This window comes from Vagococcus fluvialis, from assembly GCF_048815235.1.
Classification (GTDB): domain Bacteria; phylum Bacillota; class Bacilli; order Lactobacillales; family Vagococcaceae; genus Vagococcus.
The window spans coordinates 1-115343 of the sequence record NZ_JBMEAO010000008.1; the positions used below are offsets into that span (position 1 = coordinate 1).

Annotated in this window: 109 protein-coding genes (1 of these 109 running past the window's edge); 16 read left to right on the plus strand and 93 right to left on the minus strand. The window is 33.5% G+C overall.

What is annotated here, in order from left to right:
- Window positions 1-138: 138 nt before the first annotated feature.
- Complete coding sequence (locus tag ACODH8_RS06440; RefSeq protein WP_332465357.1) at window positions 139-741, plus strand: sugar O-acetyltransferase; 603 nt, start codon at window positions 139-141, stop codon at window positions 739-741.
- A gap of 100 nt (window positions 742-841) precedes the next feature.
- Here ACODH8_RS06440 and ACODH8_RS06445 read toward each other — a convergent pair whose 3' ends face one another.
- Entirely contained in the window at window positions 842-1579 is a 738-nt protein-coding gene (locus ACODH8_RS06445) for a hypothetical protein (protein WP_332465356.1), read from the minus strand.
- A 466-nt stretch (window positions 1580-2045) separates the two neighbouring features.
- On the opposite strand from ACODH8_RS06445, the gene xerS reads away from it, so the two are divergent.
- Window positions 2046-3131, plus strand: coding sequence for a tyrosine recombinase XerS (xerS, locus tag ACODH8_RS06450; protein ID WP_332465355.1), 1086 nt, complete (start codon window positions 2046-2048; stop codon window positions 3129-3131).
- Window positions 3132-3169: 38 nt separating this feature from the next.
- Here the strand turns inward: xerS and ACODH8_RS06455 are convergent, their stop codons facing one another.
- From ACODH8_RS06455 to ACODH8_RS06475, 5 genes are all read right to left on the minus strand, one after another.
- Entirely contained in the window at window positions 3170-4549 is a 1380-nt protein-coding gene (locus tag ACODH8_RS06455) for a GNAT family N-acetyltransferase (protein WP_332465354.1), read from the minus strand.
- Between the two features lie 115 nt (window positions 4550-4664).
- Window positions 4665-5072 carry a nucleotidyltransferase family protein gene (locus ACODH8_RS06460; RefSeq protein WP_332465353.1) on the minus strand — a complete coding sequence of 136 codons (408 nt, stop codon included), beginning with the start codon at window positions 5070-5072 and terminating at the stop codon, window positions 4665-4667.
- Window positions 5033-5167, minus strand: coding sequence for a hypothetical protein (locus ACODH8_RS06465; protein WP_332465352.1), 135 nt, complete (start codon window positions 5165-5167; stop codon window positions 5033-5035). Before ACODH8_RS06465 ends, ACODH8_RS06460 begins: the two co-directional genes overlap by 40 nt.
- Before the next feature lie 120 nt (window positions 5168-5287).
- Window positions 5288-7627, minus strand: a complete 2340-nt coding sequence (locus tag ACODH8_RS06470; protein WP_332465351.1) for an ABC transporter ATP-binding protein/permease — start codon at window positions 7625-7627, stop codon at window positions 5288-5290.
- A 63-nt stretch (window positions 7628-7690) separates the two neighbouring features.
- Window positions 7691-8347: a cyclic nucleotide-binding domain-containing protein gene (locus ACODH8_RS06475; protein WP_332465350.1), complete on the minus strand. Its 657-nt coding sequence runs from the start codon at window positions 8345-8347 to the stop codon at window positions 7691-7693.
- Between the two features lie 81 nt (window positions 8348-8428).
- Between ACODH8_RS06475 and ACODH8_RS06480 the strand changes: the two genes are divergently transcribed.
- Both ACODH8_RS06480 and ACODH8_RS06485 read left to right on the plus strand, forming a co-directional pair.
- The gene (locus ACODH8_RS06480) at window positions 8429-9043 is read left to right on the plus strand and encodes a hypothetical protein (protein ID WP_332465406.1); all 615 of its coding nucleotides are present in this window, start codon (window positions 8429-8431) and stop codon (window positions 9041-9043) included.
- Between the two features lie 72 nt (window positions 9044-9115).
- Window positions 9116-10303, plus strand: coding sequence for a DUF998 domain-containing protein (locus ACODH8_RS06485; RefSeq protein ID WP_332465349.1), 1188 nt, complete (start codon window positions 9116-9118; stop codon window positions 10301-10303).
- Window positions 10304-10320: 17 nt separating this feature from the next.
- Here the strand turns inward: ACODH8_RS06485 and ACODH8_RS06490 are convergent, their stop codons facing one another.
- Together ACODH8_RS06490 and ACODH8_RS06495 are read right to left on the minus strand one after the other, a co-directional pair.
- Window positions 10321-12324 carry a penicillin-binding transpeptidase domain-containing protein gene (locus ACODH8_RS06490; protein WP_332465348.1) on the minus strand — a complete coding sequence of 668 codons (2004 nt, stop codon included), beginning with the start codon at window positions 12322-12324 and terminating at the stop codon, window positions 10321-10323.
- 99 nt (window positions 12325-12423) lie between these two features.
- A complete protein-coding gene (locus tag ACODH8_RS06495) occupies window positions 12424-13944 on the minus strand; it encodes a UDP-N-acetylmuramoyl-L-alanyl-D-glutamate--L-lysine ligase (protein ID WP_332465347.1) in 1521 nt (506 codons plus the stop codon).
- Window positions 13945-14146: 202 nt separating this feature from the next.
- Here ACODH8_RS06495 and ACODH8_RS06500 point away from each other — a divergent pair, with 202 nt between their 5' ends.
- Entirely contained in the window at window positions 14147-14701 is a 555-nt protein-coding gene (locus ACODH8_RS06500) for a DUF5067 domain-containing protein (protein ID WP_332465346.1), read from the plus strand.
- Between the two features lie 47 nt (window positions 14702-14748).
- Here ACODH8_RS06500 and ACODH8_RS06505 read toward each other — a convergent pair whose 3' ends face one another.
- Window positions 14749-15936, minus strand: a complete 1188-nt coding sequence (locus ACODH8_RS06505) for a glycoside hydrolase family 3 N-terminal domain-containing protein (protein ID WP_332465345.1) — start codon at window positions 15934-15936, stop codon at window positions 14749-14751.
- Window positions 15937-16133: 197 nt separating this feature from the next.
- On the opposite strand from ACODH8_RS06505, the gene ACODH8_RS06510 reads away from it, so the two are divergent.
- Entirely contained in the window at window positions 16134-17306 is a 1173-nt protein-coding gene (locus ACODH8_RS06510) for a serine hydrolase (RefSeq protein WP_332465344.1), read from the plus strand.
- Window positions 17307-17375: 69 nt separating this feature from the next.
- Here ACODH8_RS06510 and ACODH8_RS06515 read toward each other — a convergent pair whose 3' ends face one another.
- Genes ACODH8_RS06515 through ACODH8_RS06545 form a run of 7 tightly spaced genes read right to left on the minus strand, consistent with a single transcriptional unit; the run spans window position 17376 to window position 26052 of the window.
- Complete coding sequence (locus ACODH8_RS06515) at window positions 17376-18137, minus strand: zinc-ribbon domain-containing protein (RefSeq protein WP_332465343.1); 762 nt, start codon at window positions 18135-18137, stop codon at window positions 17376-17378.
- A gap of 11 nt (window positions 18138-18148) precedes the next feature.
- Window positions 18149-19699: a zinc ribbon domain-containing protein gene (locus ACODH8_RS06520; protein WP_332465342.1), complete on the minus strand. Its 1551-nt coding sequence runs from the start codon at window positions 19697-19699 to the stop codon at window positions 18149-18151.
- A gap of 22 nt (window positions 19700-19721) precedes the next feature.
- Window positions 19722-21434: a zinc ribbon domain-containing protein gene (locus ACODH8_RS06525; protein ID WP_332465341.1), complete on the minus strand. Its 1713-nt coding sequence runs from the start codon at window positions 21432-21434 to the stop codon at window positions 19722-19724.
- On the minus strand, window positions 21427-22368 hold the full coding sequence (locus ACODH8_RS06530) for a serine hydrolase (protein ID WP_332465340.1): 942 nt from the start codon (window positions 22366-22368) through the stop codon (window positions 21427-21429). The genes ACODH8_RS06525 and ACODH8_RS06530 overlap by 8 nt, the downstream gene beginning before the upstream one ends.
- A complete protein-coding gene (locus ACODH8_RS06535; protein ID WP_332465339.1) occupies window positions 22334-23326 on the minus strand; it encodes a zinc ribbon domain-containing protein in 993 nt (330 codons plus the stop codon). Before ACODH8_RS06535 ends, ACODH8_RS06530 begins: the two co-directional genes overlap by 35 nt.
- 2 nt (window positions 23327-23328) lie before the next feature.
- Window positions 23329-24537 carry a glycoside hydrolase family 3 protein gene (locus tag ACODH8_RS06540; protein WP_332465338.1) on the minus strand — a complete coding sequence of 403 codons (1209 nt, stop codon included), beginning with the start codon at window positions 24535-24537 and terminating at the stop codon, window positions 23329-23331.
- 3 nt (window positions 24538-24540) lie between these two features.
- Complete coding sequence (locus ACODH8_RS06545) at window positions 24541-26052, minus strand: zinc ribbon domain-containing protein (RefSeq protein ID WP_332465337.1); 1512 nt, start codon at window positions 26050-26052, stop codon at window positions 24541-24543.
- A gap of 389 nt (window positions 26053-26441) precedes the next feature.
- Here ACODH8_RS06545 and ACODH8_RS06550 point away from each other — a divergent pair, with 389 nt between their 5' ends.
- Window positions 26442-26606 (plus strand): hypothetical protein, encoded by a 165-nt coding sequence (locus tag ACODH8_RS06550; RefSeq protein ID WP_332465336.1) that lies wholly within the window; start codon window positions 26442-26444, stop codon window positions 26604-26606.
- A 40-nt stretch (window positions 26607-26646) separates the two neighbouring features.
- On the opposite strand, the gene ACODH8_RS06555 is transcribed toward ACODH8_RS06550, so the two are convergent.
- The 8 genes from ACODH8_RS06555 to ACODH8_RS06590 form a co-directional block, all read right to left on the minus strand.
- Window positions 26647-26775: a FeoB-associated Cys-rich membrane protein gene (locus tag ACODH8_RS06555; RefSeq protein WP_332465335.1), complete on the minus strand. Its 129-nt coding sequence runs from the start codon at window positions 26773-26775 to the stop codon at window positions 26647-26649.
- Window positions 26776-26784: 9 nt separating this feature from the next.
- Complete coding sequence (feoB, locus tag ACODH8_RS06560; protein WP_332465334.1) at window positions 26785-28935, minus strand: ferrous iron transport protein B; 2151 nt, start codon at window positions 28933-28935, stop codon at window positions 26785-26787.
- Entirely contained in the window at window positions 28932-29411 is a 480-nt protein-coding gene (locus ACODH8_RS06565; protein WP_332465333.1) for a ferrous iron transport protein A, read from the minus strand. Before ACODH8_RS06565 ends, feoB begins: the two co-directional genes overlap by 4 nt.
- A gap of 164 nt (window positions 29412-29575) precedes the next feature.
- On the minus strand, window positions 29576-31243 hold the full coding sequence (locus ACODH8_RS06570; protein WP_420517647.1) for an ABC transporter permease: 1668 nt from the start codon (window positions 31241-31243) through the stop codon (window positions 29576-29578).
- Window positions 31230-32321: an ABC transporter ATP-binding protein gene (locus ACODH8_RS06575; RefSeq protein WP_332465331.1), complete on the minus strand. Its 1092-nt coding sequence runs from the start codon at window positions 32319-32321 to the stop codon at window positions 31230-31232. The genes ACODH8_RS06570 and ACODH8_RS06575 overlap by 14 nt, the downstream gene beginning before the upstream one ends.
- A gap of 13 nt (window positions 32322-32334) precedes the next feature.
- The gene (locus ACODH8_RS06580; protein WP_332465330.1) at window positions 32335-33369 is read right to left on the minus strand and encodes an extracellular solute-binding protein; all 1035 of its coding nucleotides are present in this window, start codon (window positions 33367-33369) and stop codon (window positions 32335-32337) included.
- Window positions 33370-33463: 94 nt separating this feature from the next.
- The gene (locus tag ACODH8_RS06585) at window positions 33464-34225 is read right to left on the minus strand and encodes a response regulator transcription factor (RefSeq protein WP_332465329.1); all 762 of its coding nucleotides are present in this window, start codon (window positions 34223-34225) and stop codon (window positions 33464-33466) included.
- The gene (locus ACODH8_RS06590) at window positions 34200-35897 is read right to left on the minus strand and encodes a sensor histidine kinase (protein ID WP_332465328.1); all 1698 of its coding nucleotides are present in this window, start codon (window positions 35895-35897) and stop codon (window positions 34200-34202) included. The genes ACODH8_RS06585 and ACODH8_RS06590 overlap by 26 nt, the downstream gene beginning before the upstream one ends.
- 207 nt (window positions 35898-36104) lie before the next feature.
- On the opposite strand from ACODH8_RS06590, the gene ACODH8_RS06595 reads away from it, so the two are divergent.
- Entirely contained in the window at window positions 36105-36560 is a 456-nt protein-coding gene (locus tag ACODH8_RS06595) for a hypothetical protein (protein ID WP_332465327.1), read from the plus strand.
- A gap of 387 nt (window positions 36561-36947) precedes the next feature.
- Here ACODH8_RS06595 and lepA read toward each other — a convergent pair whose 3' ends face one another.
- Window positions 36948-38783, minus strand: coding sequence for a translation elongation factor 4 (lepA, locus tag ACODH8_RS06600; RefSeq protein WP_332465326.1), 1836 nt, complete (start codon window positions 38781-38783; stop codon window positions 36948-36950).
- Window positions 38784-38908: 125 nt separating this feature from the next.
- Here lepA and ACODH8_RS06605 point away from each other — a divergent pair, with 125 nt between their 5' ends.
- Complete coding sequence (locus ACODH8_RS06605; protein WP_332465325.1) at window positions 38909-40132, plus strand: GNAT family N-acetyltransferase; 1224 nt, start codon at window positions 38909-38911, stop codon at window positions 40130-40132.
- Between the two features lie 50 nt (window positions 40133-40182).
- On the opposite strand, the gene clpB is transcribed toward ACODH8_RS06605, so the two are convergent.
- The 5 genes from clpB to ACODH8_RS06630 form a co-directional block, all read right to left on the minus strand.
- Window positions 40183-42780 (minus strand): ATP-dependent chaperone ClpB, encoded by a 2598-nt coding sequence (gene clpB, locus ACODH8_RS06610; protein WP_332465324.1) that lies wholly within the window; start codon window positions 42778-42780, stop codon window positions 40183-40185.
- Between the two features lie 106 nt (window positions 42781-42886).
- Window positions 42887-43360, minus strand: a complete 474-nt coding sequence (locus ACODH8_RS06615; RefSeq protein WP_332465323.1) for a GNAT family N-acetyltransferase — start codon at window positions 43358-43360, stop codon at window positions 42887-42889.
- Between the two features lie 11 nt (window positions 43361-43371).
- Complete coding sequence (locus ACODH8_RS06620) at window positions 43372-44325, minus strand: glycosyltransferase family 2 protein (protein WP_332465322.1); 954 nt, start codon at window positions 44323-44325, stop codon at window positions 43372-43374.
- Window positions 44326-44409: 84 nt separating this feature from the next.
- Complete coding sequence (locus ACODH8_RS06625) at window positions 44410-44700, minus strand: hypothetical protein (protein ID WP_332465321.1); 291 nt, start codon at window positions 44698-44700, stop codon at window positions 44410-44412.
- Between the two features lie 244 nt (window positions 44701-44944).
- Window positions 44945-45364: a hypothetical protein gene (locus ACODH8_RS06630; protein WP_332465320.1), complete on the minus strand. Its 420-nt coding sequence runs from the start codon at window positions 45362-45364 to the stop codon at window positions 44945-44947.
- 165 nt (window positions 45365-45529) lie between these two features.
- Here ACODH8_RS06630 and ACODH8_RS06635 point away from each other — a divergent pair, with 165 nt between their 5' ends.
- Window positions 45530-45730 carry a YwbE family protein gene (locus ACODH8_RS06635; RefSeq protein ID WP_332465319.1) on the plus strand — a complete coding sequence of 67 codons (201 nt, stop codon included), beginning with the start codon at window positions 45530-45532 and terminating at the stop codon, window positions 45728-45730.
- 52 nt (window positions 45731-45782) lie between these two features.
- On the opposite strand, the gene pepT is transcribed toward ACODH8_RS06635, so the two are convergent.
- From pepT to ACODH8_RS06730, 19 genes are all read right to left on the minus strand, one after another.
- Complete coding sequence (gene pepT / locus ACODH8_RS06640) at window positions 45783-47015, minus strand: peptidase T (protein WP_332465318.1); 1233 nt, start codon at window positions 47013-47015, stop codon at window positions 45783-45785.
- A 16-nt stretch (window positions 47016-47031) separates the two neighbouring features.
- Window positions 47032-48153: a Nif3-like dinuclear metal center hexameric protein gene (locus ACODH8_RS06645; protein ID WP_332465317.1), complete on the minus strand. Its 1122-nt coding sequence runs from the start codon at window positions 48151-48153 to the stop codon at window positions 47032-47034.
- The gene (locus ACODH8_RS06650; protein ID WP_332465316.1) at window positions 48150-48851 is read right to left on the minus strand and encodes a tRNA (adenine(22)-N(1))-methyltransferase TrmK; all 702 of its coding nucleotides are present in this window, start codon (window positions 48849-48851) and stop codon (window positions 48150-48152) included. Before ACODH8_RS06650 ends, ACODH8_RS06645 begins: the two co-directional genes overlap by 4 nt.
- Before the next feature lie 113 nt (window positions 48852-48964).
- On the minus strand, window positions 48965-50077 hold the full coding sequence (gene rpoD / locus ACODH8_RS06655; protein WP_332465315.1) for an RNA polymerase sigma factor RpoD: 1113 nt from the start codon (window positions 50075-50077) through the stop codon (window positions 48965-48967).
- Between the two features lie 20 nt (window positions 50078-50097).
- Entirely contained in the window at window positions 50098-51939 is a 1842-nt protein-coding gene (dnaG, locus tag ACODH8_RS06660) for a DNA primase (protein WP_332465314.1), read from the minus strand.
- A 132-nt stretch (window positions 51940-52071) separates the two neighbouring features.
- Window positions 52072-54375, minus strand: coding sequence for a cation-translocating P-type ATPase (locus tag ACODH8_RS06665; protein ID WP_420517648.1), 2304 nt, complete (start codon window positions 54373-54375; stop codon window positions 52072-52074).
- A 149-nt stretch (window positions 54376-54524) separates the two neighbouring features.
- On the minus strand, window positions 54525-56084 hold the full coding sequence (locus ACODH8_RS06670) for a PASTA domain-containing protein (RefSeq protein WP_332465312.1): 1560 nt from the start codon (window positions 56082-56084) through the stop codon (window positions 54525-54527).
- Window positions 56077-56751: an ABC transporter ATP-binding protein gene (locus tag ACODH8_RS06675; RefSeq protein ID WP_332465311.1), complete on the minus strand. Its 675-nt coding sequence runs from the start codon at window positions 56749-56751 to the stop codon at window positions 56077-56079. The genes ACODH8_RS06670 and ACODH8_RS06675 overlap by 8 nt, the downstream gene beginning before the upstream one ends.
- A gap of 12 nt (window positions 56752-56763) precedes the next feature.
- Window positions 56764-58302, minus strand: a complete 1539-nt coding sequence (locus tag ACODH8_RS06680; RefSeq protein WP_332465310.1) for an ABC transporter permease — start codon at window positions 58300-58302, stop codon at window positions 56764-56766.
- A gap of 125 nt (window positions 58303-58427) precedes the next feature.
- Entirely contained in the window at window positions 58428-60500 is a 2073-nt protein-coding gene (gene glyS, locus ACODH8_RS06685; RefSeq protein ID WP_332465309.1) for a glycine--tRNA ligase subunit beta, read from the minus strand.
- A gap of 1 nt (window position 60501) precedes the next feature.
- Complete coding sequence (gene glyQ / locus ACODH8_RS06690; protein WP_332465308.1) at window positions 60502-61398, minus strand: glycine--tRNA ligase subunit alpha; 897 nt, start codon at window positions 61396-61398, stop codon at window positions 60502-60504.
- A 276-nt stretch (window positions 61399-61674) separates the two neighbouring features.
- Window positions 61675-62445 (minus strand): DNA repair protein RecO, encoded by a 771-nt coding sequence (gene recO / locus ACODH8_RS06695; protein WP_332465307.1) that lies wholly within the window; start codon window positions 62443-62445, stop codon window positions 61675-61677.
- Window positions 62446-62512: 67 nt separating this feature from the next.
- Window positions 62513-63418, minus strand: a complete 906-nt coding sequence (gene era / locus ACODH8_RS06700) for a GTPase Era (protein ID WP_332465306.1) — start codon at window positions 63416-63418, stop codon at window positions 62513-62515.
- Between the two features lie 18 nt (window positions 63419-63436).
- Window positions 63437-63832 (minus strand): diacylglycerol kinase family protein, encoded by a 396-nt coding sequence (locus ACODH8_RS06705; RefSeq protein WP_332465405.1) that lies wholly within the window; start codon window positions 63830-63832, stop codon window positions 63437-63439.
- Window positions 63816-64292 carry an rRNA maturation RNase YbeY gene (ybeY, locus tag ACODH8_RS06710; protein WP_332465305.1) on the minus strand — a complete coding sequence of 159 codons (477 nt, stop codon included), beginning with the start codon at window positions 64290-64292 and terminating at the stop codon, window positions 63816-63818. The genes ACODH8_RS06705 and ybeY overlap by 17 nt, the downstream gene beginning before the upstream one ends.
- 2 nt (window positions 64293-64294) lie before the next feature.
- Window positions 64295-66493, minus strand: a complete 2199-nt coding sequence (locus tag ACODH8_RS06715; RefSeq protein WP_332465304.1) for an HDIG domain-containing metalloprotein — start codon at window positions 66491-66493, stop codon at window positions 64295-64297.
- A gap of 32 nt (window positions 66494-66525) precedes the next feature.
- Window positions 66526-67485 (minus strand): PhoH family protein, encoded by a 960-nt coding sequence (locus tag ACODH8_RS06720; RefSeq protein WP_420503575.1) that lies wholly within the window; start codon window positions 67483-67485, stop codon window positions 66526-66528.
- A gap of 119 nt (window positions 67486-67604) precedes the next feature.
- On the minus strand, window positions 67605-67781 hold the full coding sequence (gene rpsU, locus ACODH8_RS06725; protein ID WP_086343118.1) for a 30S ribosomal protein S21: 177 nt from the start codon (window positions 67779-67781) through the stop codon (window positions 67605-67607).
- Between the two features lie 110 nt (window positions 67782-67891).
- Window positions 67892-68326: a Fur family transcriptional regulator gene (locus ACODH8_RS06730; protein WP_332465404.1), complete on the minus strand. Its 435-nt coding sequence runs from the start codon at window positions 68324-68326 to the stop codon at window positions 67892-67894.
- Window positions 68327-68413: 87 nt separating this feature from the next.
- Here ACODH8_RS06730 and ACODH8_RS06735 point away from each other — a divergent pair, with 87 nt between their 5' ends.
- A complete protein-coding gene (locus ACODH8_RS06735) occupies window positions 68414-69244 on the plus strand; it encodes a pyruvate, water dikinase regulatory protein (protein WP_332465302.1) in 831 nt (276 codons plus the stop codon).
- A 43-nt stretch (window positions 69245-69287) separates the two neighbouring features.
- Here the strand turns inward: ACODH8_RS06735 and ACODH8_RS06740 are convergent, their stop codons facing one another.
- The 17 genes from ACODH8_RS06740 to ACODH8_RS06820 all read right to left on the minus strand — a co-directional run bounded on the left by ACODH8_RS06740 (window position 69288) and on the right by ACODH8_RS06820 (window position 85581).
- A complete protein-coding gene (locus ACODH8_RS06740) occupies window positions 69288-70160 on the minus strand; it encodes an aldose 1-epimerase family protein (protein ID WP_332465301.1) in 873 nt (290 codons plus the stop codon).
- 14 nt (window positions 70161-70174) lie between these two features.
- Window positions 70175-70975 carry a GTP-sensing pleiotropic transcriptional regulator CodY gene (codY, locus tag ACODH8_RS06745; RefSeq protein ID WP_332465300.1) on the minus strand — a complete coding sequence of 267 codons (801 nt, stop codon included), beginning with the start codon at window positions 70973-70975 and terminating at the stop codon, window positions 70175-70177.
- A gap of 28 nt (window positions 70976-71003) precedes the next feature.
- Window positions 71004-72401 (minus strand): ATP-dependent protease ATPase subunit HslU, encoded by a 1398-nt coding sequence (hslU, locus tag ACODH8_RS06750; RefSeq protein ID WP_332465299.1) that lies wholly within the window; start codon window positions 72399-72401, stop codon window positions 71004-71006.
- 13 nt (window positions 72402-72414) lie between these two features.
- Window positions 72415-72963: an ATP-dependent protease subunit HslV gene (hslV, locus tag ACODH8_RS06755; RefSeq protein ID WP_332465298.1), complete on the minus strand. Its 549-nt coding sequence runs from the start codon at window positions 72961-72963 to the stop codon at window positions 72415-72417.
- A 15-nt stretch (window positions 72964-72978) separates the two neighbouring features.
- A complete protein-coding gene (gene xerC, locus ACODH8_RS06760) occupies window positions 72979-73869 on the minus strand; it encodes a tyrosine recombinase XerC (protein ID WP_332465297.1) in 891 nt (296 codons plus the stop codon).
- A gap of 166 nt (window positions 73870-74035) precedes the next feature.
- A complete protein-coding gene (gene trmFO, locus ACODH8_RS06765; protein ID WP_420503569.1) occupies window positions 74036-75349 on the minus strand; it encodes a methylenetetrahydrofolate--tRNA-(uracil(54)-C(5))-methyltransferase (FADH(2)-oxidizing) TrmFO in 1314 nt (437 codons plus the stop codon).
- 111 nt (window positions 75350-75460) lie between these two features.
- Complete coding sequence (topA, locus tag ACODH8_RS06770; protein WP_332465296.1) at window positions 75461-77542, minus strand: type I DNA topoisomerase; 2082 nt, start codon at window positions 77540-77542, stop codon at window positions 75461-75463.
- A 114-nt stretch (window positions 77543-77656) separates the two neighbouring features.
- Window positions 77657-78532: a DNA-processing protein DprA gene (gene dprA, locus ACODH8_RS06775; RefSeq protein WP_332465295.1), complete on the minus strand. Its 876-nt coding sequence runs from the start codon at window positions 78530-78532 to the stop codon at window positions 77657-77659.
- 60 nt (window positions 78533-78592) lie between these two features.
- Window positions 78593-79360, minus strand: coding sequence for a ribonuclease HII (locus ACODH8_RS06780; RefSeq protein WP_332465294.1), 768 nt, complete (start codon window positions 79358-79360; stop codon window positions 78593-78595).
- Entirely contained in the window at window positions 79360-80202 is an 843-nt protein-coding gene (ylqF, locus tag ACODH8_RS06785; RefSeq protein ID WP_332465293.1) for a ribosome biogenesis GTPase YlqF, read from the minus strand. The genes ACODH8_RS06780 and ylqF overlap by 1 nt, the downstream gene beginning before the upstream one ends.
- 16 nt (window positions 80203-80218) lie before the next feature.
- A complete protein-coding gene (lepB, locus tag ACODH8_RS06790) occupies window positions 80219-80761 on the minus strand; it encodes a signal peptidase I (RefSeq protein ID WP_332465292.1) in 543 nt (180 codons plus the stop codon).
- A 149-nt stretch (window positions 80762-80910) separates the two neighbouring features.
- Window positions 80911-82350 (minus strand): S41 family peptidase, encoded by a 1440-nt coding sequence (locus ACODH8_RS06795; protein WP_332465291.1) that lies wholly within the window; start codon window positions 82348-82350, stop codon window positions 80911-80913.
- Window positions 82351-82366: 16 nt separating this feature from the next.
- Window positions 82367-82585, minus strand: coding sequence for a YozE family protein (locus ACODH8_RS06800; RefSeq protein ID WP_332465290.1), 219 nt, complete (start codon window positions 82583-82585; stop codon window positions 82367-82369).
- Between the two features lie 3 nt (window positions 82586-82588).
- Window positions 82589-83104, minus strand: coding sequence for a peptide-methionine (S)-S-oxide reductase MsrA (gene msrA / locus ACODH8_RS06805; RefSeq protein ID WP_332465289.1), 516 nt, complete (start codon window positions 83102-83104; stop codon window positions 82589-82591).
- A gap of 10 nt (window positions 83105-83114) precedes the next feature.
- Window positions 83115-83786: a YpmS family protein gene (locus tag ACODH8_RS06810; protein WP_332465288.1), complete on the minus strand. Its 672-nt coding sequence runs from the start codon at window positions 83784-83786 to the stop codon at window positions 83115-83117.
- A gap of 26 nt (window positions 83787-83812) precedes the next feature.
- A complete protein-coding gene (locus ACODH8_RS06815) occupies window positions 83813-84688 on the minus strand; it encodes an SGNH/GDSL hydrolase family protein (RefSeq protein ID WP_332465287.1) in 876 nt (291 codons plus the stop codon).
- Between the two features lie 53 nt (window positions 84689-84741).
- Entirely contained in the window at window positions 84742-85581 is an 840-nt protein-coding gene (locus ACODH8_RS06820) for a DegV family protein (protein WP_332465286.1), read from the minus strand.
- Between the two features lie 115 nt (window positions 85582-85696).
- Between ACODH8_RS06820 and trhA the strand changes: the two genes are divergently transcribed.
- Together trhA and ACODH8_RS06830 are read left to right on the plus strand one after the other, a co-directional pair.
- Window positions 85697-86341: a PAQR family membrane homeostasis protein TrhA gene (gene trhA, locus ACODH8_RS06825; RefSeq protein ID WP_332465285.1), complete on the plus strand. Its 645-nt coding sequence runs from the start codon at window positions 85697-85699 to the stop codon at window positions 86339-86341.
- Window positions 86342-86469: 128 nt separating this feature from the next.
- Entirely contained in the window at window positions 86470-87027 is a 558-nt protein-coding gene (locus tag ACODH8_RS06830; protein ID WP_332465284.1) for a hypothetical protein, read from the plus strand.
- Between the two features lie 33 nt (window positions 87028-87060).
- Here ACODH8_RS06830 and ACODH8_RS06835 read toward each other — a convergent pair whose 3' ends face one another.
- The 8 genes from ACODH8_RS06835 to ACODH8_RS06870 all read right to left on the minus strand — a co-directional run bounded on the left by ACODH8_RS06835 (window position 87061) and on the right by ACODH8_RS06870 (window position 93834).
- Complete coding sequence (locus ACODH8_RS06835; protein ID WP_332465283.1) at window positions 87061-87552, minus strand: dihydrofolate reductase; 492 nt, start codon at window positions 87550-87552, stop codon at window positions 87061-87063.
- Between the two features lie 38 nt (window positions 87553-87590).
- Complete coding sequence (locus ACODH8_RS06840) at window positions 87591-88538, minus strand: thymidylate synthase (protein ID WP_332465282.1); 948 nt, start codon at window positions 88536-88538, stop codon at window positions 87591-87593.
- A gap of 12 nt (window positions 88539-88550) precedes the next feature.
- Window positions 88551-90446, minus strand: coding sequence for an ABC-F family ATP-binding cassette domain-containing protein (locus ACODH8_RS06845; RefSeq protein WP_332465281.1), 1896 nt, complete (start codon window positions 90444-90446; stop codon window positions 88551-88553).
- Window positions 90447-90568: 122 nt separating this feature from the next.
- Entirely contained in the window at window positions 90569-91027 is a 459-nt protein-coding gene (locus ACODH8_RS06850) for a hypothetical protein (protein WP_332465280.1), read from the minus strand.
- A 108-nt stretch (window positions 91028-91135) separates the two neighbouring features.
- The gene (locus ACODH8_RS06855) at window positions 91136-91498 is read right to left on the minus strand and encodes a thioesterase family protein (protein WP_332465279.1); all 363 of its coding nucleotides are present in this window, start codon (window positions 91496-91498) and stop codon (window positions 91136-91138) included.
- Complete coding sequence (locus ACODH8_RS06860; RefSeq protein WP_332465278.1) at window positions 91498-92706, minus strand: CCA tRNA nucleotidyltransferase; 1209 nt, start codon at window positions 92704-92706, stop codon at window positions 91498-91500. The genes ACODH8_RS06855 and ACODH8_RS06860 overlap by 1 nt, the downstream gene beginning before the upstream one ends.
- Window positions 92703-93494 (minus strand): 4-hydroxy-tetrahydrodipicolinate reductase, encoded by a 792-nt coding sequence (dapB, locus tag ACODH8_RS06865; RefSeq protein WP_332465277.1) that lies wholly within the window; start codon window positions 93492-93494, stop codon window positions 92703-92705. The genes ACODH8_RS06860 and dapB overlap by 4 nt, the downstream gene beginning before the upstream one ends.
- Entirely contained in the window at window positions 93487-93834 is a 348-nt protein-coding gene (locus ACODH8_RS06870) for a nucleotide pyrophosphohydrolase (RefSeq protein ID WP_420503555.1), read from the minus strand. Before ACODH8_RS06870 ends, dapB begins: the two co-directional genes overlap by 8 nt.
- 125 nt (window positions 93835-93959) lie before the next feature.
- On the opposite strand from ACODH8_RS06870, the gene ACODH8_RS06875 reads away from it, so the two are divergent.
- The gene (locus ACODH8_RS06875) at window positions 93960-94850 is read left to right on the plus strand and encodes a YitT family protein (RefSeq protein ID WP_332465276.1); all 891 of its coding nucleotides are present in this window, start codon (window positions 93960-93962) and stop codon (window positions 94848-94850) included.
- A 48-nt stretch (window positions 94851-94898) separates the two neighbouring features.
- Here the strand turns inward: ACODH8_RS06875 and ACODH8_RS06880 are convergent, their stop codons facing one another.
- From ACODH8_RS06880 to lpdA, 8 genes are read right to left on the minus strand one after another with little or no spacing between them, the layout of a single operon-like run.
- Window positions 94899-95201: a hypothetical protein gene (locus ACODH8_RS06880; RefSeq protein ID WP_332465275.1), complete on the minus strand. Its 303-nt coding sequence runs from the start codon at window positions 95199-95201 to the stop codon at window positions 94899-94901.
- Between the two features lie 32 nt (window positions 95202-95233).
- Window positions 95234-96295 carry a butyrate kinase gene (gene buk / locus ACODH8_RS06885; RefSeq protein WP_332465274.1) on the minus strand — a complete coding sequence of 354 codons (1062 nt, stop codon included), beginning with the start codon at window positions 96293-96295 and terminating at the stop codon, window positions 95234-95236.
- A 13-nt stretch (window positions 96296-96308) separates the two neighbouring features.
- A complete protein-coding gene (locus tag ACODH8_RS06890; RefSeq protein WP_332465273.1) occupies window positions 96309-97220 on the minus strand; it encodes a phosphate acyltransferase in 912 nt (303 codons plus the stop codon).
- Between the two features lie 17 nt (window positions 97221-97237).
- The gene (locus ACODH8_RS06895) at window positions 97238-98839 is read right to left on the minus strand and encodes a 2-oxo acid dehydrogenase subunit E2 (protein ID WP_332465272.1); all 1602 of its coding nucleotides are present in this window, start codon (window positions 98837-98839) and stop codon (window positions 97238-97240) included.
- Window positions 98840-98857: 18 nt separating this feature from the next.
- Entirely contained in the window at window positions 98858-99835 is a 978-nt protein-coding gene (locus ACODH8_RS06900) for an alpha-ketoacid dehydrogenase subunit beta (RefSeq protein WP_332465271.1), read from the minus strand.
- Between the two features lie 2 nt (window positions 99836-99837).
- The gene (locus ACODH8_RS06905; protein WP_332465270.1) at window positions 99838-100941 is read right to left on the minus strand and encodes a thiamine pyrophosphate-dependent dehydrogenase E1 component subunit alpha; all 1104 of its coding nucleotides are present in this window, start codon (window positions 100939-100941) and stop codon (window positions 99838-99840) included.
- Window positions 100942-100959: 18 nt separating this feature from the next.
- A complete protein-coding gene (locus tag ACODH8_RS06910; RefSeq protein ID WP_332465269.1) occupies window positions 100960-102003 on the minus strand; it encodes a PTS sugar transporter subunit IIC in 1044 nt (347 codons plus the stop codon).
- Between the two features lie 23 nt (window positions 102004-102026).
- Window positions 102027-103433 (minus strand): dihydrolipoyl dehydrogenase, encoded by a 1407-nt coding sequence (gene lpdA / locus ACODH8_RS06915; protein ID WP_332465268.1) that lies wholly within the window; start codon window positions 103431-103433, stop codon window positions 102027-102029.
- Between the two features lie 201 nt (window positions 103434-103634).
- Between lpdA and ACODH8_RS06920 the strand changes: the two genes are divergently transcribed.
- Together ACODH8_RS06920 and ACODH8_RS06925 are read left to right on the plus strand one after the other, a co-directional pair.
- The gene (locus tag ACODH8_RS06920; protein ID WP_332465267.1) at window positions 103635-104534 is read left to right on the plus strand and encodes a LysR family transcriptional regulator; all 900 of its coding nucleotides are present in this window, start codon (window positions 103635-103637) and stop codon (window positions 104532-104534) included.
- Window positions 104535-104634: 100 nt separating this feature from the next.
- Window positions 104635-105633 carry a D-2-hydroxyacid dehydrogenase gene (locus tag ACODH8_RS06925; protein WP_332465266.1) on the plus strand — a complete coding sequence of 333 codons (999 nt, stop codon included), beginning with the start codon at window positions 104635-104637 and terminating at the stop codon, window positions 105631-105633.
- 26 nt (window positions 105634-105659) lie between these two features.
- On the opposite strand, the gene ACODH8_RS06930 is transcribed toward ACODH8_RS06925, so the two are convergent.
- The 11 genes from ACODH8_RS06930 to ACODH8_RS06980 form a co-directional block, all read right to left on the minus strand.
- The gene (locus tag ACODH8_RS06930; protein WP_332465265.1) at window positions 105660-106202 is read right to left on the minus strand and encodes a YpiB family protein; all 543 of its coding nucleotides are present in this window, start codon (window positions 106200-106202) and stop codon (window positions 105660-105662) included.
- A 4-nt stretch (window positions 106203-106206) separates the two neighbouring features.
- A complete protein-coding gene (locus tag ACODH8_RS06935; RefSeq protein ID WP_332465264.1) occupies window positions 106207-107460 on the minus strand; it encodes a tetratricopeptide repeat protein in 1254 nt (417 codons plus the stop codon).
- Between the two features lie 21 nt (window positions 107461-107481).
- Window positions 107482-108522 (minus strand): hypothetical protein, encoded by a 1041-nt coding sequence (locus tag ACODH8_RS06940; protein WP_332465263.1) that lies wholly within the window; start codon window positions 108520-108522, stop codon window positions 107482-107484.
- Window positions 108523-108567: 45 nt separating this feature from the next.
- Window positions 108568-108810 (minus strand): GlsB/YeaQ/YmgE family stress response membrane protein, encoded by a 243-nt coding sequence (locus tag ACODH8_RS06945; protein WP_332465262.1) that lies wholly within the window; start codon window positions 108808-108810, stop codon window positions 108568-108570.
- 195 nt (window positions 108811-109005) lie between these two features.
- Window positions 109006-109281, minus strand: coding sequence for an HU family DNA-binding protein (locus ACODH8_RS06950; protein ID WP_086343077.1), 276 nt, complete (start codon window positions 109279-109281; stop codon window positions 109006-109008).
- Between the two features lie 239 nt (window positions 109282-109520).
- Window positions 109521-110831, minus strand: coding sequence for a ribosome biogenesis GTPase Der (gene der, locus ACODH8_RS06955; protein WP_332465261.1), 1311 nt, complete (start codon window positions 110829-110831; stop codon window positions 109521-109523).
- 122 nt (window positions 110832-110953) lie between these two features.
- Window positions 110954-112135: a 30S ribosomal protein S1 gene (gene rpsA / locus ACODH8_RS06960; RefSeq protein WP_332465260.1), complete on the minus strand. Its 1182-nt coding sequence runs from the start codon at window positions 112133-112135 to the stop codon at window positions 110954-110956.
- Between the two features lie 102 nt (window positions 112136-112237).
- Window positions 112238-112909, minus strand: coding sequence for a (d)CMP kinase (cmk, locus tag ACODH8_RS06965; RefSeq protein WP_332465259.1), 672 nt, complete (start codon window positions 112907-112909; stop codon window positions 112238-112240).
- 63 nt (window positions 112910-112972) lie between these two features.
- Window positions 112973-113614, minus strand: coding sequence for a LysM domain-containing protein (locus tag ACODH8_RS06970; RefSeq protein ID WP_332465258.1), 642 nt, complete (start codon window positions 113612-113614; stop codon window positions 112973-112975).
- Between the two features lie 58 nt (window positions 113615-113672).
- On the minus strand, window positions 113673-115112 hold the full coding sequence (locus ACODH8_RS06975) for a RecQ family ATP-dependent DNA helicase (RefSeq protein ID WP_332465257.1): 1440 nt from the start codon (window positions 115110-115112) through the stop codon (window positions 113673-113675).
- Window positions 115109-115343 carry the end of a helix-turn-helix domain-containing protein gene (locus ACODH8_RS06980; RefSeq protein WP_332465256.1) on the minus strand. 818 nt of this gene lie beyond the right edge of the window, so only the last 235 of its 1053 coding nucleotides appear in the window; the start codon falls outside the window, past its right edge; its stop codon occupies window positions 115109-115111. Before ACODH8_RS06980 ends, ACODH8_RS06975 begins: the two co-directional genes overlap by 4 nt.

Genomic DNA, 115343 nt, shown 5'->3' on the forward strand with positions numbered 1-115343 from the left:
CTGTAGTAAAATTAGTCATGAGAAAGTCCTCCTATAAAATTTCGGTTGTGGTAACTTTAATTTTACAGAATGGACTTTCTTTTTATCTACCTAAAATTTCTATTTACACAAAATATTTTACGCTATCGAGGTATTTTTATGGCAACTCTTGAAGAACAATTTAAACATATGGCTACTGGATTAATGTATGATGATTTAACAGCTGAATTAATTAAATTTCGTGAACAAACTGTTTTAAAAACCAATAAATATAACGCTAGTTTTGGTCAAAACCCATCTGAACGAGCCGATATTTTAAGAACAATCGTTGGTCAAATGGCTGAAAATGCACATTTTGAACCTAATTTCAGATGTGAGTTTGGCTGTAATATAACTTTAGGAGAGAATTTTTACGCTAATTTTGATTGTATTATGCTTGATGGAGCTTCAATTACAATTGGTAATAACGTCTTATTTGGCCCACGGACAGGTATTTATACATCAAATCATGCTATTGATCCTGTAGAACGTGCTCAAGGCGCTTGTTATGCGAAACCTGTAGTAATTGGTAATAATGTCTGGTTTGGTGCTAACGTCACTGTTAATCAAGGTGTTACAATTGGTGATAATACTGTTATTGGTTCAGTTGTAACTACTGACATTCCTGCTAATGTTGTTGCAGCTGGTGTGCCGTGTCGAGTTATTAGAAACATAACCGAAAATGATAAAACTGACTACTTGGATAATTATTTAATGCACTAATCTTCTTCTTTCAATTAACTGAATAATAAATCTACCTTTCTTGAAAGTAACCTCTTTCCGGAAAGGTAGATAATAAAAAAAAAGACTATTATAGTCTTTTTTATTTATTTAGTTGTTGTACTAATTGATCAGATTTATCAGCTACACGTTTAGCATCTTCATTTGCTTGTCTTAATTTTGCTTCTGTATCTTCTTTACCAGCTAATTCAGACTGAGCAAGATTATAATCTACTTGTAGTTGGTCGTAATCTGCTTGTTTTTGTGTTAGTTCCCCACTCAATCGATTAATTTGAGCTTGTAAATCATTCGTTGAGGTATTTAGTCTATTTATCTCTTCTCTTGCAGCTCTTAATTCATTTTCAATCGATAATTTTTCATTAGTTAATTGCTGTATTTTAGCGTCTTTATTAGAGATAGTCACATCTTTATCTTGAATAATACGATCTTTTTGTTGTAGTTCTCTATTTTTTTGATCATTCAGTTGATTGTATCTATTTTCATGATTTTTATTGTTTTCATTATTTTCACGAATTTTTTGTTCTATTTGTTGGTCTTTTTGTGTCAGTTCATTATTTTTTTGAGCTATCTCATTATTCTTGGCGTAAACTTCATTTTGCTTTGCATTTAACTCTGACTGTTTAGCATTTAATTCAGTAATTTTATTGTTTAGCTTAGTTTCAAGCTCAGAAATTTTATTTAAATATTCCGTAGCAAATCTATTATTATCAATAGCTTCTTCTTGAGCTTTTGATAATTCATTTTGTATTCTAATGATTTCTGTATTTTTATCTGTTACAGCATTACTTAGAGTATCTAGATTGCGTTCGATTTTAGCCATATTATCTTCTCCTCCCCAGAAAAGACGGCTGTTTGCAAATGTTTGTAAACCTATTGTTCCTGCTATTATTAGTGTTAATACTCCCACAGTATATTTTGTCTTTTTAATAACAATTTCTCCCTTATTTACAATAACATGTTAATACGATTCGGCCACAGATGATATTATCTTGTTTACTGAAAATTTACAATAGATTTACGATAGATAGAATTACTTCTTTTTACTTATCTATATGTAAAAAAACATCACAAAAAACATTATTGTGCGGAAAAGTATGTTGTATAGACCTTTCATTAAAATAACCATTAATAAAAAAACAAGGGATAAAATGTCTGTGAAATTAATAACTGTGAAAGTTGTCATTTTTCTAATAGATTTCTTACTTCTTTTAGTTTTTGACAAGCGAAGATAAATAACTTATACTACATTAAGAACGTATGTTCTTATTTCGCTAAGGAGAAATAAAATGTCTAATGAAAAAATAAATAAACGTTTAGAAAAAGAACAATCGCTTTTACCTTGGTATGTGAATGAGTATCTCCATTCAAAAAGTATTGTCCCCTACTCTACAGTCACGTTGTATGAATATAGTAAAGAATTTCGGCGCTTCTTTGAATGGTTATTAAATGAAAGTATTTATCAAGAGACTTCAATAAAAAATATTTCTCTTTCTCAGTTGAATCAACTAAAAAAAGAGGATTTAGAACTATACAAGTCTTTTCTGATGAGTGCTCCGAAGATGGGAACTGTAAAAGACAATCGCTCACGTTCATTTGTCACAGTTCAGCGTTCTATAACAGCTCTACGGTCCCTATTCAAGTATTTGAGTAGTCAAACTGAAAATAAAAACAATGAACCTTACCTGTCAACTAATGTCATGTTAAAGATTGAAAATGTCAAAACAAGCACAACTTTACAGGAACGATCTAGAAGTATTGAAAAAAAACTATTACTTGACGATGAAGCCATTCTTTTTCTTTATTACATTGATCAGGATTATGAATCAACTTTATCTAGCCATCAAGGAATAGCTGCTTTCAGACGAAATAAAACAAGAGATTTAGCTATTATCGCTCTTTTCTTAGGAACCGGCATTAGATTGTCTGAATTAGTTAATATGCAGGTAAGTGATTTAGATACCATTAACTTGGAAGCGACAGTTATTAGAAAAGGCGGATTCAAAGACATAGCTCTTATATCTTCGTTATTTATTGACTACATCATTGATTATGAAGAAGCTAGAGAAAACCTGTACTCTCCTAATATTCAGGAAAGAGCGTTATTTCTAACAACTTATAAAGGAAAAGCGAAAAGAATTGAACCCTCAACCGTTGAGAAAATGGTCGCTAAGTATTCAGCTTCATTCAAAGTGAGAATAACACCTCATAAACTGAGACATACAGTGGGGACACAGTTATATAAGAAAACAAATAGTTTATTGACAGTCTCTCATCAACTAGGACAAACAGGAACTAGTGCTACTTCAATCTATACACATATTGTAGATAAAGAGCAACGAGACGCCATGAACGATTTGTGGACAGAGGAATGACAAAAAGCTCACGTATTTTTAAAAATACGTGAGCTTTTTTATACAGATTTTTCCATAAAATAGTTTATAAATTCAATACCGTTTAGCGTAGCTATATTTTTTCTGACATTCTTAAACCCTTTTGATTTAAAAAAAGGTTCAGCTGTTATGGATGCATATGTCGAGAATGAAAGGCTCTTTGATTTGTTCTCAACAGTCTTGAATAATAAACTTGCTATTCCTAAATTTTGATATCTTTCATGAACAAATAAATGATCGATATAACCTTCCTCATCAGCATTAATAAATCCACAGATTTTTTGATTACTATCTACTGCTACAAATGAAAAGTTAAGAATGGAGTCTTTAAACTTATTAGAGTCAATCGCTGACCAGGTAGCTATTTGCTCTTGATTGTAATCTTTGGAATTAACTTGCTGAATCGTATTAGTCATCATGCTTAAAACGTCATCTAGCATCTCTAAATTAAATGGTATTATTCTGATGTTTAACATAGTACGAGCCTCTTCAACCCATTTAGGAACAAGATTTTTTAACTCATTATAGTCAGAATAAATACGATGATAACGTTCGATCATTCCGTCTACTTCTTTTTGTCCAATGCCTTCAGCCCAGACAATTGAAAATAAGCTACTGTGTAGTGAGTATATCTTTAGCAGTTCCCAAAAACTATCTGGTATATGATGATTGAAGTAACCATCGATTTGCCCTAATGAAAAGAATGTTGAAGATTCTACAGTGAAAAGAGCGATTTTTAGAAATTCCTCATATGGATCTCCAATATCACACCGATTAAAATCAATAATATATAACTCTTGGTTATCATCTATTATCATATTACCAGGATGAAAATCACCATGCTGATAAACGACTTCTTGTTCTCTTATTTTATTTAAATGTTTACTAACAAATGAAATAACCTTTTCTTGATGAGGTAAGGTGTAATTAGCCTTGATAAAACGATCTAATTGCTCTCTTTTTTTTGCTTCTAAATTAGACAATAACTCTGTATTATCAGTGGGTTCTAAATCAATACTATGAATTATTTTTAGTATTCTACCTGCTTCAATTCCTAATTGATATTGTTCTTGATTAGTATAGGAATTAAGTACTATATCAAGTGATTCTCCCTCGATATAGCTTAGCATCATATATGCCTGTGTTGATTTATTAGAAGCAGTTGAACAAGTTATAGCCTTAGAGCAATCAATTAACTCATTACACTTTTTGATAAACTCAAATTCTTTGCGTTTCTTATTTAAAAGCTCTATAGGGAATAAACGAATTAAAAATGCTTGATTATTTTTTGTGACTCGGTATTTTTTATCAGACGACCAACCTAGGTCCATAAAATCAACGCTGTCCCATTCATAGTAATTCGGGATATTATGACGTAAAAACAGTTCATCTTTTTCCACAATAAAGTCACTCCTTTTAATGGTTAACATAATATTTTTATGTTAATTCATGTTTATCGATAGTATATTAATTATCAACAAATAGTTATTTTCTTCCATCTCTCTTCCCATTTTTTTAATTTAACCCGCTGCCTGTAAACAGCCAATCGTTCTGGGTTTTCTTTAAGAAAGGTGTGGGTTTTACTTGAAAATTAATTAACTCATCAATCCCGTGAGGGCAGATTAAGACTATCTTCTCTCCCACTACGCTCACTCCTATTGATGTACATGTTTCAGGAAATTTAGAAATCGCATCATAGCTGCTTATGTACTCAGATGCTCCAGGATTATGGATGTGCATATACACTTGATTTTTTAACTCCCAGTCATAAGAAGGAAAATCTTTTTTTAATTTATTCTCTATTAAAAGGGTTTCTTCGTAACTTATTGACTTATCATAAAAAACAACATCAATATTAGTACTTAGAAGATTATCCCTCCCTGTTATAGAATCCCATACAAAATTCCTACAGTTCCAGCACATAACCAACTGTCCTTTAGGTTAAGATTTTTGATAATAGTTAATAATGTCATTATTTCTTTATTACTAGAAAGAAGCTCTTTGATATCATCCTCCATTATCTTGTCTCCTTTATTCTGATTATTATTTTATTATAGGTCAGATTCAAAAAAATCTAAAGGTGACATCAAAAATTTCGAAAAAAAAGACATGATCTAAACAAATCATGTCTTTCTATATTAATCGGCTCTAAGAGCGATTGCTGCGTCTTTTTTAGCTGCTATTTTAGCAGGAATGTGTCCGCCAATCATCGTTAAAACCGTTGAAACAATAACTAATGTGACTGCGTGAACTGGATTTAATTCAGCAACGTTTTTTAAATCAGTTAAATTATAAAGTAAGCTATTGATAGGAATCGTTGCTAGATATGCTATCCCTACTCCCAAAGCGCCTGAAGCAATACCTAAAATGCACGTTTCAGCATCAAAGACACGTGTAATATCTTTCTTACGAGCTCCAAGAGCTTTTAAAACACCAATTTCTTTGGTTCTCTCAAGAACTGAAGTATAGGTAATAATACCAATCATAATCATACTCGTTACTAAAGAGATACCAGCAAATGCGATTAAAACATAAGTCACAGCGTCCATTAAACCACCTGTTAAATCAGTCATTGTACCAGCTAAGTCAGAATAAAGAATTTTATCCTCTTTATCTTTTCCTTTGTTGTACTTATCTAGATAAGCAAGAACATCATCTTTATCACTGTAATTACTTGGGTAAATCATGATACTTGTTGGAATACTGCTACCACCTAAATAGGTAATGAAATTTTCTTTACCTGATTTATCTAGTGGTTCATTACTCATAACATTCACATCACTGTCTTTTTGAGCTTTTACAATATCTGAATTTTCATTATCAGCTACTATTTTTGATGTTAATTCATTGCTGTAAGCAAAACCTGGTGCTAATAAGTTCATTGTAGAAGAAGATTTAACACGTAAAATACCACTGACTTTTAAAGTGTCATTATTTGTGTTACTGAACAATGACTCATAATCCATATTAGGAATAAAGTTTCCTGTTGGTAGTTTTTGATAGAAATCATTATTATGAACTAATTTTATTTCAGTTCCTACTATATCGTTAAAAGCGAATGTATCATCTTCTTTAACAGTCATGCCTAAGTTTTTTAAAGCATTAATATTCGTGCTATTATTTCTATCGACAATTAAGACAATGTCTGTTGCTTCTTTAGGGTAATCTCCCGAAAGAACCGTATAGTTTTCTTTTAAAAAATCATTTTCATTTGATGAGCTGCTCGTTGGGAATGATGAAACACCGATACCAGTCATACTAGACATAGCAGCTGACATGGATGGATTGTTAGAATCAGCAGCATTTGAAAAACTAACGGGTTCTACTTTGCCATCAACTTGTCTTAATAGGTTCATATTGACTGCTCTTGTATACCCAAGACTTGTCTCTAATTCTGTATCCATTTTCTTCAAGTAATCTACATAATTTTGATCAATTTTATTGATATGTTGCATTTTATCTTCTTCACTAGTTTTAGCTGTTACCGTTTTTCCCTTAGAGAAAGAGCCTTTTTCACTTCCTAATGAGTGTTGAGGATTAGCTGTTTGATCAGTAGTTACTTTAGAGATGGTAATAGGAAACTTAGAAATCGTTTCAGCTTGGGTTTGATCTATTTGTTTTTGGAAACCAGCAGATAAGGCTAAAACAATCCCAATACTAATAATCCCGATACTTGAAGCAAATGCTGTTAGGAAGGTTCTACCTTTTTTAGTTCTTAAATTATTAAACGACAGATTTAAAGCTGTTAAAAAACTCATTTTGGTTCTTTTTAATTGGAATTGATCTTTCTTTTTACTTTCAATATGAGGATTAGAATCTTTTTTTATTTTACCATCAGAGAATTCAATAATGCGGTCTGCATAGTCATAAGCTAATTCTGGGTTGTGTGTCACCATTATGACTAACTTCTCTTTTGATAGCTCTTTTATTAAGTTCATGATTTGAACACTGGTTTCAGTATCCAACGCTCCTGTAGGTTCATCACACAATAAGATATCAGGATCATTAGCTAAGGCTCTAGCTATGGCTACACGTTGCATTTGACCACCAGATAGTTGGTTTGGCTTTTTATGCATATGTTCTGCTAAGCCAACTCGTTCTAGCGCTTTTGTTGCATTCTCACGTTTTATTTTTTTATCAACACCACTTAAGGTCATCCCAAGTTCGACATTTTCAATGATGCCCAAATGACTAATTAAGTTGTAACTTTGAAAAACGAATCCGATTGAGTTATTACGATAAGCGTCCCAATCACTATCTTTAAAGGTTTTTGTAGATTTTCCATCAATAATCATATCTCCGGAGTCGTAGTTATCTAACCCACCTGTGACATTTAACATAGTTGTTTTACCAGAACCGCTAGCTCCTAGAATAGCTACAAATTCTTGTCTTCTAAAGGAAACGGATACTCCGTCTAGCGCCTTAGTAACGGTATCTCCAACATGATAATATTTTTTTATCTCTTTTAGTTCTAACATCAGTATCATCTCTTTTCATTTGATTTGATAGCTGTATCTTAGCAAACGAATATTAACTCAACATTAACTCTCGTTTATTAGAAATTCTTTTAACGCTTCTTCTTTAATGGCATAGCCTAAAACTGTTTTTTCGATAAGTTGTTGTTCTTTGAAAAATTTAAAGGTATGCATAAAATGTCGATAGCTTACACCTAAATATTCTGCTATTTCAGTATGTTTTTCATGGTAAATGCCGTCAACAGAGACCTCCAATAAGAGTTTCGCTAATCTTATTTTCAATTCTTGAGTTTGTTGTTCTTTTATATGTGCCATCCTAATAAGTAATTTATTGCCAATATGTTGGGACAAAAATAATAAAAATTCATTGTTCGTCAGCAATTGCTCTTTGACTAAAGTTAGTGGAATTCCTAAACAAGTTACCTCTCCCATTGCAATGACGTCTTTAATATGTTCCTCAACATCAATAATCGTTAATTCGCCAATTAAATCATCAGGTTTTAAAAACTGTAAGATCAGTCGTTTACCATTTTCTTGAGTGGTTACTACTTTTGCTCTACCATCGAGAATAATGAATAAATAGGCTAAATCAGTCATTTCTTTTGTAATGAATTCACGATTTTTAAAACTGAAAATGGATGATTGATTTAGAATAGTTGAATCAACACCTGGAATAGGGTGTGACAAAGAATGATTAGCTATTAAATAATTTGTTTTTTTCATTATTTCCCTCCTGAAAATAGGCTATATCTCATACTAACATTTTTTGTGTAGGTGTACGATAGGTTATGAAATGAAAGGATGATTGAAATGAAAAAATTAGTCACATCTCTTATGTATTATGTTATTAGCGCTATCGGCATCTCTTTAACAATTAAAGCTGCCATTGGAGTGAGTAGTTTTAACTCACTTAATGTCTCTCTTTCTAACTTAACCTCTATTCAAGTTGGAACGATTACTTCAATTATTAATTTACTTTTTATGATTGGTTGTATTGTTTTAGATAAAAATAGAAAACTAAGTAAATATGCTTTAATGTTTTTTGCGACAATTAGTTTTGGGGTGGTTATCAATGTTGTTTATTACTATTTATTTGCTCATATCCAATTAACAAATTATCTCATGAAATTAGTAGTCTTTCTTTTAGGTGTCACATTAGCAGGTTTCGGGACTGGTCAAGTGGTTAGGATAAATTTACTAACATTTCCAATCGAATCTCTTTGCCAACTTTTAGATAGTAAAACGAACTATTCTTTTTCAACGTATCGATACGCAGTAGACATTATATGTGTTGCTTTTTCATTATTTATATCTCTTTATTTTTCTTTACCTATCGTTGTACGTGAAGGGACTATATTAAGTTTATTTTTATTGTCAGGTGTGATTTCGTGGTCAAAAGAATTTAATTGGAAAAAGTAACTAAGTCATCTTGTCTCTGACAATCTTATATGAGAATATTAGATGTATACTTTTTAAAAGGAGTTGTAATTTATGTCAGAGTTTAAAGTCACTATTCCAACAGAGCTTGAGGATGACATCTTGATATCTGAAGAACAAACTATTTTGATGAGGAAAGAGAATCAACGGCTTATTATTGAGAAAAAAAGAAAACCTTTCGAGTCTCAGAACGTCTCGTTAAGATGGTTCTTATTGCCTGCATTACTATGTAGTTTAGCGTTTTTTCCTATATTTTATTATTTTGGTGATAAGCAAATTGATATGACGGGAGATTTTTCTATTGCTACAGCGGTTGCATTATTTGGCTTATTAAGTGGGAGTTTTTCTTTCATCACTTTTTTTATTAAAGAAAAAAAGAATCCAGACCATACCCATCTAAATGATATTCCATGGCGTAACATTCCTACGATTATTATTTCATTTATTGTTATATTAATGCTAGGCTTACTATCTTTCTTTTGGATGATTGGCACTGTTTTTCAAGGAGCAAGTTTTGATATTTATACTGCTACTGCTATTTTCTTTATTTTTACTGCTATGATTAACTATGCCATGATTTATGCAGCCTTGAGTTTTGATTCATCAATGATTGTCTCAATTTTAATAATCGTTATTATTGGCGGGGTCTTATTCGCCATGCTAACCAATAGTCAAAGTAACTGGTGGCAATACAATTTTAGTTTTTTAGGAACCAATGAAGCTGTTAGTAGTTGGCAATTTAATTTAACGCTAATGCTATCCGCCTTTCTGATGGTAACTTTAATCGATTATCTTTTCGTTAATCTAAAGAAAAATGACTATTCAGGCTTTAAAGTTAATATGTTACGTGTTTTATTAACACTTGTTGCTATCGCTCTTGGTGGCGTTGGCTTTTTCCCTAATAATGGGACAGGTCAATTACATGAGTTACATACAAAATCTGCTGAGATGCTAGTTTACTTAATTGTTATATTGATAGTTAGTATTAGATGGATTTTACCAAAAGTAACAAAAGAATTTTTAACTATTTCTTATGGAATTGCAGCCGTTTTAATTGCTTGTAACTTTTTATTTCAAAATGTTGGCTACTTATCTTTAACTGTATTTGAATTATTAGCATTTGGCTTAGCATTCAGTTGGATATTATTATTACTACAGCATGTTCAACAATTAGCTCATCTAACAAATGCTATTTATGAAATTAAAATTGAACCACTAAAAAAAGACATGTCAGAAGATTAATTCTGACGTGTCTTTTTTTATAAACTATTGATAAAGTCTTTGTTTTGCTCCACAGCAGATGTCCCATCAGCACCTTCTATCATACTGATAACTAAGTAACGTCCTTCTGTAGGATCATAAGCTAAAATAAAGCTATTTTCTTTGCCTTTAGTATCTTGTTTTTCTTTAATTTCAGCGGTACCTGTTTTTGCGGCAATTTTTTTATCTGAATTTAAAGGATGAGCCGTACCATTTGGACTCTCTACAGTCTGAATTAAGGCATTAGTTACTAAGCTGGCAGCATTACTAGAAATCACTTCTTTAGCTTCACTTGCGTCACTATTTTGAGTAATAGTTGGCATTGTAAGTTTTCCGTCATTAGCGAAAACAGAATACATAACAGCTTGTTGAATAGGATTAATTAATAATTGACCTTGCCCGTAAGAAGTATCAGCTAGTAAAATATCAGATTTAATTCCATCATTACTAATTTGAGCTGGTGTCATTGGAATATGAACATTCATCTTTTCACCAAATGGGAATTTTTCAAGACCTTTTAGATAGTTTTTATCGCCCATCTCTAAAGCTTCCATTGAAAAATAAATGTTATCTGAATAAACAAGAGCATCCTCCATATTTACAGTAGGAACATCAGAAACTCTTGTAACAAAATAATCGCCCCAAGAGCTATCCTTTTGCCATTTTAACCCTGAAATATCATGAGTTTTATCTGGTTTAGTAATCCCTTCATCAATACCAATAGCAGCCGTTATCGTTTTAAATGTAGATCCTGGTGCATATCCAACAGCAAAACGAGCTAAAAAGGGATTGAGTGGATCATTTGAATACTTGTCATAATCTTTTTGTGACATGCCTAAAATAAACTGATTAGGATCAAATGAAGGAGAACTAACGACAGCTGTTAATTTACCTGTTTTTGGTTCCGTTACAACAGTTGCCCCTGGTAGATTGTCTAGCGCATTAAAAGCATTTTTTTGAACTTGACTGTCTATTGTTAAGACAACATCTTTTCCATCTTCTGCTTTTTCATCAATAATACTTTTTTTGATTTCATCGTTTTCATCTACAATATTGACTTGAGCCCCTAAAGTACCTCTTAATTCTTTGTCTAATTGTGCTTCTAAACCAGTTTTTCCAGTTACTTCAAATCCAGATAGACTAGGATCTTTTTCAAGCTCCTCAGCCGTAACACTGCCTGTATAACCAATTAAGTGAGCTGCTGATTCCTTTAAAGGATAATATCGTTTAACAACTTCAGTACTATGGATATTAAGGGTTTCAACCTCAGTTACTTTTTGTTCAGAATCTAATGTTTTTAATGGAACAAATAGATTATCTTCTACCCAACTTTGTTCCAATTGTTGTTTAATAAAGTCACTAGTGATATCTAGCTTCTCACCAATTTCTTTTATTCTCGTTTCTTTGGCTTCTCCTTCACCAAGTTCTTCAGGAATAATGCCATATTGTAAATATGCGCCTTCAGTTGCTAAAGGTTGATTGTTTTTATCAAGTATTTGTCCTCTTTTGGGTGTGGACGGGTTGATATAAACTTTATCTCCCATTCCCATCTCTGGAAAAATTAAGGAATAATCCCAACTAATTAGGTAATCTCCTTTATCTTCAACTAAATGTCCTTTATAAGAAATATCGTTGATTTTTCCGAATGAAGTTTCCATGTTAAAGGTTAGTTTAAAATCGTTATCCTTGATACTATCTATTTTGCCATCAATTTTAGTTAAATTAAGGCTATTAAAAATTTTTTCATATTTTTCAATTGTTTCTTTTTTTGTTAATTTATTCGTTTTAATACTTTCCTCGTCTAATGTATTTACGAGATCTTTAAAGTCTTTTTTTTCAAAGTTAGAAATGAATGATTGAACCACTTTTTCTTTTTTTGATTCTTTCATTTGTTTTAATGCAAAAAACGACCCTACTGAAATAAAACCAACACTGACTATCCCTAAGGCTATATAGATAGGTTTCTTATTTTTCTTCTTATTTTTTCTTCTCTTATTCTCCATCATTGACCTCTTTCTACTCCAATTGTCACTATTATAACACATGATATTTTTTTGTGACAAAAAAGAGAGCTATTGATATAGGCTCCCTTTAATTGTTAATTAGATTTGATTGGTAGTGATAAATTTTTTAGCTACTTCAAAATCACCAAGATAAGGAGTGTCTACTCCATTGATTTTTTGATACTTATCCTGTCCTTTTCCAGCTAGGATAACTGAATCGTTTGGTCCAGCCATTAACAGTGCTTGATTAATGGCTTCTTCTCGGTCAATGATAATTAATTGTTCCACTTGGTCGTTAGTAATAGCTAAACTAATTTCCTCAGCAATTTTCTTAGGATCTTCTGAGGCAGGATCATCAGCTGTTAGGACCGCTACATCTGTTAATTCAGTTAGGACTTTTCCAAAATCAGCGCGTCTAGAAATAGCTTTTTCTCCAGTACTACCAATGACCGTGATGATTTTGCCATTTGGATGAGACTCTTTAGCAAATGTAAGTAAGTTTTTTAAACTTAAGTAGTTGTGGGCGTAATCAATAAAGATATTAGCACCGTTGGAATGTTTTAAATGTTCCATACGTCCAGGTACTAATGCTTCCTTAAGTCCTTTAACACAATCAGATTGAGATGCTCCAGCTAGTGTTGCTGTAATTATACTAGCAACGGCATTGTCTTTATTAAAATCACCCATCAGTTTTACTGAGTAATCACCAGTTAAGTTTAATTTATCTACATCTGATATAACCGTAAAGTCTAATAAGTTATTTTCTTCTTTTGTCCATGAGTAGTCAGCTAATGGTGACTTGCTTCCATAAGAAATATACGGAACTTCTTTTTCTTCGGTCATTTCTTTTAATAATGAATAATCTTTTGTATCAACATTTAAGATCATTTGTTTAGAGTTCTCAATTAATTGACGTTTACAGTAATAATAATCATCAAAAGTTGGATGCTCAATGGGACTAATATGGTCTGGTGAGATATTTAAAAAGATACCAATATCAAATGTTAGCCCATATACTCGTTGTAACTTATAAGCTTGAGATGACACTTCCATAATTAAATGGCTCATCCCATTGGTTACGGATTCAGCCATCATACGATATAAATCCAATGATTCTGGCGTTGTTAAAGCTGATTTAAAATAGGTTTTACCATCTAAAGTCGTATTCATTGTAGAAAACATAGCTGTTTTATGTGATGTAGTTACATCTAATATATATTTTGTGAAGTATGCAGTTGTTGTTTTTCCTTTGGTTCCAGTAAAACCAATTAAAGTTAGTTTTTCTTGAGGTAAATCATAAAAATGCATACTAATGATAGCCATTGCTTTACGAATGTCTGTTACGATAATTCCTAAGTAACTATCTACTTCATAAGGCTCTTCTGACACATAAAATCTAAGTCCTTCTTCGATGGCATTCTCTAAGTAACTTGCCTTAAAGTTTAATCCTTTACAGAAGAAAAGCGTTTCAGCATCAACTTTTCTAGAATCATAAGATAACTTAGTTAAAGTCATATCTTCAACTGGTAAGTTGTAATACCAGTTATTTTGGTAAGTGAATTCTTTTAATAAATTTTCTTTTTTTAATAATACTTCTATTTTTTTTAATGTTATTGTCATTTTCAACATCCTATTAATTTTAGTCATTATCATTTCGTTTCAATGAATAGTTATATTCTACCATAAAAATTAGGAATCCTCAGATGAATCAGTTTGGTTTGATTTCTTTTTTTATAAAAAATTGACAAGAAAAGTTGTTTTAGTGTTCTCTTTTTTGTTATAATCTATATTAAATGAACAAACAAAAGGAGGGAGATAATTTATGCCGAAAAAAGCTTTATATAAAAGAAAAGGTTTTTTTATTTTTTTATGTTTATTTGTAGTTAGTTTTGGAGGATATTACAATGTCAAAGCAACGGGAAATTATTATACCCTAAATGTGTTCAATCGAAATAAAACTAGAAGAAAACCGAGCTATAAAAAAGGCATGTTTAAGAATGACAAAGTTGAAATAGTTTTTATTGATGCTGTTGAACGTACCAATTATACAGACAAACCTATTGCTTATACTTTTTTTAGTATTACGAACCTCTCTAAAGAATCCCATTCTGCAAATTCCTTGTTCAACGAATATGTAGAGGTCTATCAAGAGTTAGGTGATGTCACACGTGGCCTTGGTTACACTCATGATCTAGATGAATCTTTTAAAGAAGAAATCGATACAATGGAACAAAATATAAAACCTGGGGACACAGTTAAAGTGGCTCATATGGGGTTACTAAATGATCCTAATAAACCTGTCACCATTATGTTTAAAGAAAATTATGTTTCTAAAGAACCGATTGGTAGGATGGAAATAGAATTATATAATAATTAAAAGGCACTTCAAGTCTGATTTCTTGAGGTGCCTTTTAATTTATCTGTTTAATCTAAGGTAATAATTCCTAAATCTGATTTCCATTTTAAAATTCTTAGAACGGATTGATTTAGCTGTTCTTCCGAATACTCTCCAGATTGAACAGCAGACTTGATAACAGGTATTTGTTTGTCATAACTTGAAGATAAGATTAAATCATTTCCAGCTTTTAGAGCTTCTAAAGCCGCTGTTTCTTGTGTCGTAAAATCAGCTAAGCCAGCCATATCCATATCATCAGTCATGACTACCCCATTAAATTTTAACTCATCCCTTAATAATTGATTCACTTTAGGAGAAATAGATGCTGGTACATTAGGATCAATCGCTTTAACAATATTGTGTGAGACTAATATACTATCAGCACCAGCTTTAATTCCTGCTTCAAAAGGAGGTAATGAAGTGGTTTTAATTTCATCTAGAGAACGATTATCTGTGACAATTTCACTATGAGAGTCCAGATTGTCCCCCATTCCAGGGAAATGTTTTAGCGTAGAGCCAATTTCATTTTTCTTTAACTCTGTAACAACTTCCTCTAGATAGGAACTAGTTTCTGCTGTGTTAAGTCCAATTGTTCGGTCATAAATAAAACTCTCAGGGTCTGTTGAAACATCGGCAACAGGATATAAGCCAGTGTGGATACCTAACACTTTAAAAACATTAGATTTGTAATCAATATCCTTTTTAACAGCTTCAATGCCACCTGCTTTATATAGATCTTGTGGGGACTTAAAAGGTTCTGTTACAATTTTATCATTTTTACTAATTCGAGTAACTGTGCCTCCTTCTTCATCTGAAGCAATTAGCATCGGGACATCACTTTCTTGTTGGAAGCTATCGATTTTTGTTTTTAAAGTATCACTTGTCTCACCTTCCACATCTCTAGCAAATAATAAATAACCACCTAAGTGATAAGTTTTAATATCTTCTAGTTGATTTGTTTCAGGGACTCTTGCTAAAAATAATTGTCCTATTTTTTCATCTAAAGACATTTGACTAACTAAGCTATCTAGTTGTTCCTCTTTTGACTTAGGTGTTGCTTGCTCTTCTGTTTTTTTGATTGAATCAGATGATTTTGTGGTAGCTGTTTTAGCTTGCTTTGTTCCTTCTGATTGAGTTGGTATTAATAATTTTATCGTTAAGCCGATTGCTCCGATTAGAACAGCAGCTGCAAGTATAGCTTTTTTGGTTGAAAACATTTATTTAATTCCTTTCATTGTGATAATTAACTAATGATTGAATAATACCATTATAAATAGACACATTAAAGAAAAAAATGACGAACTTAACTCTTTTTTATTAGAAAGCGATTTAAATTTGTTTAAGTCAATTGATGAATACTAAAAGGATATATTATAATAGAAATGTTGTGAAAAATATAGAAAGATGTGGGTAAATGAATAAGAAATTAGTTACGTTGTTAAGTTTGGTTGGTGTATTAGTACTTGTTACCTTTTTATCAATAAAGAAAGTAGCTAGTGCTTTAGAAAATAATGGTTCTGTTGCTACTGGAGAAAAAGTAACAGAAGTAACAGACTCTTCCGTTGAAGAACTCAAAACGAAAGAAAAAACGGTTTTTGAAGAAGAGCAAGTGGTTAAAGAAGAAATCGTTCCTCAACTGGATATGACGTCTGGAACACTAAGTGAAGACGCTCTGCCTAAAGGAACTGTGGTATCAGTAAAACCCGTTGAAAACAATGAAGAATGGGTTGAGATTGATAGTAACCCTGCTAAAGGTTTCATTGAAAAAAAATATTTAGAACCTCGTCACATTCATATAACTGAGCGAGAAGCTAAAAGAACACAAGAACTCTCTAGTAATGAGCTGACAGCTAGTTTAGACACTACAATCAATCAGTTTGTAGCTGATCATGGTGGTGATATCAGTGTTTATGTGGAGACAACTGATGGTAACTACACTTATGGTTATGGTGAAGATAAGGTTAGACGAACAGCAAGTAGTATTAAACTACCTTTCATTGCTTATGTGATGACTTTAGTTGATCAAAAACAATTAGATTTAAATACACAGTTAACTTATACAGCAGGTTTTAAAATTGATGGAACTGGTATTATTCAATTCGAACCAATTGGAACTCAGTATACGATTAAGCAATTAGCCGAATTAGTTATCCGTTACAGTGATAATGTTGCCTATTTAATGTTGTTAAGTCACGTAGGAGAACAACAATTCATCAATTTCTTACATGAATTAGATCCAACTTCACCAAATAATCGTGTTTTCTCTACTTCTCATATTTTAACCAAAGCAATGAAATATGTGTATGATAGAAAAGATTCTAGTGAAAATATCAATCAACTTTATGAGTGGATGCAACAAAGTACGTTTGATGATGGTGTAGATGTGGGTCTTCCAGGAGTTGATGTGGTGCATAAAACAGGTTGGATGCCAATGTATACTGTAAGTAACGATATTGCTTTAGTCAAAGACGAAAAAAATCCTTACTACATAACTATTATGACATCTGGTTACGATGATAGTTACAGTGAAAAATCAATTTCTGATTTATCTTGGTTAATTGATGAACAGATGCTTAAATTAAAGTAATATAAAGACACGGACATGTAAAAAAAAGAGCCCATATTTTCAATTAAGAAAATATGGGCTCTTTTTTTACTATTTTACTTTAACAAAGTCAAGTTCAATCATGTCGTTTGTACCTGTTACAACTAATTTTCTATCGCTTTTTTTGGTTAAAATAAATCCTTCACCCAGATATTCTAAATCAATTGGCATACCCATTGTATCATCAAGAACATTAGCAATATCAATCATTTCAGCTACACTGGTTTCATAGCTAACCTCTGAACCATTATATTTTATTTTAGCTATGAATTTTTCCACTTTTTTTCGTTCGCTTGTACTTAATGACAAATCAGAAATTTCTTCCTTCAATAAGTTCATACTATCATCAAAATCATCTTGATCTAAATCAGTGTCTCTTCCTATAAATTTAATATGAGCACTTTCTAAAGGAAGGATGTATTCATTTTTATTTTTCTTGCGAAGTTTTCCTGAAATTATTAACTCTGTATCCGAATCAATATCCATTATTAATTCCGCTTGCTTACCTTTTATGTTTATCTCTTCATCATTACTATATTCACTGCTTGATTTCCAGTGTCCTTGAAGTGGTGTTTTATTCATAAAAAAGAATACTAATATAGCTAAAACAATTGCTCCAACAACCATTCCAACTTTTTGTTTCGGTAGCGTATTTAGAGAGTTAAAAGAAAAGCTCTTTTTCTTAGTATTAATTTTTGTTACCTCTCCTAGTTCAACTTCTTCAATCTGTTGCTCTACAGCTGTTCCACATTTAGGACAAAATTTCCCTTGTTCAGGTAATTGATTCCCACATTGGCTACAAAACTTTTTCATTTCAATTCTCCTTATAAGTCTGTTTCTTTAATAATTTTTCCGTTATTTTTATTAACAAGCTTAATGTGCTCGTTTTCCTGGATTAGGACATTTTCACCCAAGTCCAATAAGAAAGTGGCACCTTCAGAAAGTACCAATCCATCTTTGTTAAACACAATTTGTTTTAACGGATTTTCTTCAGATATATTTTCTCCAGTATAGATTGCTACTTGGAAAGTATTAGTGACGTATGAGGGATTATTAGCAGGTATTGTTTGTTGAGTCGCTAATTCTTCTCCTTTATCATTATAAACAGTAATGTAATATTCATCAGAATCGTTACTATTTGAATAAAATAGATTTGTCATATATGCAGGAAACACATTAGTCTCAAAACTATCATCAATAATTTCTTCTTCCAAAGTCATTAAACCATATGTATCTTTATCTTTGCTGAATGAAACCACACCGTTTTCATTAGGGCTAGACAAAAAATCGTATGAAGGTTCAATTATTGTTTCTCCCTGAATAGTTCGAATCCCATATTCGCTATCATCACCAAATGTAAAATACTTATTATCGATTGAAAACATTGGGGAACTCGTTAAAGTTTGAGGAATAATCTCATTTAATTCACCGTCAATTATCCCTACTTTCCCTAAAGTATTAGTGACTATAAAATAATCATTACGTCCATAATCACTATAGATATTTTCAAAAGATGTTTCTTCAACAATTTCGCCTTTTAAATTCATAATTTTAAAAGTTGAATTATCATGATCTTTTTTTACAGCAATTAGTTTGTCACTTAAAACAACTGCTTGGTCATTAATCGCTTCAACAACAATATCCCCGTCTTCATTAACAACGCCTGTTTTACTATTTTTATAAAAAGTAGTCATTGTTTTCCCATAAAAAGGAGAAATCATACGTTCACTAGCTTCTAGGACTACATTTCCTTTCACATCAATTAGACCAGAAAGTAATTTATAGTCATCACTAGATTCATCAGTTATTGTAAAATCCATTGTGCCATTTTTAGATTGCATACGAATCATTTCATATATCCCCATTTTAGGAGAATTGAATTGGCCAATAGAACCGTAACTGTCATCAATGATTTTATCTCCTTTGGTATTGATCATGGTAGCTTCGCCATCTTGAAAAGCGACACCAACGTTAAATTCATTAAAAACAACTGGAGATTGTCCAATGTCCTCATTAATGATGTTCAGATTTTGATCCATTAATCCAAACCCGTTACCATTTTTAAATGAAATAGGTTGTTTCGCTTTTTGTTTCGATTCCTTTTTACTCTTTTGTTCCATACTAGCTCCACTATTAGAACTAAATATTCCTTTTTTTGCTCCAAAACCAATTCCTGCTCCTAGTACTAAAATACCAGCTAGAATAACTGTCTTTTTATTTAGAAACTTTTTAGTAGATTTAGCAGGCTTAATACTTTGTTTAACAGGTTCTTCAATTTCAACAATTACTTCTTCTACTGATTTAGGCGCACCACATTTAGAACAAAATTTTGCTTCTTCTAAAATAGGTGCCCCACAATTATGACATTTCACCATGATTTATCTCCTAACAATAACTTTATTCATTAGCTCCATTATCTTTCACTTTTTTACCGCCATCTCCCATATCAACAAATTGGAAAGATTTTACTTTATAATTGTCTTCATCCATTTGAAGTTTAATCGTTACATTACTGTAGTCAAAACCTTCAATACGCATACTTTTTCTTGTAGCATATGGATAAGTCGTTCTGTATTCCACATTATATTTAATTTTATAGGTATCATCAGAAACTGGATCAACACTAGCAACGTTAATACTAAATCGTACACCCTCATACTCTTTTTTAGCAGAGCGGTCGCGACACCAAGTGATATACTCGTTTATTCCTGAAAAGGCTTTGTTTTTATCGCCATTTTCGTAGTATCTACTGGCAAATTCAGATGCATTATAATCACTTGAAGCACTCACTACTTTAGAGAAATCATCGTAAAATAAAGTTAATCCTCTTTCAACGTCTCTACTACTTGCTACATCAAATTTAAAGCGTAAGGAAGGTGCAGTGGATAACCCATTTCCTTCTTCATATAAATCCTCTTTTTTGACTGTTTGAGGCTCTGTTTTAATTTCTCCGCTGTCTGTTTTTTTGACAAGGTGAACCGTCATATTATCTTCCCATAAAAGAGGACCAACAGTGGTTTGTTCATCATCAACTGTTCCAACTTCTTTATCATTAATGTAAATTATAGAATCTTTCATGTTACTACTGATTGGTATTTTAACTTTAATAAATGACATATCTACATTATTTTGTTCGTCTGTTACTTCTGAAGATGGTAACAAATTATGAGTTGTTTCGACTGTTTCTTTTTGATCTTTGATAGAAGCTTTAAATTTGTACACACCTGGAACTAAAGGTCCAATTTTCCTCTCGAATTCATTACTATCAGTTGTAAATAATTCTTGCCCGTTCATTTCTATTTTACTGTTTTTAGAATTAGACGTGACAGTCGTATAAACTGGATTTACATCAATTTTATATTCGGGAAATAAGAAAGCTTTCTTTCCTTGTTCTTTTACCTCTAAACCGATATAAGATTCATTTTTATCAAATGCTTGACTTAATTTATTCACAGCATCTTTATTTTCTTCAAAATAAGCTAACATAGGTTGAACGATTTCTTTTGATAGTTTTAAACTAGGATCGTCAGATGTCATATGTTTAGATACAAAACTAGCGTCGTTGCGATTGATAGCTGTTATTAAATCTTTTATTTGATTGTCTTTGCTGTATTTATTGTCAAAAAATTTATACGCTATCCCTGCTCCAATGATTAATATCAGCAGTAGGGAAATTATTATTTTATTTTTAAGGCTCATTTTTTTCTTTGGTGTTTTTTCTGGTATTTCTTGGATAGAATCCCCTTGGTAATCAACTGTAGGGATTAATTGAAGCTCAATGTTATTTTGTTTTTTTAAAGAACTCTCTTCTTGTTGGACTTCACTAAAGGATTGTCCGCATTCTTCACAAAATAATCCCTCGCCAACACGTTCGGTTCCACATTTAGAACACAATTCTTTTACTGATTCAACTTTTGATTGAATATCAGTCTTGTTTTGTAAGTTATGACCACATGATTCACAAAACTTAGCCCCACTATCATTAACTGCTCCACATGAGGGACAGTCACTCGGCAGACTAACTGATACCTCTAGTAACGAGCTACCACACTCCTCACAAAATTTGCCATCTTTAGGATTCAGATGCCCACAATTATTACATTTATTCACTTGATGACTCCTCCTCTATTAACCTATCAATTTCTTTAGCGATTGCTTCTATTTCATCGTTTGAAAAATCTTCAGTTAGAATACTCAAAACATAAGGTGTATCTCCACTCACAATAGCAACATCATGATTAAATCCTTCATTAGTACCGATTTTGTGGTAAACATCCTTTTCTAGAACACCTATTTTTTCACGTGCCCATTCAGTTTCTAAAAAATAATCAACTCCAATTTGATTATCGTAAATAGCTTTCATTAAATTAGCTGCTGTATGTGCATTCATATTTTTAGTAAATTCTTTTTGTTCAAAAGTATAATACGTATCCATTGCTTTGACGAAGTCTTGATTGTTTTGATGTCCAACATAATAGCTTAATGTATTACTTGCTAAGTTATCGGAATGTGTAATAGTCCATTCTAATAATAATCCCACTGTATAAGTAGCTTGCTGTTCAATCTGGTACTGCATAACACCAGTACCACCACGAATCATCGCACCAGGAACATCATTTACTTCATCGAGATAAGTCAGTGGTGTTTCCTCTTGAATTGAACCATTTTTAATAGCTTCTTGGGTATATAAAATAATAGGTAACTTAGCAATACTAGCTCCATAAAAGACTTGTTCTTCATTGATCCTAAAAGTCTCTTTTGAATCAATTTTTTCAATGAAAATACCTATGTCTTGCTCTTGAAATATGTTTAAATACTCCTGAATGTGATTTACTTGGTCATAAGATAAATCAGAAGAAGTTGTACTTTGAGTACTTTCCTCTTCTGATTCACTTGAGCTATTTGAAAATGAGTTACTTATTTGTGTTGTCACATTATCTGATTTACAACTAGATAATGTGACAACCATAAAAACAAAGGATGTAATAACTAATATTTTCTTCATTAAACTAGAAAAAGAAACTTTGAATAAATGATCTTCCAAGTCCTTCTAACACATCTGTAATGACACTAAAAATACTTGCACCAACAATATCTGTTAACAAGATATTAACAATAAATTGAATAATACTTGCAACAATTAAAAAGCCAATAGTCCAATAGAATTTATTTCTCACTGAATTCGAATTATCAATTGTCCATAAGTTTGCGATATAACTAATATTAATAAGGAATAATACAAGAATAAATAAAAGTGTAAACATGACACTAATACCATTTGGAGAAATAATTGCTAAAACAAGCATGGCTAATGTAATATAAACACCACTACTTATAGGTGCATACATATGTTCAAACGCATCTGTTAAACTTGAAGGCATCTTAAATATTTTTGTTGATAACACATGGACAGTTAATACATTAATAGCTTGTCCTACTAATAGGATAAGTAATACTGGTAAAAATAAAGTTAATTTTCCATTTTGATATGAAATTTTACCTAAAGCAAAGCTAATAGAGAAAGCTAGAATAGTATTGATAAGTAAAAAGGTTACTAAACCAAAAATACCATTTTCATTTTTCCCTTTTAAAATAGGACGTAAAACATTTTTATTTAAATAAGATAGATAGTTTTTACTTTTATCTGTAAATTGATTCACTGATTCTTGGTTGATCGTGATAATTGGTGTTCCTTGTTGTTGTCCATTTTGTTGCTGTTGATTCTGTTGTTGATATGATGCTTGTTCTTGGTATTGTTGCTGAGGTTGCTCTGGTTGAATCGGTTGTTCATAAACAGGTTCTTCGACAATCGGCTCCTCCACTGTTTGTATTGTTTCCTGATATTCAGTTGTATTAGTAACCTCTTCAACAACTTCTTCAATGATAGGCTCAACAATAATTGGTTCTGATGTTACTTCTACTTCTTTTTGCTCGCCACCACAGAACGGACAAAATTTAACTTTTTCTTTGATTTCTTTTCCACAATGCATACAAAATTTCATTTTTATTCCTCCAATTTAATAATTCCTAATTTATATTTCCAATTTAATATACGTAATACAGATTGATCTAACTCTTTTTCGTTATACTTACCTGTTAAAATAGCGTCCTTAACAACAGGTATTTGTTTTTGGTAAGAAGAAGACAAAATTAAATCATTTCCTGCCATTAATGCTGCTAAAGCTGCTTCTTCTTGAGTAATAAAGTCTGCTAATCCTGCCATATCCATGTCGTCTGTCATGACAACGCCATCGAAGCTTAAATCTTCACGCAAATAACCAATAACTTGTGGAGATATGGACGCAGGGACATTCGAATCTATTCCTTGAACAATATTATGAGATACTAAAATACTATCTACTCCTGCTTCTATTCCCGTTTTAAATGGTGGAATAGAAGTCCTTTCAATCTCTTCAAAACTACGATTATCATAGACGATATCAGTATGAGAATCTTGATTCTCACCATATCCAGGAAAATGTTTCAAGGTAGAACCGATTTGATTTTCAGTCGATGCTTTTACAACTGCTGTAATATAATCATTTGTTCCCTTAACATCTAAACCAATTGTTCGATCAAAAATAAAACTATCTGGGTCCACTGAAACATCAGCTACTGGTGATAAGCCTGTATGGATTCCTAATTCTTTAAAAATACTAGCTTTAGCTTCTATGTCATTAACAATTGACTCCATCCCACCTGATTTGTATAAATCTTGAGGCGACTGGAACTGTTTTGGCACTACAGACGAATTACGACTAATACGTGTAACTGTCCCGCCCTCTTCATCAGAAGCAATCATAAAAGGAATCGCAGCTGTATCAGAATAGGAGCTAATCTTTTTTTGTAGACTTGCTTTTGTTTCTCCTTCAACATCTCTACTAAATAATAGATAACCACCTAAGTGATATTTTGTAATATCTTCTAGTTGGTTATATTCAGGTACTCTTACTAAAAATAATTGCCCGATTTTTTCATCTAAAGTCATACTTTTTAGAAGATCATCAAGTTGCTCCTCAACACTTAAGGTCTTGATTTCAGTTTCCAGTGTGCTAGATTCACTTGTACTACTTGTTTCTTGAGAGCTAGATGGGTGTAACTTTTCTACTTCTTTCACATCTTTTGATTTTAACCAATAAAAGGAGAGACCCATAACAATAATTAATAGTAAAACTAACAAACCTAATAATGCATTTTTTGAATTGGTAGACATATATTAAGAAACTCCTCCATTATCTACTACTTCAAAATTATCTGTACCACCTAAACTAACAATTTTAAAGGTTTCAGATTCTTCATCAAACCTAAAAGTTGCCTTTTTGTATCTAAATACTTGGACAATATCATCCATTTTATAGGACTGATAGACAGTACGATATTCAATTAAGTATTGTGCTTCATACGTATCTTTTCCAGTCATTGTAAATGATTCTACTTCAGGCGTTCCTACAACACGTGATTTTTCTTTGCTTGAACGAACCCCATTAATAAATTTTGTAAAATCATGGAACTCAGCGTTATCTTCTCCGTTAGCAAAGAACTCTGCAAGACTTGAGCTCTGAGATAAATCAAGATTTCCTGAACCACTAGTATATGACGTTACATCTGAATAGAAATTATTCAAGAAATAAGAAATATCATCTTCTGTTTTAATATCTGCAAAAGTTAAATTTATTTCAGAGTAATATTCATCCTTTTTATAATCTTCTTCTAAGTAGTCACTAGATTCAATCTCAGTTTTCTCTGTCTCCAGTACTTCTTTTCCAATTGTTTTAGTTAATTTAACAGACATTCCTTGATGCCAAACAAGATCTTTAATTTCAGCTGATCCATCTTTTATCGTAGCAACTTTTTTATCATCTACTAAAACATCAGCTCCTTCGACGTTAGAAGTTACCTTGAAAGCTACTTTATGTAAATCAATTTCAACTTCCTTATTCTCTTCAAAATCATTGTTTTCTTGACGAACTAAATCAACCTTTGTATTAGTTGAAACATCTTTTAAAGTCCCTTTAACCTCGTATTGCCCAGGTGTTAGTGGTCCTACTTTGATTGTTTCTTTTTTGTTGTCTTCTTCTTTTTTACCATCAATTTCAATTAAAACGTCTTTAGGCGATTTTGAAACAGTCATATAAACAGGTTTTACTTCTACAGCGTATTTATCATATAAAAATAATTGCTTGCCATCAGACGTAATAGATAAATCCTTATGAGTATTATTTTTCCCATCAAGTTCTTTCATGAGAATAGAAAAGGCTTCTTTATTATCATCTTCTTTATAGTAATCAGTTAATTTCTTTAAACTGTCTGCAGATATTTTATAGCTTGGATCTGTTGATACCATAACCTCTGCCCATTTTTTAGGATCTTTTGTTTCAATGACTTCTTTTAAACGTTTCACTTGATTCTCGTAGCTATAATAATAACTACCAAAATAATAGCCACCTACTCCAATTACAACAATTCCAGTACCTAAAATAAGTCCAATTTTTTTCTTTTTGGACATTGGCTGCTTAGGCATGACAGGTTGTTGAAATTGTTGTTGTTGTTCTACAGGTAATACCGGTGGTGTTTGATTTTGAGATGGACTAGTTGAAACAACAGGCTGAGAGCTTTCCTCTGTTTCTGTTTCGGTCGTTTCGGTTCCTTCTAGAAGATTCACGCCACATTCTTCACAGAAAGCAAAACCGTCCTCGTTTTTGTGACCACAGTTCCAACAAAACTTCATTTACATTCCTCCTCCTTTTATTATTATTTTTAGATGTAACCAACTATACATTTTATCATACATGAAAGTAACTTTAAACAACAATTTGAATAAAAATGAGAATTAAGTGTTTTAAAAAAACGTGTTTTTAAATATTTTATTTAATAAAACCTGGTTAATGTAGGTGTTTCATAAACTGTTCACTTTTCTTTTTATATATATACCATTTAAAAAAATATAAACAACAAGGAATTAATTTTTTTAAGGCAACTATAAATCAAATTATAAGTATTTTTTTATAAACGTTTCCTATTTTTTTAATAAAAACAACGCATTTGTGGTAAAATAATAATCATAAATAGACAGTTTGCTTATTTCATAGCTGTACCTAAATTAAAGGAGTGGTGACAATGATTAGTAACGAACAACGTTTTATTATAATAGCCATTTATGTGATTGCTTTTATCCTAATTGGTTTATATTTACGCGGTTCTTCTCTTTTTTTCCCATTCTTATTTACTGGGATTATCTTGGCTCATGCTATAAAAAAACATTTCTTTACTAACCAAAAATAATCAAAAAGAGATTAGGTTTATTCTCCTAATCTCTTTTTGATTATTTATTTTTTTTAACAGGACAATCAACTGAAGAACAATCACATGAACTTTCTCGTTTGATACCATATTTATAAATAACTACTCCTACACCAGTGAAAATGATAGCAGCTAGTACTATAGTTCCCATAACATCCTCCTATAATATTTCTATTCCAGATATAATTAATTGCTTTTGTTTTGTTGGTTTCTTAATGATTAACATGACAATAATAACTAATAACACACTAGCTAAAATTGGTCCTATCCCAAAGGAAACATCTTCTATAACAACACTTCCCAATTGATAGATAATGAAACTAACTAGGTAAGCTAGACCGCATTGGTAAGATATAGCTAATGTTGTCCATTTCCAATCATTCATTTCTCTTCTAATGGCTCCGATGGCTGCAAAACAAGGGGCGCATAACAAGTTGAAAATTAAAAAAGAATAACCTGCTAATGGGGTTAGGCTAGCACTAAGTAGTGGCCAAAATTCTGAACCTACCTCAGAGGCTAACTCCTGATGTCCATAAAGGATACCAAACGTCCCAACAACATTTTCTTTAGCAATTAAGCCAGTAATAGTTGCAATAGTCGTTTGCCAGTTTCCCCATCCTAAAGGAAGAAAAATGAAGGAAATTCCTTTTCCAATAAAAGCAAGGATACTCTTTTCAGCATCTACCATTTGCAGTTGAAAATTAAAGTTCATTAAAAACCAAATAATAACCGAACTTGCAAAAATAATAGTTCCTGCTTTTTTTACAAAAGAAAGAGAACGTTCGTAGGTTTGTTGTAAACTATTTTTAAGGCGCGGAATATGGTATGTCGGCATTTCCATAATAAATGGTGATGTGTTTCCACTAAAAAGGGCAGTTTTCTTTAAAATAATCCCCGAAATAACAATAGAAGCAATCCCAATAAAATAAGCTGAAGGAGCTACCCAACTGCTGTTAGGGAAAAATGCTCCTGCAATCAAACCAATAATAGGTAATTTAGCAGAACATGGCATAAATGTTGTGGTCATAATCGTCATTTTTCTATCTTTTTCATTTTCGATTGTTCGACTAGCCATAATACCTGGCACACCACATCCTGTAGCTATTAGCATTGGAATAAATGATTTACCAGATAAACCAAATTTTCTAAAGAAACGGTCCATTACAAAAGCGATTCTCGCCATATAACCGCAATCTTCTAATAAGGATAGACATAAGAATAAAACTATTAATTGAGGTAAAAATCCTAACACAGCTCCTACTCCTGCAATGATACCATCTAATATCAGAGATTGAAGCCAAGGAGCTATCTGCCAACTATTTAAAAGATTACTTACTACATCAGGCACCCATTCGCCGAAGAAGACATCATTAACCCAGTCTGTCCCTAGGATTCCAACTGTTTGAATGGACAAATAATAGACTGCCCACATAATCATGGCAAAAATTGGTAGAGCTAACCATTTATTAGTTACAATTCGATCAATTTTATCAGTAGCTGTTAATTTAAAGTCTTTTGATTTAATGGTACTTAGAGAAACCAATTGAGCAATAAATTCATAGCGCTCGTTTATGATAATACTTTCACTATCGTCACCAAGTATTTTTTCTGTTATGGTAATAATCTCTTCAATTTCTTCCTTAATATCACTAGCTAGTGGTAGTTGATTAGAGACATTAATATCTCTTTCAAATAATTTGATGGTAAACCACCTTAACTGATGCTTTGGCACATGTGAGCTAATGAGTAGACTAATATCATTTAAAGCCACTTCCAACCGATCATCAAATACTGGATAATCTTCATGATAAACAAAAGTTGGATCTTGGTGTTTTAATTGCTCTTTTAGCTTATGAATGCCTTCTTTTTTTATGACGCTTATTGGATAAACGGGAACTCCTAAACCGTAACTTAGTTTTTCGCAATTAATAACGGTTCCTTCTTTTTTGACTACATCCATCATATTGATACAAATAATTGTAGGGATCCCTACTTCTAATAGTTGTGTTGTTAAATAAAGGTTTCGTTCTAGATTAGTTCCATCTACAATGTTTAGTATTTGATGAGGATATTCTTGTAATAAATAGTCTCTAGCAACCACTTCTTCAGGAGTATAAGGTGATAATGAATAGATACCAGGTAAATCTTGTAAAATAACCTGTTTATTATCTTTTAAATTACCACTTTTTCTTTCTACTGTAACTCCTGGCCAGTTACCCACTGATTGATTAGAACCTGTTAATTGATTAAAGAGGCTTGTTTTTCCACTATTAGGATTTCCGACTAAGGCGACGTGCTTTTCTACTTTCATGTTGTCTGCTCTCTTTCAACTAAAATAAGATTAGCTTCATTTTTTCGTAAAGTTAATTCATAATTTCTAACTTCTATCTCTATAGGATCTCCTAGGGGGGCGAATTTTTTTATTTTAATCGGTGTTTTTTTCGTCAATCCCATATCCATTAAGCGTCTTTTCAAAGCCCCTGTTCCTAAAATTTGAACAACTTTAGCAGTGTCCCCTTCTTTTAACTCATCAAGAGATGTTTGATAAGTTGCCTGAGTACTCTCTTTTTCAGTCACCTTGATTCCTTTAGCAATTGTTTCGTCTAAACCGATTCTCGTTCCTTGAAATACAACGATGATAGGTTGCCCGACTTGTTTCGAGACGATGTAAATATCAACTCCTGCTACAAGTCCTAAATTATTTAAATGCCTTTCGTGAACTTTTGAACCATCAAAGCCTTGAAATTGATAAATTCGGTTTAACTGACATTTGATTATACTTTCCATGACAACTTTCCTTTCTTATAAAACCAAGGTTGATAATGATTCTCATTATTATTCATTTTACGTCGGAAAGGACTTCTTTGTCAATGACTATTTGTGATTTCTAACACATATAATAACAAAAAAAGAACCTATCTTTATTCAGATAGATCCTTTTTAAATTTATATTACAGAGCTAAGTCGTCACTTTTAGATAATTTCATGAATAGAAGTAATGACAGCACTGTGATAGCTGTTAAGATAGTTGATAAGGCTGCTGCAATTCCATAGTTACCTCGAATAACCTCTGTATAAATGGCAACGGTCATTGTTCTGGTTTTGACATTGTAAAGTAATATCGAAGTAGATAACTCAGAAATCATCGTTATCCAAGAAAGAATTGCTCCAGATACAATGCCTGACATCATCATCGGCACTGTAATTTTGAAGAAGGTATTTAATCGACTACTGCCTAAATTCTCAGCAGCTTCCTCAATACTAGGAGAAATTTGTTGGATACTCGCAACTGATGAACGGATTGTATAAGGTAATCGTCGAACGGATAATGAGATTACCATAATAGCTACTGTTCCAGTGATCGCTAAAAAGCCAGAGTTCATCACGCCTGTATTGAAGGCTGTAATAAAAGCAATCCCCATTACTGTACCTGGAACAATATATGGAATCATACTTAAACTATCAATTATATTTGTAAATATGTTACGTTTTCTAACAGTTAAGTAAGAAATAAAAATAGCAAAAATAATTACAAATACTAAGGCAATTAGTGGAATTCTAATGGTATTAAGAATAGCTGACCCCATACGATCAAAGGCTTGAACATAACTGTCTAAAGAATATCCTGGCACAAATATCATACCTGATGTTTTTAAGAATGACGTATAGATGAGATAAGCTTGTGGTAACACAGCTAAACCAACTATTCCGTAAACAACAAAATAGATAAGACCTTTAGCCAAAGGTCTTGCATCTTTTGCTTGGATTGGATGAAGTGAATTCATACTAAAGCTAAATTTTCTAGCAATTGCTTTTTGAGTTAAGAAAATAACTAAAGCAATTGTAATGGCAATAATCGCTAAAGAAGAAGCAAAAGCTGCATTCCCCCCCACTTCACTAATAAACTGAGTATAAATTAACACTGGAAACGTTCGGTAACCTTCACCAATTAACATTGGCGTACCAAAATCAGAAAATGCTCTCATGAAAACAAGTAAAGCTGCAGCTAAAAGAGTTGGAGTTAGTAAAGGTAATAAAACTTGTGTGAATCGTTTAACTCCCTTACTCCCCATACTTTCGGCAGCTTCCAAGATTGATTGATCAATACTTTTAAAAGCACCATTGGCATATAGGAATACTAATGGGAACAACTGTAATGAAAAAACTAATACAATACCCCAAAAACCATAAATATCTAATTGCGGTAAATGGAATAAATTAGTTAGAAATTTAGTAATAACACCATTTCTTCCTAAAAGTAATACCCATGAGTATGCTCCTACAAAGGGAGCTGACATCGACGCAATAATAATTAGCACTTGAAGAACTTTCTTCCCTTTAAATTGATACATATTAAAAAGATAAGCTAACACAACACCAATTACTAATGCGAAAAGGGTTGCGGTTGTTGCTACTTTAAAACTATTTAGCAATGTTGAAAAATAATAAGTCTTCGAAAAAAATGTACTAAATTGTTCTAAAGAAAAGTGTCCATCTTTAAATAAAGCTTGAGATAAAATAGTCACGATAGGATAAACTAAAAATAATAAATACACCACAATAATAATAAGAGTTGATGCTGTCCAAATAGTTACCTTACTTTGTTTATTTGTTTTCATCAGTAACCTCCATTAAGTTGATTGCTCCATCAGCAGTAAACAAGTTAATCTTTTGACGATTAATACTTATTTTTATGGTATCCCCTTTACCTAAGTCTTCATTAAATGTTGATTCTTCACTCATTTGAATTCTTTCACCAAATGGAAGTGTCATGATGTATTCTGTGTTTTGTCCTAAATATAAGCTGTCATTTATAGTTGCTGCAATATCGCCATCAGTTGAACGAACAAATTCTTCTGGGCGAATGCTTACTCGAATATTTTGTTCCTCTAAATGTGATAATTCAGGAAACCCAATCATGTAACCATTTGAAAACTCAACATAAGTATTACTATTCTGATGAACTAGTTTTGCCTCAAGCATATTAGTTCGACCAATGAAAGTTGCTACAAACTCATTACTTGGTCGATGATATAGCTCTTTTGGTTTTCCAATTTGTTGTATTTTACCTAAATTCATAACGGCTATTTGATCAGAAATTGCCATAGCTTCTTCTTGATCGTGAGTTACGTAAACTGTGGTAATACCAACCTCATGTTGAATCTCTCGAATAACTTGGCGCATATCAACTCGTAGTTTAGCATCTAAGTTACTTAAAGGCTCATCCATTAATAAAACATCAGGCGTGATAGCTAACGCTCTAGCTAATGCAACACGTTGTTGCTGACCTCCACTTAGTTGTGCTGGTTTACGATTAGAAAAATCAGCAATTTGCATTAAAGATAAGTATTTTTGTGTTTCTTTTTCTAGAATATCTTTAGAAACTTTTTTTTGTTTTAATCCAAAAGCAACATTATCTTTCACTGTCAAATGAGGAAAGATAGCATAATTTTGGAAGACCATTCCAATATTACGTTTGCTAGGTTCCTTATCGTTGATTCGTTCATTTCCAAAGTAGAAGTCGCCGCCTTCAATGGAGTTAAATCCTGCAATCATTCTTAAAAGAGTTGTTTTACCACAACCAGAAGGCCCTAAAAGGGTAAATAAAGAGCCGTCTGGAATGGTTACATTTAAATCTTCAATAATAGTTATATCATCGTACATCTTTTTGGCATGGTTAATAATAATTTCGCTCATCTAAAATAACTCCCTATTTAGATTGTGTTTCAACAAAGATGTCACTGTATTTATTAACGATATCTTCTTTATTTTCAATCACATATTTGTAGTCTTCAGTAATTGTATTGATTTCATCAAGTGGTTTCATGTTATCACTTGTTTTAGCATCTTTTCTAACAGGTCTGTTCGTTGTTTGCGTTCCTAATGTATCTTGTACTTCTTTTGAAATGATGAAGTCCATGAATTTTTTAGCGTTGTCCATATTTTTAGCATCCTTTACAATGGCAGAACTTGCTGGTAAAAAGACAGTTCCTTCTTTTGGATAAACAATCTCAACATTCGCACCATCATTTAATAATTTCACCGTTGGATCTTCATAAGATAAACCTACAGCCATTTCACCATCTGCTACTGATTTATAAACATTTGATGAACTTGAACTAATTTTTCCATCTACTAAAGTAAATAATTCTTTTACATACTTCCAAGAAGCATCATCAAAGTTACCATTAGCAGCTAAAATATTCGTTAATTGAGAAAAAGCACTTGATGAGTTAGCTGGATCTGCTGTTGAAATTTTCCCTTTTAACTCTTCATTTAGTAAATCTTGATAGCCTTCAATCTTCATTCCTTTTGTTAAATCAGGATTAACGACTAAGACACTACCATCTAATGTATAAGGTGTTGAGTACCCTGTTGTGTTTCGGTACTCCTCAATAACTTGATCATTTTCTGAAGCAACATATTCTTCGAAAAGACCTCCATTTTGTTCGTAAAGAGTATAAGAACCACCGAAAATTACATCTGCTACTGGAGCGTCTTTCTCACTTTCAATTTTTTTGAATAACTCTCCAGTTCCAGCTTGGATTAGTTCAACTTTGACTCCGTATTTTTCTTCAAAAGCTGGAATAGTTGCGTTTATTAAACCTTCTGAGTTAGGTGAATAGACAACTAACGTATCACTGTCTTTTCCTTTCTCTTTGCTTCCCTCTTTTTTGTTATTGCTACATGCAACTAAGCTCATTAACACTAATGAAGCTAACCCTAACTTAACTAACTTTTTCATTTGACTCCTCCTATTTCCTTGATATGCTTACTATATAGCGAATAAAACGATTTCAAAAGGGAGAAACCGACATAAAAAGGAGAAAATACTATAGTTATAGCATTTTCTCCTTAAACTGAGTAACGGTTATTCCCATATATTTTTTGAAAACTTGATTAAAGTATTTTGGGTCATTGAACCCAACTAAATTTGCCACTTCATAAAGACGTAAATCTGGTTCTTTGATAAGATGATTGGTTGCCATCTTCACTCGGTAACGGTTAAGGTATTCGTTAAGAGACATTTCCAAATGTTTTTTAATTTTTTGATAGATATAACTCTCGCTATAGTTCAAAGCAGTAGCTAAGTCCTGCGTCGTAAATTTTTCAGCATAGTGCTCTTTTATCCATTCTAAAACTTGTGTTGTAACCACATCTCTTGAATAACGAACCTCTCCTAAAATATCAAATTCCTGTTTTTCTAAAGAAGCCGTTTTATTTTCTTTTTTATGAATGTCATATAAAAGAGTGACAAAACATTTTCTTAATTCCACCAAATCAATAGGTTTCACTAAAAAATCAATCACACCATATTGCATTGCCTTTTTAGCATTAATAAATTCATCATATCCAGATAAAATGATTTTTCGGTAAGGAATAGATTTGGTTGCTTCAAAAAGTTCGAAAGCATCCATCTTTGGCATATTAATATCTGTTAACACGATATCTGGTTGAAAAATTTGTATAATCTTACAAGCTTCTTCCCCATCTTCTGCTAAATAAATCTGGTTAATATTTAATTCTTGAAAATCCAAAGAATTGGATAACCACTTTCTTATTAAATGTTCGTCCTCAGCAATTAATAACTTCATCTTCATTAGTCTCCTCCCAAATATTAAATCGAACGATTGCGCCTTCTGATTCTCGGTTTTTGATAATTAAATCGGAAAACGGATAGGTCATTTTTAAGCGCCGATAACTATTAATCAACCCATGATGTGAGTAGGAATCAAAAGCATGATAAATTTCTTCGATTCGACTAGGTTCAAATCCTGGTCCATTATCAATAATATCAAAGTAAAGACCACTCTCTCCTTTATAACATTTAATGATTATTTTTAAGTCTGTTCGAGTAGCCATGCCATACTTCAAGGCATTTTCAACAACTGGTAGTAAGAATAATTTCGGAACAACGGTTTGTAATAAATCATCTTCTACTTCAATCATGTAAGAAAATTTATCAAATCTAATATTATTAACCTCAAGAAAATCTTTTATGATATTCAGATCATCTTCTAGAGTTGTTTCTTTTGTTGTGTAATCAATGGAATATCTTAATACCCTATTCAGTGAAAGTATTAATTTATCAGCAATACCTGGATCGAAATGACTAGTAACTCTAATAGTCTCTAAAGTGTTATAAATAAAATGCGGATTAAATTGAGATTCCAAGACTTTCTTTTCAAAGGAAGCATTCTGTCGTTCAAGAAACAACTGCTGGGTGAGTAAATTTTCTTTTTCGCCTACCATCTCGTTTATGCTATCAATTAAAAACTGAAATTCAACATTAGTTTCGATTTCAATTTTAGATTGTTTTCCTTCCGTTACTAACGAGGTCTCACCGACTAATTTTTTGATATGTTTATTATTCTTTTTAGCAATTGTCTGAGCTAGCTTTTCTGATTGAAGAGTTAATAAAAATAAAAGTAACAACATTAAAAATAAGCAAAACCAAAAGAATGAAGTAATCGGAAAAGTCATTAAATTCGTATAAATCATAATCTTATCTGAAAAAGCTTGTTGTTTGCTGAGATAGAGATGATTGTTTTCTAAAAAAATAGGCTTAGACAATACATCCCTATTAATTTTTTCTAAATCACCTTCAATAAAATTAGAAGAATTTTTAGCGAAAACGTTATCATATTTATCCGTAATAGCAAAATGAGTTCCATATTGAAGAGGGACTAGATTAAACACATTATCGCTTAAAACCAAAATACTATAGTCATCTGTTTTAGGAATCTTTGAGAAAAACAATAAAAATGTTTTACCTAATAACCCTCGTTGAATCTTCATAAAATCATTAGTTTGACTACTCTCGACCATCATTGATAAATAGGCTGGGGACAAATGACGTTTAATATCCCCTGTTACAAAAGAAATATCCCCTTTATTATTTAAAACCAATAAATCAGAAAAAGCAGAATAATCTTTTGATACATCATAGTACTCTGCGTATAATTGTCTCTCACTACTCTTTTGAGCCAAATAATTAGGAATCACTTTTTTATTTAACTGCTTTAAGACTCCAAATGCATTTTTTTCAATTTGCTGATAATACGTAGTAATGACTTCTGTATCAGCTGATATTTGATACTTTTCTATAAATAAAAACAATGACGCTAACGCAACGACTAATAAAAGTGACACAAAAAGGGCTAAACGAGATAAATGACTTCTTATGTCTGTATACAATTCTTTTTTATAGCTAATCACTAACAAACCAACTCCTTTAGCTATATTAAAACCAATTTGAATCTCCTTGCACATAATAGCACATCTTTTTAACTTTTGAGATAACATTTATCTTGGTTTGTGAAAATCAATTTAAAAACGGGGAATAAATGTGTGGCTATTAAAAAAATTTATTTGTAATGACAAACTCGTAAGATTAGTCTTGTAGAATATTAATTATCTTAATTTAGTTAGCTAAAAGCAATAGAATTAAGTTATTAATAAATATTTGGAGGATTAAATATGAAAAAAATAGCTTTTACTTTTTTATTAGTTTCATCACTATTTCTTACTGCTTGTAATTCAAAAAAGCAAGAAACAGTTTCAGACAGTAGCTCAAGTCTAGCTACCTCATCTTCAACAGAAAAATCAAGTTCGACATCTACTTCAGAAATTATTAGTTCTTCTAGTTCAGTTGTAATTGAAGAACAAAGTACTCAAAATGAAGTATCTCAAAGTAACTCCCCTTCTTCTGAATTATCTGAAGAACAAGCATTGCAACGTATTTTGGAAACCAATTCTGATGTAAATAATGACGATATAAGTTTTATGTTATTTGAGATGATTGATAATGATTTTCTATTTGAAGCAAAAAGTAAAAGTATTGAAAAACAAGGTGGATCAGGTACTGTAGGTTTTTACCGTGTTACACCACAAGGAGCTGTAACATTAACTGATTCAACTGGGAATCCACTTTAGATAGCCAATTTTGGCTATCTTTTTTTAGTTTACATATTTTTAAAATTGAAAAGGACTGTTTGATTAATTTCAGTTTTCATGTATTATTTAACCCATGGGGGATGTATCGAGAAATCTTTATTTCTCTGGCGCGCAAGCAAGAGTCCTGTTGAAAACCTATCCCTCATCGCAGGCTAATCCACTAATTGTAAAAAGTTAGTGGATTTTTGTTTTATTCATTTTTAGTCACTTTAGTAAGTACCATTAATATCTGACAACAAACATATTCGAAAATATTATGTCGCAAGAAGCATAAAAATTGCCCACCAAAACCCTCATATTTTTATATGGTGGGCAAAAGGCGGGCAAATCTTATATTTAATTATTTTAAAATCTCACAAACCCTTACTACTTCTTAGGTTCGTCCTCGTCCATCTTAAGAACTGCCATGAAGGCTTCTTGAGGTACTTCTACTGATCCGATTTGTTTCATACGTTTTTTACCATCTTTTTGTTTTTCAAGTAATTTACGTTTACGAGACACATCTCCTCCGTAACATTTAGCAAGTACGTTTTTACGTAGGGCTTTAATGTCAGCACGAGATACAATTTTAGTTCCAATTGCTGCTTGAACAGGAACTTCGAACTGTTGTCTAGGAATTAGTTTTCTCAATTTATCAACGATAGCTTTACCACGCTCGTAAGAGAAATCTTTATGAACGATGAAACTTAACGCATCAACTGTTTCACTGTTAAGAAGGATATCCATCTTAACTAAATTACTTGGTCGATATCCGATTAAATCATAATCAAGAGATGCGTAACCTTTTGTTCCTGATTTTAATTTATCAAAGAAGTCGAATACGATTTCTGATAAAGGCATGTTGTAGACTACATTCACGCGGTAATCATCTAGGTAATCCATTGTGACAAATTCTCCACGTTTACGTTGAGAAATCTCCATAACAGCCCCAACATACTCATTTGGAACCATGATTTGAGCTTTTACAAAAGGTTCTTCAACAGAATCAATTGTACTTGGATCTGGGAATTCTGCAGGGTTATCTACAACGACCATAGTGCCATCTGTTTTATTTACATGGTAAATTACAGATGGAGCTGTTGTAATTAAATCTAAGTTAAACTCACGCTCTAAACGTTCTTGAATAACGTCCATGTGTAAAAGTCCTAAGAACCCACAACGGAAACCAAACCCTAAAGCTTGAGATGACTCTGGTTCAAATTCTAAAGCAGAGTCGTTTAATTGTAATTTTTCTAACGATTCACGTAAATCATTGTATTTTGAATTGTCTATTGGATACAGACCACAATAAACCATTGGATTCATCTTACGGTAACCTTCTAAGGGTTCACTTGCTGGGTTATTAGCTAATGTAATAGTATCCCCTACTTGTGTATCCGCAATATTTTTAATACTGGCAGTAATGTAACCCACATCTCCAACCATTAAGAAGTCACGAGCCACAGCTTTTGGTGAGAAGATTCCCACTTCTGTTACTTCGTATTCTTTCCCATTTTGCATTAACTGAATTACGTCACCTGGTCTAACGACACCATCCATAACACGGACGTTTAAAACAACCCCACGATAAGCGTCATAAACTGAGTCAAATATCAACGCTTTAAGTGGTGCTTCAACATCTCCAGTTGGTGCTGGTACATATTCTACGATTTGTTCTAGAATATCTTCAATACCAATTCCAGCTTTAGCACTTGCTAAAACTGCTTCGCTAGCATCAATACCGATAACATTTTCAATTTCTTCACGAACTCGCTCAGGATCGGCAGCGGGTAAGTCAATTTTATTAATAACTGGTAAAATTTCTAATTCATTGTCAACTGCTAAATAAACGTTAGCAAGTGTTTGTGCTTCAATTCCTTGAGCGGCATCAACTACTAGAATGGCCCCTTCACAAGCAGCAAGACTTCGTGATACCTCATAAGTGAAGTCTACGTGTCCTGGTGTATCAATTAGGTGAAAAATGTATTCTTTTCCATCTTTTGCGTCATATGTTAGTTCGACAGCATTCAATTTGATTGTAATGCCTCGTTCTCTTTCTAAATCCATAGAGTCTAATAATTGAGCTTGCATTTCACGATCAGAAACTGTTTCTGTTTGTTGTAAAATACGGTCGGCCAAAGTAGATTTACCATGGTCAATATGTGCGATGATGGAGAAATTACGAATCGATTCTTGCCTTTTTTTCATTTCATTTATATTCATAATAACTCTCCTACTTTCTATTCAATCAGCATTTTTAATTATACCAAGCTTTAGCTTGTTTTTAAAGTATTTTCATTATGACTTTGCTATAATTAGAATAGAAAATATTCCGAGGAGATTTGATAATGGATATTAAACAGATAAAAAACTCATTACATTTGAAAAAAGTGGAGTTAAAACATTTAAAACAATTTAATGAATTATTGAGATATGTGTTTCAGGTAACTGATTCTGACATTGAAGAAGGTGGTTATGAGGATGAAGCTGAAATTATTCGTGCCAAACGACCTGTTCTTCGAGAAGCTGACGTTTATGGCTGGTTTACTGAAGATGACCGCCTAATTTCTCAGCTAGCTATTTATCCTTGTGAAGTAAATATTCACGATAAAGTTTATAAAATGGCTGGAGTTACGGGTGTCGGAACCTATCCTGAATATACTAATTTAGGCTTAATGAGTGAGTTGATTAAGCAAGGTTTAGAAAAAATGCGTGAAAACGAGCAATGGATTTCTTATTTATACCCATATAGCATTCCCTACTACCGTTTTAAAGGTTGGGAGATTATGTCAGACAAAATCTCATTTGAGTTAAAAGATTCCCAACTACCTAAGCGAGTTGATGTTTCTGGTTATGTGAACCGGGAAGATATAGAGCATGAGGATGTCTTTAAAGTGTATGACCAATTTGCCTTAGTTAATCACGGTGCGATGATTCGTCAAGAGTTAAACTGGGAAGAATACTGGAGATGGGAAAACGAAGAAGAGCGAACAGCGGCCATTTACTACAACCGTGAAGGCGAACCTCAAGGTGTTTGTTTCTACTGGATTGCTGAGGAAATCTTCCATATTAAAGAAATGTTTTATTTGAACCAAGAAGCCCGTCAAGGATTATGGAATTTTGTTTCTGCTCATTTTTCTATGGTTGATTTAGTTCAAGGTGAAACTTTTAATAGTGAGCCAATTGCCTTTTTATTTGAGGACAGTGAAATCAAAGAAACGATTGAGCCTTATTTTATGGCTCGCATCGTTGATGTAGAGAAATTCATTGCTGACTACCCTTTCATTACAACAGGTAAACCATTCCACTTTGTGGTCGAAGATCCTATTGCTGAATGGAATAATCGTATTTTTGGTCTGATTTGGGATGAAAATGACGACTTAACCATAACGGATGAACCTATCGGAAATCCTGTTTACCTTAATGTGCAAACAATGGCTGCCTTATTTATGAGCTATAAACGACCTTCGTATTTGTACCGAATTGAGCGACTTAAAACAGATAAAGAAACACTACGAACACTAGAAAGAATTATCCCTGATCAAGAAGCTTACTTTAGTGATTATTTCTGATATAAATATAAAAAGAAGCCTACAAGAAAAACTTGTAAGCTTCTTTTCTATTACTCTACCATTGTTTCTTTTTCAAAAGTTAAGGCATCATCAACTAATTGAATTAACACTTTTGTTTTTGGTGGAACATTACCAGCTACTATTTCTTTAGCAAGAGGTGTTTCTACTTCTCTTGTTAAGAAACGTTTAATTGGTCGTGCGCCGTAAATTGGATCATAAGCTTGTTCTGCAATCCACGCTTTAGCTTCTTCTGAAATTTCTAAGTAAATTTCTTGATGTTCTAAACGTTTTGTTAATTGCTCAGTCATTTTAACAATGATTGATTTCACGTTGTCTAAGCTAAGTGGTGTAAATAATATAGTATCATCAATACGATTTAAAAATTCAGGTTTGAAATGAGCTTTTAACATCGTCATAACAGCTTCTGAAGTTTCAGGTAGGATGTGACCATCTTCTGATACACCTTCAAGAAGTAATTGAGAGCCTATGTTACTTGTCATAATTAAAACAGTATTCTTAAAGTCAACCACGCGTCCTTTAGAATCTGTTAAACGCCCATCGTCTAAGACTTGAAGTAAGATATTAAAGACATCAGGATGCGCTTTTTCAATTTCATCTAGTAAGACTATTGTGTAAGGACTTCTTCTGACAGCTTCTGTTAATTGGCCACCTTCTTCATAGCCAACATATCCAGGAGGAGCTCCAACAAGTCGTGACACACTGTGTTTTTCCATGTACTCACTCATATCAATTCTAACCATATGCTCTTCTGAATCAAATAAATTCTCAGCTAAAGATTTGGCTAATTCTGTTTTACCGACTCCTGTTGGTCCTAAGAAAAGGAAAGAACCTAATGGACGGTTTGGATCTTGTAACCCTGCTCTTGAACGAATGACCGCATCTGAAACAGCATTAACAGCTTCTTCTTGTCCAATCACTCGTTTATGAAGTGTTTCATTAAGGCGTAATATTTTTTCTCGTTCGCCTTCTTCTAATTTAGAAACAGGAATACCTGTTAAACGACCCACAACAGTGGCGATTTCTTTTTCTGTTACAACTTCTTGAACCATTTTTACATCAGAACTTTCTTTGGCTTCAAGTTCTACTAACTCTTGTTGTAATTTTGGAATAGTTCCATGTCTTAAAACAGCTGCTTCTTCTAAATCATAGTTATTCTCAGCATTTTCAAGTTGTGTTTTAGCTGCGTCGATTTCAGCACGTTTTTTATTAACTTTATCTACTTCTTCTTTTTCAGTTTCCCACTGCATTTTTAATGAGTTGGTTTCTTCACGAAGTTCTGATAGTTCTTCTTGTAATATAGCCAGACGTTTTTTACTTGCATCATCGTCTTCTTTTTTAAGGGCTGCTTCTTCAATTTCTAACTGCATTAATCTTCTTGTTACTTGGTCTAATTCAGTTGGCATTGAATTCATTTCCACTCGAATAGTAGCACAAGCTTCATCGACTAAATCAATCGCTTTATCAGGTAAGAATCTGTCAGTGATATAGCGATTTGAAAGTGTGGTTGCTGCAACTAAAGCATTATCATAGATTTTAACCCCGTGATGGATTTCAAAACGTTCTTTAAGTCCTCTTAGAATACTAATAGTGTCTTCCACAGTCGGTTCTTTCACTAATACTTTTTGGAAACGTCTTTCAAGAGCTTTGTCTTTTTCCATATTTTCACGGTACTCATCTAATGTTGTCGCACCAATACAATGTAGTTCACCACGAGCTAACATGGGTTTCAGTAAGTTACCAGCGTCCATACTGCCTTCTGTTTTACCGGCACCAACGATTGTATGAATCTCATCGATAAATAGAATGATGTCACCATCACTTTTTTTCACTTCTTTTAAAACTGCTTTTAGTCGTTCTTCAAACTCACCACGGAATTTAGCACCCGCAATTAATGCTCCCATATCTAAAGAAAAGATAATTTTGCCTTTTAAGTTTTCAGGTACATCTTTTTTGACAATTCGTTGAGCAAGTCCTTCGATAATAGCGGTTTTACCAACACCAGGCTCACCAATTAGAACCGGGTTGTTTTTAGTTTTACGAGAGAGAATACGGACTACATCACGGATTTCTTCATCTCGACCAATAATTGGATCTTGTTTACCACTTTTTACGGCTTCAATCATATTTACAGCATATTTTTCTAAAGCTTCATATTGTTCTTCTTGATTTTGAGAAGTCACGCGATCTCCCCCTCTCATGCTTTCAATCTTTTCTTTCACTTGTTTTTCAGTAATACCTTGAGTTTTTAAGAACTTAGTTAAAGCGTGATTCTTTAACTTCATCAACGCTAGTAAGATAATCTCTGTTGATAAAAAATCATCTTGAAATTCAGCTCTTAGTTTATCTGCTTCTTGCAATAAGTTAAATAAGTTTTGACTTAAATTTTGTCCATATTGTACATTGCCACTTATTTGAGGTAATTTATCAATTTCTCTATCAATTTCATATTCAAAAGTATTAGGATCCACACCTAATCCTTGGTAAAAGTTTCTTGCAAAGTGGTTTGGTTGTAAGAATATCTTCCACAAATGGACAATGTCAATGTCTTGTTGCTGTCTTGTCACAGCGATTTGTTGTGCTTCTGCGATTGCTTGTTGTAAAGTTGTTGTCATTTTTTCAATGTTCATTGTCATTCCTCCTCTTACTTACATCTTATATTTTACTCCTTTGGTCAAATTAGGTCAAACAATAACTATTAAAAGTCAAAAAAAATTAGCCATAAAAATGACTAATTTAGTGATTCTTAATTAACTTTTTTTCCAAACAAATACATAGATCATCACCAACAAATTCACCAAAATTAGGGATAACTTCATAACCTTGTTTTTCATAAAAACGAATTGCTTGAAGCATGTCTTTTCCAGTCTCTAACACAACAGAGTTAAATCCTAGAGATAAAATTGATTTTTCTACAGTTTTTAACAACTCTTTTGCTGTGTTAGTTCCACGATAATCTGATTTTACATACATCCGTTTAATTTCAGGTTTACCGTCAGAACGCTCTTTCCAACAAGCACATCCAATTGGTATTTCATTTAATAAGGCAATATAAGCTTCTTTCATACTATCTAGTTGATGATGGTTAGAATAGGAATCATTAACCTCTTCTCCCCACTCATCCATGAAAAAAGTATTGAGCTCATCAACAAGATTGATTAATCTTATATCTGTTACTGCAACTTGTTCAATTATTATTGATGGATTCATAGATCCCTCTCCTACTCATTGGTTTTTAAGGACTCACTTTTATCTTTCAAGATATAGAGTGGTCTTTTTTTAGTTTCCAAAAATGTTTTACCTAAATATTGGCCGACAATTCCTAAACAAAATAACTGTAGTCCACCTAAGGCTAAAATAATACATACAAGTGATGGCCAACCTGTTGTTGGATCTCCAAAAATAGCAGCTCTTATGAAAAAGAAAATTAAAGCAATAATTGAAATAATAAAGGAAGCCATTCCTACAAAAGCTGAAATTACTAAAGGAAACTCAGAAAAAGCAACAATCCCATCTAAAGAATAAACAAATAATTGCCAAAACGACCAAGAAGTTTCACCTTTTTGTCGTTCAATGTTTTCATATTCTAAATAATAAGTGTCAAAGCCAACCCAGCTGAAAAGCCCTTTAGAAAAACGATTGTACTCTTTCAATTCTAAAATTGCATCGACCATTTGTCTAGTCATTAAGCGGAAATCTCTTGCTCCATCAACAATATTGACATCCGAAATTTTATTAATAATTTGATAGAATTTTTTAGCAAAAAAAGAACGAATTTTAGGTTCTCCTTTTCTCGTCACTCGTCTTGTTCCAATGCAATCATAAGCTTCATTTTGAATAAGCTGATACATTTCAGGCAATAAACTTGGTGGGTCTTGTAAATCAACATCCATCACAGTAACATAATCACCGCTAGCATGACTCAGACCAGCATAAAGTGCTGCTTCTTTTCCAAAATTTCTTGAAAATGACAAGTATTTAACTTGTTCAGGATCTTGAGTTGCTAAATCTTTTATAACAGATAGAGTGTTATCTGATGAGCCATCATTAATAAAGAGAAACTCGATATTAATAGGATTTAATTCTTTTTTGATAGTCATTACTTCGTTATAGAAAAGAGTAATATTTTTTTCTTCATTAAAACAAGGTACGACAATTGATAATAAATGAGTCATAACGATTTCCCTTCTTTTATCTTCTTAAATCATCATACCGTAATCATTTAAGAAAATAAAGGTAGATTCTAAAGACAAGACAAGCTAGTCGTTGGTGTTAGCTTGTCTCTTAGTCGTAATTAAAAAAATGATAGATCTAACTAGTAGAAATAGAAGCCCAATTAAAAAAAGACCATATTTAATACACTCACTAATCACAACGTTTTTCTCAACTAACAATATATTTGGATAATTTTGTAGAAATCGAATACTATCCGTTAAAAAATTCCCTGCAAAAGCTGAAGCCACAGCAGTTCCCATAATCACAAAAATCGTGTATTCAGGATCGATCTTCATTAAAAATAACTGTTTAATTTGCGGAAATAATGCAGCCACAGCCAAGGCTCCTAGAGCTTTAATCATCAGTACTTCTGAGGAAAAGGTTGAAGGAGCCATTAAAAAATTCAATAAGACATCGCTAAATAAAATTACCAAGAATACGATCATAAATTCTATATTTATCTTCTTTTTTATTAACTTCATCATTTTCATTCCTTAACGTTTGTTATATAAATCATCATAACTAGTTGTAACTAAAATGTCTATAAAAAAAGAGCCTATTAAGGCTCTTTTAAAAGGACTATCTAGCATCCCATTCTTTTTGTTTTTTAATAGCTAAGTACATGTCAGATGTTCGGTAAGTCATCACATCTTGACGAGTTTCTGCTTTTACTTTCTTTACAGAAATAACACGGTCAATAGCTGTTCTTTTTCTTTTAGAAAAGGCAGCATCTTTAGCTGCAACAATTTCAGAAAGAACTCTAGCTTCTTTTTTATTATTTTCAAAACTTCCATCACAGTAATCAACTTGATAAAAGAATTTTTCTGTACTTCCCATAAACTTAGCATATCGTGTTGATGTTTCATCTTGTTTGCTACCTGTTATTTTTGTTTCAATTAACATGTAGTCTCCTTCTTGTAAATCAGAAAGTGAAACTTTCTCTGTTGCTTTAAAATAAGTGTTGCTTACTTCTTCTTGGTAATCATATGTTTTAATCATTCTTTTGAACCTTTCTATAACTGATATACTCTATCATAGCAATTAATAACAAAAAAATAAAGCTTCTCTCCAAATAAGCTATCATTTCAAGAGAAAATTAACTTATTTTATGTTTTTTATAAACTAATATGCTATGATTCTTGTGAAAGTGAAACGAGGGATAACATGAACGGAAAAAACAGAAAAGATATCCAAATAGGACAATTAGTTGATATTGTTTTGAAGAAAGACCAACGTACTGGAAACTTAACTCGTGGCCATGTGAAACGATTATTAACTAATAGTCAGACCCATCCACACGGAATTAAAGTGATGCTTGAGGAAGATAATCAAGTAGGCCGTGTCCAACATATTGTCACTGATTAATCAGTTGAAACACACTAAAAAGAGGCGAACCATTGAGTTCGCCTCTTTAAATTTATTTAGTTGCGTTTAAACGAGCAATTTCAACAATTAATGATGTTGCTTTTTCCATTGATTCAACAGCAACAAATTCAAAACGACCATGCATGTTTTCTCCACCTGCAAAGATGTTAGGTGTAGGAATACCTAAATAAGAGATTTTAGAACCATCTGTTCCTCCACGTACTGGCTCGATAACCGGTTCAATATCAATATTTTTCATTGCTTCTTCAACTAATGAAATAATACTCATATCTTTACGAATAATCTCACCCATATTGTAGTATGAGTCTTCCATGTCTAGTGTTACACGATTTTGGCCAAATTCGGCATTTTTCTTCGCTACAATTTCTTCTAATAAAGCTTTACGTGCTTTAAATTTATCCATATCGTGGTCACGAATAATGTAAGCCATCGTTGCTTCTTCAGGCACACCTTGAATATCTAATAAGTGGAAGAATCCTTCTGTTCCATCAGTTTTTTCAGGTACTTCATCTTGAGGTAAAGCATTTTGGATATCAATAGCTACTTGAACAGCGTTAATCATTGTGTTTTTAGCTGTTCCTGGGTGAACGTTTTTACCTTCAATTTTAATCGTCGCACCAGCTGCGTTAAATGTTTCAAATTGTAATTCACCTACTGGACCACCGTCCATTGTATAAGCAAAATCAACTGGGAAATCAGTAATATCAAATTTGTCTGCTCCAACACCGATTTCTTCATCTGGTCCAAAAGCAACCATAATTTTACCATGTTTAATTTCTGGATGAGCTACTAAGTGTTCCATTGCTGTTACAATTTCAGCAATTCCTGATTTGTCGTCTGCTCCTAAAAGAGTTGATCCATCAGTTGTAATTAAAGTTTGACCTTTATAATTTGTTAAGTTAGGGAAATCAGTTGTTGTTAATTTAAATTTACCATCTTTATCTAGATTAATATCTGATTCGCCATCATAATTTTCAACAAATTGAGGATTCACATTTGTTGCGTTAAAGTCAGCTGTATCTAAATGAGCAATAAAACCAATGCTTCTAACTTCTTTATCTGTGTTACTTGGTAATGTTCCAATTAAGAAACCATTTTTTTCATTATAAAAAACATCTGAAAGACCAATTTCTTCAATCTCTTTTTTCAATGTTAATGCAAACTCAACTTGAGTGTGTGTTGATGGTGTTGTTGTGCTTGTCGCATCAGAGCGAGTTTCTGTTTTCACGTAATCAATAAAACGTGGGACTAAATTTTTATACATAGGTATTTCTCTCCTTTTAAATAAATTCAAATGGGTTTGTACTTGTTTCACTTACAATAAAGGAAACATCCCAATTATTCTCTTTTTTCCATTCATTGAATAATTCAACAAATTTAACCTTACAAAGCTCTTCAATGTAATGACCTGGATCAATCACTGTCAGCTTTTCTTCAATCATATCATGTGCCGTATGGAAATAAACGTCACCTGTAATATAAACATCTGCTTTCTTTTTAAGCGCGTCTTTATAGAATTTCTCACCACTACCACCACAAATAGCGACTCGCCTAACTTGTTTATCTTTAGTATCTGTCACAAGTCTCAAACCATCTAAATTAAAGATTTGCTTCACTTTATGAGTAAAATCCATTAAGCTCATTGGCTCTTTGAGGTTACCAACTCGACCCAAACCATAGTCGTCTGTCATGTTATCAATTGTAAAAATATCAAAAGCAGGTTCTTCATAAGGGTGAATCGTTTTTATTGTTTCAATAACACTTGATTCAATTAAAGATGAAAAGATAAATTCAATTCTATCTTCTTCAACAGACTCAACCTCATTTTTAGTGCCGATAAATGGTTTCGCTTCATTGATTGGCTTGAAACGTCCTGTGCCTGTACTAGTGAAGCTGCAGTCGCTGTAATCAGGGCCAATTTGCCCGACACCGATTTTGGCTAAAGCTTCTCTAATCAACCCAGAATGACTTCTAGGTGTAAAGATAACTAGCTTTTTATAATCAAATGAATGAGTTTTTGTCACAAAATCATCTGATTCAACCTCTAATTTTTCTAAAAACCAGTCATTTAAGCCTGGTGACACGATATCCATATTAGTATGAGCCGCGTAAACTGCTATATCATGCTTAATTAAATCAGCATACATTTTAGTCTGAAAATCATCTGTTGTTAAGCGTTTGATAGGTCTAAAAATAGGTGGATGTTTAGCAATAATTAAATCCACTTTTTTTTCTATTGCTTCTTGAACAACAGCTGGTCTAACATCTAAAGTCATCATGACTTTATTAATTGGTTTGTTTAATGTCCCAATATGAAGTCCAACTGGATCTCCTTTTTCAGCTAAATACAAAGGACAATAACTTTCTAATCTTTGGATAAATTCATATCCCTTAATACTCACGCTAACACCTCTTTTACAAATTCTATTTTTTGTTCCACTTCAGCTATTTTATCAGAAACATCTTTAGTAGATTTCTCAAGTTGAGTTAAAATGTTATGAAATTGTTTTAACTCATGTTGCCACTTATCTAAAAAGACATCACCTTGTTGTTTTAATAGAAGTGGACCAAAGAGTAATTCTTTCTCAGATAAAGCCACTTTTTCTGACACTTTTTCTGCTACGATGATTTCATAGGTCTTTTCATTTTCTCTTATAATATCTTCTTGTATTATGTGGTATGAATGATTAACTAACCATGTTCTTAAGGTTGGTTCTCCAATATTCGGTTGTAAAATTAAGGTTTCTTTACCAGTTAAGTGATTTCCCTTAACGCCACGGTCTAAAATATCACGTATAAGAGCTCCGCCCATTCCACAAATGGAAACAGCAGTTACGTCATCTTTAGGGTCAACAACAGCTAAGCCATCCCCTTTTCTTACATCAATGACTGATGATAAATTAAGTTCGGCTACCAAATTTTTGGCTGATTGGTAAGGCCCTTCAACAACTTCTCCTGCGATGGCAGAAATAATTTTTTTGTTCATCACTAAGTAGGCAGGCAAATAAGCGTGGTCACTACCAATATCAGCTAATTTACTTCCTTCAGGGACAAATTCCCCAGCTCTGTGTAATCTTTTTGACAAGTGTTTATAATCCATGTATCTACCATCCTCATTTTAATCTCATAAAATGATTATAACATTAATCAATCATTTTTAAATAACTAAAGGTAATAAAAAAGAGCTATCTTTCGATAACTCTTTCATTTGTTTTATTCTAAGAAGTCTTTTAATTGTTTAGAACGAGACGGATGTCTTAATTTTCTTAAAGCTTTCGCTTCAATCTGACGAATACGCTCACGTGTAACGCCAAATACTTTTCCAACTTCTTCAAGCGTTCTAGTACGTCCATCATCAAGACCAAAACGTAAACGTAATACATTTTCCTCACGGTCTGTTAATGTATCTAAAACACTTTCTAATTGTTCTTTAAGTAATTCATAAGCAGCATGTTCTGCTGGACTTGTTGCTTCTTGGTCTTCAATGAAATCCCCTAAGTGTGAATCATCTTCTTCACCAATTGGTGTTTCTAATGAAACTGGTTCCTGAGCAATTTTCAAGATTTCACGAACTTTTTCTGCTGGTAATTCCATTTCAGCACCAATTTCTTCTGGTGTCGGTTCGCGTCCTAAATCTTGGAGTAATTGACGTTGGATACGGATTAATTTGTTAATCGTTTCCACCATATGTACTGGAATACGAATTGTTCTTGCTTGGTCAGCGATGGCACGAGTGATTGCTTGACGAATCCACCATGTTGCATAAGTTGAGAATTTGAATCCTTTTTCATGGTCAAATTTTTCTACAGCTTTCATTAATCCCATGTTACCTTCTTGGATTAAATCAAGGAACTGCATACCACGACCTACGTAACGTTTAGCAATACTTACTACTAATCTAAGGTTGGCTTCTGCTAATTCTTGTTTAGCTTCTGGGTCCCCTTCTTTAATACGTAAAGCTAAAGCAACTTCTTCATCAGCTGTTAATAAAGAGACACGACCAATTTCTTTTAAATACATACGAACAGGGTCATTAATTTTAACACCCGCTGGCGCAATTAAATCTTCTTCTTTTTCAGGTTCTTCTTTTTTAGCTTTACGGTTAGTAGCTTTTAAACTACGCTCACTTGGTTCACCGTTTTCATCAACAACACTAATTCCTGCATCTTCAACTTTTTGGATTAAATTATCCATTTCATCTGAGTCTAACTCAAATGGTGAAGCAAGTTTGTCTGTTAATTCATCGAAAACAACTTGACCCTTCATCTTATTTTCTCTTATAAACTTATCTACTTCTTTTTTGTATAATTCTTGATTTTTTGACATAAAAGAAATCCCCCTTTAGATTAAATCGCTTTAAGCTGTCTTTGAAGCATAATAATAGCCATTGCAGCCTCAGCTTCTACTTCCCTATTTCCTATCCTTTTTGCTTCACGTTGCTTAAAAACTAGCTCTTCTATTTCTTTTTTAATGCCTTCACGTTTTATAACGAGTAAGCAATCTTCTAATTCTTGTTTGGTACTTTCTTCACTAAAATTTTGCATGGTTGTATTAATCAGTGCTCTTTTTAGTGGTTCTTCTTTTAAATAATCTAGAAAATCAGCAACTTCTATCTCGCCATGGATAGCGATATAATTGGTTAAATGTAAATACAATTCTTGATAGACATCATGATGAAAACTAATTTCCTCTTTTAATGTTAGATACTGATAAGCACTACGTTCATTTAGTAATCTAAAAATGAGCGTCATTTCTGCTTTTTCTACTTGATCCACCCGTTTTGTTTCAAAATGTTTTGGAATCACAATTTCAGGTGCAGCAGGTTCTGTATAATGACTCATACTTTGCTGTTTAAAAGACTGTTTTTTTTGACGCAACTCATTTTGAAGCGACTCTTTTGAAACAAAAAATTCATCTGCTAATTGAGTTAAGGCCAAATCAACTTCAATGATTGAAGACACATTGACTAATTCATTAAGTAACTCATCAATATAGAGTAATTTGTCAGTTTCAATTTCTAAATTTTTATTCCGTTTTAAATACTCTTTTTTAAATTGAAAAACAGTCTCTCTACTATTTTTCATAAGAAGAGCTAATGCTTCTTCCCCGTATTTTTTTCGGTAATCATCTGGATCCATTTTATCAGGAATGCTAATAACTTGAATCGTTAGAGTGCTTTTGTGACTTAGTAAGTCAATCGCTCGACTTGTTGCTTCTATACCAGCATTATCCCCATCATAAGCAATTAAAACATCATCACTTATTTTTTCTAATGCTGCTATTTGTTCAACTGTTAAGCTGGTTCCCATCGAGGCAACGCCATTTTTGACTCCAGACATCCAAGCCGATATGACATCCATGAAACCTTCAAAAAGGATAACTTCATTTTTTTTGCGAATCTCAGCTCGAGCTTGATGGTAATTATAAAGTACAAATCTCTTATTAAATAATTCAGTTTCAGGACTATTTAAATATTTCGGTTGATCATGATGATCAAACCCTTCTTCTTCTAAAAGACGCCCCGAAAAACCAATTACCTTTCCTTGAAAATTAGTAATTGGAAACATAATTCTTTGATAAAATCGGTCTAACCAATCACCATTTTCCAGTTGAAACAAAAGACCTGTTTTCTTTAATAGATCTTCTGAAAAATTATCTTGTTTTAAGACTTTAAACAAGAGACCTCTATCTCGAGGGGCAAATCCAATTTTAAATTGCTTAATAACTTCTTCTGTCAATCCACGTGATTTCAAATAATCTAAAGCAACTTCACCTACTTTAGTGTTCATAAGGACATGGTGGTATAACTCACTTGTCTTTTCATGAATTTGAATCAACTGAGCTTCTTCATGGGCTCTTGGTGACGAACTTTGTTCAGCACTTTTTACATTTAGTTGAACATCAAGTCCTGCTAATTCAGCTACTTTTTCAACGGATTCTGGGAAATTAAGGCCTTCTATTTCTTGGATAAACGAAAAAACATTGCCTCCCTTACCACAACCAAAGCAATGGAAAATTTGCTTGTCTTCTGCGACTGAAAATGAGGGTGATTTTTCATTATGAAATGGACATAAACCTAAATAATTTTTACCAGACTTTTTAAGCTGAACATACTGACCAACAACATCAACTAAATTTGTTTGTTGCCTAACCATTTCAATGGTCTCTTGAGGGATTAATTGTGCCATTTGAACTTACCTCCCTCATATCTTTTTAAGTAACAAAAGTCGCACTGGCATTCAGTGCGACTATCTGACACAAATCTACAACTTAAAGTATACCACATCTATAAAATATTGCTACTTTTTAGTCCTTGTTTTTTAAGCAAATCGCTTTTCTTTTACAATTAAATGGTCTAATACAATCTTACCGATAATTGAGATAACTACCAGAATAATAAATATAGGTAATGTCTCACCGTTTAGCATTGAAATTTTAAGTAATCCTTTGAATAACATTGCTGCAACATAAGTCCCTAGCGTTGTTGTAACAGCTAGGAATAATCTTAATGGATTAAATGGTAAACAGGCTTTTATAACAGCCATAGAGCTAATCGCAATTAGCATGTAATACATTAAAGTAACAGTATCTGTTCCGTTCCAATTATGCACACTTCCATAAAAATGAATAAACACAACATTTAATACAACTAACAATGCGTTTGGAAGGGCTCTTCTAAGTGCTGTTGGTAAAAATTTCGAAGTAATTTTTCTACGGTCATTTTCAAACTGCATAAAGAAAGCAGGATAACCTTCAATGGCTAAATCTAATAAAGTAATCTGAATTGGAATAAACGGGAATGTAATCGCCGATAATGCACACAATACAGAAAGAATTAATGAATAAATTGTTTTAATAAAGAAGATACTTGCTACTTTAGTCACGTTATTGACAACACGGCGTCCCTCAAATAAAACATCGGGTAATGTCGTGAAATCTGAATTAAGTAAAACAAGGTTGGCTATTTGTCTTGTTGCATTGTCTCCTTCAGCCATTGCAATACTACAGTCAGCTTCTTTAAGTGCTAATACATCGTTCACACCGTCTCCTGTCATTGCTACCACATGTCCCTGTGCTTTTAACTCTTGAATCAGCGTTTTCTTCTGCTGAGGTGAGACACGACCAAAGACATGATAATCTTTAACAACAGCTCTTACTTCATCTTCTGTTGTTAATTCCGATAAATCAATGTATTTTTCATACCCTTCAAGACCAGCTCTTCTAGAAACATTTGAAACAGTGATTGGATTGTCTCCAGAGATAACTTTGATATTAACGCCTTCTTCTTTAAGGTATGCTAAAGTTTCGTTGGCATTCTCTCTAATAGGGTCATCAATTTTTAATATAGCTAAAGGTTGTAAGTCAGGTAACCTTGTTTCTGATAAGTCCGTTTTTACAGACATACCTACCATTAACACTCGGTATCCTTCACGTTGAGCTTCTTCTATTTCCTGCGGTAAAGAATTTTCATCAAATAATCTTTCAGGAGCTCCTAGAGCAACTGTTCCAACACCCTCTAATACCATAGCTCCCCATTTACGTTCTGAAGAAAATGGCACAATTGAATCAGCCTTGTAGACTTCTTCTTCTTTGAAATAGTTTCTAATGGCTTGCATCGTAATGTTAGAATCGTCAGAAGCAAACATATAACTGCTCATAATTCGATTAAATTCAGATTCAGAGGCCTCTCCTGAAAGGATTACATCTAAAACTTTCATTTTACCTTCTGTAATTGTTCCTGTTTTGTCTAAACAAATCATATCAACATGAGCTAGAGTTTCAACTGAATACATGTCTTGTACTAATACTTGTTTTTTTGACAGCTTCGCTACAGCAGTTGCTAAAGCTATCATGATTAGTAAAACCATTCCTTTTGGTAACATACCTAACAGGGCTGCAGCTGACGCAACAACTGAAGATTCAATTCCTTTTCCTTTAAAGAAAAAAGCTTCTACAAACAAAATTAAACCTAACGGCACAATGACATAACTCGTAAACTTAGCTACTTTTCTGATTGAAGAAACTAACTCTGAATTAAATGGTTTATGTACTTTTGCTTCATTAGCAATTTTTGTTGCATAGTTATCTTTTCCAACATGGATAACGCGTGCTAAACACTGACCACTAGAAATGAAACTTCCAGATAACAACTCACTATCTTGAGTTTTTTTAATTAAATCAGATTCTCCAGTTAACAAAGCTTCGTTGGCTTCTACCTGACCTGTTACTAACACCATATCAGAAGGCACTTGGTCCCCAGCAGACAATTTAACAATGTCATCTAAAACAATTGCTGTTGAACTGATTTCCATTTCCTGATTATCTCGAATAACGATGACTTTATCTTCATTAATAAGAGATAGTTTGGCAATTAAATTCTTAGCTCTGACTTCTTGAATGATCCCAATCGTCACATTCATTAAAATAATAACCATAAAAAATAGGTTACTAAATGCGCCTACTAATGCTAAGCAAATCCCTATCATTAAATTTAAAAAGTTAAACAAAGTAAATGTATTATCTTTAATAATATCTTTCGTTGATTTTGATACATCTTCTTCGTAATTATTTTGTTGATTATTTGCTATACGTTCTTTCACTTCAAGTGAAGTTAAGCCATGCATTTCATTCTTCATAAAAAATCAATCATTCCTTTTCATATGTTAAAACTATCCCTACTAGTATACCTTTTCTAATACTTAATTGAAATACAGTCTTTCTTAAGAAAGATTAAAAAAGAACAACTCATTTTTATTGAGTTGTTCTTAGTTGATTATTCTTTCATTTCTTCTACATCTGGTCCTTTGTCAGGACCTTTATCTGGTATTTTTCCAGGTAAATCTGCGAAGCGACCATTACTAATACCGAAAGTAATATATGAATCTGAAGCAATGTATTGATTATAGACACTCATCTTCACGATTTGCCCTTTTTCAGATTCAGAATCTACATAATAAGTACCGTAAGTAATATTAGCTCCTTTTGAATTAAAATCATCATAAAGAAGTTTAGGTATATCTCCTTCAAGTTGGCCAAAATAAGATTTAATATAAGGTTGACCATAAGAATAAACAACTTTTACGGATTTACTGTCTTTAGCTGTTAGTTTAGTCCCAGCTTCCACTGATTGACTAATTAATTGGCCATAAGGAACAACATCAGAAAAGAGTTGTTGCACTGAAAGATCCATTCCTTCAACCGCTGTTTGACTTGTTTCAGCAGAATAGTAAGCATAATTAGGAACTATAACGGCTTTGCCTAACGAAATATTTACCGTCATTTTATCTTTTTTAGCTACTTTTTTATTTTTCTCAATACTTTGGCTAATAACTTTTCCTTCTTCAACTTTATCGGAATCGACTTCTTCATAAGTCATAGCGACACCATTTTTTTGTGCCCATTCTTCAACTTCATTTTTCATTTTCCCAGTAAAATCAGGAACTGCTATATTTTTTTCAAATACTTCTTTTCCTTTGGAGAAATAAACATTCAAGCTGTCACGACGACGATAGTTATCAGCAGTGACTTCTTTATTGCTAAATTCAACTCGTGAGAATTGACCTTTTTCAATTTTATCACTGTATTCACCAATCACACTAATGTTTTCAGCTTTATTTTTTTCGATAAATTCATTCACAGCAGATTCTGACATGGTTTTAAAATCAGGTAAATCAATTTTTTCTTCTGGATCAGCACCTTCACTAATTGTGAAGGTTAGTGTCTCACCTTTTTTTACTTTTTTACCAGCAGGAATTTCTTGTTTCATCACGTCACTACTCTCATTTTTCAGAGAATAAGCTTGCTTTAAATCAAGTTCCATTCTGTTTTCAGAAGCCCATTTCCTAACATCCGTTACTGATTTATCAACGAAGTTAGGCATCTTAACACGTGTCATTTGATAATAGGCAACATACCCAATAACAATGGTTAAAACAACACCACCAACAATAGCAATTTTTTTATTTCGTTGCTTTTTTTGGTAACTAGGATCAATTTCAACCTCATGTAAGTCATCTGACTCGTAATTGTCATCTGTAGCTACAATATCTAACGCTTTTTGAGGTCTTTCTTCTACAATCTCATCAGCTTCATCTAATAATTGAGGGTTATCAAATAACTCTCTAGGAGCTGAAGCAGTGGATGGTGTCGTACGACGTTTTTTTCTTCTTCTTTTTGGTTCTTCAGATACTAAATTTTCTGGTATCTCAGGAACAGCTACTGCTTCTTTTTTTTCATTTTCTAATTGTGGTTTCTCTTTTGACTTCTCTTGTTTCTTTTTAGGCATTTTGCCTTTGTAGTCATCTCCAGAAAAATTAGATAAAAAATCACTCATAGTCCTTCAAAACTCCTTTTTTAAGAACAAAGGCTTTATCAGATTGTAACGCAATTTCCTGAGAGTGAGTAACAACAATGACACATTTATTATGTTCATGAGCAAGTAATTTAAAAATTTCTACAATTTCTTGTTCCATTTCTTCATCTAAATTACCTGTAGGCTCATCGGCTAAAATAATATCAACGTTAGTTGCTAAAGCTCTTGCAATCGCAACACGTTGTTGTTCTCCACCAGAAAGTCTATTGACAATACGACTTGCTTTATCCTTACCAATACCAATATAGTCTAACAGATTATAAGCCACTTGGGTATGGTCTTTTGGCAATTCATTTTCAGTAATCGCCATCGGAACTAACACGTTCTCAACTCCTGTTAAATAAGGAATCAAATTATAATGTTGGAAGATGATACTGATTTCATTTCGGCGGTAGTTTTCAAAACCAATTTGCTTAATATTTTTATTTTTATAATAAACAGTTCCTTTTTTAGGAGAATCTAGACCTGCAAGTAAAGAAAGTAAAGTTGTTTTTCCAGAACCTGATTGCCCCAAAATGGTATAAAAAGTACCTTGTTCAAAATCAACATTAGTATCTTTTAAAATATATCTTAATTTATCCCCATCTTGATAAAAATAATCTAATTTTCGTGCTTTTAAAATTGCCATTTCTATTCCTCCCTACATCATTATCTTCTTCGGATTTAGTCGCATAATATAAATGAGTGGTGCAACAGTTGATACTAACACTACACCAATCCCAACTACATAAAAGAGAAGAATATAAGTTGGATTTAAAGAAATATTATATGCTTCAATAACATCTTCTTCTGATACATTGTTATTTGTTAATTGTGAGAATGTCCAATCGTCCATGTTAAAGTTGCCATAGCCATTATCAACTTGCTCTGTTTTTTGCGTTTGGATAAGAGAATTAGAGAATCCTTTAGCTAACATGTTACCAGTAAAGACTGAAATCGTAATCGCGATAAAAGCCACAACTACTACTTCAAAGACGATTTGCCCAATAACTTTAGAACGTTTTTCACCTAATGACAGATAAATACCTAATTCGTGCTTACGGTCTCTTAAGAATAAAATCGTTACTAAAGTAATAATTAAAATAGAGGCTAACACTGAAATGATTAACACTAATTTAGATATTTTAGACATTCCTTTAACCGGACCTGCAACTTGCTCGTATTGATCAGAACTGATTAATACTTTACTGTATTTATGTTTGTTATTTTCTAAAATTTTCTCAGATTTAATTCTAAAGTCTTCTGATGCTTCTGGATTTTTTAAGGTATATGTGGCTGTACCCGTATTATTTTCCTCCATCATTTTTTCAAAGTCTTCTTTAGACATATCACCAAACATGTCAGGTTGTTTTTCAAATTCAAGCATAGTTGTTTCTTTCATAACTTTTGTTACAAATTCGTTAGGAGCATAAATCGTATTTGAACGCTCGATATAGTTGTTCTCACCACTCATCATGCCATTGTCTTCATTTTTCTTCGCTTTTTTTTCACTTTGAAGAACACTGAAAATACCAATCACTTCAACTTGATAATCCTTTTTCACAGGGTCAACTTTCGTTTCAGCACCATCGTCTGCTATCATGACACCCATTGAACTTGTATAATCTAGAGTTACTTTATCTCCAACACGAACATCGTTTGCTTTAGCGACTTCTTCAGAAATTAGCACAACATTATTGCCTTTTTCAACTTCAGATTTTTCAAACACTCGCCCATCTTTTAATTGAATAATTTTATTTTTAATATCTAACACTTCGTTAAAATTAATTCCTTTAAAGGTAAAGAAATGAGACTCCCCATCCCCTCCCATAGATTCCATCTCTTTTGGTTGAGCTGCTTTAAATTTTTCTGTGCTTAAGTACCCATTTACTGAATAATCGAAATAGTTAACTTCGCTCAGCTCACCGATTTCGTTAATAGTTTTAACACCAGGACGTTGTAATTTTTCATATACATTCGGATCATCCTTAGCATCTTTTTCAATTTTATCGAAGTCCTCAGTTATCGTTGCTACAGCACCTAACTTATTCTTAATAGTACTTTCTACACTTTTTGTTCCTTGGTCAATGGCAATCGCACCAGCCATTACGTTTCCAAGTATTAAAATAACAGCAAATAAAATTAATGATTTGCCCTTTCGTCTAGTGATACTTGCCAACCCACGTTTAATAAAATTCACTTTTCACCACTCCTTTGTCTAATACGCTTCCATGTTAACATTTTATCATTCTTTTCTAACAGATTCATTATAAAACAAAAAAAAGACTGATACTTCATAAAATATCAGTCTTTAGTCTTAGTTTTTTATTTAACAACTAATTTATCTAAGCTAGCAAATGATAATGCCATCTTAGCAATTTCAGTTAATTGTCTTAGTCGGTTATTTCGGATGGCTTCATCGTCTACCATAACCATTGTGTTTTCAAAATAGTTTTCAATTAGAGGATTTAATCCTTTTAATGCTTCGAAATTATCATTTAATGATAACTTACCAGCATTTAACTTGATTTGATTAAATGCTTCAAATAATTCTTTTTCAGCATCATTTTCAAAAAGTTGTGGATCTACTTCAGCCATTGAAGCATCTAATTTTTCAGATAAGTTAATCACACGTGTTAATGATTCCACAGTTGGTTTGAACTCAGCTGTTTGAGCGTGTTGACGTAAAATTGAAGCAATTTCAAACATTTGGTGTAAATCAGTTTGTTCGCTTTCAACAACGGCTTCAATAATGTCATGTCTGAAGTCTTTTCCGTTAAACCATTGTTTCATTCTTGCTTTTAAGAAGGTATCAATAGGTTGTTTCGTTTCAGTTAATTTAATCCCAAATAATGCCTCATTGTTGTTAATCATTTCTTCAATTTCTTGATGAAGTGAGCCAACTGGGAATTTCCAGCCTTTATTCTCAATGATTCTAACAATTCCAAAAGCTTGACGACGTAGAGCATAAGGGTCGTTTGAACCTTTTGGCGTTAAGCCAACTGAGAAGAAAGTAATCAAGGTATCTAACTTATCAGCAATAGCTAAAACAGCTCCAACATTGCTTGATGGTAATTCACCTTCACTTGATTTTGGTAAATAATGCTCGCGAATAGCTTGAGCAACTTCTGGTGATTTCCCTTGTAATAAGGCATACTTCTCACCAATCACACCTTGTAATTCAGGGAACTCATCAACCATTAAAGTCACTAAATCGAATTTATAAATGGCACTCGCTTCTTTTAACTGTTCCATTTCACTTGCTGATAAGCCTACTTTAGTTGCTATAACTTGAGCAATCGCTCCAACACGTTGCATTTTTTCGTAAATTGAACCGATTTTTTCATGGAATGTCACATTTTTTAACTTCTCTACATAAGCATCAATTGACATTTTAACGTCTTCTTGATAGAAAAATTCAGCATCTTCTAAACGTGCTTTTAATACTTTGGCATTTCCTTTAGCTACGTTCTCGATATGTTCAGCATTCCCGTTACGGACACCAATAAAGTGATTTAATAAACTATTTTCTTTAGATAGTACTTCAAAATAACGTTGATGTTCTTTCATTGATGTAATCAAAATTTCAGATGGCACACTTAAATATTGCTCTTCAAAATCACCAATGAAAGCGGTTGGGTATTCAACTAAGTTATTAACTTCTTCTAATAGTTTTTCGTCAATTGGAATAATCCATTGATTCGCTTCTTCAATTGCTTTAATTTGACTCACGATTGTTGCTTTTCTTTCTTCTGCATTAACAACCACAAACTCAGCCGCTAAATCTGCTTCGTAGCTACTTGATGATTTAATTTCAGTGTCTTTTCCTAAGAAACGGTGACCACGACTGACACGGCCACTTTCAACATCAAAAAGAGTCATTGGAATTAATTCTTCGTCTAATAAAGCAACTAACCAATGAACAGGACGAATAAATTTATAATTGTAATTAGCCCAATGCATTGAAACTGGGAATGTTAAACTCATGATAACTTCTGATAACCCACTTAAAACATCTTTAGCTGCTTGGCCTTCAATAAATTTATTAACATAAACATAATCTTCGCCGTTAAATTCTTGGAAGAATAAATCTTCAACTTGAGCTTGTTGACCACGAGCAAATCCAATAGCTGCTTTACTCCACTCACCATCAGCCGTTTGAGCGATTCTTTTCGCAGGTCCTTTAGCTACTTCTTCAATATTATCTTGTTTCTCAGCTAAGTCGTTAATACGTAAAGCAAAACGACGAGGTGTTGAGAAAGATTCAATCGTTGAAAAGCTTAAACGATTCTCTTTTAAGAATGTCGTTACTTTTTCAACTAATTGTTTCACACTTGGCGTCACAATATGAGCTGGTACTTCTTCTAATCCGATTTCTAATAAAAATTGTTTCGTCATCTTATTTTTCCTCCTCTAGTTGTTTTAATAGAGGGAAGCCTAATTTCTCTCTCTCTTCTACAAATGATTTAGCAATCTCACGCGCCATATTACGGATACGCGCTAAATAGCCAGCTCTTTCTGTTACAGAAACAGCTCCACGAGCATCTAATAAGTTAAATGTATGACTACATTTTAAAACATAATCATAAGCCGGATGAGCTAGTCCTTTTTCAATACACATTTTAGCTTCTTTTTCATATTGATTAAATAAATCTAGTAACATCTCTTGGTTACTAACTTCAAATGAATAGACTGAATGTTCATACTCAGGTTGAACAAAAATCTCGCCATATTTAACGCCATTTGTCCATTCTAAATCGTAAACACTTTCCACTTCTTGGATGTAAGAAGCCAAACGCTCAATACCATAAGTAATTTCTGAAGTAACAGGTTTACACTCTAATCCACCTACTTGTTGGAAATAAGTAAACTGAGTAATTTCCATACCGTCTAACCAAACTTCCCAACCTAAACCAGCACAACCCATTGATGGATTTTCCCAGTTATCTTCTACAAAACGAATGTCATGTTGTAAAGGATCAATCCCTAATAATTTTAAACTTTCTAAATAAAGTTCTTGAATGTTTAAGGGTGATGGTTTCATCACAACTTGGAATTGATGATGTTGGTACAATCTGTTTGGGTTATCTCCGTAACGGCCATCAGCTGGTCTTCTTGAAGGTTCCACATAAGCTGCGTTCCATGGCTCAGGACCAATAGCTCTTAAAAATGTATATGGGCTCATTGTTCCAGCCCCTTTTTCTGTATCATAAGATTGCATTAACATACAACCTTGTTCTGACCAATATGTTTGCAGTGTTCTAATCATTTCTTGAACGGTTAATTTGTGACTCATTTGTCATCCTCCTTTAAAATAATACAAAAAGTCCCTATGTTTGATCCTTATCAAACATAGGGACGATAATTATCGCGGTTCCACCCTACTTCCAGTTAACAACTGGCAGCTTCATTCATTACTCAGGAACGCCTTCGAAAAATAACATAACCTTTGGCTTTCACCTTCCCAAAGTCGCTTATGATATGGTTTATTTTTCTTTTTTTCCTTCAACGTAAGTATCTTATTGTTAAATTTATATTAAGCCTTGAATGGCTATTTGTCAATCATCACTTTTCAATCTTTTTTCAACATATTTTCCCAAGATTTCATTTCATCAATAAATTTTTTACTTTTTAAAAAGATTCCCACATACTCTTGATACAAATCATCTAAAATGATTCTTATTTGGTCTTTTGTTTCACTTTGAAGGTCAATAGTATTTAGTTGGTCATATTTAATTTGTGAGAACAACCGAATAAAGTGAAGCCCTCTTGGATTAAAATGGGCGCGTCGTTCATCCATATGCCAGTGTTTTTCACATAACAAACCGTTATTAGCATAAGAGTAATCAAATTTCCCTTGTTTGTTACCACAAATCGCGCAACTCTTCCAATTAATCGTAATACCAAACCGTTGAAGTAACTGTACTTCAAAAATATTGGTCACAATTTCTGGATCAACCTCTTTATTAAGTAGAACTAAGGCTTCTAAGGTAAATCCGTATAGAGCAGGATCATAAATACCATCTTCAATCGCTACGTCTACAAGGTTCAAGATGTAAGTAGCATACGCTGAAATAAAAATATCTGTTTGAATTTTTTCATAGGGGGTTATCTCTTTAACGGTATTTAAGAAAGATAAGCCTTCACTTTTAATATCACCTATAAAACAAGCTTTTGTAAAAGGTTGTAGTGCTGCAGTTAGTGGATTATTTTTCCGATTAGCTCCCTTAACAAAAAACATTTTTTTACCATAAGTTTCAGTAAAAATTTTGACTAACTTGTCTTTTTCTTTATAATTTCGGCTAAAGAGAACAATTCCATTAAAGTCTTCCTGATGCCTCACACGTCTCACCCCTTTTTCTTCAAATAAAAAGAAAGACAACAATTTGTCCTTCTTTTTTATCCGTTAATTAATAATCCATCTCTTTGTAACCATAGTTTTGTAAGTCTTTTTGTTTATCACGCCAATTTTTTTGAACTTTTACCCAAAGCTCTAAATAGACTTTGTTACCTAATAAGTTTTCAATGTCTTTACGACTCTTAATACCGATATTTTTAAGCATCTTTCCGCCTTTACCGATAATAATTCCTTTTTGACTATCACGCTCTACAATAATCGAAGCTTGAATATGAACTTTATCAAACTCATCACGTTTCATACTTTCAGTCAACACGGCGATTGAGTGAGGTACTTCTTGCTCAGTTAAATGGAGAATCTTTTCTCTAATTAATTCAGAAACGATGAAATACTCTGGATGATCCGTTACTTGATCGTCTGGATAAAATTGTGGTCCTTCTGGTAAATCCTTTGTAAGGGTTGTTAATAAAGTATCCACGTTATTTCCTTCAGTTGCAGAAATTGGGATAATTTCTTTAAAGTCTAATTGTTGTGAGTAGTCATCCATAATAGGCAATAAAGCATCTGGATGAATGGTATCAATTTTATTAATAATTAAATAGATTGGTGCTTGTGCATTTTTTAAACGTTCAATAATAAAATCATCTCCGCGTCCTCTTGGTTGGTCAGCACTAACCATAAATAAAATAGCATCCACTTCTCTTAAAGCACTGTATGCTGTTTCCACCATAAAATCACCTAATTTAGTTTTAGGTTTATGGATTCCTGGTGTATCAATAAAAACGATTTGCTCGTTTTCAGTTGTGTACACACCTTGAATTTTGTTACGTGTTGTTTGAGCTTTATCACTCATGATGGCGATTTTTTGGGCTACAACACGGTTTAATAAAGTCGATTTCCCTACGTTAGGGCGACCAATAATGGCTACAAAGCCTGATTTGAATCCTTCTTTAAACATACTATTTTCCTCTCTTATTTAGGCAATTAAATGCCACAATTTAGGTAAAAAGATAATTAATCCAACAATTACCGCAAAGCAAGCTGCTAGTAAGACAGCACCTGCTGCCATATCTTTAACCTTTTTAGCTATTTCATGATACGTGTGATTAGTCACTAAATCAACTAAATTTTCAAAACACGTGTTAATGACTTCAGTAATAAACACTAAAAAGATTGCTGTTAACACGAAAAGCCACTCTGTTTGATTTATTTTAAAAAACCAAGCAGCTAATAGGGTTAAAAGACTAAAAGAAACATGATAAGTCATGTTTCTTTCTTCTTTAAAAACTGTTTGAATGCCATTTAGAGCATGTTTCAAAGACTCTAAAAATGATTTATTTTTATCCGTCTTCATCTTATCTTTGAAGTCCATAATCATCAAGTATCTTGCCTTGCAATGTAAACATTTCTTTTTCGTCTGCTTCATTCATATGATCATAACCATTTAAATGTAAAAAGCCATGAACAACTAAGAATCCTAACTCTCTTTCGAATGAATGATTAAAATCAGCAGCTTGTTCTGAAATTTTTTCAACAGAGACAATTATGTCACCAATATTTCTTGGCATATCAAAGTCTTCCATATCAAAAGGAAGTTCGTCTATTCCTTCATCTTCTAATGCAAAACTGATCACATCAGTTGGCGCGTCTTTGTGACGGTATTCTAAATTAATTTCGTGTATTTCTTTATTATCAACAAAAGTTACTGACATCTCAGTATCCTCGGACAGATTTAGAGGTTCTTGATTAGAAGCGAACTCTAAAATATTCGTTACTAATTCAATTTGTTCCTCTGTTAATTTAGCTGTCTTATCTACTAAAGTAATATCCATCTTTAAATTTTCCTTCCTTCTTGTTCCTGTTTCATTTTCTCTGCTTCCGATTTCATTTTCGGATATTTGATTCGTGAATGGAACGTACTACATAAACCATCTACAATTGATTTTTCAATAATCGAGATTTCTTTTAATGTTAACCCTGTATCCACTAATTGTCCATCTTCAAGGCGTGAACGAATTAAATTATGAACAAACTCAGCAATTTTATCATTAGTTGGGTGTCCCATTGCTCTGACAGCCGCTTCTGCACTATCAGCAATATTAATAACACCAGCTTCTTTAGACTGAGGTTTTGGTCCTGGATATCTAAAGCTTTCTTCAATGGTTTCTGAATTACGCTCTTGTTCTTTAACATAAAAATATTTCATTAAAGTGGTTCCATGATGTTGTTGACAGACATCAATAACGAACTGAGGCATTTCTGCTTCTTCTAAAATCTTAACACCTTCCGTTACGTGAGAAAAGATAATCTCTTTACTATCAGATGGCAGTAAGAAATTATGTGGATTTTCAGCTCCATCAGGTAAGTTTTCAACAAAGAAGTTAGCATGTTTAATTTTACCAATATCATGATAATAACAAGCTACTCGAGTTAATAGTGAACGACCACCGATTGCTGCGACCGCGTTAGCACTAAGACTAGCAACCATCATACTATGATGATACGTTCCAGGTGCTTCTTCTAATAACCTCTTAAGTAATGGGTGATTTGGATTACTTAAATCGTTTAAGACAATCACACTATCATCAGTCACCATCAGTTCAATATAAGGATGTAAACCTATTGAAAGGATAAAAGAGAAAATACCACTTGCTACCGCAATAAATAGACTCGTTAATGTTTTACTATCGCCAAAGTCTAAACCTTGATAAGCCGTTAATATAGCAATAAATAGGAACGGGACAATTATCAATAAGAAAAAGGCAGATTTTAATTGGGTTTCTAGTCTACGTTTAACTAAGAAGGTTGCGATACAGCCACTAAAGGCATAAAACAACGTAATAACAAGTAAACTAGTTGTTCCAGCAAGATTATAGAAAATAAAAATAGAGTAAATTGCTTGGAACATAGCAACTAGTAAGCCCCATTTCCGGCTCATAAACATGGTCAGAATAACAGGAACAAAAGCTGCTGGGAAAAGTAACGCCACATTACTTAGAGTATCTTTTTGGAATAAATACAGCATCTTCATAAAGAAAATAGCCAAGGTAATACAAACAGCGTAAAAAGTAATACTCTTAACAGCACTGATTTCTTCATTTTGAGTTTTAATAATATAAGCAATTAAACCAAGTTGTAACATTAAGGTTACGATTAACGCTAACATTGGAAAAACTGAGGTAGACTGATTGTTCAATCCTAAAACTTCAATTTTGTCCATTGCCTTAGCATCGATTTGTTCACCTTCACGCACAATAATTTCACCTTGGAAAACAATAACTGGTTGCACATTATGTTTAGCGTTTTGTTTTAGTTGCTCCGTTGCTTTTTCGTTTAAAACTTCATTTACAACGATACTCTTGTCAATCACAGTGTTAACATAGCTTCTCATACTTGTTGTGATGTTAACATATTGTAATTGCTCTTTTGCTGCTTGTTTTTCCATTTGTAAATTAGAATTTCTAATTTTTTTATTCATAACCGTTTCTACAACCGAAATACTCTGTTCCCTTATTCCTTGTAACTCTTCTGGATTGAAGTTGAATAATCCTTCGTAAAACGAGTCTGGGTATGACTGGAAATAAGCTAGACTATTTTGATTCAATTTTTCAAATTGAGACTTAAGCATTGGCAGTTTTTCTTCTGCACTAAGTTGAGAAACACTTTTTTTGTCTTTTGCTGCATTTAATTTTTCATTATACACAGCATCTGCGTCTTCATTTGTTTTATTAACCATATCGAATAATGATGTTACCAAATCAACTTGCGTTTTTGCTTTATTGGCGTCAAAGCTATATTCAGGAGTGACACTCTCCATAGCAATTTTTTGTTTTTCTTCGGTTTCGACTTTATTTTCAATGGTCTTATTGGCTCTTATTGTATCTTCAGCAAGTTGTCCTTCTTTGTATACAATTTGCTTTTGAGCCACGCTACTTCTCATAACAACAAATAACACTAAAGACATAATAGTTAATACAATTGGAATATACTTTTTACCAATCATATCTGGAATTTTTTTAATATCAAATTTCATGTCTACCCTCCTTTAATAAGGATTTAAACTTATTAATTATTTGAATAAGCTTTAATGATATCAGCTACGACTGGATGTCGAACCACATCAGATACTGAAAACTCTACAAATTTAATCTTATCTATTTCTTTTAAGATACTCATCGCGTGAATTAATCCAGAATCCACTCCTCTTGGTAAGTCAATCTGACTTTGGTCACCATTTATAACCATTTTTGAGCGGTTTCCTAAACGTGTTAAGAACATCTTCATTTGTGATTTCGTTGTATTCTGAGCTTCATCAAGGATAACAAAACATTCTTCCAAAGTTCTCCCTCTCATATAGGCTAGAGGAGCTATTTCAATCACTCCACGGTCCATCAAACGATTTGTATGCTCCATCCCTAAAATCGTGTACAGCGCATCATAAATCGGTCTTAGATAAGGGTTAACCTTTTCTTGTAAGTCCCCAGGTAAAAAGCCTAAACTTTCGCCCGCTTCTACAGCAGGTCTAGTTAAAATAATTTTTTCAACCTCACCATTTTTTAAAGCTGAGACTGCCAAACAAACAGCTAAAAATGTTTTCCCAGTTCCGGCAGGTCCAACACCAAAGACAACATCATTTCGTTTGATTGCTTCAACATAAGTCTTTTGTCCTGTATTTTTAACACGAATCGGATTGCCTTTAGCATCTTTGATGAGCGTTTTTTCATATAAACTCAAAAATTGTTCTAATTCATCTTTCTTTGCCATTTGAATGGCCGTGATAATATCCGTAGAACCAATTTTATGGCCTCTGGTTACTAATTTTTGAATATTCTTCAATATCTCTCTAGCATAAGTAACTTTTGTTTCTTCACCACTTATACGGATAAACTCACCACGACTTGTAATTCTTAGATTTAAATAATCTTCTAATAATTTCAAGTGTTTATCGTGGGTTCCAAAAATTTCGTTTACATCTACATTATCATCTAATCTAATATCAATTGAATATTCATCTACAGTTGCCAAATAAACTACAACTCCTTCTATTATCTATCACCCATAAATAATACCATAAATATCAGATATGAAAAAGGAAAGTAAAAAAATAAGCAATGAGCATTAGCTCATTGCTTACTTAATAATAATTAGAATTTTTTGCGCTTTCTAGCTGCTTCAGACTTTTTCTTACGTTTCACACTTGGTTTTTCGTAATACTCACGTTTACGGTACTCTTGTAAAGTACCAGTTTTTGAAACGGAACGTTTAAAGCGACGAAGAGCGTCATCTAATGATTCGTTTTTACGAACTACAGTTTTTGACATATAATTCCCTCCCTCCAAACTTTTGGTAACCGTTTTTCATATATAGTAATAAACAAAAAACCGTTCTTTAATATTATAACCAAACACGTTTTTAACGTCAACTAGGAGTTTCACTTTTTTAAACATTTATTGCATTTTCCTAATATTTCAAATCGATGGCTTTCCATCTCAAAATCAGGTAATTGTTCTTTAAAGAAATCCATAGGACACATATTTATCTCTCTAGTTGCTCCGCATTCAGTACAGATGAAATGATGATGGTGATGACTATGGCATTCTGTGACATCGCAGTGAAACCTAAATTTTTTCTCACCATTTAATTCTGTTTCTTCTAATATTTTCATTTTTGAAAAATCTCTTAAATTACGATAAATGGTATCGTAACTGATTCCGCTGTACGTTTCATTCATAAAATCAAATACTTCTATTGCACCAACGTAACGGTTTTCTTCAATTAAAAATGTTAGAATTTCTTCTCTTTTCTTTGTGCATTTAAAGCCATTTTCTTTAATAATATCTATCGCACTAACTAATTGTTGTTTCACAGACTTCACCTCACTTACTCATTCCACTACTACTATTATATGATATAATGACCTATAAGTAAAAAGATTAAGAAAGGATCCTAATTTATGACTAAAAAAATACATATGTATATTCTTTCAGATTCAGCTGGTGAGACAGCTTCAAAGCTTGCTCAAGCTACTATTGCTCAATATGATCAGTCTGATGTTGAAATTCAAATTATTAAACGAACTTTTATTTATGAAGAAAGTGATTTACTTGATGCTTTAGAAGAAGCTAAAAACCTTGAAGCTATGGTTCTTCAAACATTGATATCAGAAGATTTAGTTAAAGTAGCTAATGAGTTTTGTCAAAAAAATAACTTGTTTACAATAGATGCCCTATCTCCCCTTGTAAATGAAGTGAAACGTCGTACTCAAACAGAACCTTCTCGAGTTCCAGGAGCACTTCATTTCTTAAACGAAAATTATTTTGAACGTATTAATGCCATGGAATTTGCTGTTAAATATGATGACGGTAAAGACCCTAGAGGCTTTTTAGAGGCCGATATTTTATTATTAGGTGTGTCAAGAACATCCAAAACACCTTTAAGCTTATTCTTGGCTAACAAAAATTTAAAAGTTGCTAACTTACCTTTAATCCCAGAAGCTCATATTCCACCACAAATTTGGGAAGTTGATCCTAAAAAAATCGTTGGTCTTACAAATGACCCTAAAATATTGAATGCCATTCGTGAAGAAAGAATGCGTTCTTACGGATTAAGACCAAATACTGCTTACTCGGATATTGGTAAAATTAAAGAAGAGCTCCAATTTGCAGATGACTTATATAAAAAAATCGGTTGTCTAATTATTAATGTGGCTCAAAAATCAATTGAAGAAACAGCTTCAATTATTTTAAGCGAACTTGAGCTTGAAGATCATAGTTATTTCAGATAATAACCAAAAGAAGAAGTCGATTGATTAGTCGACTTCTTCTTTTTTAATGAATTTTTATTTTGTATGATCGTTCAAAGACTTCTCCTGGCACTAATTTGTTAATACCAAGTTTTTCTTCAATTTTACCTGTTGTTTCCAATGTATCAGCAATGCCTGCCCACGGTTCGATACAAACAAAAGGAGCATCATTGTGATAAGGCGTCCAAATCCCCACATAAGGTAAATCATGATAAGAAAGGGAAATACCATGTTCTGTTTTATCAGACAAAATTGAAAAAGTATTCTCACCAACTGTTTCTAAAATAAAGGCGTCATTTTTAAAGAACTCACGATGTAACTGAATAGACGTATTGGTTTGAGCCAATGTTTTTTCTTTTAAATCCACATAAGGCCCTTTTAAAGGCAATAAAAAGCGTGACTTAGATGGGGCAAAATGAATATAATAATCATCAAATTTACTATCTTCCACAAGTGGCACATTAAACGCAGGATGTCCCCCAATGGCAAAAAACATTTCTTTCGATTGCGTTCTCACGTCATATCCGACTTCTAATTCTTGTCCAATCAACTCGTAGCTTAAACGTAATTCAAATGAAAAAGGATAAACTTTTAAAGTCTCTTCGTTATCAGTTAATAAAAAAGTTACTTTGTTAGCTGACTCTTCTTCTACCTCAAATGCCATATCTCGTGCGAACCCATGTTGACCCATATAATATTCAGTTCCTTGGTAGCTATATTTATTTTCTTTTAAGCGTCCCACAACTGGAAACAGAATTGGTGCGTGTCTTCCCCAATAATTTGGATCAGCTTGCCAAATAAATTCAAGATTGTTTTCTTTTAATTTAAAACTTGAAATCTCAGCACCATGATGTTTAATCGTTACTTGGCATAAATCATTTTCTAGAATAGTTTTCACAATAAACTCCTCCATTAAATTAGCGTTTCTTTATCTAGTCCCTCTTTAAAAAGTGGATTGATAATTTTGATGTACGTTCCCTTCATTCCTAAAGAACGAGTTTCAATAATCCCAGCAGATTCTAATTTTCGTAAGGCATTCACAATAACTGAACGTGTAATCCCAATTTTATCAGCAATCGTTGAAGCCGTTAGTCTTCCTTCGTCTCCTTCTAATTCATTAAATATAGCTTTAACAGCTTTTAACTCACTATAAGAAAGAGTACCAATGGCCATTTTGACATTCGTTGTATCACGAGTTGTTTTTTCAATTTCCCGAGATTGTTGATATAAGAATTGCATACCAACGACTGTCGCACTGTATTCAGCTAATATTAAATCTTCAATGGTAAAAGCAGGTTCAATTCGCCCTAAGATAATAGAACCTAATCTTTCACCAGCTCCAAAAACAGGTACAATTGTCGTATAGGTTTCAATTTGTTCTTCAAGGTCTCTTAATTCTACTGGAAAAACAGTCATTTCATCTGCGATACTTAAATTATCTTTTGTTTTATCTACTAAAGATAATCGGCGAATATAACTAGTTGGAAATTGCTGATCTTGTAACATGGCTTGTAAGCGTTCGTTATTAAAATCATGATTGACCACATACCCTAACACAACACCATTTTTATTAACGATATAAGCATTACAATTTAGAATATCTCCTAAAATATCAGCCATTTGGTTATAAGGTAATTCTGATAATAAACTTAATGTGTTTTCTCTTTGAAGTAATTCGTTAATCATTCTTGTTTTTCTTAATAAATTCTCCACACAAAACTCCTCCTTAGTCTAACCAAAATTATAGAATATAACGGCTTAGATCTTCATCCTTAACGATATGTCCTAATTTCTCATTTACATAGGCTTCAGTAATCGTAATCTCACCCATTTGCATATCAGGAGATTCAAATAATAAATCTTCTAATAGTTTTTCTAAAATCGTATGTAAACGACGAGCCCCAATATTATCAGTCTCACTGTTAACGTCAAATGCAATATTAGCTAATCTTTCAATCGCTTCTTTTGTAAAGGTAACTGAAATATTCTCAGTTCCTAAAAGCGCGATGTATTGTTTAACCAATGCATTATCTGGTTCTGTTAAGATACGAACAAAATCATCCGCTGTTAAGTCGTCTAACTCAACGCGAATTGGAAAGCGTCCTTGTAACTCAGGAATTAAATCGCTTGGTTTACTTAGGTGGAAAGCACCAGAAGCAATAAATAAAATATGCTCTGTTGATACTGTTCCATACTTAGTATTAACTAATGAACCTTCAACAATCGGTAAAATATCACGTTGAACCCCTTCTCTTGAAACTTGTCCTGAATTCTCAGATTTTGATGTAATCTTATCAAACTCATCAATGAAGATAATACCGTGATTTTGAGCTAATTTAATTGCCTCGCTATTAATATCTGCATCATTAACTAGTTTTTCAGACTCTTCCTGAATTAATAATTCACGTGCTTCAGCAACTGTTACTGTGCGTTTCACTTTTTTCTTAGGACTTAACGCACTCAATGTATCTGATAAATCAATGCCCATTTGCTCTAAACCATTGTTCATCGCAGGAGTTGCTTTTTTCTCTTCCACTTCAATGGTCACTTCACGGTTTTCAAGTAAACCTTTTTCAAGTTGGGATTGGACTGTTTCACGGCTCACACGAATTGAATCTGTGACTTCTTCCGTTTCTTCTTCAACGCCACTTTGCATGTTACTCATCATTTGCATCATCATGTCAAATTGATTGTTTTTTTGTTTTTTCTCTTTTTTAATGCCTGGAACTAGTAGTTTCACTAAACGATCTTCAGCTAATTTCAATGCTTGAGAATAAACTCGGCTATATTGCGCTTTTCTAACAATTGTAATACTTGCTTCTACTAAATCCCTAACCATTGATTCGACATCTCGGCCCACATAACCCACTTCAGTAAATTTAGTTGCTTCCACTTTAACAAATGGCGCATTAACAATTTTAGCTAAACGGCGAGCAATTTCAGTTTTACCAACACCAGTTGGTCCAATCATTAAAAGATTTTTCGGTGTAATTTCTTGTTGCATGTCTTCATCTAGCTGCATACGACGGTATCTATTTCTAAGAGCAACAGATACTGATTTTTTTGCTGTATGTTGTCCAATAATATATTTATCTAATTCACTTACAATTTCTCTAGGTGTTTTTTGATTAGTTGTCATATTTTTCAGTCCTTTAAATTTCTTCTAAAATAATATTGTGGTTGGTATAAACACAAATGTCGCCAGCTACGTGTAAAGCAGCTTTAGCGATATCGCCTGCTGTCAATTCCTCTTTACCATTTTGTTTTAAAGCTCTAGCTGCAGCTAAGGCATAGTTTCCACCTGAACCGATAGCTAGAATACCATCATCTGGCGCTATTACTTCACCTGTTCCTGAAACAACAAGCATTTCTTTGTCGTTCATAACGATTAGCATTGCTTCTAATTTTTGCATCATTTTATCACTGCGCCACTCCATAGCTAATTCAACAGCAGCACGCATTAAATTTCCTTTATATTCGTTTAATTTGCCTTCGAATTTTTCTTCTAAGTTAAAGGCATCAGCCACGCTCCCAGCAAAACCAACGATTACTTCACCATTATAAATACGACGTACTTTTTTAGCAGTTCCTTTCATTACGACAGATTCCCCCATCGTTACTTGTCCGTCACCTGCCATGGCGAATTTGCCGTCTTTTTCAACGGCACAAATTGTTGTTGAATGAAATGTAGTATATCCCATAATAAAATTCCTTTCTTAAGCTCGCGGATGAAAATGGCGATAATTTTTTTGTAAGGTATCAGTTGTCACATGTGTATAAATTTGTGTAGAAGATAAACTAGAATGGCCAAGTAATTCTTGAACCGTTCTAAGGTCAGCTCCATTATTTAATAAATGAGTGGCGAAAGTATGTCTAAACATATGAGGATGAATATCCGTTGTTAGACTACTTTTTTCAATTAATTTTTTTAAAACGTATTGAATACCAGCGTCAGTTATAGGCGCTCCTCGGTTATTTACAAATAGATAACTATGAGTATCTGTAGTCTTTGTCATTAAAACATCTCGACCTTCTGTTAAGTAGGTTCGAATAGCGTCTTCTGCAAAAGAACCAAAGGGTACATAACGTTCTTTACCACCTTTTCCAAATATTAAAACAACTGATGCGTCAAAATCAATATCTTGAAGTTTAATGTTGACACACTCGCTAACACGAATGCCCGTTCCATAAAGAACTTCTAAGATTGCTTGATTTCGGTAATCTAGTGGACGATTTCCTTCAGCCGAATCAAATAAAGCGTTAAGTTCTTTCTCGTAAAAAAAACGAGGTAACTTAGATTGCTGTCGCTTCATTTGAACATATGAAAAAGGATTCTCACTTAATAAATCATTTTTCATTAAGAACTGATAAAAAGATCTTAAACTTGATAATTTTCGACTAATCGTATTTCGACTGTACTCTCTGTCATGTAAATAAGCTAAGTAGATTCGTACGTCTTGCAAAGTAACTAATAAATAATCATCATTGCCTGATTCTTTTAAAAATAAAAAGAAATCTGTTATATCATCTTCATAAGCTTCTTTTGTTTTCTCTGAGTATTGTCTTTCGATAATAAGGTACTTTAAAAAATCTTCTAAGTCTTTCATATGATGTAATCCTTTCCAATAAATTACAAGAACAATGTAACACAATCAATAATCTAACACAAATGAATTGTCAGAATTTAATGAATTTTACTTTAAAATGACACAATTTATTCATATTTTAAACAAAAGAAAAAGACTATCTAAAAAATGATAGTCTTTTTATTTGTTATTTCACTTCTGCAACTACAGCTTTCATATCTTCTAAAGCACGATTCGCAATGGCTGTGTAGCGCTCTTTTTTATCACGGATACGTTCAGGTAACTCTGGGAAGATACCAAAGTTAACATTCATTGGTTGGAAATGTTTACCTGATGTGTGCGTAATATAGTATGCCATACTTCCGATAGCTGTTGTTTGAGGGAAGACAACTGGTTCTTCACCTTTAGCAAGACGAGCTGCATTCGTTCCTGCTACTAAACCACTAGCTGCTGATTCAATATAACCTTCTACCCCAGTCATTTGTCCCGCAAATAAAAGTGTTGGACGTTTTCTTGATTGGTAAGTTGGTTCTAATAATTCAGGAGAGTTCATAAAAGTATTGCGGTGCATTACCCCGTATCGCACTATTTCTGCGTTTTCCAATCCTGGAATCATTTGGATGATACGTTTTTGTTCGCCCCATTTTAAATGGGTTTGGAAGCCAACAATGTTGTAAAGTGACGCAGCTGCATCATCTTGACGTAATTGGACAACGGCATAAGGACGTTTACCTGTTTTAGGATCTTCTAATCCAACTGGTTTTAATGGACCAAATGTCATTGTTTTTTCTCCGCGGTTAGCCATAACTTCAATCGGCATACATCCTTCGAAGAATTTTTCTTTTTCAAATGATTTTAAAGGAGCCACTTCCGCAGTTACTAAAGCTTCTCTAAAAGCATAAAACTCATCTTTAGACATTGGACAGTTTAAATATGCTGCTTCTCCTTTGTCATAACGAGATTTTAAGTAGACTTTGTCCATATCAATCGTATTTTTATCAATGATTGGTGCTGCCGCATCATAAAAATACAGCCCGTCTGATTCAGTAAATTCTTTGATACTTTCGGCTAAAGGTTCAGATGTTAAAGGACCAGTCGCAATAATCGTAATCCCTTCTTCTGGAATGGACGTGATTTCTTCATGGTGAACCGTAATATTTGGATGACTACTTACACGCTCAGTCACTTCTGAAGAAAAACCTTCTCTATCTACTGCTAATGCTCCACCAGCTGGTACTTGGTGTTTATCAGCTGAAGCGATAATCACTGAGTCTAACTGACGCATTTCTTCTTTTAAAAGACCTGCTCCATTTGTGATACTATTTGCTCTAAGTGAGTTCGTACAAACTAATTCTGCAAATTTATCTGTATGATGAGCTGGTGTTTTTTTAATTTTTCTCATTTCGTATAGGTCAACTTTGACCCCTGCTTCAGCTGCTTGGAATGCGGCTTCACTTCCTGCAAGTCCCGCTCCAATGACTGTTACTTTCATTTCTGACATTTTTTAACCCTCTTTCCTCAAGTAAAAAAATAATAAAGGGACTTAAAACATAATGTTTTAGTCCCTCGACGTTTGTATTATACACAATTTTAATTACAATAGACAAGCTTTTTATTTTTGCACGTCTTCTTTATAATCACAGTCACTACAAATAATTTGTTGACCACCACGTACTTTTTTCTGAACTAAGTAATGAGAACACTTCGGACAATCTCTTCCAATTGGACGATCCCATGATGTAAATTCACATTCAGGGTAACGATCACAACCAAAGAAGATACGATTTTTCTTCGTTTTCTTCTCAATAACGTCTCCCTCTTTACAAGTTGGACAAGTCACACCGATTTTCTTAACAATCGCTTTTGTATTGCGGCAATCAGGGAAGTTACTACATGCATAAAATTTCCCGTATTTTCCAAGTTTGATTAACATTGGATTGCCACACTCTTCACAGTCAAAGCCAGCTGGTTCATCTTTAAGCTGTACTTTTTCAATGCCAGTTTCTGCTTTTTCTAACTCAATAGCAAATGGTTTGTAGAATCTATCAACCACATCTACCCAGTTTTCTTGAGCAATCGCAATTTTATCTAAGTCTTTTTCCATCTCAGCTGTGAAGTTAACATCAACAATTTGAGGGAAAAATTCTACTACTAAGGTATTAACAATTTCACCTAACTCCGTTGGCTCAAATCGTCTAGCATTTAATTTAACGTAATAGCGACGTTGAATGGTTTCAAGAGTTGGCGCGTATGTAGAAGGTCGACCTACCCCATTTTCTTCTAGTGTTTTAATTAAAGTTGCTTCACTAAATCTTGCTGGTGGTTGGGTAAAGTGTTGTTTAGGTTCAATATCTGCAGATTTAACAACGTCGCCTTCATTTAATTCAGGTAAAATATTTTCTTTGTCTTCTTTACCATCATCTTTGCCTTCAATATAGACTTTCATGAAACCTTGGAACTTGATTTTAGAACCATTGGCTACAAATTTAACACCATTTTGTTCTAAATCTACTCTCATCGTATCTAAGACAGCAGGTGCCATTTGACTGGCTACCATACGTGACCAGATTAATGAGTATAATTTAAATTGATCTTTATCTAAAAATTCTTTAACTGATTCAGGTGTTCTTAAAACACTTGATGGACGAATTGCCTCATGGGCATCTTGAGCCCCTTGAGCATTTTTCTTAACTTTAGGCTCTCCATTTGTATATTCTTTGCCATATTTTTCAGTAATAAAGTTAAAAGCATCTGTTTTAGCCGTATCAGATAATCTAGTTGAGTCTGTACGCATATAAGTAATTAAACCAACAGTTCCTTGTCCTTTACCAAGTTTGATTCCTTCATAAAGTTGTTGAGCAACCATCATGGTTTTTCTAGTTCTAAAGTTTAATTTTCTAGCTGCTTCCTGTTGTAAACTACTTGTTGTAAACGGAGCTGCTGGATTTCTTTTACGTTCTTTTTTAGTGACTTTAGTAACTTCGTAATCTCGACCTGTTAACTTTTCAGTAACGGCAGCTACTTCCTCTTGATTACTTAGTTTTAACTTTTTGCCATCGATTCCGTAAAAGTTTGCTTTAAACTTCGATTTTCCTTTAACAAAATCTCCCGTAATACTCCAATACTCTTCAGGTTCAAAAGCTCGAATTGCTTCTTCACGATCAATAATCATTTTTAGAGCAATCGATTGAACACGACCAGCACTCAATCCTTTTTTCACTTTCTTCCATAGTATTGGACTAATAGAGTAACCAACTAAACGGTCTAAGATACGACGGGCTTGTTGGGCATCCACTAAATCAACATTAATTTTTCTAGGTTCTTTAAAAGCTGCTTTAACAGCATCTTTTGTAATCTCATTAAATACAACTCGGTTATTGTCTTCTAAATCCAAATCTAAAATGTGGGCGAGGTGCCAGGCAATGGCTTCCCCCTCCCTGTCCGGATCGGCTGCGAGGTAAACTTTATCCGCCTTTTTCGCATATTTCTTTAATTCTTTAATAACTGGTCCTTTACCACGAATGTTGATGTAACCAGGTTCATAGTTGTTTTCAATGTCGATTCCCATTTTACTTTTCGGTAAATCTCGAATATGTCCTACACTTGCGACTACCTTATAGTTTCGACCAAGATATTTTTCAATAGTTTTTGCTTTAGCTGGGGATTCTACGATTACTAGATATTTATAACTCATGTTTTAATCCCTTTCTCTAACTTAATTTATGTTTTATTTTTTTGTGTTCAACAATCGTAAACTATCTTAGTCCATTAAGGAGAGGCTTGTCAAGGTAAGTTACTAAAAAAAATATTAACTAAGATACCATTCCTCTAATATATCGGATGTTTTCCAAATACATTTAGCTCCTGCTTGAATTAATTTTAAACAACCTTCAGAGCTTTTAGATAAAGGATTTCCCGGAACAGCAAAGACATCTCGTCCCTCATCAAGAGCAAATTGAGCTGTTATAAAAGTCCCACTTTTTTCTTTTGCTTCAATGACACAAGTTCCACGACTAATTCCTGCAATAATTCGATTGCGACTTGGAAAATGATATTTTAAAGGTCTAACTCCTGGTAAATACTCAGAAAGAAGCAACTGCTCACGCCCTATAAACTGCTGTAAATTTTCATTTTCTTTCGGATAAAAAATATTTAAACCTGAACCAATAACAGCTATCGTTTTACCATGGTTTCGAATGGCTGCCTGATGGGCAAAAGTGTCGTTTCCTTTTGCTAAGCCGCTAACAATACAAATCTCTTTTTGACATAACTCTGGAACTATTATAGAAACCATTTCTTTTCCAAAATGACTAGCCTCTCTTGAACCGATAACAGCTAATCGATTGGTTTCTTTTAATAAATTAATATTGCCTAAGTAGAATAACGCGATTGGGGGATTGTAACTTTCAATTAAATTTTCAGGGTACTCTTCTTCCATAATCGTTATAAAAGAATAATGATCTAAAAAATAATGAAAATCTTCGTGTGTTAGTTTAAATGCTTCTATAAAAGATTCCTGAAATAAGCTATGATAAACCGCTTTGACACGACCAATTTTAATAAATGTGATAACGTCTATAGGTTCTTCCGGATGTTCTATGTAGTGATTTAATATCCTTAATAATCCTTTATTACCAATTCCTTTTAAATGCTTCAATTGAAAAATAAACAATCTATATTCCATAAAAAAACCTCCTAATTTACACTACTTTATTAGTAAAGTACGTAAAATTGGAGGTTTCATTTAAATCATCTCTTTAATTGGGGCAAAAGTTTTACGATGAATCGGAGTAATTCCTTGTAATTTTAACCCTTCTAAATGTTCTTTTGTTCCATAACCGGAGTTTTTGTCAAACCCATAGCCAGGGTATTGTTCGTGGTACGATTCCATCATTTTGTCCCTAGTTACTTTAGCGATAATACTGGCACAAGCAATTGAAATACTTTTAGCATCTCCCTTAATAATTTTTTCTTGGGGGATGTTTAAATCTAATGCCATAGCGTCAATTAGTAAACAATCTGGTTTCACGGCTAATTCGCTAACAGCTTCTTTCATAGCGAGTTTTGTTGCTTCATAAATGTTAACTGAATCTATCACTTGCTCATCCTTAATACCAATCCCAACTGCTAGGGCCTGTTCCATAATTTGGTCAAATAATTCTTCGCGTTTTTTTAATGAAAGTTGTTTTGAATCATTAACTTCAACTAAATGAAAATTTTCAGGTAATATAACTGCTGCTGAAACAACTGGACCAGCTAATGGGCCACGACCAACCTCATCAATCCCTGCTATGAAAGAAAAGCCTTGTTGTCTTGCGTTATTTTCATAAATTTTCATTTCTTGGAAATGATTTTCAAGTTGAATCTGTTTATCAATGCGTTTGATAGTTGATTTAACTAATTGTTGAACACTTTTCCGTTCATCTTGTTGATATAGAACAAGGCGTTCGTCATCTAAAGAAGTCACCTCAAGAAGGATTTCTTTGATTGCTTTAGTTGTCAAAGGTTTCATTAATAATCTTCCACCTTATCTAAGGTATATCGACCTAATCGACCATCACGAATTTCTTGGACAATCATAATACTTGCACGGTCATAATCCTCTTTGTACCCTCTTTTTTCAGTGATACGTAGTAAAATGTTCACTGGTGTATCCTTAATCTCTTCGTCTGTTAACTGATAACGTTCTTGTAATTGAGAACTGTAATGTGCTTGGAAATAAGTTAAACCAAATAAAACTAAGTCATCCATGTGAAGTAGTGTGTCTTTTATGGCACCAGTCAGAGCTAATTTTTTACCAATCACTTGGTCTTCAAATTTTGGCCAAAGAATCCCTGGTGTATCAAGTAACTCTAAATCTTTCCCAGTTTTTAACCATTGTTGCCCTTTAGTGACACCTGGTGTATTACCAGTTTTCGCCATATTACGTTTTGCTAAACGATTTAGTAAAGTCGATTTACCAACGTTTGGAATACCAATACACATCGCTCGAATAGCTCTTGGTTTAATTCCTCGTTGTTTTTGTCGTTCAATTTTTTCTTTTAATAATTCATTAGCAGCTGGAACAATTTTATTAATTCCTTTGCCTTCATTTGCGTTAATACTTAAACAAGCATGTCCTTGAGCTTCAAAATAACTTTTCCATCTCGCTGTCTCAATTGGATCTGCTAGATCTGATTTATTTAATAAAATAATACGTGGTTTTTGTTGAATTAATGAATCTAACATTGGATTTCGGCTAGACATGGGTAGTCTTGCGTCTACGATTTCTAATACCACATCTACTAATTTTAATTTTTCTGCAACTTCACGTCGCGCTTTGGCCATATGACCAGGGAACCATTGAATGGTCATTCTTTCACACTCCTATTTACTTAACAATCTTACTATGGAAAATCGGGTAATAGACAACTTTTGCTGTACCTAGCACAGAGGTATCACTTATAGTTCCAAAAGAGCGACTATCTTTACTTAGTCTTCTATTATCACCTAAAACAAAATATTGATTTTTAGGTATTTTTTCGGAGCCAATTAAATCTTTTGTGTCTAAATCAGTTGTAAAAACATACTCGTTCTTTTTCTTTTTCACATCATTTAAAAAAGGTTCACTCACCTTTTCTCCATTAATATAAAGTTGGTCTTTTGAATAGACGACACGGTCTCCCGGTAAACCAATTACTCGTTTGATATAGGTATTCCCATCTGGGGCAGTAAAGACTATGATATCAAAGCGATCAATTTGGCTGAAATTTTCCATAATAATAAAATCATTTTCTTTTAATGTTGGTGACATGGATTTACCAGTAACTTCAACCGGTATGAAAATAAATGCTTTTAAAATAATGACAAAAGGAACACAAATAACAAGCATTTTAATCCAGTGCCAAAGAATATCCACAATCTTTTTTTCCATCTATTCACCGTCTTTCTTCCACTATATATGATATAGAAAATCTTTATAAATAGCTAGCTAAAAGGGCAAAAAAATAAGTTTCCTTTGAATGTTAATAACAAATAAAAAAGGAGGTTAAGCTTTTTTCAGCTAACCTCCTTAAATATCCTTTATTTCTTTTGTACTACTTCTAAAGCTTTTTGGTATTGGATATCATTTTCTTTCCAATGTTTGCCTATTTCTAACTCTAATGCGTCTACGGTTTGTTTATTAGCAACACCTGTGACGTCAAGTCCTGCTTTTTCTTGTAGTTCTTTAACTGCCGCTGTTGTTTTTGATGTGTAAGTTTTAGATATCTCACCAACATCATATCCTAATTCATTTAAATAAATATTGATTGTTTCAACATGAGGACTAATAGTTCCCTCTTCATAAGTTAATGAGCGGTCAATTACAATTCGTTTTAAATAATCTGGATAATCAACTTTAATGGTTGGCTCGATGCCTTTTTCATGAATCCATTTGCCATCAGGTGTTAACCATTTACTAATCGTTAATTTGATTTCACCATGACCTTCAATCGGTACCATGGTTTGAACCGTTCCTTTACCGTAAGTCTTTGTTCCAATTACATCAAACCCATGTGCTTTTAATGCGCCAGCCATGATTTCTGAGGCACTAGCACTATCGCCATCTGTCAGAATCACAGTAGGTTCTTTGATTTTTTCGCCTTTATCAAATTTCTTATCAGCTACTTCTTCAAATTTAGCTTTACTCTTATCTTCAAAACCAACAATGACGTCCCCATCTTCTAAGAAACGACTAGTCATTTTTTCAACATTTTGTAAGACACCACCAGGGTTACCTCTAACGTCTAAAATGAATTTTTTAGCACCTTGTTTTCTCATATCACTAATAGCTTGATCAAATTCATCCGATGTGGTTTCATTAAAACTTGTGATTTTAATATACCCAACTGATTTATCCGTTTTATCAAGGCTTGCTTTAACGGACTCAACTGGAATCACATCTCTGACAATATCCACAGAGAATGTTTCTTCGCCACGTAAAATATCTAGGGTCACTTTAGTTCCTTTTTCCCCTTTAATTTTTGAAACCGTCTCAGATAAGCCCTTGCCTTTGACCTCTTCCCCGTCAACTTTAATAATGATGTCACCTTTTTTTAATTTCGCTTTTTCAGCAGGTGAGCCTTCAAAAGGAGGTTCTGCAATCACAGGATAATCATTTTCAAACATCATAGTAGCTCCAATGCCTTCGAAACTACCAGACACACTATCATCAAATTCTTTGGCAGCTTCTTCTGGGAAAAAGTTCGTATGGGGGTCTCCCACAGCTTCAGTCATTCCTTTCAAAGCTCCATTAACTAAGTCTTTTTGACTCACATCTTCAATGTATTGACTGTCAATTAGTTCGTACAATAAATTAACGTTATCTAAATCATCTTTTACTTCATTGGTCATAACAGGTTGTGCCGAAGCTCCACTGATTTCATAAATAAAAACAGTTCCAGCTGAAGCGACAATCCCTACAATCCCAATGGTTAAGATATATTGAAACATGGATATCTTTTTTGATTCTTTTGGTGTCATTTAAACACATCCTTACTTAATTATTTTCAATATAATGCTCCCATAAGGTATCAAAAATATCCATACTAGGAATATAATACGCGTTTATCTCCAAATAATGTGAAATTTCATCATAGTCTTGAGACTGTTTTGGAAATTGTAAATCGTTGAAAATATTTTCAGCTAATAAGGACTCTTCTGTTTGTTTGACCTTACCACGAAAGGTTTCAACATAATGAAAAAAACTACGCTTCATCGACTACTCTCCCCATACATTTTTTAAAAAGTTTTTTCGGTTAGCACTTGATAAACTATATCGTTCAGGATCTTTTTTATAAAAATCTTGGTGATATTCTTCTGCTGAATAAAAAGGGCTCGCTTCTTCTATAGTTGTAACAATCGGGTCTAAATAACGACCAGAATCAGCTAGTTCTTGCTTGCTCTTCTCAGCTATTTGTTTTTGAGTTTCTGATGTATAAAAAATAACTGGTCGATAACTATCTCCTCGGTCTTCAAATTGACCAAAGGCATCTGTTGGATCGGTTTGTTGCCAATAAATACTTAATAGTTTTTCATAGGTTATTTCACTAGGATCAAACTCTATTTTAACTGCTTCTGTATGTCCCGTCTTACCACTACAAACTTCTTGGTAAGTTGGGTTTTCTTTATGACCACCTGTATAACCTGAAACGATTGAAATAATTCCTGGATATTGATCAAATGGTTTGACCATACACCAAAAACATCCGCCCGCTAAAATGGCTGTTTCTTTCATCCTACATCACTCACTTCTTATTAGATTTTTCTTTAGGTAAGTAAATACTAAAGCTAATTTCATCATTAATCAAATTAATTTTCTTCGCTCGAATACTCATCCCATTATCTAATTGGAATTTATTCAAATGAAGGTTAATTAATTGTTGATCCGCATCCATTTCAATCCAATTAGGTAAATCAGTTGTTGATGAAATATAGTTAATCATCGCAGGAATTGGCACGTTTAAAGAGCCTACTGATAAGCTCTTAGCTTTTAATTGTACATTACCATCATTTAGAACATAAGGTTCAAAATAAAGGTAAAAATGAGTTTCATGCCCTAATAAATTAAAGGTCCCATCAATCATCGCTTGATTTTCAAGTACAAAGGAGTAATCAACTCCAGATTCTTTCATCGATTCTTCTAAGAAAAAATTAATGGCATCATTCACTTGCTCTTTTTTCATGTTAATATCAAAAATCGCTTTTTCTTTTGTTTCAATCACTGGTAGTTTAGCGTCATAGGTCATGCGTGGTGTTGATATTCTAAACATAAGGACACTGATGAAACCAATCACTACTGCTAATAACGTTAAAAATGCGACTCGCCACGGATTTTTAAATAGACTTAAGAAGTTAAACCCTTTTTTGTCCTTTTTATCTTTCTTTTGGCGTGTTTCTACTTCTTCTACTTTTTTCATTTTAAACACCCTTATCTTCTAACGAATTATTTGAGCCAAACATCTTTTGTAGATTCCATTTTAGTTCTAAAAGCATTGGCAATTATTTGATACCCTAAATTATTTGGGTGGAAACTATCTTCTTCAGAAATCAAATCATTGATTGCATCTTTGTCCATTGTCATTTCAGTAGATTCCTTTGTTGAAGTTATAGCATTTGGATCTGGTAACCCATTATATATCTCATCATTAATTGGCACAAAATAAGCATTGTCTATTCCGTCGACAAATTCTTTACTTCCTTCATTCCAAAAATCAACAATCTCTTGCATTTCTTCAATTTCTGAAAAACTCTTATAAAAAGGATTATAAATACCTAATTGATATATAGGTGCTTCTGGATTTAATAAACGAATTTCTTCATACATCTTCTCTAACTGTTTTTGGTATTTTTCTCTAGGTTTAACAAATTTCTTAATCGAAATTTTATTAAAAATTTGAGACTGAATCACTTTCATTAAGTCATTCCCACCAACAGTTACTAAAATCACATCTGCTTTTCTAATAGAATTTTGCATCTCTTCATCTTTTTTAATTCGTTTTAAAATTTGGTCACTTCGATCTCCTGATTTTCCAAAATTATCTGCTTGAACTACATCAATGGGAAAATTCTCACTTAAATCAGTTTGTAAGAGTGGGACATAACCTCCTGTATGAGTTGTATCTCCTATTCCTTCTGTTAAGGAATCCCCTACTGCACTAATTCTCAGCATTTCCATTCTTTTTTCTTCTGGTTTACTTGGTTCAGAATTAAGTTTAATTTTTTCTGCCTTTGGAATAAGCATTGTCCCAATCACAAACGTTACTAAAATAACGCCTAAAAACCAACCAAGAAAAGGGAAGATTGCTTTTATTTTTTTCATAAAATCCCTCTATCCAAAAAAGCAGACCTTTAGATCTGCTTTTTTTGTTATTTTTAATTTGTGTAAAACATAACCGCAAACGCACCTTTACCAGCATGTGTTGCTACAAGTGGTGTAGTATGAATAATAGGTATGTTTAACTCAGGTAATGCTGTATTAATCGATTCTTTTAAATCATTTGAAATATCTTTACCATCTGCTTCAGAAATACCTAAGTAGTTAAGAGGATAAGTCACTAATTTTTTTTCTAATTCTTTTATCCATTTCATAAAGGTTTTATTCCCTCGACCTTTAGAAACAATTTCTAACTCACCATTATTTAGTTGACATAAAACTTTCATATTTAAGAAACCTGATACAACACCTACTAATTTCCCAATACGTCCACCTTTAACAAGATTGTCTAATGTGGCAACTCCAATATATAATTGCGTTTTTTCTTTTACTTTTTCAATGTGAGATACGATTTGATCAACTGTCGCTCCTTCTTGAGCTAACTTCGCTGCCTCGTATACTTGAAAGCCTAGCGCTTGATCAATATAATCACTATCAATAACTGTTACATTAGACTGACTCATTTGAGCTGCTTGTCTAGCCGTGTTAACAGTACCACTTAACTTTTCAGTTAAATGAATAGAGATTATTTGGCTGCCATCTTGCCCTAGTTCATCATACAAATTAATAAACTCACCAATTGGCGGTTGACTCGTTTTTGGTAATGCTGGAGATTTTTCCATCATTGTCATAAATTCTTTTTTATCTAACTCATTTTGATCCGCATAAATCACGCCATCAATCATAATTGATAGACTAATTGTGTGAATGTCTATTTCTTTCATTCTTTCTGGATCGATAATACATGAAGAGTCAGTCACAATTTTTATATTCGTCATTCTCAAACCTCTTTCAAAAATTAGCATCTTCGTGTAGAATAATAATAATCTATCTGCTAAATAGTATAACAGATAATAATTTCTTTTTCACTTAAAACATGAAAGGATGTTTCAAATGGAACAAGTAACTTTTTCAAAAAAGTATTTGATTGTTAATGAAGTCTTTAATGCAATCACTCATGGTATTGGAACAGGCCTTAGTATTGCTGGCCTTGTCTTATTAATTATTAAAGGGGCGCAGATGCATTCACCACTTCATGTTGTATCCTATACAATATTTGGTTCTTCAATGATTCTACTCTTCTTATTTTCAACACTTTTTCATAGTCTAATCTTTACTAAGGCAAAAAAAGTGTTTCAAGTTTTTGATCACAGTTCCATTTATCTTTTAATTGCTGGTAGCTACACACCTTTTTGTTTATTAGTTATTAAAGGTTGGCTAGGTTGGGCTCTCTTTGGAACTGTATGGGCAATCGCCATTGCAGGAGTTGTGTTTAAATCGATTTTCTTAAACAAACGCGCTAAAACTGATGTTGTTTTATATATCATAATGGGTTGGCTTTGTTTAGTCGCTATCAAGCCGTTATATGTTGGTCTAGGAACAACAGGATTTTTACTTTTATTTTTAGGCGGCGTTTCTTATACTGTAGGAGCCTATTTTTACAGCATGACTCATATTAAGTTTATGCATGTCGTATGGCATTTATTCGTTATGTTAGGTGCTATCTTCATTTTCTTCTCAGTTTATTTATTTACATAAAGACTTCACAAAAACTCCATCTAAAAAAGGTGGAGTTTTTTTTAGGACTAAAGAACGATGGCCTTTTTCTCATCAAAGGCTATAATAGATTTAGTTAATAGGAAATCACAAAAAAGAGGAAGTTTGTTATGGAAATTTTTTTAGTTTATTCAGCAAATAATAGTCTGTTATCTAAAGCTATTCAGTGCTATACAAAAGAGACTTACAATCACGTCTCTATTGCTCTAGATAAAGACTTAAATAATACATATAGTTTTGGTAGAAAAAAAATGTCAAATCCGTTAATCGGTGGCTTTGTAAAAGAAGACTTTTGGGATCCCTTCTTTTCTACAAGCGAGTGCGCTGTCTACTCACTAGAAGTAACCGAAGAACAATACGAAAGAATCATGTCTATTTTAGAATATTTTAATAAAAATAAAGCTTTGTACAAATATAACTTTATCGGTTTAGTGGCATTATCTCTAGATTACCGTTTAGAAAGAGAACACGCTTTTTTCTGTTCTGAATTTGTGGCAACTCTTTTATCAGATAGTGGAGCTGCTACTTTTGAAAAAGAAAATCACTTCATTACACCACAAGATTTATTGAATTTAGGGACACTTGAAAAAGTATTTGAAGGAAAAATGATTCACTACTTAACTGAAAATCATTCAGCTAATGCTGTTGCTCACATGTCAGTGGCATAAAAAAATCGGACAACCTAAGTTATCCGATTTTTTTTATTTATTTCGTTGGTATGTTTCAAAATCATGAGGATAGATGTTTTTATCATCTACTGTTCCCTCACTTGTACTGACAATATTCCATTCTTCCCAATCTAGGTAAGGGAAATAAGTGTCACCTTCAAATTCTGATTTAATTAATGTTCGATATAAGACGTCAATATGTGGTAAAAATGATTTATAAATTTCACCACCACCGGTAATAAACGTAATACCTTCAAAAGTTTCAGCAAAAGCCAACACTTCTTCCACTGAATGCATAACAGTTGCTCCCACAGCAACATAATCTTGATTAGATGTTAAAACAATAGTGTCTCTATTTGGTAATAATTTTTTACCCATTCCTTCAAACGTTTTTCTACCCATTACTATGACATTATTTTCAGTCATGTGCTTAAAGAACTGTAAATCGTCTGGCAAATGCCAAGGCAATACATCCTCTTTCCCTATCAAACCATTTTCGTCCTGAGCCCATATAGCTGCTATCATTTTAAATATCCTCCCCAAAGTACTTCCCTGAATCTTTTTTATACTGCAATTGGTGCCTTAATTGTTTTATGCGGGTCATACCCCTTAATTGTAATGTCTTCCATTTCAAAGTCAAAGATTGATTGTTTATCTTCATTCAATTCTAATATAGGAAACTCTCTAATGTCTCGACTTAACTGCTCTTTAATTTGATCCATATGGTTTAAGTAAAGATGAGCGTCACCAAAGGTATGAACAAAATCTCCAACCTCTAACCCTGTTTCATGTGCGATTAAATGCGTTAATAAAGCGTAACTTGCAATATTAAATGGTACTCCTAAAAAGACATCAGCACTTCTTTGATACAATTGGCAACTTAATTTTCCTTCTGATACGTAAAATTGAAATAAAGTATGACATGGTGGTAATGCCATTGATGGAACATCTTCTGGATTCCAAGCTGAAACAATCAGTCTTCTTGAATCAGGATTCGTTTTGATCATGTCAATCACATCTTGAAGTTGATCAATTGTCTCTCCTTGCGTTGTTTTCCAGTGACGCCACTGAGAACCATAAATATTCCCTAACTCACCATAAATAGCTGAGAAAGATTCATCATTAAGTATTTTATCACAAAATGCCTGCAATTCAACTTGATAAATAGCATTGAATTCTGGATCTTTTATGGCACGGCGACCAAAGTCAGTCATATCAGGCCCTTTATAGTCTTCACTCTTTATATATCTTTCAAATGCCCACTCGTCCCAAATATGGTTGTTATGCTCCAATAAATATTTGATATTAGTAGAGCCTTTCATAAACCAAAGTAATTCACTTTTAATTAAGGAAAAAGGAACACGTTTAGTTGTAAGCAAAGGAAATCCTTTACTTAAATCAAATCTAATTTGAGCACCAAATAAACTTTTGGTACCTGTTCCAGTTCTGTCATGTTTCACAGTGCCTTCGTTTAAAATTTTCTCAGCTAATTCTAAATAGTCTTTTTCCATTATGATTACACCTTACCCTTCAGCAAATTCACTTAGATATTCCCATCTAGCCATTTTTTCTTCTAATGTGTCTTCTAAACCAGTCAATTCCTTTTGAAGGTCTTGTAATTTCCCAGCATCACTTGAGTTGTCAATCATTGCGGCTTGAGTTGTCTCGATTTGCGTTTCGATCTTTTCAATCTCATCCTCAATGTTATCCCACTCTTTTTGTTCCATATAGGTTAACTTTTGTTTGGCCTTTACTTCTTGCTCAACATGTTCGTCTGTTTTTTTAGAAGTTCCTTTATGTGCGTTATCCGTTTCTTTAGGTTTTTCTTGTTTTTCTAAATACTCACTCATATTCCCAAAGAAAGGCTCAATTTCAGCCTTACCTTTAAAGACTAACAATTTATCCATTGTTTTGTCTAAGAAGTAACGATCATGACTGACTGAAATAACCGCACCAGGAAATTGCTCTAAATAATCTTCTAAAATAGTTAAAGTTTCAATATCCAAATCATTCGTTGGTTCATCTAATAATAAAACGTTAGGTTGTTGAATTAAAATTTTCAGTAGATACAAGCGACGTTTTTCACCACCAGATAAGTTACTGATAACTGTTCCGTGCATATTTCTTGGGAATAAAAAACGTTCTAGCATTTCTGTTGTTGAAATACTACTTCCATCTTTTTGTTCAACCATCTCAGCTTGTTCTTGTAGGTACTGGATCATGCGTTTAGATTCGTCCAGTCCTTCATTTTCTTGGGTATAGTACCCGATTCTAACAGTTTCACCTAAGTCAATACTACCACTGTCTAAACTTAATTTTCCTGCAATGAGGTTCAACAAAGTAGATTTTCCTGCGCCATTTTCCCCTGTAATTCCTAATCGTTCACGAGATTGAATCAGTAAATCAAAATCAGAAAGAATCACTTGATTATTAATAGCAAAGTTAGCTTGTTCAATTTCTAATACTTTTTTACCTAAACGTTTAGTACTTACGCCAATCTCCATAGTTTCTTTACTTGTTGATTGACTGACCTCTTCTTTTAAATCTGTAAAACGGTCAATTCTAGCTTGTTGACGCGTCCCGCGGGCTTTGATACCAGCTCTCATCCAAGCAAGTTCTTGCTTAAACAGTTGCTTTTTCTTATGAGTCTGTTTAGCTTCCGTTTCTTCTCTCTCAGCTCGCGTTTCTAGATAAGTTTGATAGTTACCCGCATATTCATGAAGATTACCTCGTGACAATTCCATAATACGATTTGTTACACGGTCTAAGAAATAACGATCATGGGTTGTAACAACCAATGCCCCTTTGTAATCTTTTAAATAGTTCTCTAACCATCTAATACTTTGATAATCTAAATGGTTAGTTGGCTCATCTAGTAACAATAAGTCAGGTGCTTCAATTAAAACTTGAGCTAAACCTAAACGTTTCTTTTGCCCACCAGATAACTCACTGACTTTTTTATCTAAAAATAAAATACCTAGCTTACTTAAAATTGTTTTAGCATTTGTATCAGCTAACCAAGCATCTTCTTGGTTCATTAATTCTTCTGCTTTTTGATAATCTTTTTGATACCCCTCATTCGCACCATCAAGTGACAGATTACTTAAAGCTTTTTCATATTGTCTTACAGCTTTAATGACAGGCGAATTACCTTGGAAAACAGTATCTAATACTGATAACTCTCCATCAAAATCTGTTTGTTGTGATAAATAGGCGATTTTATAATCATGAGGGTAATCCAGTTGACCTTTTTCTGGTGTATCAACACCTGCTAAGATATTCATTAAGGTTGATTTACCTGTTCCATTAATACCAATTAACCCAATTCGATCTCCTGTTCTAATAAAAAAAGAAACATCGTTTAATAAGTTTTTGATGCCATAAGATTTTTCTAAGTTATCTCCACGGAGAATTTTCATTTAGTTCCCTACTCTCAAAATTGTCTTGTTTATTTTACCAAATTTGTGTTAGTGAAACAAGTTGACCCAATTTTCACGAAAAAAAAGAGACAAACTAATTAAAGTTTGTCTCTTTTTAAGATTTAAAACTTATCTGCATACACATCTGTTACATTTTTAGAATCATCAATAACGATGTATAATTTGTTATCTTCTGATATTTTACTTGATTGATAAACGTTGTCTAAACCTTCTTGACCAGGGGTTGCTTTGTCTTTGTATGGGAAGTAGATTAAATCATCTGTTCCATTATCAAAGTGAATACCCATTTTTTCAATATCTTGGTATTTAATAGCACGAGCAAACATACCTAACTCTAATCCACCTAAGTTAATATCATCTGTTTGTACGTGGTCTGCTTCTTGGTTAATTTCAATTTTTAATCCTTCACAAGGACGAATTTTTTGGAAATCACTTCCGTTAATTCTTCCGTAACTTGTAGTTACTTTACTAATCCATAAATCCCCGATAAACTCGCGGTTAATAGTCCATGTTTCGCCATTTCTAAAATAGAATTTGAAGCTTGTCATTTCTCTTGTCATCTATGATCTCCTCTTTCCTATTGGGTTACTTCTTAACTACAAATTAATTATAGCATGGTGGGATAAAAAAACAAACAACTTTATTAAACTTTTCACAAATAACAAATATTATTCAATGTGCGATAAAAAACTTTCTACTTCTACAATATATCTTGTGTGATTTCCTGTACCAATTAACTTCTCTCCATCATACATATTGAAGGTAAAATTAATTTTTTTCCCTTTCTGTTCTTCAAGAGTTGCTTCTACATTAATGGTTGCACCAATTAAAGAGGCTTTCAAATGCTTAAAATCAATAGCCGTTCCGACAGTTGTCTCTTCTTCATTAATCAGGTCAGCTGATAATAGCATACAGGTATTCTCAGCCATGGCAATAGCACTAGGTGTAGCTAATACCAGTAAACTTCCTGAGCCCATTTCTTTTGCAGATTGATTTTCAGTGACAACAAAACTTTTAGTTAGTTGATTCATTACATTGCCTCCATCTCTATTTTTGCTATTTCTAATAAACTTTCTTTATTATTATCGATGTTTCCTAGTACGACTTTTAACTCTAGTTCTTTTAGCAATTTACCAAGCCATGGGCCAGGTTTTTTATCTAATCCAGTCATAACATCATTACCTGTCACAGCTAATTCGCGAATTGATTTTATTGGTAGTTCTTCATAGCGAATCAAGGCTTCGTTCATTTTATTTTCTTTACCAAGTAGCTCTCTAGCTACTTCAACATCTCTAATCACATCTGGGCCACTTTGATAGAGAGATAGTAGGTCCCATTCATTTGTGTCTCTTCTTTTTAATTGTTCTAAACAACTTGATACATGGTGCATTAGTTTATTTGAACTTTTCCATTTCTTTAAGAATGAATGAGCATTTTCTATTTGTAACACATAAGTAAGCATTAACCAGGCTAACTCTTCTGTCTCAAATACTTGCTCATTAGAAACAGTCACTAATTTGTTTAACCCTTCTTCTGTTCCCCTTAAACCAGGACAGTAATTAAAACAACCTGTTTCAATTAGAGTTATTAACCCCTTGTTTCTATTTTTAGAGGTTAATAACTTGATAAATTCAATGTAAATACGCTCAACTGATATTTTTTCTAATAATTGATGATGCTCTTTGATGGCAGCTTTCGTTTTTTCTTCAATGTCAAATCCTAGTTGACTTGAAAAGCGAAGACCTCTCATCATGCGTAAAGCGTCTTCATGGAACCTTTCTGAAGCTTCTCCTACAGCTACGATTTGTTGTCGTTTAATAGCTTCGATACCATTAAATAAATCAATTATCTCACCATCAATTCCCATGGCTAAGGCATTCATTGTAAAATCACGTCTTTTTAAATCTTCTTCTAAAGACCGGACAAAGGTCACTTCATCTGGCCGTCTATAATCTTGATACGTTGATTCCGTTCTAAAGGTTGTTATTTCGTATTGTTCTTCCTCATCTAGCACTAAGACGGTGCCATGCTCAATCCCAACATCAATCGTGATAGGGAAAATAGCTTTAATTTCTTCTGGGAAAGCACTCGTTGCAATATCTACATCGTGTATTGGTTGGTTGAGTAAAATATCGCGGACACTTCCGCCAACAAAATAAGCTTCAAATCCAGCTGCTTGAATTTTTTCAATAATTGGCGTAGCTTTTATAAATTCTTCTGGTAATTCTTTGATTATCATAGTATACATTCCAATCCATAAACAATTTCTTCTAATGACATGACTTCTTGACAAGATAGAGCAACACCTGACATGAAGGAAGATCGATCGTAACTATCATGACGGATAATTAAACCTTCTCCTTGGCTTCCAAACTGAACTTGTTGATGAGCGACTAAACCAGGTAAGCGAACACTATGAATTTTCATGCCTTCATAATCTGCTCCGCGAGCGCCTTCTATTAATTCTTTCTCATCTGGATGGCCTTGTTTTTTCGGCTCACGAACTTTTGATATCGCTTGAGCTGTGTTTATCGCCGTTCCACTGGGTGCGTCTAATTTTTGATCATGATGCAGTTCCATAATTTCAACATCTGGGAAATACTTAGCTGCTTTAGCTGCAAACTCTATCATTAGAACTGCGCCAATTGCGAAATTCGGGGCAATTAAGCCACCTAAACCTTTGGCCTTTGATTTTACTTGAATCGTTGTTAACTGTTCGCTAGTTAGTCCTGTTGTACCAACAACGGGGCGGATATCATTTTCAATTAAAAATAAAAGAGTCTCATAAATGCCTTCTGGTGAGGTGAAATCAATCCATACATCAGTTTCGACATTAGCAACAACTTCTTCTTTTGTTGAAAAGACAGGCACGTCAATTGACAGATATTCAACCATTTCATTTAAATTTGAAACATCTTTGTGTCTTGAAACAACTCCTACTAGTTGAAATCTTGCGTCGTTTAAAACCATTTGTGTCGTTGCTTTACCCATTTTCCCGTTAAATCCTGCGATGACTATTTTAATCATTTGTTTTTTCATCCTTTCGTTCAAACCGATAGTAGTCTCGTTTACGAAACTTTTTCATATTTTCTGCCATTACTTCATTCAAATCAATTGATAAAGAATTAGCCATTATAATAGTAGCAATTAGAACGTCTCCTAATTCGTTAGCTACTGTATTAGCCTCTTCTGTGTCTTTTTTTGTTTTTTCACCGTACTGATGATTAACTTCCCTAGCTAATTCACCTATCTCTTCTGTTAAACGAGCCATTTGGGATAAAGGAGAAAAATAACCGACTTTAAATTGATTAATATACTCATCAAGCTCTTCTTGTAAATCTGTTAAACTCTTGTTGTCTCCCACCATTATTAAGCCCTACCTTTTAAAAGTTTTTCTATGCTCTTATCTTATAAAAGATTCCCTCTTTTTTCAACACCTCTCTTGTTGCAAAAAGTCCTTAATGATAAGATAACAAATGAGGATGTGAATAGATGAAAAAGAATGGACAAATTGCACTAGATTTAATACTCATCTTTTTAGGTGCAAGTATTTATAGTTTTGGTTTAGTAACATTTAATATGCCAAATAACTTGGCAGAAGGTGGTGTGACTGGGATTACATTAATTATTTATAACTTATTCCATATCAACCCAGCTTTTAGTACTCTCTTACTGAATATTCCTTTAATTCTAATTGGTTTAAGGATATTTGGCTTTAAAGCACTTATTTATACTTTAGTGGGAACGTTTTCTCTGTCATTCAATATTTTATTTTGGCAAAAGATGAATATCGTCATCTCCATTGAACATGACTTACTCATTGCAGCTCTACTCGCTGGTTTGTTTGGCGGTATAGGTAGCGGAATTATCTATAAAGTTGGTGGGACAACAGGTGGAACCGATATCGTTGCTAGAATCATCGAAAAAAAATTTGGCTTAACCATTGGTCGTTCCCTGCTAATATTAGATATTATGGTGTTACTACTTTCTTTAACTTATCTTTCTCTAAAGGAAATGATGTATACCTTAATTGCTGTCTTTGTCTTTAGTATTGTGGTTGATTTTGTTCAAGAAGCAAGCTATAGCGCTAAGGGAGTCTTAATTATTTCTGATTATAATGAAAAAATTGCTGAACAGATTATGTTGGAATTAGAGCGAGGAGTTACCTACTTAAAATCTGAAGGAGCTTATTCCAAAAGGGAACGCAACATTATATTCTGTGTTGCCACTCATCCTGAAATTAATCGCATCAAAGAAATCTCTCACGAAATAGATAAACAAGCTTTTATTTCAGTGATTACTGTGAATGAAGTTTTAGGAGAAGGTTTCTCTTACGAAGTCATGAAAAAAAGAAAAATAGCCAAACAAAAAACACAAGGTTGAGAGCTACCTTGTGTTTTTTGTTGTTTTCGATTGTTAGGAGGTGATGTCTTAAGCGTACATCATAACTAAGACACCGTTTGGATCGATTATAGCTAAACTTTTGTCAGCTTCATTATAGGTCATGTTGTCCCAAGTTGTGAAGTATAAATCCAGTAAGCCTAATTCTTGATAATTAGAAACTCCTGCCATTAACCACGACACACTTAGAGACATCCCGCTGTAATCACTTAAGAAAGAAACTGGTACTTTTTTATCAATTCCTTTATCAGGTATCACAATGTGAATCTCAACTTGAGCAAAATGCCCATACTTTTCAACGACATAATCATTAAATTCAAGAATGTTTTGCATCTTTTAGGAAACTCCTTTCCTTTTTATGACGCTTATTTAAATTCTTTTGCTTGTTCTTCACCTGAAAGAACACGTAAAGCACCATTTCTTAATGCTTCCATTTCAAATTCACCAGGGACACTTGATACGGGGGCGATAAATTCAACACGCTCTTTTACCCAGTCAACTAAACGATCTGAATAAGCTAGGCCACCAGTAATAACGATTTGATCAACTTTTCCTTTCAGAACCGTTGATAATTCTCCGATTCCTTTAGCTACTTGATAAGCCATAGCTTCAAGTACTAAGCGAGCTTCGTCGTCTCCTGCAACAATACGTTCTTCTACTTCAATTCCGCTATTAGTTCCAAGATAAGAAATCATACCGCCTTCTTTACGCGTCCAAGCAGTTACTTCTGCTTGAGTCATTTGGTAACAGAATGGAATAAATTCTTTTAGTGATAAACTACCTGTTCTCTCTACTGAGAATGGTCCTTCATCATCTAGTGAGTAATCAATCATACGGCCATTTTCATGGGCACTAATAGTTGATCCACTTCCTAAGTGAGCAACAATTAAATTAGATTCTTCATATGGTTTACCTAAGTCTTCAGCTGTTTTTAAAGCAATCGCACGCATGTTTAACGCGTGACCAATACTTGTTCTATTAACACCTTTAAGACCAGAAACACGAGCTAATTCATGGTATTGATCTACTGTAATTGGGTCATAAATCATTGCAATACATGATTTTTCGCTTTTTTCTCTGAAACCATTTGCTAAAATAGCCCCTAAGTTTGAAGCATGATGTGTTTTAGTTCCATTCACTAGCCAATCAATCATCTCATCATTTACCATATAAGCACCTGCTTCAACAGGAGGTAAAGCACCACCACGTCCTACAGCTGCATCAATTTGCGTGTAATCAATTCCTTCTTCTTCTAAGAAAGACTGAATTAATTCCATACGATAGCCATATTGGTCAGCAATCGTTGCAAATTTTGATAATTCACTTGTTTCATGGAATACGTTTTTATTTAAAATTTCTTTTTTATCTTCGTAATAGGCTACCTTCGTTGAAGTAGAACCTGGATTAATAACTAATACTTTCTTCACAAAAGTTTCCTCCTTACATTGCACAAGCAATCATTAATGAATTCATTTTTTCTTCAGTTGTTGATCCTCTTGATGTAATGATAATTGGAACTTTTGCACCTAGTACTAAACCAGCCATCTTACCTTTACCAAAAGTTACCATACTTTTACCTAATAGATTACCTGCCACAATATCTGGTACTAATAAAATATCAGCTTCCCCAGCCACTGGACTTTCGTAATCTTTTTCTTTAGCAATTTCTTTACTTAATGATAAGTCTAAAGAAATCGGCCCTTCAACCGTTACGTCTCCAAAGTCATTTGATTCAAAACGATCTTTTAGAATAACTGCATCTGTTGAGGCTTGTAGTTTAGGATTCACATTTTCACTAGCATCGAGTACAGCTACATTTGTGTGAACGTATCCTAGTTTTTTAGTTAATGATAAGGCGTTTAAAAGAATATCTTCTTTTGTATCCACATCAGGTGTTAACATCATACCGCCATCTGTTAAGAATAACAGTTTGTGGTAATAAGGAATTTCGTTAATCGCTACATGTGATAAAGCTTTTGACTCACGGATTCCTTTTTCTTTGTTAACCACTGCTTTTAGTAAATCTCTCGTTTGAATATGGCCTTTCATTAACACATCCCCATCTCCATCACGGATAACAGAAACTGCTTTTTCAGCAATTTCTGTGTCTCCAGCGATATCAATAATGTCTAATGTCTTAATTGTTTCTGATGAAACAGCCATTTTCTCAAGTAATTCAAGGATGACACTTTTTTCACCAATCAAAACTGGGATCAAGATACCTTCTTTGTAAAGGCTCATGACAGCTGAAAGTGTGTGCTCATCACTTGCGTTGGCTACAACAACTCGTTTAGGTGTACTAGCCGTACTTGAGAGCTGTTTTTTTAATGCATCGAATGATTCTAATACCATAAGTACACCTCCATTAATTAATTTTTAAGTAACATAAGGTTTGGATCTGCTAAAGCTTTTTTGAATTCTGCTAAAGCACTTTGCGCTTCAACGCCATCAACTAGACGGTGGTCAAAGGCAAATGATAAGCGCATAATTGAAGCGACTTCCATTTCACGCTCTTCATTAACAACAACTTCATCAGCGATACGAGAGATGCCCATAATCATTGATTCAGGGTAGTTAATGATTGGAGTAGACCAAACGCCACCAGCTTCAGGCATACCACCAATGTTAGTGATAGTTGCTGATGAGCCACTCATGTCTTCTCTTGTTAATTCGTTTGCTAAAGCTTTTTTAGCTAAACGGTCGATATCTTCTGCAATTTCAAAGACACTCTTACGGTCTGCATTTTTAATAACTGGTACAAATAAACCGTGATCTGTGTTTGTTGCGATACCAATGTTGATATTACCGCGGTGGATAATTTCAGATTTTTCCATGTTTACTGAAGCGTTTAATGATGGGTATGCTTTAAGCATTGCTACCATAGCTTTAACCACATAAGGTAAGAATGTTAAGCGTACGTTATCTTCTTTAGCCACTTCTTTGTAAGCATTACGATGTTCGATTAGTTTTTCAGCACGTAATTTATCAAATACTGTTACGTGAGGAATTTCTGTACGACTTGTTACCATTGCTTTAGCAATAGCACGACGAGTTGGTGTCATTTTTTCAACCCAATCTTCGTTGTTAGCTAATACTGGAGCTGGTTTACTTGCAGGTTTTGCAGCTACAGCTACTTCTGGCGTTGCTGTTACAACAGGTGCCACTACTGTTTCAGTAACAACTGCACCTCCACCGTTTAAGAATGTATCAACATCCACTTTTAAGATCTTGCCATTTGGACCAGTTGGTGTTACTTGAGACAAGTCAACTGATTGTTGTCTTGCGTAACGACGTACTGATGGTAAAGCACGAACTTTTGCAGATGGTTTACCAGTTGCAACACCTGATGAAACAGCTTTTGGAGCTGCAGCTGGCGTTGCTACTACTGTAGGTGCCGCTTGATTACTTGGGCCACCTTCACCTGTATTAATTTCGATAATACCTTCATCCACTTTAGCAATTCCTTCTGGTACTAAAATCTTAACGACTGTCCCAGAAACTGGAGACGGAATTTCCATTGAAGATTTGTCATTTTGGATTTCAACTAAAGCGTCATCTGCTTTAATCACGTCGCCTTCTTTTACTAACCATTGAATAATTTCAGCTTCAACTAATCCTTCACCTACGTCTGGTAATTCAAATACATAGTTACCAGTGCTTGGAGCTGCTGCTTCTACTGCTTCTACTGCTTCTACTGCTACTTCTTCAACAACTGGAGCTTGTGCAGGCGTTTCTTCTCCTGTTTCAATTTCGATGATAGCTTCATCAACTTTAGCTACACCAACTGGTACTAAAATTTTTGATACCACACCAGAAACTGGAGATGGAATTTCCATTGAAGATTTATCATTTTGAATTTCTACTAAAGCGTCGTCTGCTTTTACTACGTCGCCTTCTTTTACTAACCATTGGATGATGTCTGCTTCGACTAATCCTTCACCTACATCAGGTAATTTAAAAATATAAGCCATGAGTACTCCTCCTATTTATTATTCAGCTAATGTTTTTCTTACTTGTTCTTCAATAATTGAAGCGTTTGGTAACCAGATTGATTCTGCTTGACCAAATGGGAAGTGACTGTCTGGAGCTGCCACACGACCAACTGCTGCTTCAAGGTCATACATTGCACCTTCTGCAATTTCAGCCATAATGTGGTTACCAATACCAGTTAAACGTTGTGCTTCTTGAACCACTACCACACGTCCCGTTTTCTTAACTGAGTCTAAAATAGTATCAATATCAAATGGTGCTACTGTTCTAAGGTCGATTAACTCAACAGAGATACCGTCTTTTTGTAATTTTTCAATTGCTTTTTTAGATTCGTGAACCATTGCTCCGTAAGTAACGATTGTAATGTCTGATCCTTCTTGAATAACGTGAGCTTTATCTAATGGAATTTCATATGACTCTTCAGGCACTTCTTCTGTAATTGAGCGGTATAATTTTAAATGCTCTAAGAAGTAAACTGGGTCATTGTTTCTGATTGATGCTGTTAAAAGACCTTTTGCATCATATGGGCCACTTGGAATAACGATACGTAAACCAGGTGATTGAGCAAATAATCCTTCTAAGTTATCAGAGTGAAGCTCAGGAGTTCCTACTCCTCCACCAAATGTTGAACGAACTGTTACAGGAACACCTTCGCGCCCTGCCATACGGTAACGGTGACGAGATAATTGACCTAATAAACCGTCAATTGCTTCCATTGTAAAACCAGAGAATTGGATTTCAGGTACTGGACGGAATCCACCCATAGCCATTCCCATAGCCATTCCCATAATTCCTGATTCTGCTAAAGGTGTATCAAAAACGCGGTCTTCGCCTAACTCAGCACGCATACCATCAGTAACACGGAAAACCCCTCCGTTTGTTCCTACGTCTTCTCCAAAAACTAAGATTCTTTCATCACGTTTCATTTCTTGTGTTAAGGCTTCATTGATAGCCTGTACCATATTTTTAACTGCCATCTTTAGTTTTCCTCCTTAGCTTCATACATTTCAATTTCTTTTTGGATACGAGGTGTTGGTACTTCGTAAACATTTTTCAGTAATTGAGATACTTTCATTTTTGGTTCTTTATCTGCTAAATCTAGAGCTTCATTTACTTCTTGAGTTGTTGCATCAATTACGTCTTGTTCCATATCTTCATTCCAAAGGCCTTTTTCACCTAAGTAAGTACGCATACGGATTAAGAAGTCTTTAGCTAACCAGCCGTCAACTTCTTCTTGAGAACGGTATCTTGTTGGGTCATCAGATAGAGTATGAGCACCAAAACGGTAACATAATGTTTCAATCACAACTGGACCATGTCCTGCCATTGTGTATTCACGAGCCATTTTAGCTGCTTCGTATAATGCAAGTGGATCCATTCCATCAACTTGGATACCAGGAATTCCTGCTGCTGCTGCTTTTTGAGCCAATGTTCCAGCTTTACTTTGTAATTCACGAGGAACTGAAATACCATATTTATTATTTTGAACGATAAAGACTGTTTGAGAGTTGAAGACACCTGCAAAGTTAATACCTTCATAGAAGTCACCTTGTGATGATCCACCATCTCCAATGTATGTAAATGACACTTGATCTTTTTCGTCACGACGATAAGCGTAACCAAGACCAGCTGCTTGAATAATTTGAGAACCAATGATTGTTTGAGGTGGTAAACCTTGTACGCCTTCTGGGTAAATGTTTGCTGCCATATGTCCTCTATACCAAAGAACTGCATTCTTCATTGGCATACCATGGTGAACTAAAGGAATCATGTCACGGTATGTTGGTAAAACAAAGTCTTCTTTTTTCATTGCAAATAAAGTTGCTAATTGTGACGCTTCTTGTCCTTCAGATGGAGGTAAGTTACCAATACGTCCTTGACGACCTGCTAAGATTAAGCGTTCGTTAGTTGTTCTACCCCATACTAAAACTTTCATTAACTCAACTAATTCTTCATCTGTTAATGAACTCTTCATTCCTTTGTTAACGATTTTTCCTTTTTCATCTAAAATCTGAACTAATGGAATAGCTGCTTCACTTTTTTTGATCATATCATCAAATAATTTGAAATCTTGTTTACTCATAACTTTATCTTCCTCTCTTTAGTTAAAATCTAATTTGTAATCATCTGAACTAGCAATACCTAACTTCTCGTTGAATAAATAGTTGAAAGCAAAACCTAATACAACTGGTACTACTAAGAAAGCAATAAATGTTGTAATGATATTTCCAACTGTCCATCCATCAGCTTTTAATGCTAAAGCGTTAATTGGTCCAATTAATCCACTGAAACCAAAGCCAGCACTAAATGGTGTTCCTTGTAAATCTAAGAAAGAAGCTAATGAACCTGTAATAGCTGCACTACAAATAACTGGTAGCATGATTTTTGGTTTTTTAACCACGTTAGCCATTTGCATTTTTGGAGAACCAATAAAATGAGCTAATGATGTTGGAACAGCGTTAGCTTTCCAACCAGCGATACATAGACCAAATCCAGCAGCACAAATTCCTAAGTTAGCAGCTCCAGAAGCAATACCTTCTAAAGAAATCGCTGTTGCAATCCCTACTGTTGCAATCGGTGACACAATCATCATTGCAAACATGATCGCAATCGCAATTGTCATTGGAACTGGTTGTAAATCTGTTAAAGTCGCAATAAATTGACCAAACATTGCTGTTAAACTTTTTACAAATGGTAAAGTTAAGAATCCTAACCCACCACCAACAACTGTTACAATGGTTGGAATAACTAAAATCGTAAAGGCTTTCAGTTTTTCACCTAGTAAAAGGATAATAAGTGCGGCGAATGCTGCTGTAATCCCTGTGTTAATAACGTCTCCAGAACCTTGGAAGATAAATCCACCTTCTGGGTTAAGACGTGCAACACCTGAACCAACGACACAGGCCATACCGAGAGAACCAATTTGAATAGGGGTAAACTTAAAGTTGATTGCCACAGCAACACCAACCACGATTGGCATCATTGTCGCTGCAATTCCTGTCGCTGTTAAGGCAAATGACCAACCTAACGCTTTAGATAACTCACCTAGTAACGCTCCTGGAATTAAGGAAACAACCACTCCCAAAGCAACACCGTTTAAAATATTCATGGTAAAATCTTTTGGTTTAACACTTTTAATTGACATAAGATCAATCTCCTATTATTTTTTTATATATGGATTGGTAAGCCTAATCCTACTTCTGCAGCTTCCATGATTGTTTCGCTAATTGTAGGATGTGGATGAACTGTTAATGATAAATCTTCTAGAGTTGCACTTGTTTCAATTGCTAAAGTTACTTCAGAAATTAAATCACTGGCATTTGCTCCTGCAATTTGACCACCTAAAATTTCACCTGTGTTTTTGTCACTAACAATTTGTACTAAGCCTTCTTCTTTACCCATTGAAAGAGCACGACCGTTTCCTTGGAATGGAAACTCAGATACTTTAGCGTCATAACCTTGAGCAATTGCTTCAGCTTTTGTAAAACCAGTTGATGCAAGTTCAGGATCTGTGAAACAAACAGCTGGCATTGCTTTGTAATCAACTGCCACATCTTGTCCACTAATGGCTTCAGCTGCTACTTTTCCTTCATAACTTGCTTTATGAGCTAGAGCAAGACCTGGAATAATATCTCCGATTGCATAAATGTGATCTAACGTTGTACGGCATTGCTCATCTACTTTAATTAAGCCACGCTCATCAACTTCAACACCAATTCTTTCTAATCCTAATTCACTTGTGTTTGGTTTACGGCCAACTGATACTAATACATAATCACAAATAATTTCTTTTTCTTTACCGTCTACTTCATAAGTAACCGTTACGCTATCTTCAGCGTTTTCAGCTTTTTTAGCTAAAGCATTTGTTTCAATAGAAACATTTAATTTTTTGAAGTTTTTCTCTACAAATGAAACTAATTTTGTATCAAAGTTTGGTAAGATGGAAGATTGACCTTCTAATATAGTTACTTCAGTTCCTAAGTTGGCAAATACGCCTGCTAACTCACTTCCGATGTAACCGCCACCAATAACAACTAATTTTTTAGGTAATTCTGTTAAGTTAAGTAACCCTGTTGAATCTAGGACTCTTTTTCTAAATTTAAATCCTGGAATTTCAATTGGTGTACTACCTGTTGCGATAATGACATTTTCAAAGCGATAAGTATCCCCTCCGAATTCATTCATCACACGAACTCTATTTTCATCCATAAAGTAACCTGTTCCTTCAAGAACATCTACTTTATTTTTCTTTAGTAAAAACTTAACTCCATCGGTTAATTTTTTTACTACGTGATTGTCTTTCCAGTTTTGCACTTCAGAAAAATCTAAAGTTGTATTCTCAGATGAGATACCTGCAAATGGAGAATTTTTGGCATTACTGTAGTGATGACTAGCTTCAATCAAAGCTTTAGAAGGAATACAACCAACGTTTAAACATGTTCCCCCTATATTTTCTCTCTCAATTAGTGATACTTTTTGTCCTAATTGAGCCGCTCTAATCGCTGCCACATAACCACCAGGTCCAGACCCTATAACTACTGTTCCTAGACTTGATTCAAAATCGCCGACAACCATTCTGACACTCCCTTTCCTTTTACTCTTTATAAAGTGCTTCTCGTAAGTTATAATTAACTTGTCTAATTAAATTACAACTTTTATCTTTTAAGAAACCGCTTTATTTTTCGCTACACCCTGATTATAGAATGGAATTTCACAGATTTGAAATTGATAGAATCTATAGCCGGATAAATTTTTTTCAGAAATGGGGATTATCTAATGGAATTTAGACAATTACGATATTTTATTGAAATAGTAAAGGCACAAAATTATTCTAATGCTGCCAAAAATCTGTTTGTGACGCAGCCAACTTTGTCTTGGAACATGAATAAACTCCAAGAAGAACTTGGAGCAAAACTGATTTATCAAGTGGGAAATAAAGTCATGCCTACCACTGCGGGAAATATTTTGTTTGAGAAGGGACAAAAAATTCTTGCAGAGCTAGATGAGTTAACCGAAGAAATTGAAGAAGATCATATCTATAAGAAGAAAGAGTTAACAATTGGTTCAAACTCCGTCATCTCCCCAGTATATATGCCACTGATTCAACAGTTTATGTCGGTTTATCCGAACTTTTCTATTACTATAGAAGAAAATGGTTCCGTTAAGACTCAAAAAAAGGTTGCTAACGAGGAATTAGAGATTGGAATTGTGTCCTTCCCTATTATAGAAGAAAGTTTAGAAATTGAGCGCAATACATTACATACATTTAAGTACCACGCTTACGTTTTAATGCGTGATGACCATCCTCTAGCTGGTTCAAAATCCCTTAGTATCAAGGATTTGAAGGATGAGCGTTTTGGCTCTATGAGTAAAGATTATGTCTTGTGGCACGTTTTAAAAAACAAAGCTCGTGAATTTGGCTTTAGACCAGACATTGACTTTATGAGTAACAACCCTGAAACTCTAATCAATCACGTCATTCAAAATAATTTAGTAGCGATTATTCCGATTCAATTAAAAGAAGCTTTTGCAGATTTTAACTTAGCTTGGGTTCCTTTAACGGATAAGATTAAACCCTTTGATATCGTGGTTGTCCATAAAAAAGATAGACCCTTATCTCCTGCAGCTGCTCTTTGTTTAGAATTCATTACCAATCAGGAAATTATCAAAGAATAATAGAATCTATAGCCCTATAGAAATTACTAATTAGTGAAATTAATCTCTATCTCCTATACTTAATTTGTATCACATACAAAATAACAAAGGAGAAGATGTTATGTTAAAAATCTTAATGATGGGTGCTCGTGAGGATGAAAAGGCTTTCGCCGAACAGTGGGCAAGTAATAATAATGTTGAAGTAACAGTTTCACAAGAAATTCTAAATGATGACACTTATCATTTATTAGAAGGATACGATGGTTTAAGCTTACAACAAACAATGGGAATCCCAACAGAGATGTATACACGTTTAAAAGCTGATGGCTTTAAACAAATTGCGCAACGATCTGCTGGTGTTGACATGTATGATTTAGAAGAAGCAAAAAATCAAGGATTACTCGTAACAAACGTTCCTGCTTATTCTCCTAACTCAGTTGCCGAGTTCACTGTCAGTAGTGCCTTAAACTGCTTAAGACACACTCAAGCCATTCAAGAAAGAATGAAACAACAAAACTTTAGCTGGGACGAAAGTATTTTATCAAGAGAAGTTCGTACGCTAACCATTGGTGTTCTTGGAACGGGCCGTATTGGCCAAATTACAGCTGAAATTTTTAAAGGCTTTGGAGCAAACATTATTGGTTACGATTTATATAAAAATCCTGCAGCAGAAAAAACATTAACGTATGTAGATGATTTTGACGCATTCTTAGCTCAATCTGATTTAGTAACAATTCATATGCCATTAACAGCTGATAATCATCATTTATTTAATGCTGAAACGATTGCTAAAATGAAACCAGGCGCAATTCTAATTAACGCAGCACGTGGAGCGATTGTTGATACAAAAGCTTTAATCGATGCTTTAGAAAGCAATCAAATTTCTTGTTGTGCTCTTGACACCTATGAAAACGAAATGCCTTATGTAACAAAAGATTGGGCAGATAAAGAATTAGGAGATCCAATTCTTGAAGAGTTATTGAAACGCGATGATGTTTTATACACACCACATATTGCTTTTTACACTGAGACAGCAGTAACTAACTTAGTCTCTGGTGCCTTAGATGCGTGTCTATCCGTTTTAACAACAGGTACAGCAGAAACAATTGTTAATCCATAAATCAAAAAGAGACTAACCTAATAAGGTCAGTCTCTTTTCTCATCTAAAGCAACGTATTCAGTTGTTAATTTGATAAACATATCACGGTCATTATTTTCAAGAGCCAAATCAATAGCATGTTGAAGATTTCTTTTCTTTAACTTTATCTCTTCTTCAGCTAAAAAAGCATCTAAAGAATCAAAAAATTCATTCTGCTCTTCTTGAGTGGTTTCTTGATAGCCGTGCTCTTCAATTATTTCAGAGTAAAGATAAGAACTTTCTCGTTCTACAAAATTAATTTCTAAATACAGCTCATCTTTTTTGTTATTTCGAAGTTCACTGTAAATTTCTTGACTATCCTCAATCAATTTATTCCCTTTTCTCATCTCTAAACCAAGACCAGCTACACTGTGATCCGTTATTAAAATGCCGCGTGGTGTACTTAGTGCCTTTTCAACAAAAGTGACATGTTGTAAAAGAGCTTCATGCTTTAATAAATAGTTTAACATCCAGTAAGCTTCTTTTCGTTTTAAAGGAATACACTGAATTACCCAACTTAAAAATTTTTTCTTAGCTGATAATTCAATCATAAGATTACCACCCTTCTTCATCAATTAATGAAGCAACTTCAATATCTCCTGGAACTAAAGTTAGGTAACGAGCTAACCATTGATTTGCTTCGTCGATTTGTCCTTCTTCTCTTAAGAATAAGCCGTAATCTTTAACAAAGTCTGGCTCATCCACTAAAATATCTTTGACTTTTTCGTAAGAAGCACTCGCTTTGTCAAACTCTTCTAAACCATTATAAGCTTGTGCTATCATCCATTCTGCTAATGGTTGCTCTTTGGTTTCTAAACTTTCCATTAATTCAACAACTTCATCATATGATTCTTCTTTTAATAATAGCTCACTTAAACGAATTTTTGATAAATCAGCGTCAATTTCTAAAGAAATAACTTCTTCTAGATATGATTTGGCTTGATCTTTATCACCTAAATGATAAGCCGTTTCAGAACCTAAGTGGTAAAGTGATGTTTCATAAGGATTTTGCATGATACCTTCTTCAATCACTTCAATAGCTTCTTCATGACGACCTTCATCGTGTAGGATTTGAGCCAACGGATAATAAACTTGATTAAATTCTGCATCCATTAAACGGACTTGGTTTAATAAGTCAATACCACGCTCATTTTCTTCTAATTGGTAGAAAGTTAAAGCTAATTGGAAGAGTCTTTCCACTGTTTCTTCTTCTTCAATGGCTTTTTCAAGGTAAGTCACAGCTTCCTCAAATTGACCAATACGTGAATACGCCACCCCAATACGCTCATTTAAGCTGATTGGTGCTTCTTTGCCGTTAAATACAATGAGTAACTCTTTATAAGTGTCAATAGCACGGTTATAGTCTTCTGATGAAAAATAAAGTTCTGCTAATGATAAATCTAATAATGGCTCATGAGGTAAATGTTTTTTAGCTTGTTTTAGCTTGCTCTCACTTACTTCTGGAATATTCAAGACTTGATAAATGTCTGCTTGAGTAATTAAACTTTGTGCATATAAAGGACTTGATTCCTCAATTGACTCTAAATAGTTAAATGCTTTATCTAAATCATCATTTTCAATAGCGATTTCAGCTAAAGATATTTTTAAGGTTTCTTCTTCTGGAAACTCTTCAAATAAACCTTCATACAGTGTTTGTGCTTCTTCCATAAATCCTAATTGGAATAAATTATCCGCTAATTGAAACCTCTCTTCAGGTAAATCTTCTTTTCTGGCTTTCTCAAAAGCTACTTGGGCTGCTACTAAATCTCCATTTGATAATGCTTGTAGCATTTCTTTACTATTTGACATGTAAAAATCTCCTTCATTGTTTCAAATTTCGCGATAACTCTCTATCACATGATACATTTCTTCCATTGTAGGTAATGGACTTTCTTTCATTACACCAATTTGACTCAGACTAACACCTTTATCCAGTCTTCCTAATTCCATCGTTATACTCTCTGCTAATTCATAAGTATTCATGACTTTAGGTAATGACAATGAACTACCCATTACTTCTTTTAACCACTTAACCATTAAAGGAAAATCAAAAGAAATAGTTTCCTTTTTTAAACACCATAAAAAATAAAGTAAAAAGCTAATTTGCTCCTTCTCTTGTAATGTGATGTAGTGTGATTCGGTTAATTGATAAAAGCCTTTTTTAAGACTACCAATCATTAGGTCATTTTCTAATGTTTCCTTTTCAAAACAATCGATAACTTGTTCAACGTAGGGTGTCCAAGGTCGTTGCTCGTGAAAAGAGATAGCTGATAATAACTCAAATAAATCATTATTAGAGTAAAGAGATAGCTTTAACAACTGGAAAAAGTCTTCAGTCCACTTGTCTGGTGCTTCTAATTCACTCAACATTGTATCGTAAATCAATCTTTCTGGCAAAGTAAAACATTCACTGGTTACGATATTCTGCTCATTAACTAATTTCCCTTTTCCACTTAAACCTGCTAAAAAACCACTCATCGAAGTTGGGATGTAAGTATAACCTTTTAGGTAAATAGAAGACTGCTCTAAAATACTACATAGATAATGTATTTTGTCACTACCTGCTGCTACAAGAGCCGTTCCAGTTGGTAGTTTCATTTCCTCTACATAGGTCAAAATGCGTTGATATGTATTAATATTGTTAAGATTAGGCGTATCTGGACAAATGTACCAGTTAAAGGTTCCTTCTCCGTTAAACAAGAAGCCGAATCTATCGTAATAATTTTCATAAAAAGCTTGGGTACTAATAAATAAAACACTAGGAGCTTGTTTTAAAAAAGAAAAATAATGATTATGACTAATGAGTCGGTTTAAAGACTCTGCATAAACGACTTCACTTGTTTGATTTTCTTTTATAAAGTCTCGTCTCATTTCTTTCCCCTCCTCTAGTAAGTAAAAAGACCCCGTTTAGGATCTTTAACGTCTTGTAATTAGTGATAGAGCCGCAACAACAATAACTGCGCCTAAAATCGATGGAATAATAGCCATTCCAGCTGCATGTCCACCCCAATCAGCCCCAAATAACTTATGGCCTAATGAAGAGCCTAACAGACCTGCAATGATATTAAATAGACAACCTTTTGAATTTCTTTTGTCTACTAATCCACTTGCAATCGCCCCAATCACAGCACCGACGATTAATGTCCAAATCCAACTCATAATAATCCCTCCTATATCTTACTTATATTGTACGGTTTTTATTAACGAATCGTCAATCATTGTCTAAAGATTTAAACAAAATCTTCACACAATAATCAGATTATGTTAAAATTGCCCTTTTTAAGCCCCTTTAGTAGGAACTAATCCATAAAACAAAGAAAGAACCCTTGAAATACAAGGGTTCTTTTAGTTTCATTATTTAACTGCATCTTTAAGTGCTTTACCTGGTTTGAACGCAGGTACTTTACTTGCTGCAATTTGGATTTCTTCTCCAGTTTGTGGGTTGCGTCCTTTACGGGCAGCTCTCTCACGAACTTCGAAGTTACCAAAACCAATTAATTGAACTTTTTCGCCTTCAGCTAAAAATTCTTGGATTGAAGCAAAAACAGCATCTACAGATGAAGTTGCGTCTTTTTTAGTTAATCCAGTTGCTTCTGCAACTTTTTCGATTAATTCTGCTTTGTTTGCCATGTTATCTTTCACCTCCTTGAAAAGGTATCTTGATGTTTATTATTGACATCATATTTTTAGGCGGTCATTTTTGAGTGGTCCAAAAATGACGGTTGGAAATATTTCTAAATAATATTTCTTAAACAAAGATAACATAAGAATCAAGTGATAGCAATGCTTTTAGCGTTTTTTATCTAGTTTTTTTCAATTATTAGCTTTCGTGTTGAAAAAGAAAACCAACTATGATAAAATGCACAATTCTATTTACGACGTCTAGTAATTATACGAATTGGCGTTCCTTCAAACTCAAAAGCACGTCTGATTTGATTCTCTAAAAATCTTGAATAAGAGAAATGCATTAGTTCTTCTTCGTTGACAAAAACAACAAAAGTTGGTGGTTTAATCGCCACTTGAGTTGCATAAAAGATTTTTAATCGTTTCCCTTTATCTGTTGGTGTTGGATTGATGGCTACTGCATCCATAATCACATCATTTAAAACAGATGATGGGATTCGTAAAGTTTGATTTTGACTAACTGTTTCAATCATTTCAGGTAATGTGTGTAAACGTTGTTTTGTTTTAGCTGATACATAGGCGATTGGTGCGTAATCTAAGTATCTGAACTCACTACGGATATCATCTTCAAAGTTTTTCATTGTATGGTTATCTTTTTCAAGAGTATCCCATTTATTCACAACGATAATAATTCCTTTTCCTGCTTCATGGGCAAATCCTGCAATACGTTTATCGTATTCACGAATTCCCTCTTCAGCATTAAGAACAACTAAAACAACGTCAGAACGATCAATAGCACGCATTGAACGCATCACACTATATTTTTCAGTACTTTCGTAAACTTTTCCTTTTTTACGCATACCAGCTGTATCAATCATCTCAAATTTTTGACCATCAGGAGAAGTAAATGATGTATCAATCGCGTCACGAGTTGTTCCGGCAATATCTGATACAATAACACGCTCTTCACCTAAAATAGCATTAATTAATGATGATTTTCCTACATTTGGTCGACCGATTAAACTAAATCGAATCACGTCATCTTCTTCTGTGTCTGGAACATTAGCAAAGTGCTCACACGCTTTATCTAATACGTCTCCTAAACCAAGACCGTGACTTCCTGAAACAGGAATTGGGTCACCTAATCCAAGAGAATAAAATTCAAAAATATCATTTCTCATCTCAGGATTATCGACTTTATTAACAGCTAAAATAACTGGTTTATTACTCTTATAAAGAATTTTTGATACGTACTCATCAGCGTCCGTAATCCCTTCACGTCCACTAACAACTAACATAATCACGTCTGCTTCTTCCATGGCAATCTCAGCTTGATGCTTAATTTGATCCATGAAAGGCTCGTCACTCATTTCAATACCACCTGTGTCGATGATACTAAACTCTCTTCCTAACCATTCTCCATGAGCATAGATACGGTCTCTTGTAATACCAGGAATGTCTTCTACAATCGAAATACGCTCCCCAGCAATACGGTTAAATAATGTTGATTTTCCTACGTTGGGTCTTCCAACGATGGCTAATGTTGGGTTTGCCAATATGGCCACCTCCTATACTTTCTTATCCTTATAAAGTTTAAACGATACTTTATGCTCTTGCAAGTAAAAGATGATGAAAATAAGAAAAAGCCGGCAACTAGCCGACTTTTCTTAAGAATTTATTAGTCTTCTTCAGTTGGTTCAAGATTAATCATGTCACCTAATGTGAATCCAGTAGATTCTTCAGGCATAACATAAGTTTCTTCTTCAACTACAACTTCTTCTTCTTTTTCTTCTAAAGCTTTGATACTTAAACCAATACGTTTGTTTTCTTTACTTACATCAAGAACTTTAACAGTTACCATTTGGCCTTCTTCTAAAGCTTCATGTGGTGTTGCAATATGTTTATGAGAAATTTGAGAAATGTGAACTAATCCTTCAACACCTGGTAAAATCTCAACGAAAGCACCAAACGATGTTAAACGATTCACTTTACCTTCTAAAACAGAACCTACTGCAGCGTCTGCTTCTACATTATCCCAAGGTCCAGGCAATGTTTCTTTAATAGAAAGTGAAATTCTTTCTTTTTCAGGGTCAATGCTTAATACTTTAACTTTTACAACGTCACCCACAGATAATACATCTTCAGGTTTAACCACGTGGCTATATGAAATTTCAGAAACGTGAACTAATCCGTCAACTCCACCTAAGTCGATAAACGCACCAAAGTTAGTTAAACGTGCTACACGTCCTTCAACAATATCACCAGCTAAAATATTATCCATAATTTCTTTCTTAGCAACTGCTTGTTCCGCTTCAAGAACAGCACGGCGAGAAAGGATTAAACGGTTTTCTGATGGTTCAATTTCAATAATTTTGTATGTTAATGTTTGGCCTTTGAATTCTGAAAAATCAGAAACAAAGTGAACATCGACCATTGAAGCAGGTACGAAACCACGTACACCAGCATCAACAACTAATCCACCTTTAACAACATCTGTTACAGGTGCTTCGATTGTTTGACCAGCTTTGAAAGCTTCTTCAATATCTTCCCAAACTTTTTTCGCGTCAACGCGACGTTTTGATAGTAAGTAGCTACCATTTTCTTTATCTTTTCCGATTTCAGAAATAACCACTACATCTATGATATCACCAATATTTACTACATCAGTAACGTTTTGTACAGCTACTGTTGATAATTCTTTTAATGGAATAACACCCTCTACTCCAGCTCCGATAATACCAACAATTGCTTGTTTGTTCTCATCAATTGTTAAGACTTCACCTTGGACTAAATCTCCAACTTTTACTTCTTGTACACTTGCCATAGCATTTAACATTTCTTCGTTCATTTGCTCTGTCATCTTTGCTTTCCTCCTCAACAACAATTCGTCTTCATTTACTGCTTACTACTATTCTACCTAAAATAAAAACACTTTACTAGAGTAAAATGTTCTTTTCGTTAATTAAAAAAGTGTTTTCATTAATTTTTCGATATTTTCAACGACTTCTGCAATACTTAAACCCGAAGTATCTACTAAAATAGCATCTTCAGCTTGAACTAAGGGAGAATTTTTACGTGTTGAATCATAATGATCACGATCAGCAATTTCTTGTTTTAAACTTTCAAAGTCAGTTTCGATACCCTTAGCTTGGTTTTCTTTATAACGGCGTTCAGCTCTTTCTGTCACACTAGCCACTAGAAAGACTTTCAAATCAGCATTTGGTAGCACAACTGTTCCAATATCACGGCCATCCATTACAATACTCATAGATGAAGCAATATCTTGTTGTCTAATAACCATTTCTTCACGAATTGATTTATATGCTGATACTTTTGAAACTGAATTAGTCACATCGTTGTTACGAATCGCTAAAGTTACATCTTCATCGTTTAAATGAACATGTTGGCCATCTTCTTCTTGAGTGAAACTAATTTTAATGTCATTTAATAAAGACATTAATGCTTCTTCTGAATCTAAGTCAATATTTTTAGTAATCGCAGCTAATGTTAATGCTCGGTACATTGCTCCTGTATCACAATAAATAAAGCCATTCTTTTTAGCTAATATCTTAGCAACTGTGCTCTTACCTGCTGAAGCTGGCCCATCAATTGCTATTTGAATCGTTTTTTTCATTTTCTAAACACCCTTACTTTGATTTTGCCCTAAAATAAAAAGTCGTCACAGGACGACTTTTTATTATCTAACTCTAATTTGTTGACCAGGTTGAACGTTTGTTGCGTCAATTCCTGGGTTTAATTGATAAAGTTCATCTACAGTCATACCATTTTCAGTAGCAATTTTCCATAAACTTCTTGTTGAATCGCCTTCACCGTAGTTCACAACTGAACCGCCACCTGCAGGAGCTACTTGTCCGCCTTCTGGAGCAATGTTTTGGTTGTTTTGTGCTTCTTCAGGTGATACTTCTACATCTCTAAATGTTGATGATGTTGAAGAACTTGAAGAACTACTACTTGAGCTACTTGAAGATGAAGCTGGTGTTGAGCTCTCTGTCGTTGTAGAAGAAGTTTTTTCTTTTTCTTTCGAAGAAGATTTTGTTACTTTTTCTTTTGAGCTACTTTCAACAACAATTTTATCTTGTTTAGCTGTTCCTTCATTCATTTTTGTACTCATATTAAAATAGAGAATTGCTGAAACAGGAACTAATACAATCAAGAACAATAGGATAACTAGAATAATGACGTACCAGTTTTTCCCTTCTTCTTTGTATCGACGATTAGTTCTTGAAGAACCATCATCTTCTCCTTGGTCTTGGTCCTCATATATTGGCTGATCCCAAGGTTCTTGTTCGTTTAATTCATCTTTGTCTTTTCTACTCACTTATTTACCTCCTCAAAAACTTCTGAATTTATTCTATCACATAATATCTGATAAATCTTTAAATTTTATTTAAAAATAGTTTTTTTAATAGGCTTTTGGCATCAAATTCTTCTTTTTCATTCTTTAATAGAGGTATTTCTGAAAAAAGTTCAACTCTATCTACTTGGCAATTATCACAACAGTTATCTTGTGACACTTTTTTAAAGTCATTACTAAAATAATTAAGAATAAATTGGCGTCTACATGTCTTTGTGTTAATAAAATAAGTCATAGCATTCATCTTACTGTTTTTTTCGAATTGTTTTAGATTAATAGAGGCTTCAAAATTTTCCCAATCCCAATCAGATTCTTCCAATTGTAGTAACCATTTTTTCTGAGTATCCGTTAACAGGTGTTGGTAGTCTTTTAATTGTTCCTTCGTTTTATCTCTTAAAAACAATAAATCTTTTTTCTGATTAAAACTTTCTTCTTGTAAAAAATGATGAATCCGCTCATCTCCTCCTTGATATAAGATAATCGACAAGCTTTGTTTATGGTCTCTCCCAGCACGTCCAGACTCTTGGACATAATTTTCTAAACTATCAGGCAAATGATAATGAATGACAAAACGAACATTTTCTTTATTAATTCCCATACCAAAGGCGCTTGTGGCACATAACACTCTAATTTCATCATGAATGAACTGTTGTTGAATTTTCACTCGGTCACTACTGGATAAATCACCATGATAATAACTCACTGGATAAGGGAGAGTGTCATTTAACACCCCACTCACTCGTTCTGCTTCTTTTTTACTAGAAAAATAAATGATGCCAGGCATGTCTCGCTCTGCTAGAAATTCTGTTAAAAAGGCAACTTTATCTTCACAACAAGCCACTTCGTAAAAAATATTTTCCCGGTTCACCGAATAAAAAAATTCTTGAACTTGATTATTCACAAATAACTGCCCTTTAATGTCTTCTTTAACACTATCAGTCGCCGTTGCGGTTAGTGCTAACGTTAAGGGGGAACCTAAGATATCTAAGTTTTTTTTAAGGGATAAATAACTAGGTCTAAAATCGTGGCCCCATTCAGAAATACAATGCGCTTCATCGATAACAAATAAACCAATTCTCAAAGCTCTCATCCTTGCTAAAACTTCAGGCTGATTTAAGGTTTCTGGGCTTAGAAAGATAAATTTAAAAGACTCTAAATGGTTTAAAACGTATTGTTTTGATGAAAAATCTAAGGTACTGTTAATCGCAATCACAGATTTTTCGCCCATTTGTCTTAACTGAGAAACTTGATCTTCCATTAATGATATTAAAGGAGAAACAATAATCGTTTGTCCTTCTAATAAGTAACTTGGCAGTTGATAACACAGTGATTTCCCTGTTCCTGTAGGTAAAATGGTAAACGTATCATTGCCCTCAATTAAAGACTGAATCGTTTCTTCTTGTCCTTCCTTAAAAGAAGAAAAATGAAATTTTTGTTGTAAAAATGTTTTTAAATCAGTCATACATGCGATTTCCCTTCCTCAACTAGGCGAAATTGATAAAATTTAAACTCATAAAATGTCAAACTAGGTGCGTACGATAACGCTTCTTTAAATACCCAACGGTAAAAATTAGGCTGCTCTTGGTAAAATAAAGCCAGCGCCTGTTCTTTTTCTTCTGAATAAGTTTGTAGTTTAGATTCAGAGGGATTAATAATATAGTCTTCTATTAAATGATCTGTCACTGTGCTGACT

Coding starts and splice junctions, on each gene's coding strand:
- ACODH8_RS06715 (WP_332465304.1), bottom strand. CDS start 66,493: ATGAAATTTGATATTAAAAAAATTCCAGATATGATTGGTAAAAAGTAT.
- ACODH8_RS06445 (WP_332465356.1), bottom strand. CDS start 1,579: ATGGCTAAAATCGAACGCAATCTAGATACTCTAAGTAATGCTGTAACA.
- ACODH8_RS06835 (WP_332465283.1), bottom strand. CDS start 87,552: ATGATAGCAGCTATATGGGCTCAGGACGAAAATGGTTTGATAGGGAAA.
- lpdA (WP_332465268.1), bottom strand. CDS start 103,433: ATGGTTGTCGGCGATTTTGAATCAAGTCTAGGAACAGTAGTTATAGGG.
- ACODH8_RS06475 (WP_332465350.1), bottom strand. CDS start 8,347: ATGAAAAAAACAAATTATTTAATAGCTAATCATTCTTTGTCACACCCT.
- ACODH8_RS06895 (WP_332465272.1), bottom strand. CDS start 98,839: ATGGCTTATATTTTTAAATTACCTGATGTAGGTGAAGGATTAGTCGAA.
- ACODH8_RS06880 (WP_332465275.1), bottom strand. CDS start 95,201: ATGCAAAACATTCTTGAATTTAATGATTATGTCGTTGAAAAGTATGGG.
- ACODH8_RS06615 (WP_332465323.1), bottom strand. CDS start 43,360: ATGAATCCATCAATAATAATTGAACAAGTTGCAGTAACAGATATAAGA.
- ACODH8_RS06890 (WP_332465273.1), bottom strand. CDS start 97,220: ATGGTATTAGAATCATTCGATGCATTAAAAAAACAGCTCTCAAGTACG.
- ACODH8_RS06635 (WP_332465319.1), top strand. CDS start 45,530: ATGAACGGAAAAAACAGAAAAGATATCCAAATAGGACAATTAGTTGAT.
- pepT (WP_332465318.1), bottom strand. CDS start 47,015: ATGTATAAAAATTTAGTCCCACGTTTTATTGATTACGTGAAAACAGAA.
- era (WP_332465306.1), bottom strand. CDS start 63,418: ATGTTTAAAGAAGGATTCAAATCAGGCTTTGTAGCCATTATTGGTCGC.
- ACODH8_RS06470 (WP_332465351.1), bottom strand. CDS start 7,627: ATGTTAGAACTAAAAGAGATAAAAAAATATTATCATGTTGGAGATACC.
- ACODH8_RS06840 (WP_332465282.1), bottom strand. CDS start 88,538: ATGGAAAAAGACTATTTAGAATTAGCTGAGAAAATTTTAAACGAAGGC.
- ACODH8_RS06675 (WP_332465311.1), bottom strand. CDS start 56,751: ATGGCAATTTTAAAAGCACGAAAATTAGATTATTTTTATCAAGATGGG.
- ACODH8_RS06935 (WP_332465264.1), bottom strand. CDS start 107,460: ATGTCAAATAGTAAAGAAATGCTACAAGCATTATCAAATGGAGATTTA.
- ACODH8_RS06540 (WP_332465338.1), bottom strand. CDS start 24,537: ATGTCTACCAATTCAAAAAATGCATTATTAGGTTTGTTAGTTTTACTA.
- ACODH8_RS06735 (WP_332465302.1), top strand. CDS start 68,414: ATGACTAAAAAAATACATATGTATATTCTTTCAGATTCAGCTGGTGAG.
- ACODH8_RS06495 (WP_332465347.1), bottom strand. CDS start 13,944: ATGACAATAACATTAAAAAAAATAGAAGTATTATTAAAAAAAGAAAAT.
- trhA (WP_332465285.1), top strand. CDS start 85,697: ATGGAACAAGTAACTTTTTCAAAAAAGTATTTGATTGTTAATGAAGTC.
- ybeY (WP_332465305.1), bottom strand. CDS start 64,292: ATGGATATTACTTTAGTAGATAAGACAGCTAAATTAACAGAGGAACAA.
- ACODH8_RS06505 (WP_332465345.1), bottom strand. CDS start 15,936: ATGTTTTCAACCAAAAAAGCTATACTTGCAGCTGCTGTTCTAATCGGA.
- ACODH8_RS06815 (WP_332465287.1), bottom strand. CDS start 84,688: ATGAAAAAAATAAAAGCAATCTTCCCTTTTCTTGGTTGGTTTTTAGGC.
- ACODH8_RS06800 (WP_332465290.1), bottom strand. CDS start 82,585: ATGAAGCGTAGTTTTTTTCATTATGTTGAAACCTTTCGTGGTAAGGTC.
- ylqF (WP_332465293.1), bottom strand. CDS start 80,202: ATGACCATTCAATGGTTCCCTGGTCATATGGCCAAAGCGCGACGTGAA.
- ACODH8_RS06705 (WP_332465405.1), bottom strand. CDS start 63,832: ATGGACTTCAAAGATAAGATGAAGACGGATAAAAATAAATCATTTTTA.
- dnaG (WP_332465314.1), bottom strand. CDS start 51,939: ATGGCACAATTAATCCCTCAAGAGACCATTGAAATGGTTAGGCAACAA.
- ACODH8_RS06585 (WP_332465329.1), bottom strand. CDS start 34,225: ATGAAGATGAAGTTATTAATTGCTGAGGACGAACATTTAATAAGAAAG.
- trmFO (WP_420503569.1), bottom strand. CDS start 75,349: ATGTCAGAAATGAAAGTAACAGTCATTGGAGCGGGACTTGCAGGAAGT.
- xerS (WP_332465355.1), top strand. CDS start 2,046: ATGTCTAATGAAAAAATAAATAAACGTTTAGAAAAAGAACAATCGCTT.
- ACODH8_RS06795 (WP_332465291.1), bottom strand. CDS start 82,350: ATGACACCAAAAGAATCAAAAAAGATATCCATGTTTCAATATATCTTA.
- feoB (WP_332465334.1), bottom strand. CDS start 28,935: ATGAAAGTAGAAAAGCACGTCGCCTTAGTCGGAAATCCTAATAGTGGA.
- ACODH8_RS06535 (WP_332465339.1), bottom strand. CDS start 23,326: ATGAAATTTTGTATGCATTGTGGAAAAGAAATCAAAGAAAAAGTTAAA.
- ACODH8_RS06670 (WP_332465312.1), bottom strand. CDS start 56,084: ATGAGTGATTTTTTATCTAATTTTTCTGGAGATGACTACAAAGGCAAA.
- ACODH8_RS06830 (WP_332465284.1), top strand. CDS start 86,470: ATGGAAATTTTTTTAGTTTATTCAGCAAATAATAGTCTGTTATCTAAA.
- dapB (WP_332465277.1), bottom strand. CDS start 93,494: ATGATTAAAATAGTCATCGCAGGATTTAACGGGAAAATGGGTAAAGCA.
- ACODH8_RS06820 (WP_332465286.1), bottom strand. CDS start 85,581: ATGACGAATATAAAAATTGTGACTGACTCTTCATGTATTATCGATCCA.
- ACODH8_RS06925 (WP_332465266.1), top strand. CDS start 104,635: ATGTTAAAAATCTTAATGATGGGTGCTCGTGAGGATGAAAAGGCTTTC.
- ACODH8_RS06510 (WP_332465344.1), top strand. CDS start 16,134: ATGAATAAGAAATTAGTTACGTTGTTAAGTTTGGTTGGTGTATTAGTA.
- ACODH8_RS06590 (WP_332465328.1), bottom strand. CDS start 35,897: ATGTGCAAGGAGATTCAAATTGGTTTTAATATAGCTAAAGGAGTTGGT.
- topA (WP_332465296.1), bottom strand. CDS start 77,542: ATGAGTTATAAATATCTAGTAATCGTAGAATCCCCAGCTAAAGCAAAA.
- xerC (WP_332465297.1), bottom strand. CDS start 73,869: ATGAAAGACTTAGAAGATTTTTTAAAGTACCTTATTATCGAAAGACAA.
- ACODH8_RS06440 (WP_332465357.1), top strand. CDS start 139: ATGGCAACTCTTGAAGAACAATTTAAACATATGGCTACTGGATTAATG.
- ACODH8_RS06665 (WP_420517648.1), bottom strand. CDS start 54,375: ATGCATGGCTTAACTTCACTTGAAGTGAAAGAACGTATAGCAAATAAT.
- ACODH8_RS06485 (WP_332465349.1), top strand. CDS start 9,116: ATGTCAGAGTTTAAAGTCACTATTCCAACAGAGCTTGAGGATGACATC.
- rpoD (WP_332465315.1), bottom strand. CDS start 50,077: ATGTCAAAAAATCAAGAATTATACAAAAAAGAAGTAGATAAGTTTATA.
- ACODH8_RS06780 (WP_332465294.1), bottom strand. CDS start 79,360: ATGAAACCTTTGACAACTAAAGCAATCAAAGAAATCCTTCTTGAGGTG.
- ACODH8_RS06630 (WP_332465320.1), bottom strand. CDS start 45,364: ATGATTAAAACATATGATTACCAAGAAGAAGTAAGCAACACTTATTTT.
- cmk (WP_332465259.1), bottom strand. CDS start 112,909: ATGAAAAAAACGATTCAAATAGCAATTGATGGGCCAGCTTCAGCAGGT.
- ACODH8_RS06945 (WP_332465262.1), bottom strand. CDS start 108,810: ATGAGTTGGATTTGGACATTAATCGTCGGTGCTGTGATTGGGGCGATT.
- lepB (WP_332465292.1), bottom strand. CDS start 80,761: ATGGAAAAAAAGATTGTGGATATTCTTTGGCACTGGATTAAAATGCTT.
- ACODH8_RS06620 (WP_332465322.1), bottom strand. CDS start 44,325: ATGACTCATTTATTATCAATTGTCGTACCTTGTTTTAATGAAGAAAAA.
- ACODH8_RS06580 (WP_332465330.1), bottom strand. CDS start 33,369: ATGAAAAAGTTAGTTAAGTTAGGGTTAGCTTCATTAGTGTTAATGAGC.
- ACODH8_RS06900 (WP_332465271.1), bottom strand. CDS start 99,835: ATGGCAGTTAAAAATATGGTACAGGCTATCAATGAAGCCTTAACACAA.
- ACODH8_RS06460 (WP_332465353.1), bottom strand. CDS start 5,072: ATGTGCTGGAACTGTAGGAATTTTGTATGGGATTCTATAACAGGGAGG.
- ACODH8_RS06850 (WP_332465280.1), bottom strand. CDS start 91,027: ATGACAAGAGAAATGACAAGCTTCAAATTCTATTTTAGAAATGGCGAA.
- rpsA (WP_332465260.1), bottom strand. CDS start 112,135: ATGACAGAGCAAATGAACGAAGAAATGTTAAATGCTATGGCAAGTGTA.
- ACODH8_RS06515 (WP_332465343.1), bottom strand. CDS start 18,137: ATGAAAAAGTTTTGTAGCCAATGTGGGAATCAATTACCTGAACAAGGG.
- ACODH8_RS06910 (WP_332465269.1), bottom strand. CDS start 102,003: ATGTCAATTAAAAGTGTTAAACCAAAAGATTTTACCATGAATATTTTA.
- ACODH8_RS06940 (WP_332465263.1), bottom strand. CDS start 108,522: ATGAGACGAGACTTTATAAAAGAAAATCAAACAAGTGAAGTCGTTTAT.
- ACODH8_RS06550 (WP_332465336.1), top strand. CDS start 26,442: ATGATTAGTAACGAACAACGTTTTATTATAATAGCCATTTATGTGATT.
- ACODH8_RS06500 (WP_332465346.1), top strand. CDS start 14,147: ATGCCGAAAAAAGCTTTATATAAAAGAAAAGGTTTTTTTATTTTTTTA.
- ACODH8_RS06975 (WP_332465257.1), bottom strand. CDS start 115,112: ATGACTGATTTAAAAACATTTTTACAACAAAAATTTCATTTTTCTTCT.
- ACODH8_RS06555 (WP_332465335.1), bottom strand. CDS start 26,775: ATGGGAACTATAGTACTAGCTGCTATCATTTTCACTGGTGTAGGAGTA.
- ACODH8_RS06570 (WP_420517647.1), bottom strand. CDS start 31,243: ATGAAAACAAATAAACAAAGTAAGGTAACTATTTGGACAGCATCAACT.
- ACODH8_RS06565 (WP_332465333.1), bottom strand. CDS start 29,411: ATGGAAAGTATAATCAAATGTCAGTTAAACCGAATTTATCAATTTCAA.
- ACODH8_RS06905 (WP_332465270.1), bottom strand. CDS start 100,941: ATGAGTAAACAAGATTTCAAATTATTTGATGATATGATCAAAAAAAGT.
- ACODH8_RS06605 (WP_332465325.1), top strand. CDS start 38,909: ATGGATATTAAACAGATAAAAAACTCATTACATTTGAAAAAAGTGGAG.
- glyQ (WP_332465308.1), bottom strand. CDS start 61,398: ATGAGTCACAAATTAACCGTTCAAGAAATGATTAGAACACTGCAAACA.
- ACODH8_RS06930 (WP_332465265.1), bottom strand. CDS start 106,202: ATGATTGAATTATCAGCTAAGAAAAAATTTTTAAGTTGGGTAATTCAG.
- ACODH8_RS06860 (WP_332465278.1), bottom strand. CDS start 92,706: ATGATAATCAAAGAATTACCAGAAGAATTTATAAAAGCTACGCCAATT.
- ACODH8_RS06875 (WP_332465276.1), top strand. CDS start 93,960: ATGAAAAAGAATGGACAAATTGCACTAGATTTAATACTCATCTTTTTA.
- ACODH8_RS06595 (WP_332465327.1), top strand. CDS start 36,105: ATGAAAAAAATAGCTTTTACTTTTTTATTAGTTTCATCACTATTTCTT.
- hslV (WP_332465298.1), bottom strand. CDS start 72,963: ATGGGATATACTACATTTCATTCAACAACAATTTGTGCCGTTGAAAAA.
- ACODH8_RS06810 (WP_332465288.1), bottom strand. CDS start 83,786: ATGAAAAAAGTAGAAGAAGTAGAAACACGCCAAAAGAAAGATAAAAAG.
- hslU (WP_332465299.1), bottom strand. CDS start 72,401: ATGACAACTAATCAAAAAACACCTAGAGAAATTGTAAGTGAATTAGAT.
- lepA (WP_332465326.1), bottom strand. CDS start 38,783: ATGAATATAAATGAAATGAAAAAAAGGCAAGAATCGATTCGTAATTTC.
- ACODH8_RS06575 (WP_332465331.1), bottom strand. CDS start 32,321: ATGAGCGAAATTATTATTAACCATGCCAAAAAGATGTACGATGATATA.
- ACODH8_RS06545 (WP_332465337.1), bottom strand. CDS start 26,052: ATGAAGTTTTGTTGGAACTGTGGTCACAAAAACGAGGACGGTTTTGCT.
- ACODH8_RS06650 (WP_332465316.1), bottom strand. CDS start 48,851: ATGGATTATAAACACTTGTCAAAAAGATTACACAGAGCTGGGGAATTT.
- ACODH8_RS06520 (WP_332465342.1), bottom strand. CDS start 19,699: ATGGTGAAATGTCATAATTGTGGGGCACCTATTTTAGAAGAAGCAAAA.
- ACODH8_RS06490 (WP_332465348.1), bottom strand. CDS start 12,324: ATGGAGAATAAGAGAAGAAAAAATAAGAAGAAAAATAAGAAACCTATC.
- clpB (WP_332465324.1), bottom strand. CDS start 42,780: ATGAACATTGAAAAAATGACAACAACTTTACAACAAGCAATCGCAGAA.
- ACODH8_RS06465 (WP_332465352.1), bottom strand. CDS start 5,167: ATGGAGGATGATATCAAAGAGCTTCTTTCTAGTAATAAAGAAATAATG.
- msrA (WP_332465289.1), bottom strand. CDS start 83,104: ATGAAAGAAACAGCCATTTTAGCGGGCGGATGTTTTTGGTGTATGGTC.
- ACODH8_RS06855 (WP_332465279.1), bottom strand. CDS start 91,498: ATGAATCAACTAACTAAAAGTTTTGTTGTCACTGAAAATCAATCTGCA.
- dprA (WP_332465295.1), bottom strand. CDS start 78,532: ATGGAATATAGATTGTTTATTTTTCAATTGAAGCATTTAAAAGGAATT.
- glyS (WP_332465309.1), bottom strand. CDS start 60,500: ATGACGAAACAATTTTTATTAGAAATCGGATTAGAAGAAGTACCAGCT.
- ACODH8_RS06870 (WP_420503555.1), bottom strand. CDS start 93,834: ATGGTGGGAGACAACAAGAGTTTAACAGATTTACAAGAAGAGCTTGAT.
- rpsU (WP_086343118.1), bottom strand. CDS start 67,781: ATGTCAAAAACTGTAGTTCGTAAAAACGAATCATTAGATGACGCTCTT.
- ACODH8_RS06950 (WP_086343077.1), bottom strand. CDS start 109,281: ATGGCAAACAAAGCAGAATTAATCGAAAAAGTTGCAGAAGCAACTGGA.
- ACODH8_RS06920 (WP_332465267.1), top strand. CDS start 103,635: ATGGAATTTAGACAATTACGATATTTTATTGAAATAGTAAAGGCACAA.
- ACODH8_RS06845 (WP_332465281.1), bottom strand. CDS start 90,446: ATGAAAATTCTCCGTGGAGATAACTTAGAAAAATCTTATGGCATCAAA.